Origin of the sequence: Pseudomonas xantholysinigenes (assembly GCF_014268885.2) — a bacterium.
Lineage (GTDB): Bacteria > Pseudomonadota > Gammaproteobacteria > Pseudomonadales > Pseudomonadaceae > Aquipseudomonas > Aquipseudomonas xantholysinigenes.
In genome coordinates, this window is sequence record NZ_CP077095.1 from 3,736,762 (window position 1) to 3,852,104 (window position 115,343).

Genomic DNA, 115,343 nt, shown 5'->3' on the forward strand with positions numbered 1-115,343 from the left:
CATTAACTTTCGTATTTGACAATCATTATCATTACGCATAGCTTGTCGCACGTCGTAGGAAGCATCCCCTTGAGGTGTGCTCCCTTTCCCCTCTGAGACAAGGTGATTTCCATGGCGGAACAACTATCCACAAGTAAGTGCGATTCACCATTACTCCAGGCGTTCGTCGACAACCGCAACATCCTGGTCAAGATCGCGGCGCGCATCACCGGCTGCCGTTCGCGCGCCGAGGATGTGGTGCAGGACGCCTTCTTCCGGCTCAGCGCCGCCCCGCAGATCACTTCATCGTTCAAGGCCCAGCTCAGCTACCTGCTCCAGATCGTGCGCAACCTGGCCATCGATCACTACCGCAAGCAGGCCATGGAGCTGAAGTACTCCGGCAGTGAAGAGGAGGGCCTGAACGTGGTCATCCAGAACGCCTCGCCCGAAGCCACCCACATCAACCTCGCCACCCTCGAGCACATCGCCGCCTCGCTCAACGAGCTGCCCGCGCGCACCCGCTATGCCTTCGAGATGTACCGGCTGCATGGCGTGCCGCAAAAGGACATCGCCAAGGAGCTCGGGGTCTCGCCGACGCTGGTCAACTTCATGATCCGCGATGCGCTGATCCACTGCCGCAAGAGCAGCCGCCAGGGCTGACAGCACGGTTCACCGGCAAGCCGACTCCTACACAGCGCCCAACCTCAGCCCGTAGGAGCCAGCCTTGCTGGCGAAGCAGACAACGCCGGCACCTACAAGACAACGCACCTCACACCAAGGTGCAGCGCTCGAAGAACCGCTCACGCCCCAGGATCATCAGCGCCGCACGCTTGTGCGGGAAATCGAATTCTTTTTCGCAATGGAAGCACTGGTCGTGCATGTAGCCGATCATCTTGCCGTTGTCGGCGCGCGGCTCGGCCACCACCCGCTGGGTACGCGGGTCATCGAGGAACAGGTAGTGGACCAGCGCCGACAGCCAGCTGGCGACCTTGTGCGGCCCGCGGTGCGCTTCCTCGCCGACCAGCATGTGAATACCACGATCGTAGTCGTCGGCTGGGTAGAACGGCGCGATACGATCTTCCTTGGCCCAATAGGCTTCGAAATAAGCGAAGGGCTCATCGTCAAAACAGCCGATCAAGGTCAGGGTGTGCGGATCCTGTTCGAGCTTGTCCAGGTATTCGCGATGCTGCGCCAGCGTGCCGCCCTCCTGCCAGAAATGCGCCACGCGCGGGTTGTTCTGCCAACGGTTGAAGCGCTCCAGGTCCTGCTCGATCTCCAGGGTACGCAGCGACACCCATGCCCCCAGGCGCGCATCGAAACGTCGATACACCTCGCCACGCGGCTTGGGCGTGCGGCGTGGATGACGCTTGCCCTGGCTGATCTGCATCTGCTGCGGGTAAACGCCGGCCAAGGTCTCGCCCAGCCAGGGCTGGGGCAACTGCCAGAACAACGTGCGCTCGCACAGGTACTGCCCCGGCGCCTCGCCCGGCACCAGCAAGCCACTGGCCACCGCCTGCGGTTGGGCCTGCGGCAAGTGCCAGACCAGGCGCTGGCAGGCCGGATCACGCGACAGCAGCCAATAGCAGGCGGCCCACAGCGCTTGCTCCGGGCGCTCGGGGCAGACCTGCTCGAGGTGCACATGCACCCCATCCGCCGCCACCAGGCGCACCCCGATCAAGGGGCGTCCTTCCAGGGTGAGGCTCAGGTGGCAATCGCCTTCGTCGGCGTGCAAGGTGCGCCACCGGGGCGCGCAAAGGGGGGGCGAAGCGGCATCGAACGGCATGGTCATGACTCACGGCAAGTGAAAGAAGGCTCACTCCAGTGAACGTGACCGGCCCTGGGCAATTTAGTCGTGCGGGGCTTGGACGGTGATCTGGTAAGGCTGGAAGATTCGCAACAGCTCACCGTTTTCGCGCAGGCCGCGCAGCAGGCCGGCAAATGCCTCGGGGCTGATCGGCGCGTCGGGACGCAACAACGCGTAGTGATGGTAGACCTGGTCGACCCGCGTCGAAGCCATGAGCACACTTTCGGGATTGCGTTTGAGAAAATCGATCAGGTAGGAGCGAGTCACCAGGGCAATATCGGCACGCCCACGCTCGACCATGTTCAGGTTGCTGTCATGGGAGTAGGTCAGGGTCGCGCGAAAGCGCTTCTTCAGGTAAGCCGGATCCGGATTGAAATCGGCGAAGGCGTAGTGATAGCCGTTGAACAGCGCCAGGCGCTTGCCGTCAAGCTCGTCGAAATAGCGCTGGTCACGCTCGGCCTGTCGCCGGGTGACGAAGATCTCGGCATCCTCAAGGCCCATGTCCACGGCCTTGTGCGCGATGCCCTGCCAGCCCCATTGCGGGTTCTCGAAGATCGCCATGTCGGTGCGGCCCTGCTGAAAATCACCGAAGCGCCTGGGGATTGAGGTCGGTACCAGGACGAAACGGTACTGCCCCTGCATCCGATTGAGGGCCTCCACCAACTGCGGCAGCAGGCCAGTATCGGCGCCCTGCTCCGGGCGCACCGTGTAGGGTGGGAAATGCGCCGCCCCCACTTTCACCTCACGGGCCTCGTCGGCCCGCGCCGCGGCTGTCAGCAACAAGGTAGCGAACAACAGCAGGGAAGACGACAGCTTGAGGCTGGGCAGAGGGATCAAGTCGGGACACTCATCACAGGTTGGGGCCTTAATGCGCTAAAGCTAGGCGTTTTCCCTGACCGGCACAACCGCCGGATATGCCAAAGTGCCAGGGGATGCCGTGCGCGCCGACTTTGGCTACGCTCTACTGGCCCGCGCGCTGGCGCCTCTTCGAGGCCTTACCGGCGGGCCTTCGCGCATTGATAGGGAGCCTGGCATGGGCCATTGGTTGGTGATCGACCTGGAAGCCACCACCGACGAGGGTGGCTGGCCGGTCACGGATATGGAAGTCATCGAGATCGGCGCGAGCCTGGTCACCCGCGACGGCCGCGAGGTCGAGCATTTTCAGCGTTTCGTGCGGCCTCGGCGGCGGCCGCAACTGACCCCGTTCTGCCGCGAGCTGACTCACATCCGCCAGGCCGACGTCGATGGCGCCGCGCCTTTCGCCGAGGTCTGGGGGCAGTTCGAGCGCTGGCTGACGCATCACCAGGGACACTTGCAGGCCTGGGTCAGCTGGGGCGACTACGACCGCAAGCAGTTGCTGCAGGAATGGCAGTCGCACCAGGTGCACAGCCTGCTGGCGCAACTGCCGCACATCAACCTCAAGCAGCGCTTCGCCAAGGCCCGCCACCTGCAGCGCCCGACCGGGCTGAACGGTGCCCTGCAACTGGCCGGGCTGCAGTTTGCCGGGCGCCAGCACCGGGCCCTGGAAGATGCGCGCAACACCGCCCGCCTGCTGCCCTTGAGCCTGCCGGCGGGAGACGCCTGAAACAGATGACGTCGCGGCGGGCCTTGGGCATACTGGCCAGCCCATTTTTCAGCCCTTTTCCAGGAGCCGCTCCATGTTCAAGGTCAATGAGTACTTCGATGGCACCGTCAAGTCGATCGCCTTCGAAGGCCAGGAAGGTCCGGCCACCGTCGGCGTCATGGCCCCGGGCGAATACGAGTTCGGCACCGCCAAGCGCGAGATCATGCACGTGGTCTGCGGCGCCCTGACCGTCAAGTTGCCGGGCAGCGACAACTGGGAAAAGTTCGGCGCGGGCAGCCAGTTCAACGTGCCGGCCGACAGCAAGTTCCAGCTCAAGGTCGCCGTCGATACCGCCTACCTGTGCGAGTACCGCGACTAAGCTGTCGCCTGCACCGGCCTCTTCGCGGGTAAACCCGCTCCCACAGGTTCAGCACTGCCCTTGACCTGTGGCAGCGGGCTTGCCCGCGAAGAAGGCAGCATCAACTCTTCAGGAAACCTGCCACCTTTTCCGCAGCCGCCTGCAGATGCTGCTCATGGCTGAACCCCGAAGCCTTCAACGGCTTCAAGTCATGATCCGCCGCCGCCAGCCAGTTCACCTCGATCGCCGGCGATAACTCATACCCCGCCACCGCCTCGCGATTGCCCAGGGCATCCCGCTCGCCCTGCACGATCAGCGTCGGCGTGCGCAGCCCCGCCAGATGCTCGACCCGGGGCTTCTCTGGCTTGCCCACCGCATAGAACGGATAGCCCAGGCACACCAGCGCGTGCGCGCCGAGTTCGTCGGCGAGCAAACTGGCCATGCGCCCGCCCATGGACTTGCCGCCCACGGCCAACTTGCCCGCGACCAAAGGTCGCACCTGTTCGTATACAGTCCGCCAGGCTTCGAGCAACAGCTTCTGCGGATTGGGCGGCCGCTTGCCGCCGCCGACACGCCGCTCGGCCATGTACGGAAACTCGAAGCGCACCACCCCTACCCCTTGCCCTGCCAGCCTTTGCGCCATGTCCTCCATGAACCCGCTGTCCATCGGCGCACCGGCGCCATGGGCCAGGATCAGGCAGGCGCAAACGCTGCGATCCCCCGTAGTTTTCGGAGGATCGCAGCGCAAGCCTGGGACATTTCCGATCTTCGCCCATTGATCCCCGTCAATACCGGCACTTAGCCCATTAATCATGCTTGCCTCGCTGTTTAGCCTGCCTATAACCGTGGATGGGAACCCATACATGAACACAACCAGCAGTACCGCCTACAACTATCAGGTGGTCCGCCAATTCGCCATCATGACGGTGGTGTGGGGCATCGTCGGGATGGGGCTCGGCGTCTTCATTGCCGCCCAGCTCGCCTGGCCCGCCTTCAACTTCGACCTGCCGTGGACCAGCTTCGGCCGCCTGCGACCCTTGCACACCAACGCGGTGATCTTCGCCTTCGGCGGTTGTGCCCTGTTCGCCACCTCCTATTATTCGGTGCAACGCACCTGCCAGACCACCCTGTTCGCGCCACGCCTGGCCGCGTTCACCTTCTGGGGCTGGCAACTGGTGATCCTGCTGGCGGCGATCAGCCTGCCGCTGGGCTACACCAGCACCAAGGAATACGCCGAACTGGAATGGCCGATCGACATCCTGATCACCATCGTCTGGGTCGCCTATGCCGTGGTGTTCTTCGGTACGCTGATGAAGCGCAACACCAAGCACATCTACGTGGGCAACTGGTTCTTCGGCGCCTTCATCCTCACCGTGGCGATCCTGCACATCGTCAACAACCTGGAAGTCCCGGTCAGCCTGACCAAGTCCTACTCGCTGTACGCCGGCGCCACCGATGCCATGGTGCAGTGGTGGTACGGGCATAACGCCGTGGGCTTCTTCCTCACCGCCGGTTTCCTGGGGATGATGTACTACTACGTGCCCAAGCAGGCCGAGCGCCCGGTGTATTCGTATCGCCTGTCGATCGTCCACTTCTGGGCGCTGATCACCCTGTACATCTGGGCCGGCCCGCACCACCTGCACTACACCGCGCTGCCGGACTGGGCGCAGTCGCTGGGCATGATCATGTCGCTGATCCTGCTGGCCCCGAGCTGGGGCGGCATGATCAACGGCATGATGACCCTCTCGGGCGCCTGGCATAAGCTGCGCAGCGACCCGATCCTGCGCTTCCTGGTGGTATCGCTGGCGTTCTACGGCATGTCCACCTTCGAAGGCCCGATGATGGCCATCAAGACGGTCAACGCCCTGTCCCACTACACCGACTGGACCATCGGCCACGTCCACGCCGGCGCCCTCGGCTGGGTGGCGATGATCTCGATCGGCGCGCTGTACCACACCATCCCGAAAGTGTTCGGCAAAGAGCGCATGTACAGCCTCGGGCTGATCAACGCGCACTTCTGGCTGGCGACCATCGGCACCGTGCTCTACATCGCCTCGATGTGGGTCAACGGCATCGCCCAGGGCCTGATGTGGCGCGCGGTCAACAGCGACGGCACGCTGACCTACTCGTTCGTCGAAACCCTGGTGGCCAGCCACCCAGGCTTCGTCGTGCGCTTCGTCGGCGGCGTGATCTTCCTCAGCGGCATGTTCCTGATGGCCTGGAACACCTGGCGCACCGTGCGTGCCCCGGCTGCCGAGCAAGCCACCGCCAACGCCCAGCTGGCTTGAGGAGTAGAGCCTGATGAACCATGAAGTCGTTGAAAAAAACATAGGCCTGATGGCCCTGCTGATGGTGTTCGCCGTCAGCATCGGTGGCCTGACCCAGATCGTCCCGCTGTTCTTCCAGGACGTCACCAACAAGCCGGTCGAAGGCATGAAGCCCTACACCGCCCTGCAGCTCGAAGGCCGCGACATCTACATCCGCGAAGGCTGCGTCGGCTGCCACTCGCAGATGGTCCGGCCGTTCCGCGCCGAGACCGAGCGCTACGGCCACTACTCGGTGGCCGGCGAGAGCGTGTGGGACCACCCGTTCCTGTGGGGCTCCAAGCGCACCGGGCCGGACCTGGCCCGCGTCGGCGGCCGCTACTCGGACGACTGGCACCGCGCGCACCTGTACAACCCGCGCAACGTGGTACCGGAGTCGAAGATGCCGTCCTATCCGTGGCTGGTGGCCGCGCAGGTCGACAACAGCCACACCGACGTCAAGATGCGCGTCCTGCGCAGCCTCGGCGTGCCCTACAGCGACGACGACATCGCCGGCGCCAAGGACGAGGTCAAGGGCAAGACCGAGATGGACGCGCTGGTCGCCTACCTGCAGGTGCTCGGCACCGCGATCAAGAACAAGAGGTGAGTGCGATGGAAATGGACATCGGCATGATCCGCGGCCTCGGCACCCTGGTAGTGATGATTGCCTTCATCGGCCTGTCACTGTGGGTGTTCAACCGCCGCCGCGACCGAGATTTCGCCGAAGCGCGCCTGCTGCCCTTCGTCGACGACCGCCTGCCCCCCGCCGGGCAGGAACCTGCCATGAGGAGTAACGGGCAATGACCACCTTCTGGAGTACGTACATCAGCGTACTGACCATCGGCAGCCTGATCGGCCTGACCTGGCTGCTGCTCGGCACCCGCAAGGGCCAGAGCAGCGACACCACCGACCAGACCATGGGCCACAGCTTCGATGGCATCGAGGAGTACGACAACCCGCTGCCGAAGTGGTGGTTCTGGCTGTTCGTCGGCACCCTGGTGTTCTCGGTCGGCTACCTGATCCTCTACCCGGGCCTGGGCAACTGGAAAGGCATCCTGCCCGGCTACGAGAACGGCTGGACCCAGGTGGACGAGTGGCAGAAAGAGATGGACAAGGCCGACGCCAAGTTCGGCCCGATCTTCGCCAAGTACGCCGCCATGCCGGTGGAGGAAGTGGCCAAGGACCCGCAGGCGCTGAAGATGGGCAGCCGACTGTTCGCCTCCAACTGCTCGGTGTGCCACGGCTCCGACGCCAAGGGCTCCTATGGCTTTCCCAACCTGACCGACAACGACTGGCGCTGGGGCGGCGAGCCGGAGACCATCAAGGCCTCGATCATGAACGGCCGCCACGGCATCATGCCGGGCTGGGCCACGGTGATCGGCGAGCAAGGCGTGGCGGATGTGGCCGCGTTCGTGCTGACCAACCTCGATGGCCGCCAGCTGCCGGCGGACGCCAAGGCCGACCCGGTCAAGGGCAAGGAGATCTTCGCCAGCAACTGCGTGGCCTGCCACGGGCCTGAAGGCAAGGGCACCCCCGCCATGGGCGCGCCCAACCTGACCCACCCGCAGGCGTTCATCTACGGCTCGAGCTTCGCCCAGTTGCAGCAGACCATCCGTTATGGCCGTCAGGGCCAGATGCCTGCGCAGCATGACATCCAGGGCAACGACAAGGTCCACCTGCTAGCGGCCTATGTGTATAGCCTGTCGCAGGACCAAGTACCGGAAACCGTAACCGCCAAGTAAAACCCGAGGGCCGCTTCGCGGCTCTTTTCGCGGGCAAGCCCGCTCCCACAGGTCCAGTGCTGTACCTGTGGGAGCGGGCTTGCCCGCGAAGGCCTGCACAGTAAGCCCCTTCTCCAGCATCTCCCCCGCCTTGCACCCCCTCCGAACACTACTAAGCTTGTTGCCACAGTGGCTCCGCTCGCAGCGACCGGAACAGACGTGGTGCACAGCCTGACACCACGCCTGCGATCCAGTCACACGAGCCTGCGGCTTTGGGATGACGCCTTGCCTGCCCGTCCCGGATTTAAAAGCTTGACCGATCGATCAGAAAAACATGAAAAATGGTACACATTACAAATATTTGTTTGTGTACAATCGTTCAACCCCAACGCCACGGGACGGTGGCGAAAAGGGTCTGGACACGGGTCGGTGCCCGATCGCCTGCGTTGCCATAACCCTGGTGGTTATCGATACTGGCGCCGATTTACCAACCAACAAGAACACCCAAACCGTGGAACCTTAGAATGAGCACTGCAATCAGTCCGACTGCTTATAACTATAAGGTCGTCCGCCAGTTCGCCATCATGACGGTGGTCTGGGGGATCCTTGGCATGGGGCTCGGCGTCTTCATCGCCTCGCAACTGGTATGGCCCCAGCTCAACCTGGACCTGCCATGGACGAGCTTCGGCCGCCTGCGCCCGCTGCACACCAACCTGGTGATCTTCGCCTTCGGCGGCTGTGCCCTGTTCGGCACCAGCTACTACGTGGTGCAGCGCACCTGCCAGACCCGGCTGATCTCCGACAGCATGGCCGCCTTCACCTTCTGGGGTTGGCAGGCGGTGATCGTCGGCGCGCTGATCACCCTGCCGATGGGCTTCACCACCACCAAGGAATACGCCGAGCTCGAGTGGCCGCTGGCGATCCTCCTGGCCATCGTCTGGATCACCTACGCCCTGGTGTTCTTCGGCACCATCGTCAAGCGCAAGACCAAGCACATCTACGTCGGCAACTGGTTCTACGGCGCCTTCATCGTGGTCACCGCGATGCTGCACATCGTCAACCACATCTCGCTGCCGGTGAGCCTGTTCAAGTCGTACTCGGCCTACGCCGGCGCCACCGACGCGATGATCCAGTGGTGGTACGGGCACAACGCCGTGGGCTTCTTCCTTACCACTGGCTTCCTGGGGATGATGTACTACTTCGTGCCCAAGCAGGCCGAGCGGCCGATCTACTCCTATCGCCTGTCGATCGTGCACTTCTGGGCGCTGATCACCCTGTACATCTGGGCAGGCCCCCACCACCTGCACTACACCGCCCTGCCCGACTGGGCGCAGTCGCTGGGCATGGTGATGTCGATCATCCTCCTGGCGCCGAGCTGGGGCGGCATGATCAACGGCATGATGACCCTGTCGGGGGCCTGGCATAAGCTGCGCACCGACCCGATCCTGCGCTTTTTGGTGGTCTCGCTGGCGTTCTATGGCATGTCTACCTTCGAAGGCCCGATGATGGCCATCAAGACAGTCAACTCGCTGTCGCACTACACCGATTGGACCATCGGCCACGTCCACGCCGGCGCTCTTGGCTGGGTGGCGATGATCTCGATCGGCGCGGTCTACCACATGATCCCGAAACTCTACGGCCGCGAGCAGATGCACAGCATCGGCCTGATCAACGCGCACTTCTGGCTGGCGACCATCGGCACCGTGCTGTACATCGCCTCGATGTGGGTCAACGGCATCACCCAGGGCCTGATGTGGCGCGCCATCAACGACGATGGCACCCTCACCTACTCCTTCGTCGAAGCGCTGCAGGCCAGCCACCCGGGCTTCATCGTCCGCGCCCTGGGCGGTGCGTTCTTCGCCTCCGGCATGCTGCTGATGGCCTACAACGTGCTGCGCACCGTGCGCGCCGCCAACCCGGCACAGGCTGAGGAAGCCGCCAAGATCGTCGTCGCGGGAGCCCACTGATGAAGCATGAAGCAGTCGAGAAGAACATTGGCCTGATGGCCTTCTTCATGGTCATCGCCGTCAGCGTCGGTGGCCTCACGCAGATCGTCCCGCTGTTCTTCCAGGACGTCACCAACAAGCCGGTCGAGGGCATGAAGCCACGCACCGCGCTGGAGCTCGAAGGGCGCGACATCTACATCCGCGAAGGCTGCGTCGGCTGCCACTCGCAGATGATCCGCCCGTTCCGCGCCGAGACCGAGCGCTACGGCCACTACTCGGTGGCCGGCGAGAGCGTGTGGGACCACCCGTTCCTCTGGGGCTCCAAGCGCACCGGGCCGGACCTGGCCCGCGTCGGCGGCCGCTACTCCGACGACTGGCACCGCGCGCACCTGTACAACCCGCGCAACGTGGTGCCGGAGTCGAAGATGCCGTCCTACCCGTGGCTGGTCGAGAACAAGCTCGATGGCAAGGACACCGCCAAGAAGATGGAAGTCCTGCGCACCCTGGGCACGCCGTACACCGACGAAGACATCGCCGGCGCCAAGGACGCAGTCAAGGGCAAGACCGAGATGGACGCCATCGTCGCGTACCTGCAAGGCCTTGGCACCCTCATCAAGAGCAAACGGTGACCGTGATGGATATCGGGATGATTCGCGGCCTCGGCACCGTGGTGGTGCTGGTGGCCTTCGTGGGCCTGGCGCTGTGGGTGTTTAGCCCGCGGCGCAAGCAGGACTTCGATGAAGCGACGCAACTGCCGTTCGCGGACGACCCCGAGGCCACCCGGCACCTCGAGCAAGCACGAGCTTCTAGGAGCAAACAACAATGACAACCTTCTGGAGTCTGTACGTCAGCGTCCTGACCCTGGGCACCATCTTCGCCTTGACCTGGCTGCTGCTGTCGACCCGCAAGGGCCAGCGCGAGGAGATCACCGACGAAACCGTCGGCCACGCCTTCGACGGCATCGAGGAGTACGACAACCCGCTGCCCAAATGGTGGTTCTGGCTGTTCGTCGGCACCGTCGTCTTCGCCCTCGGCTACCTGGTGCTCTACCCCGGCCTGGGCAACTGGAAAGGCATCCTGCCCGGCTATGCCTACCTGGATAACGACAAGCAGACCGAGTTCAGCAACGGCCAGGCCGGCTGGACCGGGGTGCACGAGTGGGAAAAGGAGATGGCCAAGGCCGACGCCCGCTTCGGGCCGATCTTCGCCAAATTCGCCGCCATGCCGCTGGAAGACGTGGCCAAGGATCCGCAGGCACTGAAGATGGGCGCCCGGCTGTTCGCCTCCAACTGCTCGGTGTGCCACGGCTCCGATGCCCGCGGCGCCTATGGTTTCCCCAACCTGACCGACAATGACTGGCGCTGGGGCGGTGAGCCGGAGACCATCAAGACCACCATCATGAACGGCCGCCACGGCGTGATGCCAGGCTGGGCCACGGTGATTGGCGAGCAAGGCGTGGCGGATGTGGCCGCGTTCGTGCTGACCAACCTCGACGGGCGCCAGCTGCCGGCGGACGCCAAGGCCGATCCGGCCAAGGGCCAGCAAATCTTTGCCACCAACTGCGTGGCCTGCCACGGTCCCGAAGGCAAGGGCACCCCAGCCATGGGCGCGCCCAACCTGACCCACCCGCAGGCGTTCATCTACGGTTCGAGCTTCGCCCAGTTGCAACAGACCATCCGCTATGGCCGCCAAGGGCAGATGCCAGCCCAGGCGCAGATGCAGGGCAACGACAAGGTCCACCTGCTGGCCGCTTATGTCTACAGCCTGTCGCATCAAGCCGAGCCGCCGACCCAGCCTGAGTAAGGCAGGCCTGGCCTGTTCGCGGGTAAACCCGCTCCCACAGGTACTTCACTGATCCTTGTGGGAGCGGGTTTACCCGCGAAGAGGCCGGCACTGACAGCACGATTCCTGCAGGCTTCATGACCTGGATCAATTGACAGCCGCCATATCACGATTCCTATCAAAAACCCAACGCGACTAAAGGTCGCAGCGCGCCCCGCACGCGCCATCACAGGCGTATCATGGGCCGCAGAGCGCTAGCAGAACGCGCGAGACTGCGGCCGGCAAGCACTGGCCGCGGCATTTCTCCACTGCCGTGGGACTTGATGATGAGCAAGCAAATTCCGGTACATGATGTCACCCCGCCTGCCAGCAAAGGGAAGGATTCCGTCGATCTCTACGCCTCGCGCGAAAAAATCTACACCCGTGCCTTCACTGGCCTGTTCCGCAGGTTGCGGATGGTCGGCGGCGCGGTGCTGTTCCTGCTGTACTTCGGCACCGTCTGGCTGAGCTGGGGGGGCCGCCAGGCCGTGTGGTGGGACCTGCCCGAACGCAAGTTCTACATCTTCGGCGCCACCATCTGGCCGCAGGACTTCATCCTGCTCTCGGGCATCCTGATCGTCGCCGCCTTCGGCCTGTTCTTCATCACTGTCTACGCCGGCCGGGTCTGGTGCGGCTACACCTGCCCACAGAGCGTGTGGACCTGGGTGTTCATGTGGTGCGAGAAGGTCACCGAAGGCGACCGCAACCAGCGCATGAAGCTGGACAAGCAACCGATGAGCGCCAACAAGTTCCTGCGCAAGTTCACCAAGCACAGCCTGTGGCTGCTGATCGGCTTCGTCACCGGCATGACCTTCGTCGGCTACTTCACCCCGGTCCGCGAACTGGTCTTCGAATTCTTCACCGGGCAGGCCGACGGCTGGGCTTACTTCTGGGTCGGCTTCTTCACCCTGGCCACCTATGGCAACGCCGGCTGGTTGCGCGAGCAAGTGTGCGTGTACATGTGTCCCTATGCGCGCTTCCAGAGCGTGATGTTCGACAAGGACACCCTGATCGTCTCCTACGACCCGCGCCGTGGCGAAACCCGCGGTCCGCGCAAGAAGGACATGGACTACAAGGCCAAGGGCCTGGGCGACTGCATCGACTGCACCATGTGCGTGCAGGTCTGCCCGACCGGCATCGACATCCGCGACGGCCTGCAGATCGAGTGCATCGGCTGCGCCGCCTGCATCGACGCCTGCGACGCGATCATGGACAAGATGAACTACCCCAAGGGCCTCATCAGCTACACCACCGAACACAACCTGTCAGGCCAGAAAACCCATATGCTGCGCCCACGCCTGATCGGCTACGCGCTGGTGCTGCTGGTGATGATCGGCGCCCTGGCCACCGCCTTCGCCACCCGTTCGCTGGTCGGCTTCGATGTCGCCAAGGACCGCGTGCTGTACCGCGAGAACGCCCAGGGCCGGATCGAGAACGTCTACAGCCTCAAGGTGATGAACAAGGACCAACGCGACCACGTCTATGTGCTCGACGCCGCCGGCCTGCCGGACCTCAAGCTCGAAGGTCGGCGCGAAATCCGCGTCAGCGCTGGCGACATCGTCACCTTGCCGGTGCAGTTGTCGGTCGCCCCCGAGCAACTGCCTTCGACCACCAACGAAATCACCTTCATCCTCAAGGACGCCGACGACAGCGCCAGCCAGGTTGAAGCCAAGAGCCGCTTCATCGGCCCACAGATCCGCTGAGAGAGAATTTCGACAATGCCTGCCACCGCCGCCAGCCCCTGGTACAAGCACCTCTGGCCCTGGATCATCATTGGCATCCTGGCCACTTCGGTGTGCCTGAGCCTGACCATGGTCAGCATCGCCGTGCGCAACCCGGACAACCTGGTCAACGACAACTACTACGAAGCCGGCAAGGGCATCAACCGCTCGCTGGACCGCGAGCTACTGGCCCAGGCCCTCAACCTCAAGGCCAGCGTGCACCTGGACGACCTCACCGGCGAGGTCGAGGTACGCCTGACCGGCAATAGCGCCCCACAGGCGCTGGAGCTCAACCTCATCTCGCCGACCCAGCCGGACAAAGACCGCAAGGTCCAGTTGGCGCGCAGCGAGCCGGGGCGTTATGTCGGCCAGCTGGTCGACAAGGTCGAAGGGCGGCGCTTCGTCGAGTTGCTCGGCAGCCAGGACGACCATGTGTGGCGATTGTTCGAGGAAGAGAAGGTCGAGCACGGGGTGACCTTGCAGCTGGGGGATGAAGCGTTGCAAGGTGCCGAGCACCAGCAATGAATCGCCGCACCGCTGTTCGCGGCACAAGGCGGCCCCCCTGTAGGAGCGGCCTTGTGCCGCGAAAGGGCCGCAAAGCGACCCCGGCAATCCCAAGCCAAAAGATAGACGCAAAATGACCCACCCCACCCCCTGCTACCACTGCGCCCTGCCCGTCCCCGCCGGCAGTCGCTTCACCGCCGTGGTGCTTGGCGCGCCACGGCAGTTCTGCTGCCCCGGCTGCCAGGCGGTGGCCGAGTCCATCGTCGCCGGGGGCCTGGAGCACTACTACCAGCACCGCAGCGACAGCAACGCCAACCCCGAGGCCCTGCCCCGCCAGTTGCAGGACGAGCTGGCGCTGTACGACCGCAATGACGTGCAACGCCACTTCGTCCGCCACGAAGGCGAACAGGCCGAGGCCACCTTGCTGGTCGAAGGCATCAGCTGCGCCGCCTGTGGCTGGTTGATCGAGAAGCACCTGCGCAACCTACCCGGGGTCGCCGAGGCGCGCCTGAACCTGTCCAACCACCGCCTGCTGGTTACCTGGGCCGACAGCCAGTTGCCGCTGTCCAGGCTGCTCGCCGAGCTGCGCCAGATCGGCTACGCCGCCCACCCCTACCAACCCGACCAGGCTGCCGAACAACTGGCCCGGGAAAACCGCAGCGCCTTGCGTCGCCTCGGCGTGGCCGGCCTGCTGTGGTTCCAGGCGATGATGGCGACCATGGCCACCTGGCCGGAATTCAACATCGACCTGTCGCCAGAGATGCACACCATCCTGCGCTGGGTCGCGCTGTTCCTGACCACACCCATCGTGTTCTACAGCTGCGCGCCGTTCTTCAAGGGCGCCGCCCGCGACCTGCGCACCCGCCACCTGACCATGGACGTCTCGGTATCGCTGGCCATCGCCCTGGCCTATTGCGCCGGAATCTGGACTGCGATCACCGGTCACGGCGAACTGTACTTCGACACCGTGGGCATGTTCGCCCTGTTCCTGCTCACCGGGCGCTACCTTGAACGCCGCGCCCGCGAACGCACCGCTACCGCCACCGCGCAACTGGTCAATCTGCTGCCGGCCTCGTGCCTGCGCCTGGATGCCAACGGCCAGGCCGAGCGCATCCTGTTGGGCGAGCTGCAACGCGGCGACCGCGTGCAGGTGCTGCCCGGCGCGGTGGTCCCCGCCGACGGACGCATCGTCGAAGGCCGCTCCAGCGTCGACGAATCGCTGCTGACCGGCGAGTACCTGCCCCTGCCACGAGGCGCTGGCGACCGGGTCACCGGCGGCACCCTCAACATCGAGAGCACGCTCACGGTCGAGGTGCAAGCCCTGGGCCAGGAGTCGCGCCTGTCGGCGATCGTCCGCCTGCTCGAACGCGCCCAGTCGGAGAAACCACGCCTGGCCGAAATCGCCGACCGCGCCTCGCAGTGGTTCCTGCTGTTCACCCTGGTGGCGGCGCTGGTCATTGGCCTGGTCTGGTGGCAACTCGATGCGCCCCGGGCGTTCTGGATCGTCCTCGCCATGCTGGTCGCCACCTGCCCCTGCGCCCTGTCGCTGGCGACCCCGACCGCCCTCACCGCTGCCACCGGCACGCTGCACAAACTCGGCCTGTTGGTAACCCGCGGTCATGTACTGGAGGGCCTGAACCAGATCGACACGGTAATCTTCGACAAGACCGGTACCCTCACCGAAGGCCGCCTGACACTGCGCAGCATCCGCCCGCTGGGGCGCCTGGACAGCGACAGCTGCCTGGCCCTGGCCGCCGCCCTCGAGAACCGCTCCGAACACCCCATCGCCCGCGCCTTTGGCCGCGCCGCCCAGCCGGCCGACGCGGTCAGCAGCGTGCCCGGGCTGGGTCTTGAAGGCGAACTGCAGGGCCAGCGCCTGCGCATAGGCCAAGCCTCCTTCGTCTGCGCCCTGAGCGGCAGCGAAGTGCCTGCCGTGCCTGCACCGCGCGGCCAATGGCTGCTGCTGGGTGATCGCCAGGGGCCGCTGGCCTGGTTCGGCCTCGACGACCGCCTGCGCGAGGACGCCCCCGGCCTGGTGGCAGCCTGCAAGGCGCGCGGCTGGCAGCCCCTGCTGCTGTCCGGCGACAGCTCGCCGATGGTCGCCGAGGTGGCCGCGCAGCTGGGCATCGACCAGGCTGTCGGCGGCCTGCGCCCGGACGACAAGCTCGAACGCCTGAAAGCCCTGCAGGCCAAGGGGCATCGAGTATTGATGGTCGGCGACGGGGTCAACGACGTGCCGGTACTGGCCGCCGCCGACATCAGCATCGCCATGGGCGGCGCCACCGACCTGGCCAAGACCAGCGCCGACGCCGTGCTGCTGTCCAACCGCCTGCAGGCGCTGGGGCAGGCCTTCGACCTGGCCCGCCGCACCCGGCGCAACATTGTCGAGAACCTGCTCTGGGCGACCTTGTACAATGGCCTCATGTTGCCGTTCGCCGCGCTTGGCTGGATAACCCCGGTGTGGGCGGCGATCGGCATGTCGGTCAGCTCGCTGATCGTGGTGCTCAACGCCCTGCGCCTGACCCGCCTGCCCCGCGCCAGCGCCGAGGCAACGCCGGCACATGAAAGGAAAGCGCTATGCCCGCCCTCTACGTGATGATCCCCGCCGCCCTGCTGTTGGTTGGCGTTGCCGTGTACATCTTCTTCTGGGCGGTGGACAGCGGCCAGTACGACGACCTCGAAGGCCCGGCCCACAGCATCCTGTTCGACGATCAGGACCCTCGCCACCAGGCTGCGGTGAAGCACGACGAAACCAAGCCCGACGACCAGGACCCGACCCCGCGTGCCTGAACTGATCCCCCTGCTCGGCTCGGCCCTGGTCCTTGGCCTGCTCGGCGGCGGTCACTGCCTGGGCATGTGCGGCGGCCTGATGGGCGCGCTCACCCTGGCCATTCCTCCCGAGCAACGCGGCAGGCGGCTACGCCTGCTGCTGACCTACAACCTGGGACGCATCCTCAGCTATGCCGCCGCCGGATTGCTGCTGGGCCTGGCCGGCGTGGCCGTGGCCAGCAGCCCGCTGGCCACCGGGCTGCGGGTACTGGCGGCGCTGCTGTTGATCGCCATGGGCCTGTACCTGGCTGGCTGGTGGAGCGGCCTGACTCGTATCGAAGCGCTCGGGCGCGGGCTCTGGCGCCATGTGCAGCCGCTGGCCACGCGCCTGCTGCCGGTCTCCAGCCTGCCCCGCGCCCTGCTGCTTGGCGCGCTGTGGGGCTGGCTGCCCTGCGGGCTGGTGTACAGCACCTTGCTGTGGTCGGCCAGCCAGGGCGATGCGCTGCACAGCGCCGCGCTGATGCTGGCGTTTGGCCTGGGCACCTGGCCGGTACTGCTGGCCACCGGGCTGGCCGCCGAGCGCGTCGGCGGCCTGTTGCGCAATCGCGGGGTACGCATGGCCGGGGGCGTACTGGTGATCCTGTTCGGCCTGTGGACCTTGCCCGGGCCACACCAGCACTGGCTCATGGGGCACTGAGGGGTCGCTGTGCGGTCCTTTTGCGGGTAAACCCGCTCCCACAGGGACCACGCGGCAGTGGCCCTGCTCGGCGAGCGCCGGATTCCTGACACAAATCAACATAGATTCCTACAGACGCCCCTAGACTCCGGACACTGCAGCTCTATCCGGGGACTACCCACATGCTCGACGACCTACGCTGGGACGCCGACCTGATCCGTCGCTACGATCTGGCCGGGCCACGCTACACCTCCTATCCGACCGCCGTGCAACTGCATGGCGAAGTGGGCTCGTTCGACCTGCTCCACGCCCTGCGCGAGAGCCGCCGCGCCACACGCCCGCTGTCGCTGTACGTGCACGTGCCGTTCTGCGCCAACATCTGCTACTACTGCGCCTGCAACAAGGTCATCACCAAGGACCGCGGCCGCGCCGCGCCCTACCTGCAGCGCCTGGAACAGGAAATCCAGCTGATCGCCTGCCACCTCGACCCTAAACAAGTTGTTGAACAGCTGCATTTCGGCGGCGGCACACCGACCTTCCTCAGCCATGTGGAATTGCGCCAGCTGATGGCCACCCTGCGCCAGCACTTCAACCTGCTGGATGACGACTCCGGCGACTATGGCATCGAGATCGACCCGCGCGAAGCCGACTGGTCGACCATGGGCCTGCTCCGCGAACTGGGCTTCAACCGTGTCAGCCTCGGCGTGCAGGACCTTGACCCGGCCGTGCAGCGCGCAGTCAATCGCCTGCAAAGCCTGGAGCAGACCCGCACCCTGATCGAGGCCGCGCGCACCCTGCAGTTCCGCTCGATCAACCTCGACCTGATCTACGGCCTGCCCAAGCAGACCCCGGAAGGTTTCGCCCGCACCGTCGAGGAGGTCATCCGCCTGCAGCCCGACCGCCTGTCGGTGTTCAACTATGCCCACCTGCCCGAGCGCTTCATGCCGCAACGGCGCATCGACAGCAACGACCTGCCGGCCCCCGCCGCCAAGCTGGAAATGCTGCACGCCACCATCGACCAACTGACCGCCGCCGGCTATCGCTATATCGGCATGGACCATTTCGCCCTGCCCGACGACGAACTGGCCATCGCCCAGGAAGAAGGCACCCTGCAACGCAATTTCCAGGGCTACACCACCCATGGTCATTGCGACCTGATCGGCCTGGGCGTGTCGGCGATCAGCCAGATCGGCGATCTCTACTGCCAGAACAGCAGCGACCTCAACACCTACCAGGACACCCTCTCCACTGCCCAGCTAGCGACCCAGCGTGGCCTGCTGTGCAACCAGGATGATCGCCTGCGCCGGGCAGTCATCCAGCAACTGATCTGCCACTTCGAACTGGACTTCGAAGCCATCGAACAGGCTTTCACCATTGATTTTCGCGGTTACTTCAACGATCTCTGGCCGCAGCTGCAGGCCATGCAGCGTGACGGCCTGATCACCCTGGATACCCAGGGTATCCGTATCCTGCCGGCCGGGCGGTTGCTGGCGCGCTCGGTGTGCATGGTCTTCGATGCCTACCTGGCGCAGCAGAATCGCCAGCGTTTCTCCAGGGTGATCTGAATGTATTGAGGCGTTTCACCGCATGGACAGCGGGCCTTTCGAGGCACACTATGGACAGTTGTACGGTACCGGAACCCCTTGCCGGACCGTTGCCGGCACGCACCAAAAATGCGCACGCTGGCCTACAGCCCATGCCGCGGGTTATCCTTACGGCTTATGTGTGCTTTCCCACAAGGATCGAAAGAAATGTCCGAGCCAGTAAAACTGCGCCCACACAACCAGGCCCACTGCAAGGATTGCAGCCTGGCCCCCCTGTGCCTGCCCCTGTCCCTCAACCTCGAGGACATGGACGCACTGGATGAAATCGTCAAACGCGGCCGCCCGCTGAAGAAAGGCGAGTTCCTGTTCCGCCAGGGTGACAATTTCGGCTCGGTCTACGCGGTTCGCTCCGGCGCCCTGAAAACCTTCAGCCTGAGCGACAGCGGCGAAGAGCAGATCACCGGTTTCCACCTGCCCAGCGAACTGGTCGGCCTGTCCGGCATGGACACCGAGGCCTACCCGGTCTCGGCCCAGGCCCAGGAAACCACCTCGGTGTGCGAGATCCCGTTCGAACGCCTCGACGAGCTGTCGGTGCAACTGCCACAACTGCGTCGCCAACTGATGCGGGTGATGAGCCGTGAAATCCGCGATGACCAGCAAATGATGCTGCTGCTGTCGAAGAAAACCGCCGACGAGCGCATCGCCACCTTCCTGGTCAACCTGTCCGCGCGCTTCCGCGCCCGCGGTTACTCGGCCAACCAGTTCCGCCTGAGCATGTCGCGCAACGAAATCGGCAACTACCTGGGCCTGGCCGTGGAAACCGTGTCCCGCGTGTTCACCCGCTTCCAGCAGAACGGCCTGCTCAAGGCTGAGGGCAAGGAAGTGCATATCCTCGACCCGATCCAGCTGTGCGCGCTGGCCGGTGGTGCGCTCGAGGCCTGATCGTGGCGTGAACAGGGTATACTGGCGCCTTGGTTTTTCCAGGATACCCGCCCCATGCACAGCGACACCTTCGACCTCAAAGCCCTGATCCGCCCGGTAGTGGACTTCCCCAAGCCGGGCGTGATCTTTCGCGATATCACCCCGCTGTTCCAGTCGCCGCGCGGGCTGCGCTATGTCGCCGACCAGTTCATCGAGCGCTATGTCGAGGCCGAGTTCAGCCACATCGGCGCCATGGATGCACGGGGCTTCCTGATCGGCTCGATCATCGCCCACCAGTTGAACAAGCCACTGATCCTGTTCCGCAAGCAAGGCAAACTGCCGGCCGACGTCCTGAGCGAGGGTTACCAGACCGAATATGGCGAAGCCTTCCTGGAAGTGCACGCCGACAGCCTTTGCGAGGGGGATTCGGTGCTGATCTTCGATGACCTGATCGCCACCGGCGGCACCCTGCTGGCCGCGGCCAACCTGGTACGCCGCACCGGCGCCCAGGTGTTCGAGGCGGCGGCGATCATCGACCTGCCAGAGCTGGAAGGTTCGCGTCGCCTGCAAGCGGCCGGGGTACCGACCTTCTGCCTGACCGAGTTTTCCCTCAGCGAATATTAAAAGCAGCGGCAAGCTGCAAGCCTCAAGCTGCAAGTAAAAGCAGATCAGCGCATAACCGCTTTTACTTGTCGCTTGCAGCTTGCAACTCGAAGCTTCAAAGCGAAATCGGCCTGCGCCCCGCGAAAGCATGGGCCAGCGTGCCGCCATCCACCAGCTCCAACTCCCCGCCCAGGGGCACGCCATGGGCAATACGCGTAGCGGCCAGCCCCTTCTCGGCCAGCAGCTGGGCGATGTAGTGGGCAGTTGCCTCCCCTTCCACCGTCGGGTTGGTCGCCAGAATCACCTCACTGAAGCTGCCCTGCTCCTCGATCCGCGCCATCAACTGCGGAATACCAATGGCCTCCGGCCCCAGGCCATCGAGCGGCGACAAGTGCCCCTTGAGCACGAAATAGCGCCCGCGGTAACCCGTCTGCTCCACCGCATAGACATCCATCGGCCCTTCGACCACGCACAACTGCGTGTCGTCACGGCGCGGATCGGCGCACTGCGGGCACAGTTCCTGCTCGGTCAGGGTACGGCATTGGCGGCAGTGGCCGACGCCTTCCATGGCCTGGCTCAGGGCCTGGGCCAGGCGCGTGCCGCCGCTGCGGTCGCGCTCGAGCAACTGCAGGGCCATGCGCTGGGCGGTTTTCTGGCCGACACCGGGCAGGATGCGCAGGGCGTCGATCAGTTGGCGGATCAGGGGGCTGAAGCTCATGTGTGCGGGCCTGCCAATTCAGGAATCAGAATGAACAAGGGAGCAACGACCGCTGGGCCGTTGCTCCCCCTGTAACGCCAATGGCCGATCAGAACGGCATCTTGAAACCAGGTGGCAGCTGCATGCCGGCGGTCATGCTGCCCATCTTGTCTTGGCTGTTTTGCTCGATCTTGCGCACGGCATCGTTCAGCGCGGCGGCGATCAGGTCTTCGAGCACTTCCTTGTCGTCTTCTTCGGTCGACATCAGGCTCTGGTCGATGCTGACGCGCTTGACGTCGTGGCGACCGGTCATCACCACGCTGACCAGGCCGCCGCCGGACTGGCCGGTGACTTCCGCATTGGCCAGTTCTTCCTGCATCTTCTGCATTTTTTCCTGCATCTGCTGGGCCTGCTTCATCAGGCCGGCCATGCCACCTTTCATCATGGGGTGTACCTCGATTGGGTCATGTGATGCGGCCCGCCCGTGGCCGGCCGCATGGTTATTCGTCATTGCCCCTGGCTGACCAGGGCGTCCACCGGCTCAATAGTATCCTGTCGCACCGTAGCACCGAACTGCCGGATCATCTGCTGGATGAGCGGATCCTGCTCGATCGACACTTCCGCGTCGCGCTGGCGGTCGGCACGCTTGCGCGCGGCGGCCTGGGCCGGGGTTTCCTGCTCGGGGCGGATCAACTCGATGTTCAGGTTGATGCTACGCCCCAGCAGTTGGTTGAGTGCGTCGTTCAGGCGCCGTTGCTGGGTGGCGTTGAACAGCGCGCCCTGCCCCGGGTCCAGATGCAGCAGCCAGGCGTCGCCCTCGGCGGCGATCAGGGTGCAGTTGGCGGCGATGTTGCCTGTCATACCCGAGACAGGCAACTGTGGGAATAATTCCAGCCATTGCAAGGCCAAGCCGGTCGCCGGTTGGGCGGCGGGCAAGGGCTCGGGAACCTTGGCGGGCACTTCTTCCTGAACGTGCTCGGCGAGTTCATCCAGGTAGCTGAAACCGGCCGGATCGCTGTCCGGGGAGTAATAGTCCTCGTCACTCGGCGGCTCATCGTCACGCTCCATGCCTGCCGGGCTATAGGCGGACGGGTCGAACGGCGGCACCTCATCATCCGGCTGGAAGCTGGACGGCTCGGCGACTGGTGGCGGCGCTGGCGGATTAGGCTCGGGCTGCGGCTCAACGGCAACGGGCGCAGGCGCGGCGACAGGCTCTTCCCACGGCAAGTCGACGACTTCCTCGACCGCCACTGGCTCAGGCGGCTCAGGCGCCGTTGGCTCAGCCGGCACGGGTGCCTGCACCACTGGCGCGGGAGCCGGTTCGGCAAGCTGGGGCGGCGCGGGCGCGACAATGGGCTCCACAGGCGGCGCAACGACAGCGGCTGTCGCGACCACCGGTGTGGCTGGATCAGCTGTGGCCTGGCTGATCCCCACTGGCTTTAGTATCGGCTTCGGCGCATCGTCGGCATCGGCCGGGCGGAACGCCAGCATCCGCAGCAGGACCATTTCGAAGCCACCACGCGGGTCCGGCGCCAGCGGCAAGTCGCGCCGACCAATCAGGCCCATCTGGTAGTAGAACTGCACATCCTCGGCCGGCAAGGCCTGGGCCAGCGCCAGCACTCGGTCGCGGTCGCCCTGGCCATTGTCGACCGCCTCCGGCAGCGCCTGGGCGATCGCCACCCGGTGCAGCACATTGAGCATTTCCGAAAGCACGCCACTCCAGTCCGGACCTTGCTCGGCCAAGTCACGCACCGCCTCCAGCAACGCCCGGGCATCACCCTCGAGCAGTGCCTGGAGCACGCCATACACCTGGCCGTGGTCGAGGGTGCCGAGCATTGCCCGCACATCGGCCGCCAGCACCCGGCCCTCGCCAAAGGCAATGGCCTGGTCGGTCAGGCTCATGGCGTCGCGCATCGAGCCATCGGCGGCACGGCCCAGCAGCCACAGGGCGTCCTCCTCGAACGGCACGTTCTCGGCGCCCAGTACATGGGTCAGGTGCTCGACCACACGCTCCGGGCTCATGTTCTTCAGCGAGAACTGCAGGCAGCGCGACAGAATGGTCGCCGGCAGTTTCTGCGGGTCGGTGGTGGCGAGGATGAACTTGACGTAGGGCGGCGGCTCTTCCAGCGTCTTCAACAGGGCGTTGAACGAGTGGGTGGACAGCATGTGCACTTCGTCGATCAGGTAGACCTTGAAGCGCCCGCGGCTTGGGGCGTACTGCACGTTGTCGAGCAGTTCGCGGGTGTCCTCGACCTTGGTGCGACTGGCGGCGTCGATCTCGATCAGGTCGACGAAACGCCCCTCGTCGATCTCCCGGCACACCGAGCAGGTGCCGCACGGCGTCGAAGTGATGCCGGTCTCGCAGTTCAGGCACTTGGCAATGATCCGCGCGATGGTGGTCTTGCCCACGCCGCGGGTACCGGTGAACAGGTAGGCGTGGTGCAGGCGCTGGTTGTCCAGGGCGTTGATCAAAGCCTTGAGCACATGGGTCTGGCCGACCATTTCGCGGAACGAGCGCGGACGCCATTTACGTGCAAGAACCTGATAACTCATCAAAAAACCATCGTGACCGGAGCGGGCGGAAAGAGCGCTAATGCTAGCGGAGCGGGGCCGAAATTGCACCCTGCGGTTCTCGTCTAAGCTCAAGCAAGGGCACACGGCCAGACAAGTCAGGGAGGATCATACGTGCGCCGAGTCCTGGCCATCCTGCTGTTATGGACGACCCACAGCCTGGCCGAGCAGCCTGTGCTGCGTTTTTCCATCGCTGAAAGCTGGAGCATGCCGTTGATGCGCACCGAGCAGGACCAGCCGGTGGAAGGCATTCTTTTTGAGCTGATGCACGCCATCGCCCGGGAAACCAACACCCGCCCGCAGTACCACCTGATGGCTCGCCTGCGCCTGCAACAGGCCATGCGCGACGGCGAAATCGACGTGCGCTGTTATGTGTCCACGCATTGGCTCACCGAGCCGTCCGGGAATTATCGCTGGAGCATCCCGCTCATCGAGCAGCGCGACCTGCTGATCGGTCGCAGCGGCGAATACGGCACTGCCAGCGCCGACCAACTGCCTGCACAGGCCATCGGCACCGTACTAGGCTACACCTACCCCACGCTCGAAGCTCTGTTCGCCCAGGGCCGCTTGCTGCGCGAGGACAGCCGCAACCAATCTCTGGTGCTGCACAAGCTACAGGCCGGGCGCTACCAATATGCCGTCAGCAACCAGCTATCGCTGCAATGGTTCAATCGCAGCCTGCCTCCCGAACAGCACCTGCATGTCCTGGCGGTGCTCGAGGAACAAGCGCTGGGCTGCATGGTACGCGATGCCCCCGAACTTCCCACCCAGGCAGTGCTAGAAGCCATTGCGCGGATCAAGCAGTCCGGCGAGATGCAACGGATCATCGAGCACTACGGCGACATACGACAACAGGCGGCTCCGCCCTCGGTGGCGGAGCGTCCCGCGCACATCACTCCTGGCCAGAAGTCTCACTGAGCCCTTTGGGCTTGGCTCCGTAGTAGACGAAGTTATCGAAATCCTCATGCCGATAGGTATCGTGCCGCTCGTAGTAGTTGTAAACGACAGATAACTTCTGCTCACGCACCGTCGGTTCACTGTCATGCAGAACCTTGCGCCCCTGCATGACCAGGAGCGCGCCTTTACGCGCATGTATTTTCCTGTGCTCGATCCATGGCTTGCACTGGCTGGGGTGGCTGCGCTCTATCTGCATGCGTAATGCCGCCTCCCGATTGGTGGTCAGAAAGAGCAGGACGGTAATGCCATTGGTGTCGTAGTGCAGGCCCAAGGTCCCGCCGCCAGGTGGATAGGCCTTGATGTTCACATCAGAAAGCGGATAGGGCGAGACTATCGCGTCGGTGTGGGTGACAAGACTGATGAGTGGAGTCAATGCGTGATAGACCGCATAGAGTTCCGGCAGGCAGCGCCTGACATCGTCCCCTTTGAAAATATGATGGTGATAGTCGCCACCCAGATCCGACACAGCATCCGTGCCAAGGCCCGAATGCTGTACCAGATCCACGCCCTGTTCATCGATGACAATTTGAGCTCTATTGGCCAATTCATCACAGAGTGCTTCGGGAAGCACGCCCTCGATCATCGTGGCCATGTCATAGAAGTACTCGTGCCTATGCCTGTTCATGTCAAACATCGCAAACTCCCTTGCGTGGCACATGTCACCTCAATGACCTTGCGACGCCCCAGTAGACGAAATCCGCCTGGAGGCCACGATTGTCGACAACACCGTAGCATTCAGGAAGATCGCGATACCGACCAGGACAAGGCCAATGGCAACGCACTGGGCAACGCTCAGTACCTCTTCATGGAGCAGGTATGACGCCAGCAAGCCAGAAACGGGAACCAGTAGTGAAAGTGGCGCGACATGGGTTGCCGGGTACTTTTTCATAAGGTTGTTCCAGACCAGATACCCCAACAACGTGGTGACATAGCTTTGGAAGGCGATCGAGAACAGCGCCTCCCAGGCCAAACCTCGCCCCAGGCTGGCGAAGGGCGCCACTCCTTGAGTCACCAGGGTCAGCAACAGAATCACCGGCACCGAGAACAGGCTCGACCAGATGATGAATGCCATCATCTGCGCCGGTCGCTTGACCTTGACCAGCAGGTTGCATAACGACCAGGCAAGCGCCGCAAGCAGTACGAGGAGGATGCCGTACGAGGTAGAGGGCTCACTGCCAAGCAGCATCAGCAACAAACCTGCAACGGCGAACACCATGCCCCCGAGGTGCACGACATTGATTCGCTCACCCAGGAACAGCGCGCTGCAGCCAATGGTGAAAAAGGCGCTGAACTGCAGGAATACCGAAGACATGCCCGGTGACAGGCCGTTGTACATGGCGAAATTGACCGTCCACCACAGGCCTGCTCCGAACATCGCGCCATACCCTGCCAGCACGACAAGGGAAACGCCGACCGGACGCTTGATGAAGAACACCAGCGGCACGGCGCAGAAGGTGAAGCGCAGCAATGTCAAAAGATAAGGGTCAAGCGTCTTGAGCCCCAGTTCGATCACGGAAAAGTTGCAACCCCAAAGCACGGTCACCAGTACACCGGCAAACAGGTCTCGCCGACTCATGCTCATCTGCGCCTCTCCAAGCCGATTGCGAGACGACACTGTAATCGCGCGACCAGCCAAGAGATGCCAGACAGCTCCGAGCAAAGCGTGAGACAGGTCCGCAATTGGCACGCAGATCCAAACATGGTTGTTTATCCTGTCAGGCAAACCCACGCACTTCGGCCAACGCAAGCGCGCTGAGGAACAGGCCGAAGCCGAACACCCCATGCGTGGCAAGGCTACGCAGGCAGGCCCTGAGCGGCGCCGGAGTACGGCTGGCAAAATAGCCTGCGCCAAACGCCGGCTGCACCACGCACAATGGAACCAGCACCGAAACCACTCCAAACAGCAAGGCAGGCCACAGGGTCGGCGCGCGCAACCAGCCTTCCCCGGCAAAGATCACCAGCACCATCGCGAACATCAAACCCGTGCCGTAATGAATCGCCCAGCCCCAGTACAGCTCGCCGCCTACTGGCGCTGCCTGGCCAATCGCCGCGTGACGCCAGCGCCCCTTGAACAGGTGCCCAGCCCAGCGGCCGACCATGGCGTAGCTCAGGGTGGCGACGCCCAACCGCTTGAGCAGGTAAGTCCACAAGTCCATGACCAGGGTCGCGCCGATGGCGACCAGCACGATAGAAAAGACCAGCACGAGCGCATTCATGTTGAAACCCCTTGGAACGTTGACGAAAAGCTACTTGCCGAGCAGCATGCAAGTTGAAGTCAACTTCAAGTCAAGAGAGAACGAACATGGATATCGCCGACGTCGCCCGGCGCACGGGCGTACCCGCCTCGACACTGCGTTACTACGCGAACAAGGGCCTGCTCACCTCGCTCGCAGGCCCCGGCCAGCGCCGACAGTTCCCCGCCGACACACCGGAGCGCCTGGCGCTGATCGCCCTCGGCCAGGCCGCCGGCTTTTCCCTGGACGAAGTGGCGGCAATGCTGGTGGAGCACCGGGTCGACCGACAGATGCTGCTGGCCAAGGCCGATGAGATCGAGCGCCGGATCAAACGCTTGCAGGCCATGAGCAAAGGCCTGCGCCATGCGGCGGTGTGCCCCCAGGAGAACCATTTGCACTGCCCCAACTTCCAGCGCTTGCTGCAGGTGTCGTCCAGGCAGAGCAAGCGCGGCAAAGCGCCAGACAAGGCCTGATCGCAGCACCTCCCGGCGATATCAACGAACCTCAGTAACCATGCAGCTCGCGGAATGGCTGCCCTTTGTGATAGTCGATCCACTCCTGTACGTCATAGGGCAAGTACAACTGCTGGCGCGCCCGCGACAAGGCGATATACACCGCGCAGACCCGCGCATCGAAGGCATAGGCATCCTTGAAGCGCTGGGTGGTCATCAGCTCCGGCGTCAGCAGCACCTGGTCGAACTCCAGCCCCCCGGCATCCTCGGCCTGCATCAGGGTCAGGCTGCCCCGGCGATCCGCGACCCGCGCATCGAGCAAGGTCAGGTCAGACAGCTTGAAGCCAGCCCCAAGGCGCGCCTCGACCCATAGGAACGATGCATCGAAACACTCCGACTCGCGCACCTGTTGCCAATCGAGCAGGTGAGCAAAATAGCCATGCAAGCCTTCGGCATCCGGCCCCGAGGCGTAGAACGCCGAGCGGAACAAGCCGATCGCCGTGGCCATGAAACGCCGCGTATCGGGCCAATCGGGGAAGCTCAGCAGGCAGTTGCACGCGAGCATCTCCATGGCCCAGCGCATCGTGTCCCAACGCGAGGCGGTGAGCACCACGCAACCCTCAGGCGGCACGAAGCCCTCGGGAAAATGCTCGATGCCCACATCGACCGTGCTCGCGGCCTCGAAAGCGACCTTGGATTTCTGCGAATGCACGCCGATCAACGGGTTGATCAGACGCTCGACCTTTGGCCCCGAACGCACCGCGAAGGCCATGTCCTTCTGGCGCACCTGGCGCTCGCGCCGGACCACCTCGCCACTGGCCTTCTGGTACTCGTCACCCAGGGTGATCAGCACCTGGCGGCCACGCTCGATGACCTGCAACAGCGATGCCGGCACGTCCTGGCTCTCGTCGATGATCACATGGCTGAAGCGCCCGGGCACGCTACAGCCGGCCAGGCTCGCGCGCTTGATCAGCAGCAATGCCTCGAAGCCGGTGTGCACACCCCAGGCGGGGTTGGCCTCCAGGTAACGCCAGAGCCGGCTGGCGTACTCCAGCAGCACCTGCGCATCAACGCCGGATAGCGCCTGGCGGAAGAACGGCAGATGGCGGCTCGAAAGGCTGTAGTCCCGCGACGCACAGTAGCCATGCAGCACCTCCAGGCAGATATCCAAAGCATGCTCGGCGTCGTACTGGCGCAGCCCGACGATGCCCAGCTCTTCGGCCAGGCGGCGCTTGCCTGGGCCCCGTGGCGATGCCTTGGCCACCGGCGGCCGGGCGTCCTTGAGCAACGCGCGGGCGAATTGGCCGAACGTCATGCCGACCTTGGCCTGGGCATCCAGGCCCATGCGCTGTCGCAAGGCGCCGAGCTTGGCTGGCGTGCGCGCCAGGGCCAGCACCCTGCCCCGCGGCAGGCAGTCCATCAGTGCTCCCAGCAGGTAGCTCTTGCCGATCCCGGCATAACCTTGCACATGCAGGTCTTCATCGAGGTTGGCGCGCACGACCTTGAGCAGCTTGTCCTGCTCGACCGTCAACCAGCGCTCCTTGTCGAAGCCGGTGGTCACCTGCTGGCTGAATGGGTCGCCATCCTGCTGCAGGCGGATGCGGAAATCGAAATCCCATTTGCCATCGGCCAGCAGGTATTCCCGCGCCTGGACCTGCTCGGCATCGAGCAGGCGCAGCCTGGAGCCCTTGATCACTTCGAGGCCGAAGTACAGCTTGCGTGCATCGAACAGACGACGCGCCTCCGACAGCAGGCCCACATTGGCCGAGTGCGGCCCATCGACCGCCCAGGCCAGCAGCCGGCCCAGCACTTTCTCCGCCGCCGAGGCGTCGACCCTGGCGCTTCCCTGGGCCAGGTTCTGGATCACCAGCAGCGCGGCCAGTTCAGGGTCGCTCAAGGCATCGAGCGCAGGCGCGCCCTCGGCCTGCAACAACCCCTGGCAGACCTCGGCGGTTACCGGCAAGTAGACCGGGCGGGAAAAGTCGAAGTGTTCAGGCTGCATGGGGGCGCGGGTTCCGGGCAATCATTCAGGATTCGCCGGGTGTGGCGAGCAGGTCGAACCGGTAGGCGCCGAGCGTGCCCGACATGTCGGCGCTCTGGTTGCCCGTCGCTGGCTCGGCAAGGGCATCATCCAACTCGTGCAAGGCCAGCTCGAGCAGCTTGCGCAGGTCGCGGGCATTCTTCGCCGAAACCTGCAGCTGCAACTCCAATGCTGCCGTACTGGTGTTCATGCTGGGAGTCGCGGTTGCCTGCTCGAGGATTCGCTCATGCTCCTCCTCCATCTGGTCGAGCACCTGCGACAGCTCCAGCACCCGGTCTGGATGGGAGGCCATCTGGTCCTTGATTTCCAGGCGGCGCAGTTGCCACTCACGGATTTTCTGGCGGGTGAGGTCGTCGACATGTTCCACGGTCGCTATCTCCTGGCCGAACGGACTGACACGATGGGATGCATGATAAAACGTCGCGCGCGATTGTGCAGGCGCAAACGGTGCGAGGAAAGGCGTCGAGCGGGGTAGGAAAAGATGGCGTACCGGAAAAGCCTACGCCCAAAATGGAGGCGGCCCCACCAGCCACACCCCGGCACTCGATGTTCCCGCTATGGCTGCTCCCTTCCGGGCCTGACCAGGTTAACGGGTAATCAATGCGGGGGGACCGATGGGGCCACCACGACGGCTCGCCAAGTGACGAGCCGCGCCATTGTACAGCGCCGGGGCGAAGTTACAACCTTTGATCGTGAAAAAACCATCACTTCTCAATGACTTGTGGCAAATCTATCGCGGGACAAGCCCGCTCCCACGCACCACCGGCCGTGGGAGCGGGCTTGCCCCGCGACAAGGCCTGCGGGTTCAGACGCTGATACCACGCTCCGCCAGGAAGCCTACGAACGCCTCCTCGTCCATCACCGCAACGCCCAGCTCAGCGGCCTTGGCCAGCTTGGAGCCTGCACCGGGGCCGGCGACCACGCAGTGAGTCTTGCCGGATACCGAGCCCGCCACCTTCGCCCCCAAGCTTTCCAGCTTGTCCTTGGCGACGTCGCGGCTCATGCGCTCCAGGGTACCGGTCAACACCCAGGTCTGGCCGGCCAGGGGCAGGCCCTCGGCAGTTTTCTTCTCGCACGACCAGTGCATGCCGAAGTCCAGCAACTGGGCTTCGATAGCACGGGCCAGCTGCTGGTTGGCCTCGACCTTGAAGAACTCGCGCACGCCCTCGGCCGCCTTGGTATTCAACGCCTGACGCAGGTCGATGCCGTCAGCGGCGATGATCTTGTCCAGGGTGCCCAGCTTGTCCACCAGCTTCTCGGCCCCGGTCGGCCCCACCGACGGAATGTCGAGTTTGGCAAGCATGCCGGCGAGCGTGGTGCTGGCAGCGAACTCAGCAGCCAGCTCGCCCTCTTCCTGCAACTGCATGCCGCTGTCGAGCAATTGCCCGATCACCGCACGGTTGTGCTCGTCCTCGAAGAAGTTGTGGATCTCGTAGGCAACTTCAAGGCCGATGTCCGGCAGGTAGGTCAAAACCTGGGGCAAGGCCACCTGAACCCGTGCCAGACTGCCCAGCGAACGCGCCAGCACCTTGGCGGTCTCCTCTCCCACATCGGGAATGCCCAAGGCGTAGATGAAGCGCGCCAGGCTTGGGCGCTTACTGGCCTCGATGGCCTCCAGCAGCTTGCGACTGGACACCTCGGCAAAGCCTTCGAGGGCGACCACCTGCTCGAACTTGAGCTGATACAGGTCGGCCGGTGAACGAATCAGGTTTTCATCGACCAACTGCTCGACGCTCTTCTCGCCCAGGCCGTCGATATCCATGGCCCGGCGCGACACGTAGTGGATGATCGCCTGCTTGAGCTGGGCGGCGCAGCTCAGACGACCAACGCAGCGGTACACCGCGCCTTCGCTGGTGGTTTCCTTGCCCTTGCTGCGCTTGACCAGTTGGGTGCGCTCGACCTGCGAGCCACACACCGGACAGGCGCTGGGCACTTCGACCGCGCGCGCGCCCTCGGGGCGGCGCTCGAGCACCACCTGCATCACCTGCGGGATTACGTCGCCGGCCCGGCGAATGATCACCGTGTCGCCGATGCGCAGGCCCAGGCGGGCGATTTCGTCCATGTTGTGCAAGGTGGCGTTGGACACGGTGACACCGGCAACCTTGACCGGCTTCAAGCGCGCCACCGGGGTCACCGCGCCGGTACGACCAACCTGGAACTCGACATCGAGCACCTCGGTGAGCTCTTCCATGGCCGGGAACTTGTGGGCGATGGCCCAGCGCGGCTCACGGGCGCGGAAGCCCAGCTCACGCTGGGAGGCCAGGGCATTGACCTTGAACACCACGCCATCGATCTCGTAGGGCAGCTCGTTGCGCCGGGCGCCGATGTCGCGGTAATAGGCCAGGCACTCTTCGATGCCGGCGGCGTGGCGCAGCTCGCGACTGATCGGCAAGCCCCAGGTCTTGAGCTTCTCGAGAATACCGATATGGCTGTCGCCGAATGGCTCCGACACCTGGCCGACACCGTAGCAACAGAACTCCAGCGGGCGGCTGGCAGTGATTTTCGAATCCAGCTGGCGCAGGCTGCCGGCGGCAGCGTTGCGTGGGTTGGCGAAGGTCTTGCCGCCGGCTTCGGCCTGGGCGGCGTTGAGCCGGTCGAAACCGGCCTTGCTCATGTACACCTCGCCACGCACTTCCAGCACCGCCGGCCAACCTTCGCCTTGCAGTTTCAGCGGGATGTTGCGCACGGTGCGGACGTTGGCGCTGATGTCCTCGCCGGTAGTGCCATCACCGCGGGTGGCGCCCTGCACCAACTGCCCATCGCGGTACAGCAGGCTCACCGCCAAGCCGTCGAGCTTGGGCTCGCAGCTGTAGTCGACGACGGCGCGCGCGGCGAACAAGTCGCCGCCCTGCAGGTCGAGGCCCTCGACCACGCGGCGATCGAAGTCGCGCAGGTCATCTTCCTCGAAAGCGTTGCCCAGGCTGAGCATGGGGATTTCATGACGAACCTGGCTGAATGCCGCAAGCGCCGCGCCACCGACGCGCTGGGTCGGTGAATCGGGCGTCACCAGATGCGGATGCTCGGCCTCCAGCGCCTTGAGCTCGTTGAACAGGCGGTCGTATTCGGCGTCCGGGACACTGGGTTCGTCGAGTACGTAGTAGCGGTAGTTGTGCTGGTCGAGCTCGGCACGCAGCTCATGGATTCGGGGTTCGGCGTTCATTTTCGTCTTCTCTTGCAAAGCAAAAGAGCAGCCCCAGGCTGCTCTTTTGCTTGAATCATCGCGAAGTGGACCGAGGCAGGGCCCACCCGCTCGGGTACATCAGCGTTTCTGGGTCAGCGCGCGACGCTCGAACTCGACGATGCGCTGGCGGTAGTGCTCGATGGTCTGGGCAGTCAGCACGCTGCGCTGGTCGTCCTTGAGCTCGCCATCGAGCTCGTGGGCCAGCTTGCGGGCGGCGGCGACCATCACATCGAACGCCTGCTTGGGGTGACGCGGGCCAGGCAGGCCGAGGAAGAAGCTCACCGCGCGGGTGCTGAAGTGGTCGATGTCGTCCAGGTCGAACACACCAGGCTTGACCGCGTTGGCCATGGAGAACAGCACTTCGCCGTGACCGGCCATGCTCTCATGACGGTGGAAGATGTCCATGTCACCGAAGCGCAGGCCGCTTTCCAGGATGTTCTGCAGCAAGGCCGGGCCCTTGAAGCCGCCTTCGTCGCGAGAAATCACGCTGATCACCAGCACCTCTTCGGCCGGTGGCAGCTCTTTGGCCGGGGTACTGGCAGCCGCCGCGAAGCCACCGTCACGCTTGTTGTCGGCTGCGAAGTCATTGCTGTCTTCGGCGAACAGGTCGGGCTCGCGCGGCTCGGCCGCCAGGTTCAGGTCGCCCTGCTGCGGCTCGCTGTTGTTGCGTTTGCCGCGCTTGGACGCCTTGGCCGGCTTGGGCTCACGCTCACGTTCGCGCTCACGCACGGGCGCGCTCACCGACGGCAGGTCGCTTTCATCCAGCTCAGGCTCTTTGTGGGTTTCCAGCACGCGTGCAGGGCCGAGCACCTCGGCACCGCCCTCGTCGTCCGGAACGTTGGCGTAGCTACGGTCCAGACGGAACTTCAACTTGCCCTTGCCGCCGCGCATGCGGCGCCAGCCGTCGAAAAGAATACCGGCGATGACAATGATGCCGATGACGATCAGCCACTCGCGCAGACCGATTTCCATGTAATCCCGTGCCTCTATAAAAAATATGCTTGAAAACAAAGGCTTCAAAGGCCTTTAACACGTGGCGCCAACTCTATGTTCTGACAGGCGTTTTACCCACGCAAAAAACAAGTGACATAAAGCTAGCACGACCAAAGGCAACTTTACACCGTCTGTCGCATCTGCCGAGGAATTTGCCTACATGATCGAACCCTTTCTGACACCTCATGTGTCAACCATGGCCATGGCCTCTTCCACATCAACTGCAACAAGACGTGAACAGCCCGGCTCGTGCATGGTCACCCCCATCAATTGATCGGCCATTTCCATGGCAATCTTGTTGTGGGTGATGTAGATGAACTGCACGGTTTCGCTCATTTCCTTCACCAGCCGCGCATAGCGGCCGACGTTGGCGTCGTCCAGCGGTGCATCGACCTCGTCGAGCATGCAGAACGGCGCCGGGTTCAGCTTGAAGATGGCAAACACCAGTGCCAGTGCCGTCAGTGCCTTCTCGCCGCCGGACAGCAAATGAATGGTGCTGTTCTTCTTGCCCGGCGGGCGCGCCATGATCGTCACCCCTGTATCGAGTAAATCTTCGCCCGTCAGTTCCAGATAAGCGCTGCCACCACCGAAAACTTTTGGGAAAAGTGCCTGTAATCCGGCATTTATCTGATCAAAGGTATCCTTGAAGCGGTTGCGGGTTTCCTTGTCGATCTTGCGAATGACGTTTTCCAGGGTCTCCAGCGCCTCGACCAGATCGGCGTCCTGGGCATCCAGGTAACGCTTGCGTTCAGACTGCTGTTCGTACTCCTCGATGGCCGCGAGGTTGATCGCGCCCAAGCGCTGGATGCGCGCCTCGAGCTGCTCCAGTTCCTGCTCGGTGCCCTGCTCGCTGGCATCAGCCTCCAGCGTGGCCAGCACGCCCTGAAGATCGTAGCCGTCGGCGAGCAATTGTTCCTGCAGGGTTTTGCGCCGCACGTCCAGGCCCTGGGACTCCAGGCGCTGCTGCTCCAGCTGGCCACGCAGCAACTGCGACTGCTGCTCGGCCTGGGTGCGGCGCCGCTCGGCATCGCGCAGCTCGCGGTCGGCCTCGTCCATATGCAGGCGGGCTTGGCGCATCTCTTCGTCGACGCTCATGCGCCGCTCGAGCAGTTCTTCGAGCTTCAGGCGCAACTCCTCCAGCGGCGCCTCGCCCTCTTCCAGGTTCAGGTTCAGTTGTTCCTGGCGTTCGCTCAGGCGCGCAGCCTGCTGCTCCAGGCGCTCGAGCGCCTGACGGGTGGAGTCGTGCTGGGCGCGCAGCGAGCCCAGGCGCACGGCCAACTGATGGGCGTGATCCTTGTGCTGGCGGGCTTCCTGGCGAACACGGTCGAGGCCTTCACGCAACGTATCGCGGCGCGCCATCAAGGTTTCACGCTGCTCGGTATCCTGGGCCATCAGGTCAAGGGCGTCCTGCAGCATCAGGCGCGCCTCGCCGAGTTGCTCGTGCTCGATGGCACGCTGTTCCTGCAGCTCGGCCTGCTCTTCGTGCAAACGTCGCCGGCGCAGCTCGACCTGCTCGGCCCGGGCCTTGCCGGCAGACAGGCGCGCCTTGAGCTCGCCGTGCCGACGACTTTCTTCCTGGCTGCGCCGGCGCAGTTGTTCGCGCTGCTCTTCCTGGTCGAGTTGTTGCTCGCGCAGGCGCTGGAGCTGTTCTTCAAGCTGCTCCAGCAAGGCCTCCTGCTCCAGTTGCTCCTGGCCCAGCCGCTCGATTTCCTGACCACGGGCCAATACGCCGCCCTGGGCCTCGCCGCCGCGGCTGACCCGCAGGAAATGCCGCCCGACCCAGTAACCGTCGCGGCTGACCAGGCTTTGCTCGCCCTCCAGCGTCGCACGCAAGGCCAACGCCTGCTCCAAGGTGTCCACCGGCTTGACCCGGCCCAGCCAGGGCGACAGATCGGTACGCCCCTCGACCTTGTCGAGCAGGCTGCCAGCCATGCGCGGGCCCTCCCCGCCGGCCAGCAGCAGGCGCAGCTCACCCTGTTCCAGCGCGGCGAAGTCGAGGCTGTCGAAGCCCTCGAGCAATACCGCTTGCAGGTCGGCGCCGAGCACCGTCTCCACCGCCAGCTCCCAGCCCGGCTCGACCCGCAGGCCCTCCGCCAGGCGCGGGCGCTGCTCCAGCCCCTGCTCGCGCAACCACTCGGCGGCACCCACGCCCGGCTCAAGCGCTGCCTGCTGCAAGGCCTCCAGCGAGGCCAGCCGGCCACCGAGGCGCTGCAATTCGCCCTGTTGCTGCTGTTGCGCCTGGGTCGCCTGCTGCAACTGCTCGCGCAGCGCCTCAAGGCGCTCGACCACCTGCTGCTCCTGCACCTGCAGGTCTTCGAGCGACAACTCGCTGCTGTCCACCTGCTCAGCCACATCGAGCAGCTCGGTATCCTGCGGGTCAGCGCCCAGTTGCTCACCTTCCTCGCCCAGTTTGCGCTGGCGCTCGGCCAGGCGCTCCAGACTGGATTCGAGCTGCGCCAGGCGCGCCTGCTGCACTTCGGCCTGACGGCGCGGTTCGGCGGAACGGGTGTTGAAACTGTCCCACTGCTCCTGCCAGCCGTGCATGCCGAGCTCGGCTTCTTCCAGTGTCGCGGCGGCCTCCTCGGCGGCGGCCAGGGTAAGCTCCTGCTCCGGCTCGAGCATCGCCAACTCTTCGCCCAGGGTGGCCAGCAAAGTACGGTCGTGCCCCAGGTGCGATTCGGTCTCCAGGCGGGTGCGCTCGGCCTCCTTCAGGTCGTCCTGCAACTGGCGCAGGCGCTGCTGGCCGTGCTGGATGCTCTGCTCGACCCGGGCGATATCGCCGGCCACGGAATAGAAACGCCCCTGTACCTGGTTGAAGCGCTCGGACAGCTCGTGGTGGCCATCACGCAGGCGCTCGATGCTGGCGTCGGCGTTACGCTGCTCGGCCACCAGCGCCTCGAAGGCGATCTCCTGGTCGCCGATGACCGTCTCGCGCTGGCGCACGCGCGCATCCAGCTCGCGCCAGCGCAGGGCCGACAGGCGTGCCTTGAGCTGGCGCTCCTGGGCCTTGAACTCACGGTACTTCTCGGCGGCCTGGGCCTGGCGGTGCAGGCGTTCGAGCTGGCGCTCCAGCTCTTCGCGCAGGTCGGTCAGCCGGGCCAGGTTCTCCTGGGTACGGCGTATACGATTCTCGGTTTCGCGGCGGCGCTCCTTGTACTTGGAGATGCCCGCCGCTTCCTCGATGAAGTTGCGCAGCTCCTCGGGCTTGGCCTCGATCAGCTTGCTGATCATGCCTTGCTCGATGATCGAGTAGCTGCGCGGCCCCAGGCCGGTGCCGAGGAAGATATCGGTGATATCACGGCGCCGGCACTTGGTGCCGTTCAGGTAATAGGTGTTCTGGCCGTCGCGGGTGACCTTGCGCCGGATCGAGATCTCGGCGTAGGCGGCGTATTCGCCCACCAGGCTGTTGTCACTGTTGTCGAATACCAGTTCGATGCTCGCCTGGCTGACCGGCTTACGACTGGTGGAGCCGTTGAAGATGACATCGGTCATCGACTCGCCACGCAGGTTCTTCGCCGAACTCTCGCCCATCACCCAGCGCACCGCGTCGATGATGTTGGACTTGCCGCAGCCATTGGGGCCGACCACCGCCGCCATGTTGCTGGGGAAGTTGACAGTGGTCGGATCGACGAACGACTTGAACCCGGCCAGGCGAATGCACTTCAGACGCATGGGTCAGGCTCGCGCCAGTGCCGCCAGCACCAGCTCGCAGCTGCGCTGGCAATAGGCGGTGAGCACCTCGCGAATACGCGCCAGGTCGCGGGCGACCACGGCATCGAGCAGGCTGGCGAACAGGGTGAGGTAGTCGACCATGCTGGCCTGGCGCTGGTCGAGGGCCAGGTAGTAGGCGCGGCTCATGGCCGGTTGCAGGTTCTCGACGGTTTCCTGCAGGTATGGGTTGTTGGCAAACGGATAGGCCGCGCGCATCACCGCGAAGCTGTCGGCGACGAAGGCCTTGATGTCCTTGCCGGCATAGGCCTGCTGCAAGCGCTGCTGGATTTCCAGGAACGGGCGCAGGTCGCTGTCGCTGCGCCAATGTTGGGCGACCGCGTTGCCCAACAGGATGTAGAACTCGCCCATCAACGTGCACAGGCTACGCACGCTGTTTTCGTCAAGTTCGGTCACATGGGCGCCACGTCGCGGCAAGATCGCCACCAGGTGGCGACGTTCGAGGATCAGCAGCGCCTCGCGCACCGAGCCGCGGCTGACGTTGAGGGCCTGGGTGACCTTCTGCTCCTGGATACGCTCGCCAGGTGCGAGCTCGCCGCGGATGATCCGTTCGGCCAGATAGTGGGCAATTTGCTCGGAGAGGCTGTCCGGCGCCTTGAACGTCATGGTTTTCCTTCGCGATCTGAATAGCTGTGCACAAGGGCGCGATTGTAGCGCACTTGCCCTGCGCTCGCGCAGCGTGAGGAGGTGGTTTGTGCGACTGGCGGGTCAATGTTTCTGCGTGGCGCGAACTATGCTTTGGAAAAGGCTCGATGAGGCGGTTCGGCTGGGCTCGGATAAAATCTTGACCTTTGAGTCAGAAAATTATTGACCATCAGGTCAAGCGTTGCTTAGAGTCCGCCGGAACAACAATAAAACCATTGCGAGGCCCTCCCCCGTGATCCAGTTTCTCGTCAACCAGGAGCTGCGCAGCGAGCACGCCCTGGACCCGAACATGACGGTGCTGCAGTACCTGCGTGAGCACCTGGGCAAACCCGGCACCAAGGAAGGCTGCGCCAGCGGCGACTGTGGCGCCTGCACCGTGGTGGTCGGCGAACTCGTCGCGGACAACCAAGGCAACGACAGCATTCGCTACCGCAGCCTCAATTCGTGCCTGACGTTCGTTTCTTCGCTGCACGGTAAGCAACTGATCAGCGTCGAGGGCCTCAAGCACCAGGGTGAGCTGCACAGCGTGCAGAAAGCCATGGCCGACTGCCATGGCTCGCAATGCGGTTTCTGCACGCCGGGCTTCGTCATGTCGCTGTTCGCCCTGCAAAAGAACAGCAGCGGCCACGACCTGCACCAGGCCCAGGAAGCCCTGGCCGGCAACCTGTGCCGTTGCACCGGCTACCGGCCGATTCTCGATGCCGCCCAACAGAGCTGCGCCCGCCCCTGCAGCGACCAGTTCGACGTGCAGCAGGCGCAGACCATCGCTCGCCTCAAGGCCATCGCGCCGCAGCAGACCGGCGAGCTCAACAGCGGCGACAAGCGCTGCCTGGTACCGCTGACCGTGGCCGACCTGGCCGACCTCTACAGCTCGCACCCCGAGGCGCGCCTGCTGGCCGGCGGTACCGACCTGGCGCTGGAAGTCACCCAGTTCCACCGCACCCTGCCGGTGATGATCTACGTCGGCCATGTCGCCGAGCTCAAGCGCATCGACAAGACCTCCACCCACCTGGAGATCGGCGCCGCGACGCCACTGACCGACTGCTACACCGCCCTCAACGAGGAATACCCCGATTTCGGCGACCTGCTGCACCGCTTCGCCTCGCTGCAGATTCGCAACCAGGGCACCCTGGGTGGCAACATCGGCAATGCCTCGCCGATCGGCGACTCGCCACCCCTGCTGATCGCCCTGGATGCGCAGATCGTCCTGCGCCAGGGCGAGCGCCAGCGCACCTTGGCGCTGGAAGACTACTTCATCGACTACCGCATCACCGCGCGCCAGGACAGCGAGTTCATCGAGAAGATCATCGTGCCGCGCGCCAGCCACGACTGGACATTCCGCGCGTACAAGGTGTCCAAGCGCCTGGACGACGATATTTCCGCGGTATGCGCAGCGTTCAACCTGAGCATCGACAACGGTGTGGTCAGCGGCGTGCGCATCGCCTTCGGCGGCATGGCTGCCATCCCCAAGCGCGCCCGAGCCTGCGAAGCGGCCCTGCGCGGCAAGCCGTGGAACCAGGCCAGTGTCGAGCGCGCCTGCCAGGCCCTGGCCGAAGACTTCACCCCGCTCAGCGATTTCCGCGCCAGCCGCGAGTACCGCCTGCTGACCGCGCAGAACCTGCTGCGCAAGTACTTCATCGAACTGCAAACACCGCACATCGAAACCCGGGTGACCGCCTATGTCTAACCATCACGCCGTCAAGAGCCAGGCCGAGATGGCCGCATTGTTCAGCCAGGACCTGACCACCGGGGTCGGCCGCAGCCTCAAGCACGACAGCGCCGACAAGCACGTGGCGGGCGAGGCGGTGTACATCGACGACCGCCTGGAATTCCCCAACCAGCTGCACGTCTATGCGCGCACCGCGGACCGCGCCCACGCGCGCATCCTGCGCATCGACACCACGCCGTGCTACCAGTTCGAAGGGGTGCGCATCGCCATCACCCACGAAGACATCCCGGGGCTCAAGGACATCGGCCCGGTGGTCGCTGGCGACCCGCTGCTGGCCATCGACAAGGTCGAGTTCTTCGGCCAGCCGGTGCTCGCCGTGGCGGCCCGCGACCTTGATACCGCGCGCCGTGCGGCCATGGCCGCGATCGTCGAGTACGAAGACCTGGAGCCGGTGCTGGACGTGGTCGAAGCCCTGCGCAAGAAACACTTCGTACTCGACAGCCACACCCACCAGCGCGGTGACTCGGCTGCCGCCCTGGCCAGTGCGCCACACCGCATCCAGGGCAACCTGCACATCGGCGGCCAGGAGCACTTCTACCTGGAAACCCAGATCAGCTCGGTGATGCCCAGCGAAGACGGCGGCATGATCGTCTACTGCTCGACGCAGAACCCCACCGAGGTGCAGAAACTGGTCGCCGAGGTGCTCGATGTGCCGATGCACAAGATCGTCGTCGACATGCGCCGCATGGGCGGCGGCTTCGGTGGCAAGGAAACCCAGGCCGCCAGCCCCGCCTGCCTGTGCGCGGTGGTCGCGCGCCTGACCGGCCAGCCGACCAAGATGCGCCTGCCCCGTGTCGAAGACATGATGATGACCGGCAAGCGCCACCCGTTCTACGTCGAGTACGACGTCGGCTTCGACGACAGCGGCCGCCTGCACGGGATCAACTTCGACCTGGCCGGCAACTGCGGCTACTCGCCCGACTTGTCCGGCTCGATCGTCGACCGCGCCATGTTCCACTCCGACAACGCCTACTACCTGGGCGATGCCACCGTGCACGGCCACCGCTGCAAGACCAACACTGCCTCCAACACCGCCTACCGCGGTTTCGGCGGGCCGCAGGGCATGGTTGCCATCGAACAGGTGATGGACCATATCGCCCGCCACCTGGCCCTCGACCCGCTGGCGGTGCGCAAGGCCAACTACTACGGCAAGACCGAGCGCAACGTCACCCACTACTACCAGACCGTCGAGCACAACATGCTCGAGGAGATGACCGCCGAGCTCGAGGCCAGCAGCGACTACCACGAGCGCCGCGAGTCGATCCGTCGCTTCAACGCCAACAGCCCGGTGCTGAAGAAAGGCCTGGCACTGACCCCGGTGAAGTTCGGTATCTCGTTCACCGCCACCTTCCTCAACCAGGCAGGTGCATTGATCCACATTTATACCGACGGCAGCATCCACCTCAACCACGGCGGCACCGAGATGGGCCAGGGCCTGAACACCAAGGTCGCGCAGGTCGTGGCACAGGTGTTCCAGGTGGATTTCAACCGTATCCAGATCACCGCCACAAACACCGACAAGGTGCCCAACACCTCGCCGACCGCCGCCTCCAGCGGTGCCGACCTGAACGGCAAGGCCGCGCAGAATGCCGCCGAGATCCTCAAGAAGCGTCTGACCGAATTCGCCGCGCGGCACTACAACGTCACCGAGGAAGACGTCGAGTTCCGCAACGGCCATGTGCGCGTGCGCGACCAGATCGTCAGCTTCGAGCAACTGGTGCAGCAGGCCTACTTCGCCCAGGTGTCGCTGTCGACCACCGGTTTCTACCGCACGCCGAAGATCTTCTACGACCGCTCCCAGGCCCGTGGCCGGCCGTTCTACTACTTTGCCTTCGGCGCGGCGTGCGTGGAGGTGATCGTCGACACCCTGACCGGCGAGTACAAGATGCTGCGCGCCGACATCCTGCACGACGTCGGCGACTCGCTGAACCCGGCCATCGATATCGGCCAGGTCGAGGGCGGCTTCGTCCAGGGCATGGGCTGGCTGACCACCGAGGAACTGGTGTGGAACGCCAAGGGCAAGCTGATGACCAACGGCCCGGCCAGCTACAAGATCCCGGCGGTGGCCGACATGCCCATCGACATGCGGGTGAAACTGGTGGAGAACCGCAAGAACCCCGAAGACACGGTGTTCCACTCCAAGGCCGTGGGCGAGCCGCCGTTCATGCTCGGCATCGCCGCCTGGTGCGCGATCAAGGACGCGGTGGCGAGCATCGCCGACTACCGGGTGCAACCGAACATCGACGCGCCGTCGACGCCGGAGCGGGTGTTGTGGGGGTGCGAGCAGATGCGCAAGGCCGTGGCTGCGGCACAGCCCGCCGAACAGGAACTGGAACCCGTCACCCACTGACGCCGCCGCCCCCTGTAGGAGCGGCCTTGTGTCGCGAAAGGGCTGCGTAGCAGCCCCAGAAATCTTCATCGCTGCACAGATGTTGGGGCCGCTTCGCGCCCCTTTCGCGACACAAGGCCGCTCCTACAAGGGCACGAGGAGGATTCGGAACATGCACCAATGGATCAACGCCCTCGCCGACCACCAGTCCCGCGGCGAACCCTGCGTACTGGTGACCATCATCGAGGAGCGCGGCTCCACGCCGCGCAACGCCGGCTCGAAGATGGTGGTCAGCGCCAGCGCGCTGTACGACACCATCGGCGGCGGCCACCTGGAATTCAAGGCCCTGCACATCGCCCGGCAGATGCTCGAGGAGCAGCGCAGCACCCCACATCTGGAGCGCTTCAGCCTCGGTGCCAGCCTTGGCCAGTGCTGCGGCGGCGCGACCGTGCTGCTGTTCGAGCCGATGACCGGCGTACAGGCCGAGATCGCCGTGTTCGGCGCGGGCCATGTCGGCCGCGCTCTGGTACCCTTGCTCGCCGCGCTGCCCTGCCGGGTGCGCTGGATCGATTCGCGCGAACAGGAATTCCCCGAGGTCATCCCCAACGGGGTGAGCAAAGTCGTCAGCGAAGAGCCGGTGGACGAAGTCGCCGACCTGCCCGCCGGCAGCTACTGCATCGTCATGACCCACAACCACCAGCTGGACCTGGAACTGACCGCCGCCATCCTCAAGCGCAATGATTTCACCTGGTTCGGCCTGATCGGCTCGAAAACCAAGCGGGTCAAGTTCGAGCACCGCCTGCGCGAGCGTGGCTTCGACGACAACCTGCTGGCGCGCATGCGTTGCCCGATGGGCCTGGCCGAGGTCAAGGGCAAGCTGCCGATCGAGATCGCCGTGTCCATCGCCGCCGAGATCATTGCCACCTACAACGCCTGCTTTGGCCAGCATGACGCTGCCGTCAATGCAGGCCCCATCGCCCAATTGCTGCCGTCTTCGCGACGCAGCCAGACCCTTTGACGAGAGCCCCATGAGCGCAACCCGCAAAGCCTACCGAGCCGCCATCCTGCACAGCATCGCCGACCCTGCCGAGGTCGGCCTGGAGGCGTCCTGCGAATACTATGAAGACGGCCTGCTGGTGGTCGACGACGGCCGCATCAGCGCCCTCGGCCATGCCAGCGAGCTGCTGCCGACCCTGGACGCCGACATCCCGGTCGAACACCACCAGGATGCCCTGATCACTCCGGGCTTCATCGACACCCACATCCACTTCCCGCAGACCGGCATGATCGGCTCCTACGGCGAGCAGTTGCTGGACTGGCTGAACACCTACACCTTCCCCTGCGAGAAGCAATTCGCCGACAAGGCCCACGCCGACCAGGTGGCGAAGATCTTCCTCAAGGAGCTGCTGCGCAACGGCACCACCACCGCCCTGGTGTTCGGCAGCGTGCATCCGGAGTCGGTCAACGCCCTGTTCGAGGAAGCCGAGCGCCTGGACCTGCGCCTGATCGCCGGCAAGGTGATGATGGACCGCAACGCTCCCGACTACCTGACCGACACCGCCGAGTCGAGCTACCGCGACAGCAAGGCGCTGATCGAACGCTGGCACGGCAAGGGCCGCCTGCACTACGCGGTGACCCCGCGCTTCGCCCCGACCAGCACCCCGGAGCAGTTGGCGGCCGCCGGGCAGTTGCTCAAGGAGCACCCGGGGGTGTACATGCACACCCACCTGTCGGAGAACCTCAAGGAGATCGACTGGGTCAAGTCGCTGTTCCCCGAGCAAAAAGGCTACCTGGACGTCTACGACCACTTCGAGCTGCTGGGTGAGCGTTCGGTGTTCGCCCATGGCGTGCACCTGTGCGACGACGAGTGCCAGCGCCTGGCCGAGACCGGCTCGGCCATCGCCTTCTGCCCCACCTCCAACCTGTTCCTCGGCAGCGGCCTGTTCAACCTGCCGCAGGCCGAGCGTTTCAAGGTCAACGTGGGCCTGGGCACCGATGTCGGCGCCGGCACCAGCTTCTCGCTGCTCAACACCCTGAACGAGGCGTACAAGGTGATGCAGCTGCAAGGCGCGCGCCTGCACCCGTACAAGTCACTGTACCTGGCCACCCTCGGCGGCGCTCGCGCGCTGCGCCTGGACGATCGCATCGGCAGCCTGCGCCCAGGCAACGACGCCGACTTCGTGGTGCTCGACTACAAGGCCACCCCGCTCCTGGACTACCGCCTGCAGCAGTCCAAGAGCATCGAGGAGACCCTGTTCGTCCTCACCACCCTGGGCGATGATCGCACCGTGCGCGAGACCTACGCCGCCGGGCGCCGTGTGCACCAGCGCTAAGGTTGTTTCGCCAGCCCCCGGTACAAGGCGCCGCCGATCGCCGCCCCAATCAGCGGCGCCAGCCAGAACAGCCACAGCTGCTGCAAGGCCCAGCCACCGACGAACAATGCCGGCCCGGTGCTACGCGCCGGGTTCACCGAGGTATTGGTGACCGGGATCGAGATCAGGTGGATCAAGGTCAGCGCCAGGCCAATGGCGATCGGCGCGAACCCTGCCGGCGCCCGGGCATCGGTGGCGCCCATGATGATCACCAGGAACATCGCGGTCATCACCACTTCGCTGACAAAGCCCGCCGCCAGGCTGTAGCCGCCCGGCGAGTGCTCGGCATAACCGTTGGACGCCAGCCCGTTCGACAGCTCGAACCCCGCCTTGCCACTGGCGATGAAGTAGATCACCGCCGCGGCGAGGATGGCGCCGATCACCTGGGCAATCACGTAGGGCAACAGTTCTTTGGCCGGAAACCGCCCACCCACCACCAGGCCGAACGACACGGCGGGGTTGAGGTGACAACCGGAGATATGACCAATGGCGAAGGCCATGGTCAGGACGGTCAGGCCGAAGGCAAAGGCGACACCGAGGACACCGATGCCAACCGGTGAGCTGGCAGCCAGCACCGCGCTGCCGCAACCACCCAGGACCAACCAGAAAGTGCCGACCAGCTCGGCACCCATGCGCACACCCAGGGACGAACTCATGGAGCATTCCTCAAGTAATTGGACGCAACGGCTGCGCAAGCCCAACTACATTGAACAGGGGTTTGCAATTAGTAAATCTATCAGGGTCCCGGCAAATGGCCAGTAATGACAAGGGGCCGCAAAGCGGCCCCTGGGTCATGCAGGCAAACGTTCAACCCTTGGCGGTGGCCTTGGGCTTCTTCAGCAGGTGGGAGAACACCGCGTGCAGGTCGTCCGAGGCGCTTTCCTCGTCGAGGTTGAGCTTGCTGTCGATATGGTCCATGTGATGCATCATCAGGCTCACCGCCTGCTCGGCATCGCGCGCCTCGATGGCGTCGATCAGCTGCATGTGCTCGTCGTACGAGCAATGCGAGCGGTTGCCGCTCTCGTACTGGGCGATGATCAGCGAAGTCTGCGACACCAGGCTGCGCTGGAAGCTCACCAGCGGCGCATTGCCAGCGGCTTCGGCCAGCTTGAGGTGGAATTCGCCGGACAGGCGGATACCGGCGCCCCGGTCGCCACGGGAGAAGCTGTCGCGCTCCTCGCGGACCATGTGGCGCAGTTCGTTGAGCTGTTCGACGGTGGCGTGCTGCACCGCCAGCTCGGTGATGGCGCGCTCGACCATGCGCCGGGAGAAGAACACCTGGCGCGCCTCCTCGACCGTCGGGCTGGCCACCACCGCGCCGCGGTTGGGCCGCAGCAGCACCACGCTTTCATGGGCCAGGCGCGACAAGGCACGGCGGATGATGGTGCGGCTGACGCCGAAGATCTCGCCCAGCGCTTCCTCGCTCAACTTGGTGCCCGGTGCCAGGCGCTGCTCGAGGATCGCCTCGAAGATATGCGCGTAGACGATGTCGTCCTGGGTACCGCTGCGCCCGGCCTTGCCAGTGCGCGCAGGTTTTTTCAGAGGTTGCAGCTGTTCGTTCATGGGCTCTCGAGCACGAAGGATCTGCCAGTCGGACCGTGACTGTAATACCTGTCAGCGGGGGGATGGCAAGTCCGGGAAGAAAAATAGTGGGCCAAGGTATGGCGCCATTGTACACAGGCTGACCCGTTTCTGCAGGTGGCCTTTTACCTATATAGCCGTTGTACGGCAGTTTGTGCGCACAAAAGATAAAACATTATTTGCTTTCTTTGTACACAAAAGCATAATCCTGCGAGCAACTTCCTGACCCAAAAGTCAACAAAATGGTCGGATGTCTGCCACACCCCCTCGCGAAGCCCCCCAGTGCATGGCTCAGGACCCGGCTTCGAACAACAAGAAAGACTTGAGGAGTACTCGCTGTGGAAAGCCGCAAATCCGAAGCACCTACGCTGGATCTCGCTCCACCGCTCGAAACGGGCTGGCTGGAGCGGATTTTCAAACTCAAGCGACATGGCACTACCGTCAGGACCGAACTGATTGCCGGGGTGACCACCTTCATCACCATGGCCTACATCATCTTCGTCAACCCCAACATCATGGCCGACGCCGGCATCGACCACGGCGCGGCGTTCGTCGCCACCTGCATCGCCGCCGCCCTCGGCTGCCTGCTGATGGGCCTGTACGCCAACTGGCCGGTGGGCCTGGCGCCGGGCATGGGCCTCAACGCCTTCTTCACCTACACCGTGGTCGGCACCATGGGCTACAACTGGGAAACGGCGCTGGGGGCGGTGTTCGTCTCGGGCGTGCTGTTCATGTTCCTGACCGTTTCGCGGGTGCGCGAGTGGCTGCTCAACAGCATCCCGGTGAGCCTGCGCCATGCCATGGGGGCCGGCGTCGGATTGTTCCTCGGGCTGATCGGCCTGAAGACCGCCGGCATCATCGTCGACAGCCCGGCGACCCTGGTCAAGCTGGGCTCGTTGCATGAGCCTGGGCCACTGCTGGCGGCGGTGTGCTTCCTGTCGATCGCCATTCTCAGCTACAAGCGGGTGTTCGGCGCGATCCTGATCAGCATCATCGGCGTCACCCTGGCCGGCTGGGGCCTGGGCCTGGTCAAGTTCGGCGGGGTGATGTCGATGCCGCCGAGCCTGGCGCCGACCTGGATGGCCATGGACGTGGCCGGGGTGTTCAACGTCAGTATGATCAGCGTGGTGCTGGCGTTCCTGTTCGTGCACATGTTCGACACCGCCGGCACCTTGATGGGCGTAGCCCAGCGCGCCAACCTGGTGGCGCCGGACGGGCGCATCGAAAACCTGTCGCGGGCGCTGAAGGCCGACAGTACCTCCAGCGTGTTCGGCGCGGTGGTCGGGGTACCACCGGTGACCAGCTACGTGGAAAGTGCCGCGGGCGTGGCGGCGGGTGGGCGTACCGGCCTGACGGCCGTGGTGGTCGGCGTGCTGTTCGTCGCGGCGATGTTCTTTGCCCCGCTGGCCGGGATGATTCCGGCCTATGCCACCGCCGGCGCGCTGATCTATGTGGCGATGCTGATGATGGGCAGCATGGCGCATATCGAGTGGGACGAAGCCACCGACAGCATTCCGGCGATCGTCACGGTGATCATGATGCCGCTGACCTTCTCGGTGGCCGATGGCATTGCCCTGGGTTTCATCAGCTACGTGGCGCTGAAGGCCGGGACCGGCAAGTTCAAGGAGATCTCGGCGAGCTTGTGGGTACTGTGCCTGATCTTCATTGCCAAGTTCGTGTTCCTCTGAACTCACTGCAACAACCAAGGGCGCCTCGGCGCCCTTTCTTTTTTTGCCTGCTCGGCATGCCTGCTTCCACACATCCCCTGTAGGAGCGGCCTTGTGTCGCGAAAGGGCTGCGCAGCGGCCCCAGGGTCTCGCCCTCATGCAACATTACCGGGGCTGCTGCGCAGCCCTTTCGCGACACAAGGCCGCTCCTACACAAACCGTGCAAACCAACGCTCAGGGAAAACAACAGACGAAAAAAAGCCCGCCAGTGTGAGAGCGGGCCAAGGACCTACGAAGATTCTTCTAGCGACCAACTAGCTTCCACGATAGGTCGAATAGCTGTACGGCGAGATCAGCAGCGGCACGTGGTAATGCTCCTGCTGCTCGTCGATGCCGAAGCGCAGCACTACCACGTCGAGGAACGCGGCATCCGGCAGCTTCACGCCCTTGGCGCGGTAGTAGTCACCGGCGCTGAACTGCAATTGATAGACGCCAGTGCGGTAATCGTCACCTTGCAGCAGCGGCGCGTCGACGCGGCCATCGCTGTTGGTCAGGGCGGTGTTCACCAGCTCCAGCTGCTGGCCTTCGACGCGGTACAGCTCGACCTTGATCGAGCTGCCCGGGCAGCCATGCGCGGCGTCCAGTACGTGTGTGGTCAAACGTCCCATTTGCTTGTCGCCTCTTGTCGTATGCGTGGGCAAAAAATACACGGCAATCACCGGGCCCAGGGCCTGCGGCGTGCGGGAATGGAGTCATTAAGACAGTTTACGGATAAATTGTACACAATTTTTTCACCCCTTCCGACGCAACGCTCCAGAACACCCCGCCAGTCGCAAAGACGCGGCCTGTATCGACACCTAAGTTATTTGCTGACCAACCGGGCAGGTTTCTTGCAAGTGATTTCGCGCCGACAAAAGGGCAGAAATGCGGAAAAACAGGCTTACAAAAGATTTCAGAAGTTGTATACAATCAGCCCATCCGGTGGTGCGACATCCCGACGCGGCCCGCCCACCACCCGCACTAACGTACAAGAAGGAAGACTGCAGTGAGCGCTGACTACCCACGCGACCTGATCGGTTACGGCAACAACCCACCTCATCCGCAATGGCCGGGGAATGCCCGCATTGCGCTGTCCTTCGTGCTCAACTACGAAGAAGGTGGCGAGCGCAACATCCTGCACGGCGACAAAGAATCCGAAGCGTTCCTCTCCGAAATGGTCGCCGCCCAGCCACTGCAGGGCGCGCGCAACATGAGCATGGAGTCGCTCTACGAATACGGCAGCCGCGCCGGCGTCTGGCGCCTGCTCAAGCTGTTCAAGGACAGCGGCGTGCCGTTGACCATCTTCGCCGTGGCCATGGCCGCCCAACGCCACCCCGATGTGATCCGCGCCATGGTCGCCGCCGGCCACGAGATCTGCAGCCACGGCTACCGCTGGATCGACTACCAGTACATGGATGAAGCGCAAGAGCGCGAGCACATGCTCGAAGCCATCCGCATCCTCACCGAGATCACCGGCGAGCGCCCGCAAGGCTGGTACACCGGCCGCACCGGCCCTAACACCCGGCGCCTGGTGATGGAGGAAGGCGGCTTCCTCTATGACAGCGACACCTACGACGACGACCTGCCCTACTGGGAGCCGAACAATCCCACCGGCAAGCCGCACCTGGTGATCCCCTACACCCTGGACACCAACGACATGCGCTTTACCCAGGTACAGGGCTTCAACTGTGGCGAGCAGTTCTTCCAGTACCTCAAGGACGCCTTCGACGTGCTCTACGCCGAAGGCGCCGAGGCGCCGAAGATGCTCTCGATCGGCCTGCACTGCCGCCTGGTCGGGCGCCCGGCGCGCCTGGCCGCGCTCAAGCGCTTCATCGACTATGCCAAGAGCCACGACCAGGTCTGGTTCGCCCGTCGCGTGGACATCGCCCAGCACTGGCACGCCACCCACCCGTACAAGAAAGAGAACGCCTGATGACCGCCTTCAACACCCTCAAGCCCTCCACCCTGGACCGTGCCGCGTTCGTCGCCGCCTTCGCCGACATCTACGAGCACTCGCCATGGGTCGCCGAGAAGGCCTACGACCTCGGCCAGCTGGGTGAACTGGACGAAATCGAGGCACTGCACCAGCGCATGAGCGACATCCTGCTCAGCGCCAACCACGCCGACCAACTGGCCCTGATCAACGCTCACCCGGACCTCGCCGGCAAGGCAGCGATCCAGGGCGAGCTGACCGAATCGAGCACCAACGAACAGGCCGGTGCCGGTATCCACCAGTGCACCGCCGAAGAGTTCGCCCGCTTCACCGAACTCAACGACGCCTACAAGGCCAAGTTCCAGTTCCCGTTCATCATGGCGGTCAAGGGCAGCAACCGGCACCAGATCCTCGCCGCGTTCGAAAAACGCATCCACAACGATGCCGATGCCGAGTTCAAGGAAGCCCTGGCGCAGATCAACCTGATCGCCCTGTTCCGCCTGCTGCAGCTGTAAGGGCCTGGCCAGCCAGTCCCCCGAATCCAGAACAACGACATAGAAGAGATAACCGCATGCGCACCCTGATGATCGAACCCCTGAGCAAAGAAGCCTTCGCCCCCTTCGGTGACGTGATCGAAACCGACGGCAGCGACCACTTCATGATCAACAACGGTTCGACCATGCGCTTCCACAAGCTCGCCACGGTCGAGACCGCCGAGCCTGAAGATAAGGCGATCATCAGCATCTTCCGCGCCGACGCGCTGGACATGCCGCTGACCGTACGCATGCTGGAACGCCATCCGCTGGGCAGCCAGGCTTTCATCCCGCTGCTCGGCAACCCCTTTCTGATCGTGGTCGCGCCCGTTGGCGATGCACCTGTATCAGGCTTGGTCCGAGCCTTCCGCAGTAATGGCAGGCAGGGCGTTAATTACCATCGCGGCGTCTGGCACCACCCGGTGCTGACGATCGAAAAGCGGGATGACTTCCTGGTGGTTGATCGCAGTGGTTCCGGCAACAACTGCGATGAGCATTACTTCCCCGAGGAACAGATGTTGATCCTCAATCCCCACCAATAAGAAAAGGTCGGTCATCCAAGGTCCGCCCTGAGGGTGGCCGGCGAGAGGTACATACTGTGGAAGCACACCTTCACGAATGGCTGAACCTGAGCATTCGCTGGGTTCACATGATCACCGGCGTGGCCTGGATCGGTGCATCGTTCTACTTTGTCTGGCTGGAGAACCACCTGAACCGTAGCAACCCGCGCGATGGGTTGTCGGGTGACCTTTGGGCCATCCACGGTGGTGGCATCTACCACCTGGAAAAATACAAGCTGGCACCGCCGAAAATGCCCGAGAACCTGCACTGGTTCAAATGGGAAGCCTACTTCACCTGGATGTCCGGGATCGCCCTGCTGTGCGTGGTGTTCTACTGGAACCCAAGCCTTTACCTGCTGGCGCCCGGCAGCACCCTGAGTGGCGCCGAAGGCGTGGCCATCGGCATCGGCTCGCTGATCGCCGGCTGGTTCATCTACGACTTCCTCTGCGACTCGCCCCTGGGCAAGAAGCCGGCCCTGCTCGGCGCCGTGCTGTTCGTGCTGATCATTGCCGCCTGCTGGGGCTTCAGCCTGGTGTTCAGCGGCCGTGGCGCCTACCTGCACACTGGCGCGATCATCGGCACCATCATGGTCGGCAACGTGTTCCGCATCATCATGCCGGCCCAGCGCCAGCTGGTGGCGGCCATCGAGAACAACCAGACCCCGGACCCGGTATTGCCGGCCAAGGGCCTGCTGCGTTCGCGCCACAACAACTACTTCACCCTGCCAGTGCTGTTCATCATGATCAGCAACCACTTCCCGAGCACCTATGGCAGCCAGTACAACTGGCTGATCCTGGCCGGGATCGCGGTGGCCGCAGTCTTGATCCGTCACTACTTCAACACCCGCCACGACAGCAACAAGTACGCCTGGACCCTGCCCGTGGGCGCCCTGGCGATGATCTGCCTGGCCTACGTGACCGGCCCCAAGCCACTGCCGACTGCTCCTGAGCAGGCCGCGGCCAAGGTCGAGTACCAGCCGTTGCCGGCCACTGCCGTAGGTGGCAAGACTGCCGCCGAGCTGCGCGCCGAGGAAGCCGCCAAGCCAGCCCAGGCCGCTGCCGAGCAACCGGCCCAGGTCAACGCGCAAGCCGCCACCGGCAGTTTCGGCAAGATCCACGACGTCATCCAGGAACGCTGCACCGTGTGCCACTCGGCCAAGCCGACCAGCCCGCTGTTCAGCGCCGCCCCGGCCGGCGTGATGTTCGACACCCCGCAGCAGATCCAGGCCCAGGCCGCGCGCATCCAGGCGCAAGCCGTCGCCAGTCAGATCATGCCGCTGGGCAACATCACCCAGATGACCGTTGAAGAACGCAAGCTGGTCGGCGACTGGATCGCCAACGGCGCACGGGTCAACTAAAAAGCAGCTGCAAGCTGCAAGCCTCAAGCTGTAAGTCGTCAGGCAACAAGCAAGCATCGAGCCTCAGGCTTCGAGCGGAAACCACAAGCTTCTACCTTGAAGCTTGCCGCTTGAAGCTTGTGGCTTGGATCCGAGAATAAAAACAAAACTCGAGGTGCTGCATGTCCGAGTCACCCAAGGCGTACATCCCTGTTGCGCCGCCACGACAGCCCCTGCCCTTGTTCCAGCTGATCCTGGTGGGTCTGCAACACGTGCTGCTGATGTACGGAGGCGCCATCGCCGTGCCGCTGATCATCGGCCAGGCGGCGGGCCTGTCCCGCGAAGAAGTCGCCTTCCTGATCAACGCCGACCTGCTGGTCGCCGGCGTTGCCACCATCATCCAATCCTTCGGTATCGGCCCGGTCGGCATACGCATGCCGGTCATGATGGGCGCCAGCTTCGCCGCGGTCGGCAGCATGGTGGCCATGGCCGGCATGCCCGGCGTCGGCCTGCAGGGGATCTTCGGCGCGACCATCGCCGCCGGTTTCTTCGGCATGCTGATCGCGCCGTTCATGTCCAAGGTCGTGCGCTTCTTCCCTCCGCTGGTGACCGGCACGGTCATCACCTCCATTGGCCTGTCGCTGTTCCCGGTGGCGGTCAACTGGGCCGGCGGTGGGCAAGAGGCCACGGCCTTCGGCGCGCCGATCTACCTGATGGTCGCCGGCTTGGTGCTGGCGGTGATCCTGCTGATCAACCGCTTCATGCGCGGCTTCTGGGTCAACGTTTCGGTACTGGTGGGCATGGGCCTGGGCTACATCCTCGCCGGCTCCATCGGCATGGTCGACCTGTCGGGCCTGGACCAGGCACCCTGGCTGCAGGTGGTCACTCCGCTGCACTTCGGCATGCCGACCTTCAGCCTGGCGCCGATCCTGTCGATGTGCCTGGTGGTGGTGATCATTTTCGTCGAGTCCACCGGCATGTTCCTCGCCCTGGGCAAGGTCACCGACCGTGAAGTGACCCCGGGAATGCTGCGTCGCGGCTTGCTGTGCGATGCCGGCGCGTCGTTCGTCGCCGGGTTCTTCAACACCTTCACCCACTCCTCGTTCGCCCAGAACATCGGCCTGGTGCAGATGACCGGGGTACGTTGCCGCTACGTCACGGTGATGGCCGGCGCGCTGCTGATCCTGCTCAGCCTGCTGCCCAAGGCGGCGTTCCTGATCGCCTCGATCCCGCCTGCGGTACTGGGTGGCGCGTCCATCGCCATGTTCGGCATGGTCACCGCCACCGGCATCAAGATCCTCCAGGAGGCGGACATCGCTGACCGGCGCAACCAGTTGTTGGTGGCGGTCAGTGTCGGTTTCGGCCTGATCCCGGTGGTGCGCCCGGAGTTCTTCGCGCAGATGCCACAGTGGATGGAACCGATCACCCACAGCGGTATCGCCATGGCGACCGTCAGCGCCCTGGTGTTGAACCTGCTGTTCAACATCCTCGGTGGCGCCGATCGCGCCGCGCACAACGATGCCTGTCATCAGCATTGAGTGACAAGGGGCGGCGCCTGTCCGGCCGCCCCGCTCCACCCCTGTGGTAACGCGATGCCGTCGGCCCGCCGGAATGGGCCGCCCGGGGCGCCTGCGCGCCGAAAAAGCCCAAACAAAAACAATAAGTCCGGGAATCACAACATGAAGCGCATCACCTCGTCCGTTTTGCTGGGCAGCACCCTGCTGGCCACCCTTCCCGCCCACGCCGGCGAATGGCTGCAGTGGCATGGCGAAAGCCTGACCTACCTGTATGGCAAGGACTTCAAGATCAACCCCGACATCCAGCAGACGATCACCTTCGAACACGCCAACAAGTGGAAGTACGGCGACACCTTCCTGTTCATCGACAAGATCTTCTACAACGGCAAGGCCGATCCCGGCAAAGGCGTGACCACCTACTACGGTGAATTCAGCCCGCGCCTGTCGTTCGGCAAGATCCTCGACCGCAAACTGGCCTTCGGCCCGGTCAAGGACGTGCTGCTGGCCATGACCTACGAACGCGGCGAAGGCGACAACGAGGCCTACCTGATCGGCCCGGGCTTCGACCTCGACATTCCCGGCTTCAACTATTTCACCCTCAACTTCTACGTGCGCAACACCGAAGGCAGCCGCCCCGGCGACAACGTCTGGCAGATCACCCCGGCCTGGTCGTACACCATCCCCGTGGGCAAGTCCGACATCCTGATCGACGGTTACATGGATTGGGTGGTGGACAACGACCAGACCCGCCGCGGCACCTACCATGCCAACCTGCACTTCAACCCACAGGTCAAATACGACCTGGGCAAGGCCCTGAACCTGGGCGCCAAGCAGCTCTACGTAGGCTTTGAATACAGCTACTGGAAAGACAAGTACGGCATCGACAGCCGCGGCAACCTGGACAGCAACCAGAGCGTCGCCAGCGCCTTGGTGAAGGTGCATTTCTAAGCCAACGGGCCCACGCCCACCGATGTGACACCGTGCTCCAGGACGGAGCACTTGAGGCCAGGCGCGCAAGTGAGTAATCTGCGCGCCCCCTCGATCGGGGCAGGATGGATCCTGCCCGCGTTTGCTGACCACCGAGTCAATGATTCCGGGCGGTTGGCCGACGTGTTGCCAGCGTGAAATACCCATTTCATCCGTTCAGAAAGACGTCGAGCAGGATGGTTGTGCCCAACGTGGAAAAGTTGGCGCAGCTCTTGCCAAACAGCTGTGGCCAATCGAAAAAAGCTGACCCAAAAGACAAGAACAGCGCCCGAGCGCTGACAACAGATACAAATCAAGGGAGCGACACTCGCAATGCGTACCATCAATAGCCTGATCCTCGCCGGTGGCCTGCTGGCCTGCGGCGCCAGCCAAGCCGGCGACCTGCTGCAATGGCAGAACAACAGCCTGACCTACCTGTGGGGCAAGAACTTCAAGGTCAACCCTGAGACCCAGCAGACCTTCACCTTCGAGCACGCCGATGCGTGGAAGTACGGTGACAACTTCATCTTCTTCGACAAGATTTTCTACCAGGGCAAGAAAGACGCCGGCAATGGCCCGAACACCTATTACGGCGAGATCAGCCCGCGCCTGTCGTTCGGCAAGATCTTCGACCAGAAGCTCGAGTTCGGCCCAGTGAAGGACGTGCTGCTGGCGATGACCTACGAGTTCGGCGAGGGTGACACCGAGTCGTACCTGATCGGCCCCGGCTTCGACCTGGCCATCCCCGGCTTCGACTACTTCCAGCTGAACTTCTACCAGCGCACCACCGACGGCAGCCGCCCGGGTGACAATGTCTGGCAGATCACCCCGGTATGGTCGTACACCATCCCTGTCGGCTCCTCCGACATCCTGATCGATGGCTACATGGACTGGGTCGTGGACAACGACGAGAACCGTCGTGGCACCTACCAGGCGAACCTGCACTTCAACCCGCAGGTCAAGTACGACCTGGGCAAGGCCTTGCACTTCGGCGAGAAGCAGCTGTACGTGGGTATCGAGTACGACTACTGGAAGAACAAGTACGGCATCAAGGACAGCGATGCCTTCACCACCGACCAGAACACCATGAGCTTCTTGGTGAAAGTTCACTTCTGATCGAAAAAGAAACAGCGCCTTTCGAAAGGCGCTGTTTCTTTATAAATTTTAAGAGCCTCCTTACAACTAAATAGGAAATTTCCTACCCGACAAGCAGCTCACTTTCCAGATCAGCATAAGCCCACCTGGTAAAAGTCCCCCCAACATCATCAACAGAAACTCAACCTGGTAGTGTTCAAGCACCCGCCAGATATCGAGCATCAGCATCACCAAATTGATCACCATGGCCACTCCAAGCATCGCAAAGCACTTGATCAAACCCTTGGCAGTCGTGTCATGCAGCAAAAACCGCACACCCAACACCCCCCAAGCCAGCGCCGCCAAAAGATACAGCGCCAGATGATATACGTCGTAGTTCAGTACCTGGCCAAACATGATCACCTCCGAGACAAACTTCATATTAAGAACCCGAACGATTAAAGTCGACCCACACTAATTGCCTGCATTTTTTTTACATTTTTTTTGCAAACCGCTCGATAGCCTACTGACCATTCTGCACCGCTAATGGACATAGGAAAACTTCATGCGCACCTCACTTGCCGCGCCCTGGCGCTTCCTGCTGTTACTCTGCACAACCTGGCTCGGCATTTTTATATTGACCCGCGTGGTTTTGCTGACCGCCCACGCCGACACGTTTAGCGGCAACTCACTGTCAGTGTTTCTCGGTGGTGCGTTGTATGACCTGAGCTTCCTAAGCTACGCCGCGCTGCCGCTGGGCCTGTACCTGGCGTTGTGCCCAGGATTCTTGTGGCGCACCCGCCTCCACCGCTGGCTGCTGCAAGGCGTGCTGTCGGCAAGCCTGTTCCTGATGCTGTTCATCGCGGTGGCCGAGTGGCTGTTCTGGGACGAGTTCGGCGTGCGCTTCAACTTTATCGCCGTGGACTACCTGGTGTACTCCAAGGAAGTGATGGACAACATCCGCGAGTCCTATCCGTTGCCCGCACTGCTGGGCAGCCTGGCGTTGGTGACACTGCTGCTCACCTTGCTGCTGCGCAGACCGCTGCTGCGCGCCCTTGCGGGTGCGCCGATCACCAGTCGTCAGCGCCTGATGGGCCTTGGCTTGCTGACCGGACTGGGAGTGGTGTCTGTGCTGGTGGTCGACCAGCAGTTCCCTCGTGGCCAGGGCGGCAACGCTTACCAGCGCGAGCTGGCCAGCAACGGTCCGTACCAGTTCTTTGCCGCCTTCCGCAACAACGAGCTCGACTACAACCAGTTCTACACCAGCCTTGGCGCCGACATGGTAGGCGCGCAAATGCATCAGGAGCTGGCCACCGCCAACGCTCGCCTGGAGGCCCGTGAGCCCCAGGACATCCGCCGTCACATCAGCGCCAGGGGAGCATTGCGCAAGCCCAACATCATCCTGGTGACCCTCGAGAGCTTCAGCGCCAAGTACATGGGCAGCAACGGCCACCCAGAAAACCTCACACCCAATCTCGATGCGCTGCGAAGCCAGAGCCTGTACTTCAATAACTTCTACGCCACCGGCACCCGCACCGACCGTGGCCTGGAAGCCATCACCCTGTCGATCCCTCCCACTCCGGGCCGTTCGATCGTCAAGCGCATCGGCCGGGAAGGCGGCTATGCCAGCCTGGGCCAACAGTTGACGGCGATCGGCTATGACGCCGTGTACGTCTATGGCGGGCGCGGCTACTTTGACAACATGAACGCCTTTTTCAGTGGCAATGGTTACCGCATCGTCGACCAGAGCAGCGTCGACGAGAACGAGATCAGCTTCAAGAACGCCTGGGGCATGGCCGACGAGGATCTGTATCGCCAGGCGATCAAGCTGGCGGATACCGACCACGCCGCGCAAAAGCCATTCTTCCTGCAGTTGATGACCACTTCCAACCATCGCCCGTACACCTATCCCGACGGCCGAATCGACCTCCCATCGGGCGACGGGCGCGAGGGCGCAGTGAAATACACCGACTACGCCATCGCCCAATTCCTGCGCCAGGCCAAAGAAAAACCCTGGTTCGACAATACCCTGTTCGTGATTGTCGCCGACCACACCGCGGGCAGCGCCGGCAAGGAGGACCTGCCGGTCAACAACTACCAGATCCCGCTGTGGATCTATGCGCCGAAAATGATCGAGCCGCAGGAGAACCCGCAACTGGCGAGCCAGATCGATCTGGCACCCACCCTGCTCGGCCTGCTCAACCTGAGCTACACCTCGACCTTCTTCGGCCGTGACCTGCTACAAGACGACGACCTTCCACCACGGGTGCTGATCGGCAACTACCAGCACCTGGGGCTTTTCGACGGCAAGGACCTGGCGATCCTCAGCCCTCGCGGCGGCCTGCGCGTACATGAAGATGCGCTGGGCAACAGCCGCGAGACTAGCGTGACTGAGGACAACCCGTTGATTCGCCGAGCGATCGCCTATTACCAGAGCGCCGCCTACGGCTTCAGCCAAGGATTGCTGGCGTGGGAGCCAGAAGAGAAAGGTGTCGCTGTCAGCCCTTGAGCCCTTGCTTCAATGGCGGTTCGCCGGCTTGCCGGCGAACCGCTGCACCCGCCTCAGCGAGCAGGCCGCACACGCCGCCATAGTTTGCCCAGCACGCTCACCAGCGCCAGCACCACGGCCCCGGCCACTACACCGGCCACGCCGTTGAGCAGCGCCCCGGTCAACGCCCCGCCCCGCCCTTCGCTGAACGCCTCGATGGCGTGATGCAGCGGCGCGATGCCGTGCACCAGGATGCCGCCGCCGACCAGGAACATGGCAGCGGTACCGATCACCGACAAGCCTTTCATCATGTACGGCGCCGCGCGCAGGATGCCGTTGCCGACCGCGCGGGACAGGCTCGATGCCCGTTGCGTCATCCACAGCCCCAGGTCATCGAGCTTGACGATACCGCCCACCAGGCCATAGACACCGATGGTCATGACCACCGCGATGCCCGACAGCACGACGATCTGCTGGCTCAACGGCGCGTCGGCGACGATGCCCAGGGTAATCGCGATGATCTCGGCGGAGAGGATGAAGTCGGTGCGCACCGCGCCCTTGATCTTGCTCTTCTCATAGGCCACCAGGTCGACATTGGCGTCGGCCAGGGCTTCCTTGCGCGCCTCGTGCTGCGCCTCGTCGTCGTCCTTGCTGTGCAGGAACTTGTGCGCCAGCTTCTCGAAACCCTCGAAGCACAGGTAGGCGCCGCCGACCATCAACAGCGGCGTCACCGCCCAGGGGATGAAGGCGCTGATCAACAGCGCCGCCGGCACCAGGATCGCCTTGTTCACCAGCGAGCCCTTGGCCACCGCCCAGACCACCGGAAGCTCCCGATCGGCGCGCACACCGGTGACCTGCTGGGCGTTGAGCGCCAGGTCGTCGCCCAGCACCCCGGCGGTCTTCTTCGCCGCGACCTTGGTCATCAGCGAGACATCGTCGAGCACCGTGGCGATGTCGTCGATCAATACCAGTAGACTGCTTCCTGCCATGTTTGCCTGTTTCCAATGGGTTGAATGCAGCCGATTCTAGCCGAAAGTCGCTGCCTTGAGCGTCCGTCGGGGCGGGTGCTACCATGCCGGACCCTTCTTGCAAGGGGCCAGACACGAGGAAGATCCCCGACAATGAGCACCATTCGCGAGCGCAACAAGGAACTGATCCTGCGCGCGGCCAGTGAAGAATTCGCCGACAAGGGCTTCGCCGCCACCAAGACCAGCGACATCGCGGCCAAGGCTGGCCTGCCCAAGCCGAACGTCTACTACTACTTCAAGTCGAAGGAAAACCTCTACCGCGAAGTGCTGGAGAGCATCATCGCGCCGATCATGCAGGCTTCGACGCCGTTCAACGCCGACGGTGATCCCAAAGAAGTGCTGAGCGCCTACATCCGCTCGAAGATCCGCATCTCCCGCGACCTGCCGCACGCCTCCAAGGTGTTCGCCAGCGAGATCATGCATGGCGCGCCGCACCTGTCGCCGCGCCAGGTCGAGCAGCTCAACGAGCAGGCCCGGCACAACATCGAATGCATCCAGCGCTGGCTCGAGCGTGGACAGATCGCCAACGTCGACCCGCACCACCTGATGTTCAGCATCTGGGCGGCGACCCAGACCTACGCGGATTTCGACTGGCAGATCGCCGTGGTGACCGGCAAGGCCAAGCTGGCCGACGACGATTACGATGCGGCGGCCGAGACCATCATTCGCCTGGTGCTCAAGGGCTGTGAGCCCGAGGCGGCCTGATAGGACCAATGGGGCTGCCGTGCAGCCCGTTCGCGGCACAAGGCCGCTCCTACAGAGGTTATGCATTTCCCTGTAGGAGCGGCCTTGTGTCGCGATGGGCTGCGGAGCGGCCCCAAAAAATGACGAGCCTTACGCAGCAACCCCCGCATCCGCCGTCAGCCCCACCTCTTCGATCGCACTGATCGCGCACTGCTCGTCGATATCCGACGTATCCCCGCTGATCCCCACCGCGCCCAGCACCTTGCCCTCCTGGTCACGTACCAGCACGCCACCCGGCACCGGCACCACCGGCCGCTCGCCCAGCCCGTTCAGCGCGGCATAGAACGCCGGGCGCTGCTGCGAATCCAGCGCCAGCAGGCGCGAACCCTTGCCCAAGGCCACCGCGCCCCAGGCCTTGCCGATGGCCACCTCCGGGCGCAGCAGGCTGGCGCCGTCCTCGCGCTGCAGGGCCAGCAGGTGCCCGCCGGCGTCGAGCACCGCCACGGTCAGCGGTGCGGCGTTGATCTTGCGGCCCGCGGCAAGGGCGGCGTTGACCACGCCAACCGCGACTTTCAGGGTCAATGCGTTCATGAAAAGGTCCTCTTCTTGTTGTGAGAAGCCCTGAGGGCAGTTGAAAACCAATAGACAAGATAGAACACAACAAAGACACCATTTGTATACAATTTTTTAGATCAATCGCCAAAGGTGCGACGAAATGCCGCCATGACGGGGCATGACCGCCTGGTCAGACCTGCCGACGAAAATGGATTGACCTTTTGCGTCGACCATGAATACACTCTACCGCAACGTAAGTTGTATACAATTACAAAATCGATGAGGCACAAACCATGAGCAAAATGAGAGCAATCGATGCAGCCGTTCTGGTCATGCGCCGTGAAGGTGTAGATACCGCGTTCGGCATTCCAGGCGCCGCCATCAACCCGCTGTACTCGGCCCTGAAAAAAGTCGGTGGCATCGATCACGTCCTCGCTCGCCACGTCGAAGGTGCCTCGCACATGGCCGAGGGCTACACCCGCGCCAACCCGGGCAACATCGGCGTGTGCATCGGTACCTCCGGCCCTGCCGGCACCGACATGGTCACCGGCCTGTACAGTGCCTCGGCCGACTCTATCCCGATCCTCTGCATCACCGGCCAGGCCCCGCGCGCGCGCCTGCACAAGGAAGACTTCCAGGCTGTCGACATCACCAGCATCGTCAAGCCAGTCACCAAGTGGGCGACCACCGTCCTGGAGCCAGGCCAGGTGCCCTACGCCTTCCAGAAGGCCTTCTATGAAATGCGCACCGGCCGCCCAGGCCCGGTGCTGATCGACCTGCCGTTCGACGTGCAGATGGCCGAAATCGAATTCGACATCGACGCCTACGAGCCGCTGCCGGTGCACAAGCCGTCCGCCACCCGGGTACAGGCCGAAAAAGCCCTGGCTCTGCTCAATGACGCCGAGCGCCCGCTGCTGGTGGCCGGTGGTGGCATCATCAACGCCGACGCCAGCGACAAGCTGGTCGAGTTCGCCGAACTGACCGGCGTGCCAGTGATCCCGACCCTGATGGGCTGGGGCACCATCCCGGACGATCACCAACTGATGGTCGGCATGGTCGGCCTGCAGACCTCGCACCGTTACGGCAACGCCACCCTGCTCAAGTCCGACCTGGTGTTCGGCATCGGCAACCGCTGGGCCAACCGCCACACCGGCTCCGTCGACGTTTACACCGAAGGTCGCAAGTTCGTTCACGTCGACATCGAACCGACCCAGATCGGTCGCGTGTTCACCCCTGACCTGGGTATCGTTTCCGATGCCGGCAAGGCACTGGATGCGTTCCTCGAAGTGGCCCGCGAGTGGAAAGCCGCAGGCAAGCTGAAGTGCCGCAAGGCCTGGCTGGCAGACTGCCAGGAGCGCAAGGCGACCCTGCAGCGCAAGACCCACTTCGACAACGTGCCGGTCAAGCCGCAGCGCGTGTACGAAGAGATGAACCAGGTGTTCGGCAAGGACACCACCTACGTCAGCACCATCGGCCTGTCGCAGATCGCCGGCGCGCAGTTCCTGCACGTGTACAAGCCACGCCACTGGATCAACTGCGGCCAGGCCGGCCCGCTGGGCTGGACCATCCCTGCCGCCCTGGGCGTCGTAAAAGCCGATCCGCAACGCAAGGTGGTCGCGCTGTCCGGTGACTACGACTTCCAGTTCATGATCGAAGAGCTGGCGGTGGGCGCGCAGTTCAACCTGCCGTACGTCCACGTGCTGGTGAACAACGCCTACCTCGGCCTGATCCGCCAGGCCCAGCGTGGCTTCGACATGGATTACTGTGTACAACTGGCGTTCGAGAACATCAACTCCACCGACGCCGCCACCTACGGTGTCGACCACGTCGCCGTGGTCGAAGGCCTGGGCTGCAAGGCCATCCGCGTGTTCGAACCGGCCGAGATCGCCCCTGCCCTGCTCAAGGCGCAGAAGATGGCCGAAGAGTTCCGCGTGCCGGTGGTGGTCGAGGTGATCCTCGAGCGCGTCACCAACATTTCCATGGGCACCGAGATCAACGCGGTCAACGAGTTCGAAGACCTCGCCCTGGTCGGCAACGACGCGCCAACCGCCATCTCGCTGCTGGACTGATCGCCTGACGCCCCCGGGAGCGCCCGGGGGCCTTCAACGCAAGGAGACAACCCATGCCTCGCTTCGCTGCCAACCTGTCCATGCTGTTCACCGAACAGGACTTCCTGGCCCGCTTCAAGGCTGCCGCCGATGCCGGTTTCAGCGGTGTCGAATACCTCTTCCCGTACGATTTCAGCGCAGCCGAAATCAAGCAGCAACTTGACGCCCACGGCCTGACCCAGGTGCTGTTCAACCTGCCGGCCGGCGATTGGGCCAAAGGTGAGCGCGGTATCACCTGCCACCCAGACCGCGTCGAAGAATTCCGCGCCGGCGTCGACAAGGCCATCGAATACGCCAAGGTGCTGGGCAACACCCAGGTCAACGCCCTGGCCGGCATTCGCCCGCAAGGCCCGGACTGCGCCACCTTACGCAAGACCTTCGTGGAAAACCTGCGCTACGCCGCCGACAAGCTCAAGGCCGCCGGTATCCGCCTGGTCATGGAAATGATCAACACCCGCGACATCCCAGGCTTCTACCTGAACACCACCCAGCAGGCCCTGGAAATCCAGGCCGAAGTGGGCAGCGACAACCTGTTCCTGCAGTACGACATCTACCACATGCAGATCATGGAAGGTGACCTGGCCCGCACCCTGGAAACCAACCTCAAGCTGATCAACCACGTGCAGCTGGCCGACAACCCTGGCCGCCACGAACCGGGCACTGGCGAGATCAACTACCGCTTCCTGTTCGAGCACCTGGACCGCATCGGCTACCAGGGCTGGGTGGGCGCGGAATACAAGCCCAAGACCACCACCGAAGCGGGCCTGGGCTGGCTCAAGACCCATAACGCGATCTGACGGGCAATCCGGAACCCTGTGGGAGCGGGCTTGCCCGCGAACACCGGCAAAGCCGGTGCCATCCACCGAGTTGTCTGCTTCGCGGGCAAGCCCGCTCCCACAGGGGGCCAAAGCTTGCTTGAGATATCACAAATACAAAGAGGTAATTTCTCATGGCTAAAATCGGTTTCCTCGGCACCGGCATCATGGGCAAGCCCATGGCCCAGAACCTGCAAAAGGCAGGTCACAGCATCTTCGTTTCCACCCACCACGACGCCGCCCCGGCCGACCTGATCGCCGCCGGCGCCGTGGCCCTGGCCAACCCGAAAGAGGTTGCCCAGGAAGCCGAATTCATCATCGTCATGGTGCCCGACACCCCGCAGGTCGAGAGCGTGCTGTTCGGTGAGAACGGCGTTGCCGAAGGCGTCGGCCCGAGCAAGGTGGTGATCGACATGAGCTCGATCTCGCCCACCGCCACCAAGGCCTTCGCCGAGAAGATCAAGGCCACCGGCGCCGCCTACCTGGACGCCCCGGTGTCCGGCGGCGAAGTCGGTGCCAAGGCCGCCACCCTGAGCATCATGGTCGGCGGCTGCCCGAAAGCCTTCGAGCGCGCCCTGCCGCTGTTCGAAGCCATGGGCAAGAACATCACCCGCGTCGGTGGCAATGGCGACGGCCAGACCGCCAAGGTCGCCAACCAGATCATCGTCGCCCTGAACATCCAGGCCGTCGGCGAAGCCCTGCTGTTCGCCGCCAAGAACGGCGCGGACCCAGCCAAGGTGCGCGAAGCGCTGATGGGCGGCTTCGCCTCGTCGAAGATCCTCGAAGTGCACGCCGAGCGCATGATCAAGGGCACCTTCGACCCAGGCTTCCGCATCAACCTGCACCAGAAGGACCTGAACCTGGCCCTGCAGGGCGCCAAGGAGCTGGGCATCAACCTGCCCAACACCTCCAACGCCCAGCAAGTGTTCAGCACTTGCGTGGCGCTGGGCGGCGGCAACTGGGACCACTCGGCGCTGATCAAGGGCCTGGAGCACATGGCCAACTTCTCGATCCGCGACGAATAAACCAGCTTCAAGCGGCAAGCTTCAAGCGGCAAGCAACATCAAGAGCAGATCTGCTTTTACTTGTAGCTTGTCGCTTGAAGCTTGCAGCTCCGAAGGGGCGCCCCTGGTTCGGCCTGCACGGAGGCAGTTCCAGGGGCGTTTTCGATTCTGCAGAACAACAAGAATTTTGGGAGCCTGCCATGTCGGTCGATCCACAAGAACTCCTGCGCGAGCTGTTCGACACAGCCATCGCCGCCGCCCACCCCCGTCAGGTCCTCGAACCCTACCTGCCCGCCGACCGCAGCGGCCGGGTCATCGTCATCGGTGCCGGCAAGGCCGCCGCGGCCATGGCCGAAGTGGTCGAGAAAAGCTGGCAGGGCGAAGTCTCCGGCCTGGTGGTCACCCGCTACGGCCATGGCGCCAGCTGCCAGAAAATCGAGGTGGTCGAAGCCGCCCACCCGGTCCCCGATGCCGCCGGCCTGGCCGTGGCCAAGCGCGTGCTCGAGCTGGTCAGCAACCTGAGCGAAGCCGACCGCGTCATCTTCCTGCTGTCCGGTGGCGGTTCGGCCCTGCTGGCGCTGCCCGCCGAAGGCCTGACCCTGGCCGACAAGCAGCAGATCAACAAGGCCCTGCTGAAATCCGGCGCCACCATCGGCGAGATGAACTGCGTGCGCAAGCACCTCTCGGCGATCAAGGGTGGCCGCCTGGCCAAGGCCTGCTGGCCGGCCACGGTCTACACCTATGCCATCTCCGACGTGCCCGGCGACCTCGCCACGGTCATCGCCTCCGGCCCCACCGTGGCCGACCCGAGCACCTCGGCCGAGGCCCTGGCGATCATCAAGCGCTACAACATCGACGCGCCCAAGGCCGTTATCGACTGGCTCAACAACCCCGCCTCCGAGACCGTCAAGGCCGATGACCCGGCGCTGGCGCGCAGCCACTTCCAGCTGATCGCCAAACCCCAGCAGTCGCTGGAGGCCGCCGCGGTGAAAGCCCGCCAGGCCGGCTTCAGCCCGCTGATCCTCGGCGACCTGGAAGGCGAGTCGCGCGAAGTAGCCAAGGTGCATGCCGGTATCGCCCGGCAGATCGTCCTGCACGGCCAGCCGCTGAAGGCGCCCTGCGTGATCCTCTCCGGTGGCGAGACCACCGTCACCGTGCGCGGCAACGGGCGCGGCGGGCGCAACGCCGAGTTCCTGCTCAGCCTCACCGAAAGCCTCAAGGGCCTGCCGGGCGTGTATGCCCTGGCCGGCGACACCGATGGCATCGATGGCTCGGAAGACAACGCCGGCGCCTTCATGACCCCGGATAGCTACGCCCGCGCCGCAGCCCTGGGCCTGTCGGCCAGCGACGAACTGGACAACAACAACGGCTACGGCTATTTCGCCGCGCTTGATGCGCTGATCGTCACCGAGCCGACCCGCACCAACGTCAACGACTTCCGCGCCATCCTGATCCTCGAGACCCCGCAATCATGACGCCTGATAAAAAAGTCAAAATCCTCGCCACCCTCGGGCCTGCGATCAATGGCATCGATGACATTCGCCAGCTGGTCGAGGCCGGAGTGAACATCTTCCGCCTCAACTTCAGCCACGGCGAACATGCCGACCACGCCCTGCGCTACCAGTGGATCCGCGAAGTCGAGCAGCAGCTCAACTACCCACTGGGCATCCTCATGGACCTGCAAGGGCCGAAGCTGCGCGTGGGCCGTTTCGCCGACGGCAAGGTCCAGTTGCAACGCGGCCAGGCCCTGCGCCTGGACCTGGACAAGACCCCGGGCGACAGCCGCCGGGTCAACCTGCCGCACCCGGAGATCATCGCCGCGCTGGAGCCGGGCATGGACCTGCTGCTCGATGACGGCAAGCTGCGCCTGCGGGTCACCGCCAAGCACAGCGACGCCATCGACACCGAAGTGCTCAACGGTGGCGAGCTGTCCGACCGCAAGGGCGTCAACGTACCGCAAGCGGTGCTGGACCTCTCCCCGCTTACCGAGAAGGACCGCCGCGACCTGGCCTTCGGCCTGGAACTGGGGGTCGACTGGGTGGCGCTGTCGTTCGTGCAGCGCCCCGAAGACATCACCGAGGCGCGCCAGTTGATCGGTGAACGCGCCTACCTGATGGCCAAGATCGAGAAGCCTTCGGCGGTCGAGCAGCTGCAGGCCATCGCCGAGCTGTCCGACGCGATCATGGTCGCCCGTGGCGACCTGGGCGTGGAAGTGCCGGCCGAAAGCGTGCCGCAGATCCAGAAACGCATCATCGGCACCTGCCGTCAGCTGGGCAAGCCGGTGGTGGTGGCCACCCAGATGCTCGAGTCGATGCGCTTCTCCCCGGCGCCGACCCGCGCCGAGGTCACCGACGTGGCCAACGCCGTGGCCGAAGGCGCCGATGCGGTGATGCTGTCGGCCGAGACCGCCTCGGGCGACTACCCGCTGGAAGCGGTGCAGATGATGAGCAAGATCATCCGCCAGGTGGAGAACGGCCCGGACTACCAGGCCCAGCTCGACGTCGGCCGGCCCAAGGCCGAGGCCACCGTGTCCGACGCCATCAGCTGCGCGATCCGTCGCATCAGCGGCATCCTGCCGGTAGCGGTGCTGGTCAACTACAGCGAGTCGGGGGCCTCGACCCTGCGCGCCGCCCGCGAGCGGCCACGGGCGCCGATCCTCAACCTGACGCCGAACCTCAACACCGCGCGGCGGCTGAGCGTGACCTGGGGCGTGCACTCGGTGGTCAACGATCGCCTGCGCCAGGTCGACGAGGTGGTCTCCACCGCACTGGAGATCGCCCAGGCGCAAGGCATGGCCAGCCGAGGCGACACGCTGCTGATCACCGCCGGTGTGCCTTTCGGCAAGCCGGGTTCGACTAACACCTTGCGGATCGAGACCTTGGTTTGAGATCGCCGGGGGCGCTCTGCGCCCCTTTCGCGGCACAAGGCCGCTCCTACAGAGATCGCACCCAGGCATGAATACACGATCCCTGTAGGAGCGGCCTTGTGTCGCGATTGGAGGGCGCAGCCCTCCCCGTACACCGATGTGACAGAACTGCGGAAAACCAAAGCCCAAAGAGGCCCACCGCTCCCCCACCCACCTCACCGACTGCCCATGTACACCAAGAACTTCATCAACCCGTGCCCCGACTGGGCCACGGCCTTGCTCAACGGCTTCAGCCAGGTGCTGCTGCTGCGCAACCCGCTGTGCGGCCTGTGCTGCCTGCTGGCCATCCTGCTGACCGCGCCGAACCTGGTCGGCGGCGCCCTGCTCGGCGCCCTGGCCGGCCTGCTCACCGCCCAGCGCCGCGGTTATGAGCGCGCCGACCGCCAGGCCGGGCTGTACTGCTACAACGGCGTGCTGATCGGCATCCTGATCAGCGCCGTGCTGCCCTGGTCAGCGATCCTGCCGCCGCTGATCATCGCCGCCGGCGGCCTGTCGAGCATGCTCACCCACCAGTGGCGCAAGCGCGGCGGCAAGCTGTTGATCGCCTACACCGCCCCCTTCGTACTACTGGGCTGGGCCACCCTGCTGCTGGTCGAGCCCTCGGCCAACGGCCTCGTCGACGCAGACCCGGTATACGCCCTGCTGCGTGGCGTCGGGCAGGTCTTCCTGCTCGACAAACCCATGGCCGGCCTGCTGATCGTCATCGGCATGTACTTCGCCAACCCCTATGCCGCCACCTGGGCGGTGATCGGCTCGGCCATCGGCGGTGGCGTCGCCCTGCTCGCCGGGGACGCCCAAGGGGCCTGGCTGGGGCTCTATGGTTTCAATGCGGCACTGGCCGCGCTGGCCTTCAGCCGCCAGGGCGAAAAACCCTGGGTGAGCTTGCTCGCCATCGCCTGCGCGCTGATGCTGACGCCGCTGTTCAACCTGCTGCCGATCGCCGGGCTGACCGCGCCGTTCGTGGTCGCCTGCTGGCTGATGCACCTGGGCGGCCACCTGGCCCAGTTCAACCAGCGCCGCAACGCACCTCGCTTGCACAGCTGAAACCCAACCCCTAGGCTCTGCCCATTCGCACAATGGAACGAGCCCATGGACAACCCTGCGAGCCTGCGCGAGCGGCTCTATGTCATCGTCTTCCAGACCGACACCACGGCCGGAAGACGCTTCGACAAGATTCTCCTGCTGATCATCCTGGCCAGCCTGGTCACGGTGATCCTCGACAGCATCGATGATGTCCACCAGAACTACGCCGGGCTGCTGGCCGGCATCGAGTGGGGCTTCACCGCGATCTTCCTCGCCGAGTACCTCACCCGCCTGTACTGCTCGCCCAAGCCGTTGCGCTACGCCTTCAGTTTCTACGGGCTGGTCGACCTGCTGGCGATCGTGCCGGGGATCATCGCCCTGTACTACAGCGACGCCCAGTACCTGCTGATCATCCGCGTGGTGCGCATGCTGCGGATCTTCCGCGTGCTCAAGCTCAGCCCCTACCTCAAGCAGGCCCACTACCTGCTGGCGGCGCTGCAGGGCAGCAAGCAGAAGATCATCGTGTTCCTGGTCAGCGTGTCGACCCTGGTCACCGTGTTCGGCACCCTGATGTATGTGATCGAAGGCCCCGAGCATGGCTTTACCAGCATCCCCAAGGGCATCTACTGGGCCATCGTCACCCTCACCACCGTGGGCTTCGGCGACATCGTGCCGAAGACGCCGCTGGGGCAGGTGCTGTCGTCGCTGGTGATGATCACCGGTTACTCGATCATCGCCGTGCCCACCGGCATCTTCACCGCCGAACTGGCCAATGCCCTGCGCGGCGAGCAGTTGCAGCACGATTGCCCGACCTGCGCCAAGAAGCACCACGAGCATGGCGCGGCGTTCTGTTCGCGCTGTGGCAATGCGTTGTTTCCCAAGCAATGAGGTTACCTGTGCCGGCCTCTTCGCGGGTAAACCCGCTCCCACAGGTACGGCGCTGCCATTGAGACCTGTGGGAGCGGGTTTACCCGCGAACAGGCCGGCACTGACAACGACATAACCAAAGTCCTTTTTGTTCTTTAACCCACGCAAAGCCACCCGCTATAGTCGCTGGCATATCGCCAACCCTTTGAACCAGAACAAGGAATGCCCCCAGTGAAAAAACTCTTCAGCGCCTCGCTGCTGGCCGCGGGCCTGGCCCTGGGCAACCTCGCCCAGGCTGCCCCGACCCTGCTCAACGTCTCCTATGACGTGATGCGCGACTTCTACAAGGACTACAACCCGGCGTTCCAGAAGCACTGGGAGAAAGAACACAACGAGAAGGTCAACCTGCAGATGTCCTTCGGCGGCTCGAGCAAGCAAGCCCGCGCGGTAATCGATGGCCTGCCGGCCGACGTCATCACCATGAACATGGCCACCGACATCAATGCCCTGGTCGACAACGGCAAGCTGGTGCCGGACAACTGGGTCACGCGCCTGCCAAACAACAGCGCGCCGTTCACCTCGGCCACCGTGTTCATCGTGCGCAAGGGCAACCCCAAGGCGCTGAAAGACTGGCCGGATCTGCTCAAGGATGGCGTGCAGGTGATCGTGCCCAACCCCAAGACCTCGGGCAACGGCCGCTACACCTACCTCTCGGCCTGGGGCTACGTGCTCAAGCAGGGCGGTGACGAAAGCAAGGCCCGCGACTTCGTCGGCAAGCTGTTCAAGCAGGCGCCGGTGCTCGATACCGGCGGCCGCGCCGCCACCACCACCTTCATGACCAACCAGATCGGCGACGTGCTGGTGACCTTCGAGAACGAAGCCGAGATGATCGCCCGCGAGTTCGGCCGCGACCAGTTCGAGGTGGTCTATCCGAGCGTGTCGGCCGAGGCCGAGCCGCCGGTGAGCGTGGTCGACAAGGTGGTGGCCAAGAAAGGCACCCAAGCCGTGGCCGAGGAATACCTGAAGTACCTGTGGTCGCCGGAAGCCCAGGAGATCGCCGCCAACAACTACCTGCGCCCGCGTGACCCCAAGGTGCTGGCCAAGTACACCGACCGCTTCCCGAAAGTCGACTTCCTGTCGGTGGAGAGGACCTTCGGTGACTGGCGCACCGTGCAGAAGACCCACTTCAACGACGGCGGCGTGTTCGACCAGATCTACACCAACCAGTAATCAGTTGCTGGTTCCGGCCTCTTCGCGGGTAAACCCGCTCCCACAAGTCTCAATGGCAGCGCCGTACCTGTGGGAGCGGGCTTGCCCGCGAAGAGGCCGGTAAGATCAACCTCAGCCCTGGCGGAAAACCAGGGCTTTGAGCCCCCCCTCCGGATCCGCATCCGGAAACTCCGGCGGATTCTCCAGCCGCTCGACGAACACCAGCCCCGGCGCCTGCTCGGCCATGCCATCGATCAGGAACTGCGGCCCGATCCCCGGATCGTTGACGCAGGCCAGCACCGTGCCACCTTCACTCAATAGCTCCGGCAACCGTCGCAGGATCTTGCCGTAGTCCTGGGTCAGCACGAAGCTGCCACGCTGAAAGGTCGGCGGGTCGATGATGATCAGGTCGTACGGCCCGTACTTGCGCACCTTGCCCCACGACTTGAACAACTCATGCCCCAGGTACGCCACGCGTGAGGCGTCATGGCCATTGAGCCGATGATTGTCGCGCCCGCGCGACAGCGCCGACTTGGCCATGTCCAGGTTGACCACCTGCTCGGCGCCACCGGCAATCGCCGCCACCGAGAACCCGCAGGTGTAGGCGAACAGGTTGAGCACCCGCTTGCCCGCCGCCTGCTCGCGCACCCAACGGCGACCGTAGCGCATGTCAAGGAACAGGCCGTTGTTCTGGCGCACGCCAAGGTCGAGCAGGTACTTCAGGCCATCCTCGATCACCTCACGTTGCAGGCAAGGTTCACCGAGTAGCCATTGTCCCGGGCTGTCGGGCAGGTAGCGGTGTTGCAGCAACACGGCCTGGCCGGTCCATTGCGGGCGTTCGGCCAGGGCGCGCAGCATCGCCTTGAGCTCGGCCAACTGGCCCTCGGGCGGCTCGCGAAACAGCGCCACCAGCAGCACGCCGTCGAGCCAGTCGACGGTGATCTGCTCCAGGCCCGGCCAGCAGCGGCCACGGCCATGGAACAGGCGGCGGGTTTCGGTCGGGGCGGGTTCGAGGGCGGCGAGCAGGTGCTGCTCGAGGGTGGCGATGGCTGGGCTCATGGCGGTCTTGGATCAGGCAAAAACGCCATTCTACCTGCTCGATGCCAACGCTGGCCGCCATTGATGAACAGGATGAATGGGTTGGCGCGATTTTTGTCGCTTTTTCCCCGGGCCACTACTGGGGATAGTGCCGCCCTCCCCTTTGCAAACGGAATTGCCCATGCGCCCGCTCAAGGTCGAATTTTTCCACGATGCCGTCTGCGCCTGGTGTTTCGTGCTGGCGCCACGCCTGCAACAGCTGCAGGCCGAACTGAACCTGGACATCCAGCACCGCACCTTCATTCTGCAAACCAGCCGCGAGGCGATGATCGAGCGCTTCGGCTCGATGTCGCAGGCCAAGCAGACCATCCTCGAGCACTGGCGCGCCTGCGCCGAGGCCGAAGACACCCCGCGCATCAACATCGAGGGCATGCGCCAACAGGCCTTCGACTACCCCAGCGGCCTGCTCGCCGGCCTGGCCTGCCAGGCCGCCACGCTGCTGGCCGGCAACAGTGGCCACGGGCGGATGTTCGAGCGCCTGCAGGAGGCGCACCTGATGGAGAACCGCAACATCGGCGACCACGCCACGGTGCTGACCCTCGCCGAGGAAGCCGGCCTGGACACCGCGGCCTTTGCCTTGGCCTTCTACGAACAGGCGCCACAATTGCTGCACGACGAACTGGCGATGGGGCAGCGCCTGGGCATCCGCTCGGTGCCCAGCCTGGTGATCGACGGACGTTTCCTGGTTTCAGGCGCCCTGGGCCTGGATGAACTGCGTCAGGCCATCGTCCGGGTGCGCGAAGCGCAATAGAGCGGCGATATCAGCGCTCGACGGGGCGCTATGGCGAGCAACGCTGGCGCAGGGCCTGTGCCAGTCGCCTGACCTCGGGACAGTGCCGCAATGCCTCTGGATAGCCCATGAACATCGGCACCTCGCGGGTCTGCTGGTGTTGCAGATTGACCCGCCGCAAACGTCCTTGCCGCAACCCGCGGCCCACACTGTGTTCCGGCAGCCAGGCAAAGCCCAGCCCACGCTCGACGAAGCTGATGGCGGTTGCCAGGCTGCTCACCGTCCAGCGCTGGGACGTGCCCAGCCAACCGCTGTTCTGCGCGTGACGAATGCCTGAATCACGAATCACCACCTGGCGATGCTGCTTCATGTCATCCAGGCTCAGTTCGCCCTGCGCCAGGCCCACAGGATGCTCGGCGCCCGCCACACAGACCAGGGTGATATTCAGCAGCAGTTCCTGCACGTAGCCGGCCGGCAGACGGCTGGCGATGGCCAGCTCGACCTTGCCGTCCTCGAGCAGCTCGCGCGCCCCGGACAGCGCAGGCTCGTACAGACGGATGCGGTGATCCGGGTAGTCCTCGGCGAAATCCACCAGCGCCTGCTGCAGCAGCTCGAGGGGGAACAATACATCCACTGCCAGCGCCTGTTCGCTGAACAACCCCGGTTGGTACTGGTTGGCCAGATGCTCGAGCTTCTGCGCCGCGCCGAGCAGGTGCTTGGCCTGGGGCAGCAGGGCTTGGCCGAGAGGGGTGAGCACGGCCTTGCGCCCCTCGATGACGAACAGTGCCTGGCCCAGCAACTGCTCCATGCGGTTGACCGCATGGCTGACGGCCGACTGCGACTTGAACAGGCGCTCGCCGGCCTGCTGAAAACCGCCGCATTCGACGGTGCAGACGAACGCCCGCCATTGTTCGAGACTGATTTTGGAGAACATGACGACTTCCTTGTTCTGGGCAGCGGCGGGTAATTGGCTGGGTAAGTTATTTTCCACTTCCGGGAAAATAGATCCACCTTTTTCCTCTTATTCAGCCAACAGAGAATGATGAAAGATTCGCCCCCTTTTTGGTCACTTTCTTCACCGCCAGGAACCGAAATCAGAGTAGCAAAAATATATCTACCCCCTTTCCTGGCACCTTTCTTGGCAAAACGGATAGATCAAAGGATCTGATGGCCAAGTAAGCTCCGCTCCCTTTTTCTGCTGCTTTTCTGCTTTCGCCTTTGAGCCCATCAACCAGCCTAGCCCCCTTCGCTGCCAGGAGCCGGAATTAGAGTAGGAAAAATAAATCCGTCCCCTTTCCCACTGCCTTTTCCACTTTTCCGCTTTTCCGCTTTTCCGCTTTTCCGCTTTTCCGCTTTTCCGCTTTTCATATCATGAATCTTTTAGCTGCTTAGCTAACTTTCTTGCTGAGTGACGAATTTGTTGAGTCTCTCCGATTTTACTCAACGCATATATTTCCTCTTTCAAAATATCAGACCTCGGAACGAACAATGCCCACTTCAGCGCCAGACCAGACCAGACCAGACCAGACCAGACCAGTATTCACTCTGACCTCTAAGACCTTCTATAACAACCTTCTCAAATGGAAGAAAATCCAAAACCCACTCTGAAAGACCATATACTTTAAGCCCATCGATCATCTTGCAGCGCACTACTCCTGGAGAACCCTCTAGTATAGGCAAAAAAAAACACACACTCAGCTTCATCCCCAAACGTATACACAAACGACTCTGTTGATCTAGCCCAAATACCTCCAGAAGTAAGCCCCAATAAAAAACGTCCGCCACACAACTTCGCCACAGGAAGCCAACTCAAGACAGCCCCTTCAGAGCCATACTCTTTTTTGCTCTCCCATGGCCTTTCAAGTCTAGCAAGCTCCATTAATAATTTTTCTTTCAGCTCATCTATCATCTAGATATTCCTGGAGCATGTGTAACATCCACACCATGACTAGTCATAAAGGACTTGAACTGTTCACGAAGCTTTGGAGTCCAGTTCATTCCGTAATGCCCGCTCCATTCATAGGTTCGAATAACTCCATTGCGCTATCGACCAAGCCCTACGCGCACGCGCGCGTCTTGCAGAAAAAAGGGGACAGATTTATTTTCCCCACTCTAATCTCGGCCTACCTACATGACAGCTAGATCCCTTCGCTGCCAGGAGCTGGAATTAGAGTAGGAAAAATAAATCTGTCCCCTTTTCCGCCCTTCGCTATTGAGCCCATCACCCAGCGTCACCAGACCTTAACTTACAAATAATAGATTTTTGATCCGCACTTCTAAACACCAACTTGCCGGAAAAATAATACGCCATCAAACTAACTGCATCAGGATTATTCGCCCTCGCCCTCATTAGCTCTTTCAAAACCAATGAAGCACTTAGTCGGTGCGAAAACAAACGATCTACAAACTGCCTTATAGTATTGCTCCCCCCACTTTCCAAAAGCTCCCTCATCAACTGCACCTGCTGCCGCTCTGCCAAATGCACTCGTGCGGCGACAGCAGCAGCGAGGCGAACATTAAAAACTATCAGATCACGAATAACTTGTAACTTTTCATTCTCTGAAATCAATCTAACTTCGCAACACAGCTCATTTTCGTCGCACGCATTTCTATTGATCGACAACCTGGCGATCAGCTCTTCAACTTGCTTACCCTTCGACTGTCCATTCATATCCCGCTCACTCATACATTTTAAAAATATCTTGCATAAAAAAGGGGACAGATTTATTTTCCCCACTCTAATTTCGGCCTACCTACATGACAGCTAGATCCCTTCGCTGCCAGGAGCTGGAATTAGAGTAAGAAAAATAAATCTGTCCCCTTTTTGCTTTTTTGCTCCCTTTCTGCTCGTTTTACTCTAATCTCGCCCTCCCCACATGATGTCTAGATCCGTTCGCCGCCAGAAACCGAAACTAGAGCAACAAGAATAAATCCGTCCCCTTTTCCTAGCCTTCTTTTTCTTTCCTTAACTACTTAAATCCCTAAACGGATCAAATAATACACTTTCTCCAAGCACCCTTGCCTCTAAAGCAAGATCGTCCAGAGAACAAAAAAATCTATCCATTCCATTCGTTGCTCTTGACATATTTTTCAACTCAAGCCGCAACCGATCCAACTGCTCTCCAGAGTACAACCCATAATCATCAAGACACAGTTTCGAGAGCAATGGATAATTTTTAGAATCCGCATTTATGAGCATTGGAATGGCATCTTTAGTAATTTCAATTACCTTCAGTACTCCATCCAACCCCGCAGCGGCCCTTTCCTTACTCCACAAAATGGCACAGTACATTCAGAATGTTCTCCCTGGAAAAGCGCTCACAAGATTACCTTTATGACCAGTAATCACTGCCACAGTACTCGCCGGAAGAAAAGGGGACGGATTTATTTTCTCCAAGAGCAGTAAAAATATATCTACCCCGTTCCCCGTCCTTTTCCCGCCCGCCCCTTTTTCTTTGCCCCCTTTCCCTATTTTAGTCGACAGAAAATGATGAGAAATAAAATGAAAATAACTCACCCTCAAGATCGCTAAACTTATAGCGCATCCTATCAAGACCAGAGTCCAATTTTTCTACATTCATATGCATAAGCTGAGTCAACCCTCCACCAAAATCGCGAATCGCAAACTGACTGACATCGAAGAACCTCACACGAACAGCAGCACCCCATACATCTTCAGATTCCGAAATTGATAGAAACAGATCATAGGCCACCCCCTCATCATTCAACTGAACATTAATAGAATGCAAGCAATTATTAGCAATCAGCATCTCATTCAACTCAGCAACACTAATCATTGTTTACCCTCGTCTCTTTCCCTTTAGGGCTATATCCAGGACCATATTCATAGATATGCACGTGCGGATCTGAATGATACTCATCCGGCTTTTCTTTATTCCCATATCCGTGATTCGTGTAATCCGTCCGCCTAACTTGCCGACCATACTGATCATACTCAATCACAGATTTTTCTAACTTCCCAGTCTTAGGATTATACCTCTCTTGGGTAGTAGTCTTTGTACCTGGCGTCGTCTGATGCGGCTTCTTCCCGGAAAACACCTCATCAGGGAATGTTCCGTCCTTTACACCAACAGGATTATCACAAGGCCCCCCAGTATTGTGCACCCACGTCCTCAAATCACCCACATAGAACGTATGCCCCACATCCACCGTCAGGTTAAACGTCTTCCCAACCGGCTTGTACAACCGCGCCGAGACCACCCGAGTCGATGTCCCTTCACCCTCTCCATCTGCCAGCGATTGCAGCAGATCCCCCTGCCGTAGCTCGCCCATCTGCACAAAGTTACGCTTGGCGGGTACATAGAACGGGTGACTCGGTGTCACCAACAATGTTTCCGATCTTGCCGCGCCATCGGTACGGGTGCTCTCCAGGGCCAGGCGATAAATTGGCTGGTCATCCCGCTCATGGGTCGCGGTGATCGCCGCGGCAAACGGCTTGCCGCCGTGCTCTGGCTTGGTCCAAACCAAATCGCCGACCTTGAGCGTTTCAATCGCCCGGTCGCCATCCGGCGTTGCCACCAGGGTGCCAGCTGCGAAGCAACGCGGGCATGGCGGGACCTTCGCGCCCTCGCCCGGGCTGACCTTGCCCTCTCCGGATTTGCCCTTACCGCCCCCCGTCGCAGCGACTACGCCTCGACCACCGGCCATGATGGCCAGCGCCCCGGTCGTACCCAGTTCGGTGATCAGCGTAGCCTTTTCTTTGATCGTCAACTTACGACCAGCGGCATTGTCCAGCCATGATGTTTCCGTATCCCATCGCTGAAGCCCGGCTTGCTCCGCAGGCGTCAACCAGCCTTCCTTGATGAGTTTTGCGGTGAACAGGTCCTTATCGGGCACAAACAAGCCGCCGGTACCGGCAGGGTTCATCGACGGCATCAGGTGTTGCCCTGGGTTGCCATTGAGCAAACCGACGGTGTCGTATCCCTGGTTCTTAAAGAACGCAATCAGTTCTTTGGCAACCGGGCTGTCGATGACAACCGCGCTGTCGACCAGCCCCTGCGCACACGCACGCGTCTTGCAGTCGTCCATCGCCTTCGAGCGGGCGATGGAGATGCTTTCGTATCGATCGAGGATGTCCTGGATCCGGCCCGCCGTGCACTGTTTGGTTGCCCGACATGCCTTCAACTCACCCAGCATGCGCTCCGCAGTCGGGTGATCGAGGTTGTTATATTGGGTCGCGTTCTGCGCCACCCAGCCTGCCACCTGCTGCCCTTTCTCATCGGCCCCCAAACCTGCGGCCACGGTCAGCCCCAACAACTGCGAGGTCATGGTCAGCAGTTGCTCATGCGACTCCCCGGGGAAAATGTGCTCACCAACGGTGGCGACGAAGGCTTCGTTCGCACCTGCCGCAATCGCCCCCGTACGGAAATCACCACCCGCGGCCTCGGCGATCAGGCCACCGACCAAGGCGTGCGCCACGGTCTTGGTCGGCAGCCCTTCGAAGTACAGCTTGTCACCTAGTCGCTTGTAGATGGCCGCCGACAACGCATTGCCCACGAAGGTCTTGCCTGCATCGGTCAGGTTGCTACCCAGGTCGCTCCCTTCCAGCGCGGACTTGGCCACAGCACCAATCGCTGCCTGCGAGCCGGTGTAACCGGCAAACTTGCCGAAGCCGGAAAGCTTGCTCAGGTCAAAGCCAAAGGTAGGCTTGTTCAGGTCCTCGGCGGATATGCCGAAGGCATCGTTGAGATAGGCAGCAGTAACCCCGGCGGTAATTGCGCCTGTGGCATACCCCTTCAGGCTGCTCGACGAAGTGACATCCTTGAACACTGCCCCAAGGTTGCCGCGGTTGTTGATGCCGCTGATGACGGCGTTGTTGGTGGCGGCAGTGGCAATGCTACTCAACGCCACGTTGGCCCAACCGGCAGCGACCGTGGATCCTGCCGCGGCACCGCTGGCCACGGCACTGGCGGTCGCGGTTCCGCTTGCAGCCAAGGCCGAGCCGGAACCTGCCACGGCACCTGTGGCATTGCCAATCATTGCGCCGGCCGCCCCTGCCGTCAGGTAGGTGACGATGATGGCAATGACGATCTGCGCCCCAGCCCCAAGCCCGGAATGGCTGTACTTGAAGGAGTCATGCACTTCCTTCACCTGCCGCCAGTCCACATCCCCGCGCTTCTCGACTTCCTTCAGCCAAGCCAGCTGTGGATCGGCCGCGACCATGGCGTCGATGCTCTGGCTGATGGTCGCCTGGTCGACATGTTTCACATCGACCTTCAAGCCATCCACCGCCTTGATCACCAGATCACCATTAGCGGTCAGCTGGCTCTGGCGCAGGGTTTCGTCGGTGCTGCCCTTGCCCTTCATGCTGTTCCAGGCAAGGTCACCCTTGGACTTCTCGTGACTCTCCTGATGCATGTCCTTGACCGCTTCGAAGGTCACCGCACCGCCACTGTCAATGGTCAGGTCCGCACCGGAGGCGAGTTTCGCGCCCTGGTACAGCTGGTCACCGCCGCTCTCGAGGGTCAGGTCGCCACCACTGGTGATCTCACTGCCCACCGCCTTGACGTCGGTCACTTCGTCGCGCTGGGTCTTCTTGCTACCCCAACCACCCTTCTTGTTCATGTCATACAGCGAGTACTGGCTGTCGTTGGCAGCCAGCAGCTCGAGCTTGTCACCGGCCACCAGGTAGGCTTCGTCACCGGCGCTGGCCTTGCTCGCCACCAGGCGCAGGTCGCGCCCGGCGTCGATGGTCAGGTCGCCGCCGGCCTTCACTTCGGCTGGCTGCTGCTCGACGTCGTCCTCCTGACGCTCGTACTTGGTCTGGCCTTTCTTGCCCTTGGCGTAGCTGTGCTCCTCGTTCGCCGCAGCGGCCAGGGTCACGTCGCGCCCCGCCTGCAGGGCCAGGTCGCGGCGGGCCTCGATCTCGCTGGCGACGATGCTCAGGTCCTGGCCGGCCGTGGCGGTGAGGTTGCCGCCGGCCTTCACCTCGCTGCCGTACTGGGTGATGCTGGTGTCGTGGCCACTGACCCGGCGGCGCTGGTACTCGTGGCTGTCGACGCCTTCCTGGCTGGCGATGATCAGGTCACGCCCAGCGTCGAGGTCGATGTTGCCGCCGGCCTGCACGGCGCCGCCGACAATGCCAATATCCTGCCCCGCCGTGATCGTCAGGTTGTTCGCCGCCTCGATGCGCGCGGCGGTGTCGACCAGGTCCTTGGTCACGTGCTCACCGCCCGCGTGGCCTTCCAGGCGGGTGACGCTGCGCTCGTTGATCACGTCGCCGGTCAGCGCGGTGAGGCTCACTTCGCGCCCGGCGATGATCCCGCCCTGGGCGTTGCGGATCGAGTCGGTGGCCAGCATGTCCAGGCGCCCGCCTGCCTCCATCAACCCGGCGTTGCCGATGTTGCTGGCGCTGACGGCGAGGTTGTTGGTGGCGCGCAAGGTGCCGACGTTGACCAGGTCGCCGCCGCTGATCAGGTTGACATCGCGACCCTGGATCAACGCGCCGTTGGGGGCCACGCGGCCGTTGGCGTGGGCCAGGTACAGCACCGGGGCGAGTACCTTCTCGCCGTTGACCTCGACCTGCTCCATCCAGACGATGTCGTGGGTCAGCGCCGCCACCTGCTCGGCGCTGAGCGACACGCCCACGCTCAGCGCCAGCTTGTCCTTGCTGGCGATGGCGTTGTCCATCAGGTAGCGGAACAGCGTCTCGTCGCTGGTCGTGCCATCGATGTAGCGCTGGCCGGTACGGGCCACCACTGCCTCGCGGATCAGACGCTGTTCGTAGAGGCCATCGCCCAGGCGCTTGATGGCCTGGTCCGGCTTGACGTCGAGCTGGCCAAGCAGGTAGTCGGAGCTGAGGAACTGCTTGAGGTCGGTGAGGACCGGGTTGGTCTCTACCAGGTACTTGTGCGCGACATTCGGCACACTGCGCTCGGGCACGCCCTGGACCAGTTTGACGCCGGCGGCCAGGCTGCCCAGGTCCACGCCGGAACCGGCCACGGCGCCCTGCGCTGCGGCCGAGCCGTTGGCGCCCAGGGGCTGCGCGGCACGGCTGTCGGCACCGGCGGTACTGGCCAGCGGTGCGATGAAGGTGCCGCTGCCGGCCTGGGTACGATCGCCGGTCGCGCCCAGGGCGTCGCCGCTGATCGCGGCCTGGCCGGCCTGGCTGCTGATGCGGAACAGGCCGTTGCCGCCCTGGGGCAGGCTGAAGCTGGGCAGGGTGACCGGGTTGACCTGGCGCTGGGCCAAGTCCGGCGGCAACTGCGGGTTGAGCGCGCGCACCTGGGTCTGGGCCTGGCGCGCATCGGCCGTGGCATCGCCACGGGCATTGAGGGTGCCGGCACCGGCCTGGTTGACGCGTACCACGCTGTTGTCGATACGCTGGGTGGCATTGATGGTCACCGCGCCAGCCGACTGCACCACCGCCGGGGCGACCACGGCGCCGGCGATCGGCGTCTTGTTGTCGATGACGTTGTAGATGCTGGCATGCGGATAGCCAGACGCCGCCATGACCTGATCGAGCGTCAGCGAACCCGGGTTCTGGTTGAACTGGTTCTTGGCATTGATGAACGCGTTGTACTGCCCGCGATCACGGGTGTACATGCTGGCGGTGAGGTTGCGTTGCTCGCCGCCACCGGCACCCTTGTTCTCGAACACGGCCGTGTTGATGGCGATATCGCCGCCCGCCGAGACACTGCTGTAGTGGTTGCGGAACGCGTCACCGGCAAAGGTCAGCTTGCCGCCGCTCGTCATGAAGGCCGTGGGGCTGTCCTGGTCGATGACATCCTGCCAGCTTTCCGTGGCCGAGAAGTACAGCTCGCAACCCTTGCCCTTGCAGCGGTCGTCGGAATACACGTTGACGTAGCCAGCGACCAGCTTCTGCTTCGAGCTCAGGTGTTCCTTGCGGTTGAGCAAGGTGTCCACCGCCAGGGTCATGCTGCCGGCGCTTTCCATGCTGGCGGAGATATTGTCCAGCAACGCGGCGCGGGCGCTGCCGTTGCCGGCCAGGTCCAGGCCGCCGAGGCTGTAGATATCGCCGTAGTAGTTGCTCAGGCTGCCCACGCGCAGGGTCATGTCGTTGCCGCTGAACACCAGGCCGCGCTGGTTGCTCAGGGTGTTGGCGGTCAGCGTCAGCGCCGCGGCGCCGCCGAGGGTGCCGCGGTTTTCCAGGCTGGCGGCGTTGACCGTAAGGCCACCAAGGGCGGTCAGGCGGCCGTCGTTGCTCAGCAGGTTGCGGGCCGTCACCACGCCGCCCGCGCCGGCGGCCAGGCTGGCGGCACTGGACAGGCGGATGTCGGTGGCGCTCAGCCCCAGGCCGCCGAGACTGCTCAGGCGACCATTGCCATCGTATTGGCCGGTGAGGTCGAGTTGCAGGCTGCCATCGCTGGCCAGCAGGCCATGGTTGCTCCAGTCGCCACCGCGGCCCTTGAAGCTCTCGACCGCCAGCAGCTTGCCGCTGGCCGTCTGCACGAAATGCCCGATGTCCAGTTCCAGGCGCCGGGCCTGCAGCACGCTGCTGTTGGTCCAGTTGGCGGCAGCGATGCTCAGCAGGCCATCGGTATGCAGTACGCCACCGGCCTGGGTGACTTTGTCCGAGGCCAGGCCGAAGGTACCAAGGCCGGTGTGCAGCAGTTGCCCGCCGCTGTTGCTCAGGCCGCCGATCTGTAGGTCGAGGTCGTGGTTGGCGGTGGCCAGCACGCCGTTGTCGTTGAGCAGGTTGCCCGCGACGATAAAGCGGCTGGTGCCGGTCTTGCCGAGCGCGCGCAGGCTGCCCGTGCGGTTGTCGAGTTCGCTGGCGCGCAGCAGCAGGTCACTTTCGCTTTCCAGCTGGCCGAGGCCGTTGTACAGCGCGCCGTCCAGGCCGAAGTCGATGCGCCCGGCGCCGATCTTGCCGCTCTGGTTGAACAGTTGCTGGCCCTGAAGGTGTAACAGCCCCTCGGCGTACAGGCCGCCACCGCGGTTGTCGAACTCGGCGGTGACGAGCTGATTGTCGCCACCCAGGGCCGAGAGGTAGCCGCCCTGGTTGTTCACCCGGGTGTCGGCCTTGATGTCCACCGACTGCGCCTGGGTGGTGCCGCCGCCGTTGTCGAACAGGCCGCCGAAGACGCCCTTGAACAGCCCCTTGGCAGCGCTGAGCATGCCACTGCCGGTGTTGTCGAGGCTCGCAGCGTGCAGTTCGACGCCACCGGCCAGGCTTTCCAGGCGCCCGCCGTGGTTGTTCAAGGCCTGGTCCAGGTGCGCTTCGATGTCGCCCTGGCTCTTCAACGTACCGCCCTGGTTGTCCAGGGCATTGGCATGGATATCGAGCTTGCCGTGTTCGCTGAACAGCAGGCCGTCCTGGCCGTTGAGCAGGTCGCCGTCCAGGCGCAGCACCAAGTTCTGCTGGCTGGCCAGGTTACCGCCGCGGCTGTTGTCCAGGGTCGTCGCGTCGACGCGCAGCAGGCCGTGGCTGACCAGCTTGCCGCCGTTGTTGGCGACACTGCCGGCCTTGAGCAACAGGTCGGCGCCGCTGACCAGGCGTGCGCCATCGGTATTGATCAGTGCTTCGCTCAAGGTCAGGTCGAGCAGCGCGCGGCTGGTCAGCTGGCCCTTGGTGTTTTCCAGGCGCTTGCCGGCGACGCTGATCGCCTGGCCGTTGATCTGCCCGCCCTGGTTGTCGATAACGGTGCCGGCCTGGTCGAACGCCAGGTCGCCGGTGGCGGAAATAAGGCCGCCGCCGCTGTTGTCGAGCCGCTCGGTGACACTGAGGGTAACGGCCTGTTCTGAAGAGACGATGCCTTTGCTGTTGCGCAGGTTGGCTGCAGTGATCTGCTGGCCAGCCTTGCTGACCAGGGCGCCCTGGTCGCGGTTGTCGAGGGTACCGTCCAGGGTCACGGTGAGGTCGCCGTCCTTGCTGGACAGGGTGCCCTCGCCACTGTTGTTCAGGTCGGTGCCCTTGGCCAGCAGACCTTGCGCTCCGGAAATCAGGCCCTTGTTGCTGTTGTCCAGCCGTGGCGCCTCTACGGTCAGCCGGCCATCGCTGAGGATGCGGCCCTGCTGGTTGTCGATGCGCTGGGCGAGCAGCTTGTAGGATTGCTGGCTGGTGACTTCGCCGGCGCTGTTGTCGAGCTTGCGCAGGTTGTGGATTTTCAGCGGGCCGTTGGCGCTGATCAGGCCGCCCTGGTTCAGCAGGTCACCGCCGTTCAGGTCGAGGTCGAGCTGCTGTTCGCCGATCAGCCGCCCCTGGCGCTGGATCAGCGTGCTCACCCGCAGCAGCAGGTCGCCCTTGGCGGATATTTCACCGCCCTGGCTGGAATCGACCTGCCCCGCCACCAGCGTCAACGCGCCATCGCTGTGGATCCGCCCTGCGTGCTCAAGGGCATCGGCGCCGTTGCGCAGATCACCCGTGGTCAGCTTCATGGCCTGCTTGCTGCTCAAGGCACCGCCACGGTTGTCGAGCTCACGACTGTCGACGGTCATTGCCGCCTGGCTGATGAGCTGGCCGCCCTGGTGGTTGTCCAACTGGCCGGTGCTGACATTGACACCGGTATTGCCCGACAACAGGCCGCGCTCGCCGTTGAGCAACCCGGCGCTGGTCACGGTCAGCGCGCCGACGGCGGACAGGGTGCCTTGGTCGTGGTTGTCCAGCTGGCCGTCGATAGTTGCCTTGAGCGCCCGGCCGCTGGCCAGGCTGCCGCCGCTGTAGTTGTCAAGGCTGGCGGCCTCGACCCTGAGGTCGTGGCTGGCCGACAACACGCCTGCAAGGCTGTTATCGAGAACGCCGGCAATGCGCAGGGTCAGGTCCTGGGCACTGATCACCCGCCCGCCACGGTTGTCGAGCCTGTTGGCGGCCAGGCTGAAACCGTGATTGCTGGAGATCTCGCCCGCCTCGCGGTTGTCCACCACACCGACCTGACGCAACAACAGGCTGCCCGGCGAACGCAGCAGGCCGCCGTTGCGGTTCACCAGTTGGCCGTGCCGCAGGTCGAGGTCGATGCCGGTTTCACTGACCAGTTGCCCGTGATCGTTCTGGTCAAGGCCGGTCAGCGTGGCATCGATCTGGCCGGCGGCGCTGATGCGGCCGTAGGCGTTGTTGTCCAGCTGGGTAGCGACCAGCAGCAGGCTGCCGGCACCGATATTGCCCTTGGCGCTGTTGTCGATGGCGCCGCTGCGCAGCTCGGCGTGGTCCTGGGCGCTGACGACACCGAGATGGCTGTTGTCCAGGCGACCGGCCTTGAGCAGCAGCCCGGTGTTGGTCACCAGGGTGCCGCCCTGGTTGTCCAGCAGCCCTTGGCTAGTCAGGTCCAGGGCCGCCTTGGCCGAGACCTTGCCGCCCGCGCGGTTATGCAGCGTGCCGGCATTCAGGGTGACAGTGGCGTCACTGACGATCAGGCCGGCGTCGCTGTTGTCCAGCTTGCCATCTAGGGCCACGTCGATGTGCTGGTGGCTGCTCAGCTTGCCGCCGTTGTTGAGCAGCTCGGTGCCGTGCAGGCTCAAGCGGTCATAGCCACTGAGCAGGCCCTTGTTCTGGTTGAGCAGGCGCTGCACGGTGAGGGTCAGGCCACGATCGCCGATGACCTTGCCGCCTTGGTTGTCCAACAGTTCGCTGGCATTGAGGACGACCTTGCCGGCGCTGGAGATCTCACCCTGCTGGTTGAGGATGCGCGCCGCGCTGATGTCGGCCACGCTGGTCGCGCCAATCTTGCCGCCCTGCTGGTTGTCGAGGGTGTCGGCGGTGAGCAGCAGGCTGCCCAGGCTGGTCAGCCTGCCGCCTTGCTGGTTCAAGGCGCCCAGGTGGGCTTCAAGGTCACCCTTGGCGATGATGTTGCCCAGCCGCTCGTTGTCGACCTTGCCGGCCATCAAGTCGAGGCGACCATCGCTCTGCAGGTGGCCGGCATCGCTGTTGGCCAGGCTGGCGACGTCGATGTAGGCCTTGCCCTTGGTGGTAGCCGCGCCCTTGTCGCGGTTGTCGAAATGCCCGCCGGTGACGGTCAGCGAGCGGTCGGCGAGGACCAGGCCGCCACGGTTGTCGAGACGTTCGCCATGCAGGGTCAGGTCGCCAAGGCTCGACAGCATGCCGTTGTCACGGTTGTCCAGGGTCGCCACCTTGACGCCCAAGGTGCCATCGCTGCGCAGGTTGCCCTTGCCGCTGTTGTTAAGGCCCACGGCCTTGAGGTCGAGCAGGCGCTTGGCCGAAACCAGGCCGAGACGGTTGTCGATGTCGGCGCTGGCGTTTATCAGCACATCGCCGCCGAGCAATTGGCCGCCACCGTTGAGCAGGCCGGCGGTGGTGATGTCCAGGCGGTCGGCACTGAGCTTGCCGCCAGCCTGGTTGTCCAGCAGCGCATGGGTGTTCAGCTTGGCCTGCCGGTCACTGCCGACCAGGCCTTTGTCGCGGTTGTCCAACCGGGTGGCGGTGATCTGCAGGCCGCCCTGGCCAACCAGGCGACCGCCCCGGTTGTCGAGGGTGGTACTGACGTCTACCACAGCCTTGCCCTTGCCCTGCAGCAGGCCTTGGTCACGGTTGTCGATCGCCTGGGCGTTGACCGTCAGGGTGCCGTCGGCCAGTGCCTGGCCTTTGCGGTTGTCCAGCTGGCCAGCCGTCAGGGTGGTAACTCGGCCTTTGAGGGTGCCGCCCTGGTTGTCGAGGGTGGTGCTGCCGGTGGCATCCAGGGTGCGGTTGGCCACCACGCTGCCGCGGTTGCGCAGGGTCTGGCCGGCGAGGGTCACATCGCCGTGGGCATTGCGGGTGTTGTCTGGCTCCACGCCGGCTTCGATGACGCCCTGGTTGTCGACTCGCGCGCCGGTCACGGTGATGCTGTCCTTGGCGGCAAGGCTCTGGCCGACCGTCACTGCGTCGCGCACGCGCACGCTGGCACTGCCGGCGGCGTAGGTCTTGCCGGTCAGCTCGGCGCTTTGCGCGGCGATCGTCAGGTTGCCGGCACTGGACGTCTGCGCCAGGGTCACCTTGCCGTTGGTGTCCACCTGGATGTCACCGGTGGTGGCGGCCATGTTGCCGGCCAGCTTGACGCCCACGCCCTGCTCGGTGCCGACCAGGCGAATGGTGTTGGCATACATGCCACCCAGCGCCGCGCTGTCGATGGCCAGCAGCGGTTTGTCGCTGCCGTCCTCGGCCCGTGGCGTGGCCTGCAAGGTATCGGCCTTGACGTCGTTGCGCCCGGTGACGATGTTCAACTGCCTGGCGTGCAGTTCGGTGTTGAGCTTGGCGCTGCGGGTGATCAGGTCGAACTGGTCGAGGTTGGTGGCATTGAGCGCATCGCCTTCGATGGCGATGTCGCCGCCGTCCACCTGGAAGCGGTCGAGGCGTTCGCCGTCCATGATCGGCTTGCCGGTGGTGAGGGTGGCCCGCGGCGTGTTGATGAAGCCGCAGCCCTTGCAGGTGATGCCGTGGGGGTTGGCGACGATGACCCGGGCCGCCTGCCCCGCCACCTCGGTATAGCCTTGCAGGGTACTGCGGTTGCCACCGGTGACCTGGTTGAGGATCACCTGGGCGGCCTGGCCGCGCAGGTTGGGGTTGCCGACGATGATGCCGCCCAGCTGGGTCGACTGGGTCTTGCTGGTGGCGTTGTTGAGGATCAACCCATTGCTGCCGACGTTGTAGTCGCGGAAGGTGTTGGTCGACAGGCCGCTGCCATTGGGTGTGGCGATGTTGACGATCGGCACCCCGTTGCCGGCCCGGTTGACGCTGGTATTGGCATTGGCCGCCGCATCGACGGTCAGTTGCGCGGCCGTGGCGACGATGGGGTTGAGAAACAGCACACCCGCGACGATCAGGGCGATGCATTGGTTCAGTGGGGTGCGGATATCCATGTCGAACGAACTCCAGGCGCTGCTCGGGCCAGTTGCAGGCGCGCCCCTGTCGGGGCGGCGGTGTCACGAGTAATGGGTGGGTCGGGGCTCAGAAGAACGCGTCGACGCGGAAATAGATCGGATGCTCACGGCGGGTGATGACGTCGGGGCGTTCCAGCGAGCGGGCGAAGGTGGCGCTGGCGGCGAAGTACTGGCCACGCACATTGAACTCGAAGGCGTTGCCACTCAGGCGGCCATGGTCCTGGCCATTGCCGTGCTGGCCCTTGATCACCCCGGCGTCATAGGCGAAGGCCATGCCGTACTCACGCAACCAGGGCTGTAGTGGTGCCCAGGTAACCGGGCGGCGCCAGCGCAACTGGTTGCGCCAGTAGCCGCCGCTGTCGCCGGTGAGGGTCTGTTCCTTGAAGCCGCGCACCGAGGTCAGCCCGCCGACGCTGATGCGCTGGCCGCTGTAGAGGGCGTCCTCGCTGCGCTGGCCGGTGGCCAGGCTGTCGAAGCTGAACTGCTCGCCCCACAACTGGAATGGCTGCAGGTAGCTCAGGGTCAGGGTGTACTTGTTGTAGCGCGCCACCGGCTCGTTGCCGCGCGGATCGCCCGCGCCCTGGGCGTCGAGCGCACCAATGCCCTGCTGCCAGCCGGCGTCAAGGTTGACGAAGGCGTTGCCGATGCGCCGGCCATGGTTGAAGCCCAACTGGCGCTCGGTGATACGGGTGCTGGAGACATCGATCAGGGTGTCGTCCAGGTAGTTGCGTGCACGCAGGTGGCTGATGCCCAGGTTCACCGCGGTCTTGCTCAGGCTGTCACGGTGGATCACCCGTTCGGCCTGGAACTGATGCACGGCGTTGTCGCCGTCGAGCTTGAAGGGGAAGCCACTGGAAGTGTCGCGGGTGCGGTAGTAGTTGCGGTTGTAGCTGTAGTTGAAGGTCCACCAGCCCCACGGCAGGTTGTAGTTCAGGCCCTGGCTGTCGCTATGACGCCACTGGTCGCTGACCACGTCGCGGCCGGCGCGCAGGCTGAGCTGGTCGGCCAGGCCCAGCGGGCTGTCCCACTCGAAGCCCAGGTTCATCTGCTGTTCGCCACTGCTGGCATCGCCGTTGTTGTGCCGGCTGGCCGAAACCCGCCAGGGCTTGTCACGCTCGCCCTTGAGCTGCACCCGACTACCGCCGACGGCCTGGCCCGGCACCAGTTCCACCTCGGCCCGGCGCGAGGGCAAGCGACCCAGCTGGTCGACCATCTGCTCCATCTGGCGCAGGTCGAGCACCTCGCCCACCGCGCCGGGGAAGGTCATGGCCAGCTCCCACGGGCTGGCCAGGTTCGAGCTGTCCAGGCCCTCGAGACGCCCTTCGACGACGATGATCTGCAGCACACCGCTGCCCAAGTCCTGCTGCGGCAGGTAGGCGCGGGTGGTCAGGTAGCCACGGTCGAGGTAGTGGTCGGTAATCCGCTTGAGCAACCCATTGAACCGGGCAATCGGCAGGCACTGGCCTTCATGATCCGCCAGCAGGGCATGACGTTGCCCCTCGCTGAGCAGCGTCGCACCCTGCAGGTCGATGCGCTCGATCTGGAAGCAGCGGCTGTCTTCACTGGGCTGCGTCGGCGCCTGCGGGGCCTGTTTGCCAGGCAACTGTTGCAGCTCCTCGAGGCGCCTGCGCTGCTCCTGCAGCAAGTTTTCCTGGCGGTCACGAATCAAATCCCGATCACCGGGGGACTGGAATGGCGCGGCGCTGGCAAACAACGGCAACAGCGCCAGGCCTGTGGCCATGGCGCGAAAAGAACGGGACATGCGGGGATGATCCATCACTTGAGAACGGGTCGCATCACTGCGAAAAAGCGCGCAGGGTACTAGAGGGTCAGCGCGCCATCAACTGGCCATCTCCTACAAAAGTTGTCGGACGGTTCGCCAGCCCAGAGCTCAAGCCTGCTGCGCGCTCCGTGCCCTACGGAACCACCACCCCTGCTGCATCCCCGCCGCCGCCAGCAGGATCAACCCCACCCCCAGCCATTGCAACGGCGCCAGACGGTGGCCGAAGGCGAACCAGTCGACCAGGATCGCCGCGATCGGGTAGATGAACGACAAAGCCCCGGTCAACGCGGTGGGCAGGCGCTGGATGGCGCTGTACAACAGCACATACATCACGCCGGTATGAACCATGCCCAGGGTCAGCAGGCTACCCAGCGCCGGCCACTCGCCCGGCAGGCCGCCCAGTTTGACCCAGGGCGCCAGCAGCAGCACACCGGTGCCGACCTGCACCAGCGCGATCAGGTGCGGCGGGGTGCCGGTGAGGCGCTTGATGATCAACGCCGCCAGCGCATACAGAAACGCCGCGCCCAACGCCAGGGCGATCCCCAGCAGGTAGTCGTCGCCGCTGGCCTGGCCGTTGCCATGGGCGCCGACGATGGCCAGCATGCCGATGAAGGCCAGGCCCAACCAAGTGAGCTTGGCCAGGGTGAGCTTTTCGCCGAGGAACAACGCCGCCAGCCCCACCAGCATGAATGGCTGGACGTTGTACACCGCCGTGCCGATGGCGATCGACGCCCGCGAATAGGAAGCGAACAGCAACACCCAGTTACCGACGATGGCCACGCCGCTGGCCACGGCCAGCAGGAAGGTGCCACGGGTCAGCACGCCAGGTTTGAGAAAGCCCATGGCCGCGCAGATCACCAGCAAGGTCGCGGCGCCGAACACACAGCGCCAGAACACTACGTCCAGCACTGGCTGCCCGGAGACCAGCACGAACCAGCCGATGGTGCCGGAGATCAGCATGGCGGCAATCATTTCCAGCGACCCGCGACGCAACCCATTGTCCATCTCACACCTCCTTTCGACGATGGCCACAGTATGCGCAGGCAGGCCTACGACCTTCCAGCGGATTACCAAGGCAAAACGGGATCATGGCCTTTACTATCAAGGCAAATCCCGTCAATTGCCTAACGAGGTAGCCATGACCGACGCCATCGACCAGTTGCTGATCAACGCCCTGATGGAGGATTCGCGCCGCTCGCTCAAGGCCCTGGCCCAAATCAGTGGCCTGTCCGCGCCGAGTGTCAGTGAACGCCTGCGGCGCCTGGAGGAGCGCGGTGTGCTGCGTGGCTATACGGTCGATGTCGACCCGCGCTGCTTTGGCTACCAGTTGCAGGCCATCGTGCGCATCCGCCCATTGCCTGGGCAGTTGCAGGAGGTGGAACGGCAGATCGTCGCCATTCCCGAGTTCACCGAATGCGACAAGGTCACTGGCGAGGACTGTTTCATCGCGCGCTTGCATGTGCGCTCGATGGAGCAGCTCGATACCTTGCTCGACCGGCTCAATGTGCTGGCCGAAACCAACACCGCGATCGTCAAGAAGACCCCGGTGCAGCGGCGCTTGCCGCCGATGGCCTGAGCCCGAGCGAGCCCGCTCCCACAGGAGTCGCGTCAACGCGAGAAGGCTCAGCAAGGCAGTTGCGCTCACAACCATGCATTGCCCAAAAATCTGTATACATAAATGTCACTTTAAGTGCCATTTTTGTGTGCATTTTTTAGCAGTAACGCCCCATTTGGTTACACACTACCTGCAACTAAATCTGACCAAACGATCAACTAAAATCATCAGAACAAAATATAACCTGTTCATTTGGTCAACTTATAGTTAATTGATTTCATCCACTTAGCTTTCAACAAGATAGATTCAAAATAATGGCGCCGTGAAAGTTGGTTTCAGCCTGGCACGGAACTGGCTTTTGTGTGTTGGTGTTTTGTATACAACTCAGTCAAAACATAAATACACAAGAACCCGCAGCGTCGCCCTCAGCGTCGACCGTTGCGCCCAGAACCCAGTGATGCCAACGCCTGCACCGACGAGATGGCGAGCCCGTGCGCCAGCGCCCGCTCATCGCAGTCACGCGCATCAGGAGCCGCCGGAATGAGTAGCAGCCTCCCCCTTGCCCCTGAACTTTCCGTTGCCAGCACCCACCCCACCAGCACCACCCTCGAAGGCCTCCCGGCAGGTCTCGAGTTGAGCCCGCGCCTGCACAACCGCGACCTGGCGCCAACCAAGCTCGCCGGACGGCGCTGGGGCGGCTACAGCATCTTCGCGTTGTGGACCAACGATGTGCACAACATCGCCAACTACTCCTTTGCCATGGGTTTGTTCGCCCTCGGCCTGGGCGGTTGGCAGATCCTGCTGTCGCTGGCGATCGGCGCGGCACTGGTGTATTTCTTCATGAACCTGTCCGGCTACATGGGGCAGAAGACCGGGGTGCCCTTCCCGGTCATCAGCCGCATCGCCTTCGGCATCCATGGCGCGCAGATCCCAGCGCTGATCCGCGCGGTGATCGCCATTGCCTGGTTCGGCATCCAGACCTACCTGGCCTCGGTGGTGCTGCGGGTGCTGTTGACCGCCGTATGGCCGCAGGTGGCCAGCTATGACCACGACAGCATCCTCGGCCTGTCGAGCCTGGGCTGGGTCTGCTTCGTGGCGATCTGGCTGGTGCAACTGGTGATCCTCGCCTATGGCATGGAGATGGTGCGCCGCTACGAGGCCTTCGCCGGCCCCGTCATCCTGCTCACCGTGGCGAGCCTGGCGGTGTTCATGTACTTCAAGGCCGATGCGCGCATCGCCTGGTCGGTGGCCGAGCCCCTGAGCGGCTACGAGATGTGGCGCAACATCTTCGCCGGCGGCGCCCTGTGGCTGGCGATCTACGGCACCCTGGTATTGAACTTCTGCGACTTCGCCCGCAGCGCGCCTTGCCGCAAGACCATCCGCATCGGCAACTTCTGGGGCCTGCCAGTGAACATCCTGGTGTTCGCCGCCATCACCGTGGTGCTGTGCGGCGCGCAGTTCCAGATCAACGGCCAGATCATCGACAGCCCGACCCAGATCGTCGCCAGCATCCCCAATACGGCCTTCCTGGTGCTTGGCTGCCTGGCCTTCCTGATCGTCACCGTGGCGGTGAACATCATGGCCAACTTCGTCGCCCCGGCCTTCGTCCTCAGCAACCTGGCGCCACGCCACCTGAACTTCCGCCGCGCCGGGCTGATCAGCGCCACCCTGGCGGTGGTGATCTTGCCGTGGAACCTCTACAACAGCCCCTTGGTGATCGTGTACTTCCTCTCCGGCCTGGGCGCCCTGCTCGGCCCCCTGTACGGCGTGATCATGGCCGACTACTGGCTGCTGCGTAAGGGCCGCATCAACGTCCCTGAGTTGTACAGCGAGCACCCCGCCGGCGCCTACCACTACAGCCGCGGCATCAACCTGCGTGCGGTGGCGGCCTTCATCCCCGCCGCGCTGCTGGCCATCGTCCTGGCCCTGGTGCCCAACTTCCACAGCGTCGCGCCGTTCTCCTGGCTGATCGGTGCCGGCATCGCCGCCACCGTGTACCTGCTGGTCGCGCCGCGCCACCGCCACTACCACGACGTCAGCGGCGAATGCATCGCCGTCGACCACAGCAGCCATTGATTGCAGGGAGATCCGCCATGCGTATCCTGATCGCCAACGTCAATACCACCACCGCCATCACCGAGGCCATCGCCGAGCAAGCCCGCAGCGTGGCCGCCCCAGGCACCGAGATCGTCGGCCTGACGCCCTGGTTCGGTGCCGAATCGGTGGAAGGCAATTTCGAGAGCTACCTGGCCGCCATTGCCGTGATGGACCGGGTGCTGGCCTACGACCAACCCTATGACGCAGTCATCCAGGCCGGCTATGGCGAGCATGGCCGGGAAGGTCTGCAGGAACTGCTGGACGTGCCGGTGGTGGACATCACTGACGCCGCCGCCAGCACCGCGATGTACCTGGGCCACGCCTATTCGGTGGTGACCACCCTGGACCGCACGGTGCCGCTGATCGAGGACCGCCTGAAACTCTCCGGCCTGTACGACCGCTGCGCTTCGGTACGCGCCAGCGGCCTGGCGGTGCTGGAGCTCGAAGCAGACCCGCAGCGTGCGGTGCAGGCCATCGTCGAGCAGGCCGAGCGCGCCGTGCGCGAAGACAAGGCCGAGGTGATCTGCCTGGGCTGCGGCGGCATGGCCGGGCTCGACGAGCAGATCCGCCGCCGTACCGGGGTGCCGGTGGTGGATGGGGTCAGCGCGGCGGTCACCATCGCCGAGTCTCTGGTACGCCTGGGCCTGAGCACCTCCAAGGTGCGCACCTATGCCACGCCACGGACCAAGCAGGTGCTGGGCTGGCCGATGCGTTTCGGCCGCTGAGCCTTTTGCCGTGGTTCCTGTGGGAGCATCTGTCTTGCTCAACTGCTAAAGCTAGCGCAGCCCCTGTGGGAGCGGCTTCAGCCGCGACCACCGGCGCAGCCGGTGCCAGGCACCGCGCCGCTTGCTTCGCGGCGGTGCGGCGGTCCGACAAGCCCGCTCCCACAGGTATGGTGCATGCCCTGAGGTCAGCGCGGTCCCTGTGGGAGCGGCTTTAGCCGCGAACACCGGCGCAGCCGGTGCCAAACACCGCGTCGCCTGCTTCGCGGGTAAACCCGCTCCCACAGGCGTAGCGCATGGCTTGAGGTCAGCGCGGTCGCTGTGGGAGCGGCTTCAGCCGCGAACACCGGCGCAGCCGGTGCCAAACACCGCGTCGCCTGCTTCGCGGGTAAACCCGCTCCCACAGGCGTAGCGCATGGCTTGAGGTCAGAGCGGCCCCTGTGGGAGCGGCTTCAGCCGCGAACACCGGCACAGCCGGTGCCAGGCACTGCGCCGCCTGGCTCACCAGCAAGGCTGGCGTCTACAGGAGCAACGCGTGGCTTGAAGTCTGTGAGGCTGGCCGCAACATCTTCGCCAACCGCTCACCGCTGCCGCACGCCAGGGTGAATCCCAGCGCGCCATGCCCGAGGTTCAGCCACAGGTTGCGGTAGTGGGTGGCCCCGATGATCGGCACACCGCTCGGCGTCGCCGGGCGCATTCCCGCCCATTCCACCGCCTGTTGGTAGTCGGCAGCCTGGGGCAGCGTTTCCCAGGCCAGCCGGCGCATGCTCCTGAGCCTGCCGACATCGACCGACTCGTCATAGCCGACGATGTCGACCATCGCCGCCACCCGCAGTTGGTCATCCAGCCTGGCGTAGACGATCTTGCGCTCGTAATCGGTGAGGCTTACCTCCGGTGCTTCGTGGGTGGCGCCAATTGGCGCGGTGAGGCTATAGCCCTTGAGCGGATAGACGGGCAGCTTGAGCCCCGGCAAGGCCAGGGCGGCACTGCGGTGCCCGGCACACAGCACCAAGCGTTGCACCGCTACGTGCTGCTGCCCGAGTTGCAGCTCGACCACGCGTTGACCCTGCGCGACCAGCCGCGTCACGGGCTGGCCCAACAGCATCCGGCAACGCCCCGAGGCCTGCAGGCGCTCGGCCAGGCGCAGGCAGAAACGGTGGCAGTCAGCGACCTCCTCGGCGGCGGTGAACACCCCGCCGACAAAGGGCGTCTCAGCCAGCGCCGGGTCAAGCCCGCGCAACGCCATGGCATCCAGTATTTGTTGTGTATCGGGGTCGAGCAGCTGTGCGCGAGCCTGAGCAAAGGCGCGCTGGGTGCGAAAGGCCACAAGCTTGCCATTGCGCCGCCAGGCGAACCCGTCGAGGCCATCTTCCTCGCGCCAGCGCTGCAACGCCGTTTGGCTGTGCAGGGCAAGGTTCAGCAGTTGCGCGGCGTTACGCCGATTGACCGAGCGCCGACAAGCCAACAGGAAGGCTGCCAGCCAGCGCCACTGCACCGGGTCCAGGCGCAGGCGCAAGCGCAGTGGCGAATCGCCCCGCAGCAGCCAGCCAAGCGCCTGCCAGGGCACCCCGGCATCGGCCAGCGGCGCGACATAGCGATAGGACAGCTGCCCGCCATTGGCGAAGCTGGTGGCACTGGCCAGGCGGTCGCGGGCCTCGACCAGCTCGACCTGCCAACCGTCGCGCACCAGTGCGTAGGCGGTGGCCAGGCCAACCACGCCGCCACCGATTACCGTCACCTGCTGGTTCATTCATGCCTTCCTGTGCAGTGCCTCAGCAGCGACAGTACCAGCAACCGGTGGAACACGACATTGCCCTGCGGCCGAAGCCGCAGGGCATCCCTGTCGTGGTCGCCATCCGTGGCGGAGTCTTCCGTGACCATGCGTGCCGTTCCATGGACGAGTTCCACCTTAGCGCGCTTGTATTGCCGAATTGTTGCGCGGCAGGTCAGTCGTCGCGGGTCAGCACTTCCAGCAGTTCGATCTCGAAGGTCAGGTCGGAGTTCGGCGGGATCGCGCCCACGCTGCGCTCGCCATAGCCCAGGTGCGCCGGTACCTGCAGCTGGCGCTTGCCGCCGACGCGCATGCCCATCAGCCCCTGGTCCCAGCCCTTGATCACCCGGCCGGTGCCGATCACGCACTGGAACGGCTTGCCGCGTGCCCAGGACGAGTCGAACTCGCTGCCGTCGGCGAGGGTACCGCGGTACTGGGTGGTGATCAGCGCGCCCTTGACCACGGCCTTGCCGTCGCCTTCCTGGAGATCGATGACTTGCAGTTCGCTGCTCATGGCAGGTTCCTCGAAGCGGTTTTTCAAAGGCCGCCGTTTTCTCAGGATTGTTGCGTTTTGGCAAGGCGCGGAGGATCAGGACGGGGCGAATTGATCGAACACTTGCTGGCCGGTGAGGTTCTTGGTTTCGTTGCTGAAGCAGTACCAGGTGGGTTTTTCGTCGATGAAGATCTGTTCGGTGAAGGTCCAGGTTTGCTCACTGTCGATTACGCCGACCGGCACGACGTAAAGGCCGCTCTCTTTCAGGCGGTAGAACAGGTGCGTGCCGCACTGGCCGCAGAAGCCGCGCTCGGCCCAGGGGGATGAGTCGTAGATGCTGGGCGCGGGGCCTTTGATCACTGGGGGTTGGCTGCATTGCACCGCCAATAGCGGGCCGCCGGTCCATTTGCGGCACATGCTGCAGTGGCAAGCGCTGACGTGGGTGTTTTCCAGGGTGAGGTTCAAGTGGGTGGCCTTGCACAGGCAGGTGCCTTGTTTTTCCAGGGGCATTGGGGGGGCTCCTTGCTGTTGTTTTTGCGGGTGTTGGAGTATAGATCGCGGATTATGCAAGAACTCCACTTGGCCTCCTAAAGTCACAATTGGCCGCGCCTGCGTCTGATTAACGAGTCGCTTTTCCAGGCCGTGAGCGACGATCAAATGAGGGCCTTTGGTTGTGGTGGAGGAACCACTCACTGTAGTAGGCAGGTGCGCGGAGGCTTCTAGGGGAGTCCGCAGAATTCGGAAAAAATCGTACGCCAAGCCACAGGCGGGGTTGAGTCATTGACTCCATGTACTGTGTTTTTATACAGCACTTGCCAGCGATCTCCCTTCCGGAAATCGCTCTTTCAAGGAATGAATTTATGGCCATAGAGCTACCGGAAACGACTGTTCACCCGTGGCCCGACCCTTTGCCTATTGACGCGGGATCATTCGCGTACCTCTACAACGAGCGGGACCGACAGGGCCGGGAACAATTAGCAACATTTAACAGAATGATGACCGACCTTGCAGCAGAACTCCTGCGGGTCAAGACGTATTTGGATACGTCTTATGCGCCCTTGATCACGGGAGCAGCCCAAACCACTTTGGAGACCTTGGGGCTGCTCGGTGTCCCATTGGATACCTCCTCAAGCAGTGCAGCTGATATTGCGGGATACATCAGTACCGTCAACCAGGCACTTGTCGAGGCTAATGATCAGCTCGCCTCGCTGTCCACAGAGGCCTTGGCATTTTCGGGTGGCAATGTGCTTGAACTCAATGCCTCTCAGATCAAGGCTGCGAACATGTCACGAATCCCCAAGCACTGGCGTGCATGGGGACCATTCCCGGCGTCGGAACAAGGTATTTATCAGAAAGCCTATGAGGCAGCCCTGCAATCCCGAGTGGTAGGTCAAACCATAAAGACATTGCAGGAACGCCAAGCGAACTTGAACACCAGCCTAGAACAGGCCAAAGTTCGTGAAGTACAATCCGTTCGTCAGTCAATCAGCAGTGATTTATCAGCCATCACAGCACCTGCGCAACAGCAACTGGCTGCGCATAGACAAGCTCTGGAAAATCAGTTTTCCGACTCTGCAACTAGGACCAATGCTGAACGAGAAGCCGCTAATCAGGCTGTGCGGCAAGCGGTTGAGCAAGCGTATCAGCAGATTGATGCCCTCATCACCTCGGCTGGCAGCAGGGTCAATGCGGGGAACTCGCTCAGATCAACCAATCGGTAAGGGCAATGGCCGGCACCGTTGCTGCTACGTTCACCCGCGCGGCGAATCAGCTGGTGGCCAATGCCAATGCATTCATCGAGTCTCAGCGCCAAACGGTCAATCAGGCCAGCACTGGTGCCGCCATCCAGGTCAGCGCCCGCGTGGCCGAACTCATTGCACAGGTTCAAGCTACGCCGACCCGCGACATCGCCGCATCGGCCCAACAGTCTCTTAAGCAAGTCACAGACACCGCTTATGTTGCTGCGAGTAACCAGATCCATATTGCATCCCTCGCAGACACCGTCAAAAGGCAGGAGGTAAGTACAGGCATCCAGTCTGCCCGAAACAGCGCCCAAGCCCAGCTTCAAGCCCTGCCCGGCACCACTCAAACCGCCATTACCCAAGCGGCCAACAGCTACCGCTTCGCAGCCAGCGCTGCGGCGGCACTCACCGTGCCAGGACAAGGCACCGTCCCTTTGGCCGAAACCGCGCTGGCGACACTGCGCCAAGGCATTGCAAACGCCATTGCCGCATTAGGCCGCATTGCCACGGCTGGGCCGGGTGCCCCAATCGCCGCCGCCCTGACCGCCGTGTTTTATGCCCGTTCAACAGCCAGTGAAGAGCAGGACCAAACACCGGCGCGATTTCGCTACGGCTTGGGTGTCAATGCTCATGAGCTTGGCTTTTCGGCGAACGCCGATCTCAATGCCATTGCCGCCGCTCAAGGCACTGTCGAGCTGCCGTATAGGCTCACCAACGAAACCCGAGGTGATGGGCGCTCCTACGTTTCGGTGGTCACAGCTGATGGCGTGAACATCTCCAAGAGCGTACCCGTACGGGCTGCCACGTTTGATCCGCAAACTGGACGCTACACTGTGACGGTGCCAAGCTTGGTACCAGACCAGCCTCCCATTACCCTGACCTGGACGCCTGCGGCGCCTCCAGGGGATCAGTCCTCAAGTACGACGACACCGGTCGTTCCACCGCCTGTGCCGACCTACACAGGCGTGGAACTGCAACCGCTGAACATTGAGGCCGAGACCTACCCCGGTGTGTTGCCGGATGCTAATGACTTTATCATCACGTTCCCTGCAGACTCTGGCTTGAAACCAGTCTATGTGATGTTCAGCGAACCGCTAGACTCAGGGATTTTCACGCGAAAACAGCTTGATAAAAAATATAAGCATGCTAAAAGCTTCGGAGTCACCGATACAAAAAAGAACAGCGAAACCTTAGCAGAATTCCGCAATGCAATTGAGGCTCACCTGAAGCACAGTGGAACCATCGAGAAAGGAACCTATCTCTACGCTGAAAACTCAAAAGTGCACTTTAACTCTACGACAAATAATGTTGTCGTCTTAGATACCACTGGAAAATTCCTTTCAGGGTGGAAGCTAGTGCCAGGAACACCGCAGTATGAAAACTACATCAGCACAGGGAAGCTGAAATGAGCATAGATCTAATAAACTTGGCGAAGTCGGCAGCCAAGAAAGAAATCACTGCCGATGATTTTGAAACTAAGTTTTTCGAAGGCTGGCGACTTGAGGGAGAATCCGGCGTCCTGGCAAAAGATAGCAAGAATATTGCAGACTGCTTGTATGTGATTTTTGATTTAGCAGAGCGCTACACCTCTCATCCTGACAGAGAAAGCTATGAGCTAGACGAACGGGCTTTGAGGGCAGAGCTTGAGAAAGCGCTGAAAAACCACGGTTTCCTATAATTCCTTGCCGTAATTTTATCTACGTCCTGTGATGTAAATAGAAGATCTGGTCGGGTGCCATCATCCCTCGTAGGTTGGCACCCGAATCGATCGAAAGTCATACGTTTAGAAAAAGGAAGCGCAACGGTGTCCCGTTGGCGTCGCAGAGCATGTGGATTTTGGTTGTCAGGCCACCGCGACTGCGGCCTAGAGCGTGATCGGCAGGCTCGTCAGCCCCCCTTTTTTCCCGGCGCCAGAAGAGGCTCGGCGACCACTGTCCAGGCCTCATCCGAGAGTTCGTAACGCTTTGCCATCACAGAATTCCTTTCCGTAGATGGCCGGGAGCCCTACAGAGTTTCAGCTTCCGAAGGGTGCCGATTGGGTTTCTCGGGATTTCGTACAGAGCCAGTAATCGCAAAAACCGCATCCGGTCGGTAGTCCGCAAGGCAAACTGGGGGACGGCTGTTGCCAAAACATGTCGGTTGATACAAAACCTTGGCTTCAAGAGAAAACTCAACACCTCTTGGCTGGAATATCTCAGGGTCGGAAATTCCAGCCCTTCCATTTATTCATTTTCTAATGCATCTCAGTAGGCCGATCCGTTTTGCTGTACCGGGGGAGCTCGCAGAACTCAGAAAAAATCGTACGCCAAGCCACAGGCGGGGTTGAGCCATTGATTCCATATACTGTTTTTTATACAGCATTAGCCGCCGATCTCCCTTCCGGAAATCGCTCTTTCAAGGAATGAATTTATGGCCATAGAGCTACCGGCGACGATTGCTCGCCCGGGGCCCGACCCTTTGCCTATTGACGCTGGATAGGACCAAACACCGGCGCGATTTCGCTACGGTTTGGGTGTCAATGCTCATGACCTTGGCTTTTCGGCGAACGTCGATCTCAATGCCATTGCCGCCGCTCAAGGCACTGTCGAGCTGCCGTATAGGCTCACCAACGAAACCCGAGGTGATGGGCGCTCCTACGTTTCGGTGGTCACAGCTGATGGCGTGAACATCTCCAAGAGCGTACCCGTACGGGCTGCCACGTTTGATCCGCAAACTGGACGCTACACTGTGACGGTGCCAAGCTTGGTACCAGACCAGCCTCCCATCACCCTGACCTGGACGCCTGCAGCGCCTCCAGGGGACCAGTCCTCAAGTACGACGACACCGGTCGTTCCACCGCCCTACACGGGCGTGGAACTGCAACCGCTGAACATTGAGGCCGAGACCTACCCCGGTGTGTTGCCGGATGCTCGCGATCTGATCATTACCTTCCCGGTAGACTCCGGGATGAAACTGATCTATTTGATGTTCAGCGAGCCTTTAGACTCGGGGATATTCACCCGGAGGCAGTTGGATAAAAAGTATAAGCACGCTATAGACTTTGGAGTTTTGGCCACAAATAAAAACACAGAGACCTTGACTGCATTCAGGGACGCTATCGAGCAGCATTTAAATAGCTCGAGTACAATCGAAAAAGGAACATATCGACGAGAGCCAGGGTCGAAGGTGTATTTTAACCCCACTACAAATTTGGTGGTCATAGTAGCGGCGAATGGTAAATTTCTTTCTGGCTGGCACCTTAGCCCTGGCTCCGACCAACACAGAAACTATATCGAAACGGAGGTACTGTAATGAGTCTCGCTCTGATTGACCTAGCAAAAAAATTCCTCTCATCATCCATTAGCAGCGAAGAGTTCTCCAAGACTTTTTTCGAAACCTGGAGATCTGAGGGGGAATCTGGACTTTTGGCTCAGGACGAGCCAAAACTAGGCAGCTGCCTGACTTTAATGTTTGGGCTGGTCGACAGTTTAGTCGAGGACACCAAAGACTTCTCCTCTGAGCTTACGGAACCTGAATTAAGGATCGAACTTACCAGGCTCCTTAGAACATACGAATATCTATAGTTTTAGATTAAACTCCATCTTAGGCACCCAAGGTTCTGTCGATCTAAACCATCGATTGAGCAACGGAGCACGGGGTGATGGGCGGTCGTACATCTCGGTCATCACCACCGATGGAATCAATGTCTCCGAGAGTCTTTCCCTACGAGTGGTAACACTGAATACGCAGGCATGCCAGTTTAGCTCCGACTGAAAACCTACCCTAAACACCCTCGCTTAAATATACAAAAAAAAACCACAACGAGCCTAGAATTCATTGAATTAGCAAAGCAGCAGACGCCTTGCTTTCCCAAGGTCATTGGGGGGCTCTTTGCTGTTGTTTTTGGAGGTATTGGAATATAGGTCGCGGATTGGACCTGGATCTGGATCTGGATCTGGATCTGGATCTGGATCTGGATCTGGATCTGGATCTGCAGTGATTGTTTTGATTTTTGTATGCGCATTCATTGGCGATGTTGACGCATAGTCACCTTTCCGCCCTTACGGCGGGTAACTTTTTGAAGGATCAAAAAGTCACCAAAAAATCCTCGCTCCATTCATCCGGCCCCTACGCTTCGCTCCGGGGTTCCCTCGCTCCGTTCTTGCTCCCGGGAGGACCGCGCTGAACGCCCCATCCTGGGGCGCAGCGCTTGACGGGCATCCATGCCCGTCACCTCCCTTCGCAAGAACTCCACTCGGCCTCCTGAAGTCGCAATTGGCGGCGCCTGAACTATCGCGCGCTTAGAAGCAAGAGCAAGAGCAAGAGCAAGAGCAAGAGCAAGAGCAAGAGCAAGAGCAAGAGCAGAAGTTTTAAATAGATTCCTGGCAGTTATTTAAATATTGACTGCTCTGGCCCTTTCGCGGGCAAGCCCGCTCCCACAGGAGAGTGGTGGAAGTTGAAAATATACATAACCCTGTGGGAGCGGGCTTGCCCGCGAAAGGGCCCTGGAGATCACAGAATTGCAACTAGCGACAGCTACGCCAGTGCAGGCGCCGCCCCTAACTTCGCGACTTCAGGAGGCCGAACGTAGGCCTTGCGGAGGGAGGTGACGGGCATGGATGCCCGTCAAGCGCTGGGGCCCAGGATGGGCCCTACAGCGCGGTCCTCCCGGGAGCAAGGCCGGAGTGAGGGAATCCCGCCACGAGCGGGACGGATGAATGGAGCGCAACGGCTTTGGTTACTTTGGCCGCGGACGGCGAGTTACGACCAAAGTAACCCGCCGTAAGGGCGGAAAGGTGAATAAGCGTCGACATCGCAAATGAATGCGCATACAACTTTCAAAACCACCAAAGACCAAAACCAGCAACTAGTAACTAGCAACTCAAAGAAACACCACCCCACGCATATAAAGCGCCCCCGCCCCACGAATAATCACCCGCCCATTCCCCGGCAACTCACAATGCAACTGCCCCTTGCGCCCGCCCCCCTGCTCACAGCGCAAGCTGTCCTTGCCCAACCGCTCAGCCCAGTAGGGCACCAATGACGTATGCGCCGACCCCGTCACCGGATCCTCATTGACCCCCACCCGCGGCCCAAACCACCGCGTGACGAAATCAAACCCCCGCCCCGGCGCCGTCACCGCAATCCCCCTCACATCGAACGCCGACAACGCCACGAAGTCCGGCTTGAGCCCCTCGATCAAGTCAACATCATCGATCACCACGATAAAGTCATCCGTCCGATACAACGCCCGCGCCTCAGCCAGCCCAAGGGCCTCCAGCAACCCGGCCGGCAAGTCCTGCGCAACCGGCTGCTTGGCCGGAAAATCCATCGCCAGCAACCCATTGGCATCACGACTGACCCGCAACTCACCGCTACGGGTATTGAACCGCAACACCTCTGCCCCCTCGCCCAGTTGCTCGAACAACACCCAGGCCGCCGCCAAGGTGGCATGCCCACACAGGTCGACCTCCACCGACGGGGTGAACCAGCGCAGGTCGAACACCTCACCGTTGCGTACGAAGTATGCAGTCTCGGACAGGTTGTTCTCTTCGGCGATGCGCTGCAGCACCTCGTCTGGCAACCACTGCTCCAACGGGATGACCGCCGCCGGATTACCGCCAAACGGCACGGCAGAAAAGGCATCGACCTGGAAAATTTCGAGTTGCATGCAAAAGCTCCTCAAGCCCGACACACCGCCAGGCAGGCATTGATAAAGGGATCAGGCACGAACCGGGGTCAACACCGGCTCGCCGGCGAAGAACGCCTGCAGGTTGCGCAGCACCAGGGCCACCGTGTCACGCGCCGCCTCCGGCGACTGCCCCGCCACGTGCGGCGTGAGCACCGTGTTGCCCTGTGCCTTGAGGGCATCCGGCACTGCTGGCTCGTCATCGAATACATCCAGCGCCGCCCCAGCGATCACGCCGCCGCGCAAGGCGCCGACCAACGCATCGGTATCGACCACGCTGGCCCGGGCGATGTTGACCAGGTAACCCTCGGCACCCAGCGCCTCGAGCACTGCGGCATCGACCAGGTGGCGGGTGCCGTTGCCGCCGGGCGTGGCCACCACCAGGATGTCCACCGCGTCGGCCAGGTGCAGAGGGCTGTCGTACCAGGTGTAAGGCACCTCGGCACGGGGCGTGCGGCTGTGGTAGCTGACATTCATGTCGAAGCCCTGGCTGGCACGGCGGGCAATGGCCTGGCCAACCGCGCCCAGGCCGATGATGCCCAGGCGTTTGCCACTCACCGACGGGCTGATCACCCGGTTCCACTCGCCACGCCGGGTGCTGGCGTCGGCCCGGGGAATATCACGCAACAGCGCCAGCAACAAGGCCATGGCATGGTCTGCGACCGGTCCGGCGTTGGCCCCGGCGCCGTTGGTGACGATGATGCCTCGCGCCGCGGCGGCGACCAGGTCGACCTGCTCGTAGCCAGCGCCGATCACGCAAATGATCCGCAGCTTGGTCAAGGTCGCGATCTCAGCGGCGCTCAGCCCCAACGGGCCCCGGGTCAACACGGCATCGATCTCGTCGCCATGCCGGGCAATGGCGTCGGCACGCATCTGTGGCGACGGTGCGCGAATCAAGCGATAGCCGGCCCGTTCCAATAGCGGCAGGTAGTCATCGACGGTTTCCACCAGCACCAGGACTGTCTTGCTCATGCCACCCTCCGGTTGAATGCGAAGAGGGAGTATGCCAGCTGCCAGCCCTATTGCGAGCCCAAGGCAGCTATTGCCCGAACGCGCGCCCCAAACCACCCGGCACACCGCTGCTGTCGGTGTCCTGCCACGGCCCGTTGGGGCTCAACGACCAGCTCCAGCCGTTGTTCCAGCGGTAATAGGTGCGCTGGCGATAGAAGGTGTTAGGCTGTTTCTCCAGCACGTAGACGCCCAATTTAGGGTCCCAGTGGCTGGCACCGCCGGGCGGCGGCGCGAAGCTCGCAGAAGTACGCGGCATAGGTTTGGGAATCGCCGCTGGCTTGCTCGGCTGGCTGCCGGGCTGGCCGCCCGGCAACGGCTTGACCACCGGCCCCTGGTGTGGCGGCGGCGTGGTCTCGATGGGCGGCAGCGGCTCGCGCTCACCCGGCTGCTGCACCGTACACGCGCAAAGACCCAGGGCCAGGGAAATCAGGGTCAGGCGGACGGTGCTGTTCATGGGGGTGCTCTCTTATGAGTCGGGGCTGTCGATGGTCACATGCTGGGTGCCCTGGGTACCGGTGGCCAACGGCGCGCTCTGGCCCTTCCACTCACCCTGGGTTGGCTGCCCGGCGCGGGAGACACGGGCAACCAGTTGGACTTCAGCGAAGTCCGACAGTTTCATCTGCGGCATCATCGCATCGGCATCCGACAGCTCCACCTCGATCGGCAATTGCGCCACCGTCACCCGCTTGGCCGCCAGGGGCATCGGCGGGCCCTTGAGCGCGCGGGCGAAGATGAACACGGTGTCGTCCGCACGCACCTTGTCCTTGAGCGCGGCGGCCAACTCGACCCGCACTTTCAGCCGCGCGGCCTGGACGACCTTGCCGCCCCCGGCCTTGAGCTTGTCGGCGGCTCGGTCGATACCACCCTGCAACGCGGCGCGCGAGGCGTCGCCTTCCGGCAGCAAGGCCAGCAGACGGTTCCAGAAGTCGATGGCTTCCTGGTAGCGCTCACCCTCGAACGCGGCAATGCCGCGCAGGCCCAGGCTGGTGACTTCCCGCGGGTCGGCCTTGAGCGCCTCGTCGGTGAGCCCCTGCAGTTGGCTGTTCCATTGCTTGTCGCTGGCGAAATACAACGCCTGGGCCCATTGCCCGAGCAGCTCGGGCTGACGCCCGGCCAGGGCCACCGCACGCTCGAATGCCTTGGCGGCATCCGCCGGGCGTTGCTCGGCCATGTAGGCGCGCCCAAGGAAATACAAGCCTTCGGCCGAATCAGGCTGTGCCTGCACGGCCCGCTCCAGACGGGTCGTCATCTCTTGCATCGACTGCGGCGCCTGGGCGAACTCCTGGGTCAGCTCGACCTTGTCCGCCGCGCCGAAGTGCAGGTACAACCCCAGTGCCATGGCCGGCACCAGGAGCGCCGCCAGCAGCGGGATGACCTTGCCCAGGTGGCCCTGGCGGGCTACCTCGTCGCGTTCGGTATCGGCCAGCAGCTCGCGGGCAGCTTCGTCGCGGCCCTTTTCCAGCTGCTGCGCATCGAGCACACCGGCGGCCTGCTGGGCGGCCAGTTCGGCGACACGCTCCTGGTAGAGCGCCACGTTGAGGCCGGTACGGTCCTGTTCGGCCTGCTGACGGCGCTGACCGCGCAGGATCGGCAACAACAGAAATGCCAGGGCGGCGAGCAGCAGCAGGCCCGCGCTAAGCCAGAATTCAGTCATGGGTACGTTCTTTTTCCAGCAGTTTGGCGAGACGCTCGCGTTCGTCGGCGGACAGTTCGGTGGTGCCGGCCACGGCTTGGCCACGGCGCCGGCGGACGATCACCGCCAGCACCACGAAGCCCCCGGCCAGGAGGATCCCCGGGCCGAACCAGAGCAGCCAGGTGCGCCCGCTGAGCGCCGGCTTGTAGCGCACGAAATCGCCGTAGCGGTCGACCATGAAGTCGACGATCTGCTGGTTGCTCTGGCCTTCGCCGAGCATGCGGAAGATTTCGCGGCGCAGGTCGGCGGCGATCGGCGCGTTGGAGTCGGCGATGTCCTGGTTCTGGCACTTCGGGCAGCGCAGTTCCTTGGTCAGTTGCTGATAGCGCGCGCGCTCGGCCTCGTCGCGGAACTGGTAGGTGTCGATGGCGGCCTTGGCCACCCCGGCCAGGCTCAAGCCCAGGACTACGGCTGCAAGCCAGCGTTTCATGGTCGGGCCTCGTCGACCAGCCCCTGGTACAGCGGCGCCAGCTGCTCGCGCCACACCGTGGCATCGACCACGCCGACATGCTTGTAGCGGATGATGCCCTTGGCGTCGATCAGGAAGGTTTCCGGCGCGCCGTACACGCCCAGGTCCAGGCCCAGCGAGCCCTGTGGATCGGCGATATTCAGCTGGTAGGGGTTGTGGAACTCGGCCAGCCATTTCAGCGCGGCGGCGTTGTCGTCCTTGTAGTTGACCCCATGGATCACCACGCCCTGCCCGGCCAGCTGGTTCAGGTACGGATGCTCGACCTTGCACGAGGGGCACCAGGTGCCCCATACATTGACCAGCGCCGGGCGACCCAGCAGGTCGGCCTGGGTCAGGGTGTGCTCACCCTGTACCGTCGCCAGCGAGAACGTCGGGAACGGCTTGCCGATCATCGCCGAAGGCAACTCGTCGGGCTTGAGGAACAGCCCCTTGTAGAGAAAGACCGCCACCAGCAGGAACACCGCCAGTGGCACTACCATGATCCAACGCTTCATGCAGTTGCTCCAGACACGCCCAGCACCTCACGCACCCGGGCTTTGACCTTGACGCGGTAGCGCCGGTCGAGGGCCGCCAGGAAGCCGCCCAGCGCGGTCAGCAGACCGCCCAGCCAGATCCAGCGGACATAGGGTTTGATATGCACCCGCACCGCCCAGGCGCCGTTTTCCAGCGGCTCGCCCAGGGCAACGTACAGGTCGCGGGTGAAGCCGGCATCGATGCCGGCCTCGGTCATCATCGACTGCTGCACGGTGTACAGGCGTTTTTCCGGGTGCAGCACGCTCACTTCGCGGCCTTCGCGGGACACCCGCACGGTGCCCTTGTCGGAGATGAAGTTCGGCCCCTCGAAGTGCTTGGCGCCTTCGAACAGGAAGTGATAACCGCCCAGTTCGACGGTTTCGCCAGGCGCCATGCGCAGGTCGCGCTCGGCGCTGTTGTTGCTCGACAGCACCACGCCCAGGGCGCACACCGCCAGGCCCAGGTGCGCCAGCTGCATGCCCCAGTAGCTGCGGTTGAGGCCTGCCAGGCCTTTGACCAGGCCCTTGTGCCGGGTCTTGTCGAGTATGTCGCGCACACCGCTGAGCACCACCCATGCAGCCAAAGCGAACACGCTCAGGGCCGGCCAGTCGAAGTCATCGACCAGCAACCCGGCCAGCGGCGCCAACACCGCGCTGCCGATCAGCACCGGAGTCAGCATGCCGGCCAGCCATTTGCCGGGGGTGTCCTTCCAGCGCACCACCACGCCAATGCCGAGCACCAGCATCAGCAGTGCCATCAGCGGCAGGAACAAGGCGTCGAAATACGGCGGTCCGACCGACAGCTTGGCGCCGGTCAGGGCGTCGAGCACCAAGGGGTAGAGGGTACCCAGCAGGATCATCGAGGCCGCCACCACCAGCACCAGGTTGTTGGCCAGCAGCAGGGTTTCCCGCGACCACAAGGCAAAGCCCACCTGGCTCTTGACCACCGGCGCGCGCAGGGCGAACAGGGTCAGCGAACCACCGACCACGAACAGCAGGAAGATCAGGATGAAGATGCCGCGCGACGGGTCTGCGGCAAAGGCATGCACCGAGGTCAGCACGCCAGAGCGCACCAGGAAGGTGCCCAGCAGGCTCAGCGAGAACGCGGCGATGGCCAGCAGCACGGTCCAGCTCTTGAACACGCCACGCTTCTCGGTGACCGCCAGCGAGTGAATCAGGGCCGTACCCACCAGCCAGGGCATGAACGAGGCGTTTTCCACCGGGTCCCAGAACCACCAGCCGCCCCAGCCCAGCTCGTAATAGGCCCACCACGAGCCCAGGGTGATGCCCACGCCGAGGAAGGCCCAGGCAACGATGGTCCAGGGCCGCGACCAACGCGCCCAGGCAGCGTCCAGGCGCCCACCGAGCAGCGCGGCGATGGCGAAGGCGAAAGCCACCGAGAAGCCGACATAGCCCATGTACAGCATCGGCGGGTGGACGATCAGGCCGAAGTCCTGCAGCAGCGGATTGAGGTCGCGACCATCACCCGGCACCTGTGGCAACAGGCGCGAGAACGGGTTGGAGGTGATGATCAGGAAGCTCAGGAAGCCCACGCTGATCATGCCCATCACCGCCAGCACCCGGGCCAGCATCACCTGCGGCAACTGGCGCGAGAAGATCGACACGGCGAAGGTCCAGCCACCGAGGATCAGCGCCCACAACAGCAGCGAGCCCTCGTGGGCGCCCCACACGGCGCTGAACTTGTAGTACCAGGGCAAGGCACTGTTGGAGTTGCTGGCCACATAGGCAACCGAGAAGTTGTCGGTCATGAAGGCGTGGGTCAGGCAGGCAAAAGCGAACGCCAGGAAGGCGAACTGGCCCCACGCCGCAGGGCGCGCCAGGCTCATCCACAGGCGGTCGCCACGCCAGGCGCCGAGCAGCGGCACGCTGGCCTGCACGGCGGCGAAGCAGATCGCCAGGATCATCGCCAGCTGGCCCAGTTCAGGAATCACCAGGGCTGCGTTCATGGCTTGGTCTCCCCACCAGTGGCGGCCTGGCCGCTTTCCTTGAGGGCCTTGGTGACCTCGGGCGGCATGTACTTCTCGTCGTGCTTGGCCAGCACCTCGTCGGCCACCACCACGCCGTCGGCGTTCAGCTTGCCGAGGGCGACGATGCCCTGCCCTTCGCGGAACAGGTCAGGGAGGATGCCGCGGTAGGTGATCGGCACCGACTTGCTGTAGTCAGTGACCACGAAGCGCACGTCCAGCGAGTCGGCCGAGCGCTGCACCGAGCCTTTTTCGACCATGCCGCCGGCGCGAATGCGGGTGTCCAGCGGCGCCTCGCCGTTGGCAATCTGGGTCGGGGTGTAGAACAGGTTGATGTTCTGTTGCAGGGCGCTGAGGGCGAAGCCCACCGCCACGCCGACACCGGCCAGCAGGCCGAGGATGATGAACAGGCGTTTCTTGCGCTGCGGATTCACGGTTTGTTCTCCCGGCGCAGACGACGCGCCTCTTCTTGCAGGTAGCGACGGCGGGCCAGCAGGGGCGCTGCGACATTGAGCGCCAGCACCGCCAGGCAGATGCCGTAGGCCGACCAGACGTACAGGCCATGGTGCCCCATGGCCAGGAAATCACTGAAGGACGCGAAGCTCATCGTGCCGCCTCCCGGCCCAGGCTGTTCAACACCTCATCGCGCACCCAGCTGGCGCGGGCCTCGCGCTTGAGCACCTCGAGGCGCATGCGCAGCAACAGTACCGCGCCGAAGAAGCAATAGAAGCCCAGCGCGGTGATCAGCAGCGGCGCCCACATCTCCACCGGCATCGCCGGCTTTTCGGTGAGGGTGAAGGTGGCGCCCTGGTGCAGGGTGTTCCACCACTCCACCGAGTACTTGATGATCGGGATGTTGATCACACCGACGATCGCCAGTACCGCGCAGGCCTTAGCGGCGCTATCGCGGTTGCTGATGGCCTGGCCCAGGGCGATGATGCCGAAATACAGGAACAGCAGGATCAGCATGGAGGTCAGACGCGCGTCCCACACCCACCAGCTACCCCAGGTCGGCTTGCCCCATATCGCCCCGGTCACCAGTGCCACCGCGGTCATCCAGGCGCCAATGGGGGCCGCGCACTGCAGCGCGACATCGGCCAGTTTCATCTTCCACACCAGCCCCACCACCCCGGCCACCGCCAGCAGCACATAGCACGACTGCGCCAGCATCGCCGCGGGCACGTGGATATAGATGATGCGGAAACTGTTGCCCTGCTGGTAGTCCTGGGGGGCGAAGGCCAGGCCCCAGGTGATGCCAACCAACAGCAGCACGATGGCGGAGACGGCCAGCCACGGCAGCATGCGGCCGCTGATGGCATAGAACCATTTGGGGGAGCCCAGCTTGTGGAACCACGTCCAGCTAATTTTCATCAGGGTACATCCAGGGTATTGGCCGGGCTGCGGTGCCCGGGACTCGTTATTCGCCGACGCTGATCTTCAGCCCGGCCGCTATCGCAAAGGGTGCCAGTGTCACGGCCAGGGCAGTCAGGCTGGCGAGCCAGAGCAGATGACCGGTGGCCGGCATATTCTGCAATGCCGCTTGCAACGCGCCACTGCCCAGGATCAATACAGGGATATACAACGGCAGAATCAGCAACGCCAGCAGCAGGCCGCCACGCTTGAGACCGACCGTCAGCGCCGCGCCCACCGCGCCCAGCAAACTCAGCACCGGGGTGCCCAGCAGCAGCGAGGCCAGCAGCACCGGCAGGCAGGCGGCAGGCAGGCCAAGCATCAGCGCCAGCAGTGGCGCCAACAATACCAGCGCCAGCCCGGAAAAGATCCAGTGCGCAAGCACCTTGGCCAACACCAGCAGCGCCAGCGGGTGGGGCGACAGCACCCATTGCTCCAGCGAGCCGTCCTCGAAATCGCTGCGGAACAACCCGTCCAGCGACAGCAACACGGCCAGCAGGGCCGCGACCCAGATCAGGCCCGGCGACAAGGTTTGCAACAATTGCGTCTCGGGGCCGACCGCCAATGGGAACAGCGCCACCACGATGGCAAAGAACACCAGCGGGTTGGCCAGCTCCGCCGGGCGACGGAACAACAGGCGCGCCTCGCGGCGCAACAGAAGAACAAATACGCTCATGCCGCCCATTGCCCCAGGTTCAGCTCGCGATAGCCGTCAGGCTTGCGCGCGAGCGTGTGATGGGTGGTCAGCACCACGGTGCCGCCCTGTTCGCAGTGGGCCGCCAGGTGCGCTTCCAACTGGGCCACGCCCTGTTTGTCGAGGGCGGTGAAGGGTTCATCGAGGATCCACAGCGGCGGGCTGTCCAGGTACAACCGAGCCAGGGCCACGCGACGTTGCTGGCCGGCCGACAGGGTATGGCTGGGGACATCCTCGAAGCCGCGCAGGCCGACGGCCTCCAGGGCCTGCCAGATCGCGTCGCGGCCGGCCGGCCGGTGCAAGGCGCACAGCCAGGCGAGATTTTCCTCCGGGGTGAGCAAGTCCTTGATCCCGGCGGCGTGGCCAATCCACAGCAACATGCTGGCGAGGGCGTGGCGCTGCTCGGCCAAAGGCTGGCCATTGAACAGGATCTGCCCGGCGGTGGGTTGCATCAGCCCGGCCAGCAGGCGCAGCAGGCTGGTCTTGCCGCTGCCGTTGGGGCCGGCGATCTGCAGCATGTCGCCGGGGCGCAGCTCGAAGTCCAGGTGCTCGAAGAGCAGTCGCCAGTCGCGCTCGCAGGCCAGGCCGGCGGCTTGGAGGTGAAGGGTCACGGTATCGCCTTATGCAGTATGGGGCCTGATCGCACCCCCTTGTCTCAAGTCGCCTCAAGCCCTGCCGTTATACTGGCAGTGGCGGGCAGGCGGCATTATTACACGCGGTGCCGCCCTGCCAAGAGGGCGGGTTCAACAGGTTGTATACAATCATGACTGAAATCAATAGTCTCGGCGCACAAACCACGGTGAGCCCACAGGTGGCCAAGGCCGCCATGACCGGTGAACTGCTGCGCCTGCTGCAGGCCCAGCCCGGCATGCTGCCGCCCGGCGAAAACGCCGAGGCCGAGGTGGTCAGCCTGCGCCAGGTCGGCCCGGACTTCCAACTGCTGCTACGCCTCACCCAGGCCAATGGCAACCAGACACAAGTGCTGGCCAATGCCAGCCAGCCCCTGGCCCCTGGTAGCCAGATCATCGTCAGCCAGCCCGACAGCAACCGCCTGGCGGTCATGGTGCAACTGGGCAACGCCGGCAACATCGCTACCCTGACCCAGGTCGATACTCGCCAGGTACCGGTCGGCACCCTGTTGCAGGGCAAGGTCCTGACCAGCCAGGCGCTGCCAGCGACAGTTGGCGAGCCCGTCAGTTTCCGCTCGCTGGTAAGCCTGCTCAACAGCCCCCAGGCCGGCGCCACCCTGGTCATCGACAGCCCGCGCCGACTGCCGCTGGGCAGCCTGCTCAGCGCCATGGTGCAAGGCGACCAGTCGTTGCGCTTCGTGCCCCTGAGCGGTCGCCAGGACCAGCTGGCCGTCACCCAGCACCTCTCGACCCAGCAGGCCCAGCAGGCCTCGCTGACGGGTGTGCTCAGCACCCTGCAACGCATCGCCAGCGCCCCCGATGCGGGTCTTGAACTACGCGCCAGTGCCGAACGCCTGCTCGCCAGCCTGCCCGAGGCGCGACAACTGGGGGATGCGAAGAACCTCGCCCAGGCACTGAACGACAGTGGCACTTTCCTGGAGGCCAAGCTGTTCGGTGGCCAGGCCAGCGGCATCGCTGCGGACCTCAAGGCACAATTGATCCGCCTGGTGGCCCAGGCCCTGCCCAATCCATCGGGGCAGGCCGCCCTCGCCGCGCATCCGGCGCTGGCCAGCGCGCCCCAGGTCCTGGCCCATGCACTGCCGGGCCTCGCCCGCAGCGCGCTGGGCATGCTCGGCCAGGTCAGCCCACGCCCGCAGCCAAGCGCCTTCCCCCTACCCTCGCGCCTGCTGCAAAAGCTGGAAAGCGAGGGCGACCTGCAACAACTGCTGCGCCTGGCGGCTGCAGCGATATCGCGGCTGCAGAGCCATTCGCTGTCGAGCCTGCAGCAAAGCGGCACCCTCGACAACGGCAACCAGCAGACCACCTGGCAGACCGAGATCCCGGTGCGCCACGGCCAGGAGTTCATCCCTCTGCAGGTCAAGCTGCAACGCGAAGAAACTCCGGAGCAACAGGCCGAGCGCGAACGCGAGCAGCACGATCCGCTGGAAGCGCTATGGCGTATCGAACTGGCTTTCGACCTGTCGCCGCTTGGCCCGCTGCAGGTCCAGGCGCAACTGGCCAAGGGCCGTTTGTCGGGGCAACTGTGGGCGCAGCACGAGCAGACCGCACGCCTGATCGACAGCCAACTGGGAGCCCTGCGCGAGCGCCTGCTGGCCCGCGGGCTGGATGTGGGCGACCTGGAATGCCATCCCGGCACTCCACCGCAAGGCCCGCGCACACGCCTGGAACAACGTTGGGTGGACGAGAACGCATGAGCAGCAAGCAACCCCGCCAGGCCATCGCCCTGAGCTATGACGGCCAGCAGGCGCCTACCCTGACCGCCAAAGGCGACGACGAACTGGCCGAGGCCATCCTCGCCCTGGCTCGTGAGCATGAGGTGCCGATCTACGAGAATGCCGAGCTGGTGCGCTTGCTGGCGCGCCTGGAACTGGGCGAGCAAATCCCCGAGGCCCTGTACCTGACCATCGCCGAGATCATCGCCTTCGCCTGGCAGTTGCGTGGCAAGGTACCGCCGGGATTCAACGACCAACAAGCCTCGACCCGGGACATCTCGCCTGCGTCTCGCTTGCTGCCATCGCCCGAAAGCCGGTAGAGACGGTTGCAGCGACCTGTGGCCCCCAACAGCAATACATACCACTTGTGACTTGCGTACCGGGTTGATCATGGCCTCTCCCTTGCCCGGATCGCCCGCTGATGAACATTCGACACGACAAGACCAACCACCTCGGAAAAGCCCCCCAAGCCATTGTCGGTAGCGCCGGCAAGCAGCATGTGAAACACATCCTCGCCAATGTGCCCCGCCCAGACCTCAGTGCTATCCAGGCGATACGTGAGTGGGCGAGCGCCGACCATCCCGGACTAGAGCCCAAAGACATCCTCGCTGTGACGTTGCACTACAAGTTCGACAAAGCGCGTGGCTGGCTGGTGCGCATAGCCGAGCAAATGACCATGACCGAGGCGTTGCTGACCAATTGGCAGGACCAGTCCACAGCACTCACGGTGCAGAATGCAATAGCGCAAGGCATGCGACCGCTGAGTGCCATCAGCCTGCTCGGCATGCTGCCCGACCTGCTCTGGCCCCATGGCCATGTTTCCTGGGCCAGTGCATTCAGCGACGCTCAGATCACCATAGTCGAACAGTTGCCCAAGGGCGGCTTGCTCGAAGATATCGATGACCACAGTGTTTTCCACGGTCTGTTTCACCAGCAAACGCCCATGCGCTATGACGCCAGCACTTTCGTCGACCTCGATGCCAAAGCGTTCCAGGCCTTCATCTGGAAGCTGGAGTTCCAGGACGTATTCAAGGATCAGCTCGCCACGTTCTGGCGGCAATCTGAAGACAGCTATGCCCTCGCGGCCCGCATCGCCTTCCTCGCGGCGTGCAACAAGCAAACCTTGCAGGGCACGCTCAGCGAATCGGCGCGCCAACTGGCATGGCGGGCAGCAGGTGTCGAGCGTTCAGGCGTGGACTCTAAACAGGGTGACCGCACGTTCGAAGCCAGAATGCTCAATATCCATGGATATCGTTCAAGCAACATCCTCTGCCTGACAGATATCGCTAGTCAGCGGATCGTGCTGTATATCCCGGGTAACGCCTCCCCTCTTCATGAGTTCGCTAGCACCAGACAGCTACGCGTGTGGCTGGCGCTCGCTTGTCGTATGGCCGACAGGAGAACGGCATTGCTTACACACTTCTGTGCCCAGGACATCCCAGACCGTCTTGCGCGCCCCGGGCTAGCCACTGTCCTTCAGGGGCTCGGCCAGTTTCCGCTCCAACGCAGAATCGCCCCTGCCACTTCGGTATATCGGCTGGTGAGGTACTGGAACCCCAACACCGTCATCAACTATCAAGCCGACACCTATAGCCCGTTGATCAAAGGTGATGTGTTCTCGGCGTTGGCTCAGGAACAACGTCGGCGCAGCGAGCACGATGCCAGCTTCCTGATCACCCGGGACAGCGAGGTCAGCAAGGCGACCTGGCGCGGCTACTTCTACTTGACCATGAACTTGCTCACGCCATTCATGCTAGTGGTGCCCGAACTGATCCCTCTGCTCACCGTCGCCGGTGCGGCACAGTTTGGCGTAGGACTGGACCAGGCCATCAACGACAAACACCTCGAACAGCAGGAAGACGGTGCCTGGCAGGCTGCGTTCGGCCTGCTCAACGCCGCACCGGGTATCACCAAGGGGATCAGGGCCAGCAGGACGTTATTTGGCAATCATTCGCTTGGATTCATAAAACCTGTCAGGGTGAACGGTCGTGTCGGCTATCTCCTGAGTCCTGTCGGACCTCCCCACCTGCCTGAGCAGACGACGCTGCCTTATTTTCAGGACCTGGCGACAGTCAGCGAGCACACCAGCGATATGGGCAGCGAAGCCGACCCACATGTCGCCGCTGCCGTCATACGGGGCCGCGCGTTTGGCACCGGCGATCGGTTGTACGGTGACCTGGGCAGGGGCATGGAAATGCTCGTGTACGACGCACAGCGTGACAGTTTCGTCCTCTATTACCCCGACCAGGCGCGAGCCGGGCAGGACTTCATTGCTCAGCCAGATGCTGACAATCCCCAGGCCAGCACGCTAGTGCGCAACACCGAGCCATCACGCCAGGCCACCCCCGCATCGCGCTCCCGCACGCTGCGTGCGCTCGGGGTGGAGATTACCTTACCCGTAGACTTTGAGGCATTGGGCGTCACGCCTGGTGAAGCCATACCCAAGCGGCTGTTCAGTATCTGGGTTGGCGACAAAGTCATCGCTGGCGACTATTTGACCGCGCTGGACCATAACATCCAGGTGCTTCGCAATAGCGACTACGTGCTGACGCTTTACCTCTCCACCACTAACAAGGTCGCGTATCAACAGAACATGGCGCTGCTGCAAAGCCGAATAGCGGGCGGCCTGAAAGTGAAACAGCTGGAGAGCCAGGGCTTTTACGACTTGTTCAAGAAC

Annotated in this window: 100 protein-coding genes, 1 other RNA gene and 1 pseudogene (1 of these 102 running past the window's edge); 55 read left to right on the forward strand and 47 right to left on the reverse strand. The window is 63.3% G+C overall.

Annotated elements, in window-relative coordinates; genetic code table 11:
• Nucleotides 1-111: 111 nt before the first annotated feature.
• Nucleotides 112-639: an RNA polymerase factor sigma-70 gene (locus HU772_RS16550; protein WP_186661975.1), complete on the forward strand. Its 528-nt coding sequence runs from the start codon at nt 112-114 to the stop codon at nt 637-639.
• A 109-nt stretch (nt 640-748) separates the two neighbouring features.
• Here the strand turns inward: HU772_RS16550 and HU772_RS16555 are convergent, their stop codons facing one another.
• Together HU772_RS16555 and HU772_RS16560 are read right to left on the reverse strand one after the other, a co-directional pair.
• Complete coding sequence (locus HU772_RS16555) at nt 749-1,762, reverse strand: GNAT family N-acetyltransferase (protein ID WP_186661974.1); 1,014 nt, start codon at nt 1,760-1,762, stop codon at nt 749-751.
• Nucleotides 1,763-1,825: 63 nt separating this feature from the next.
• A complete protein-coding gene (locus tag HU772_RS16560; RefSeq protein ID WP_186661973.1) occupies nt 1,826-2,620 on the reverse strand; it encodes a substrate-binding periplasmic protein in 795 nt (264 codons plus the stop codon).
• Between the two features lie 196 nt (nt 2,621-2,816).
• Here HU772_RS16560 and HU772_RS16565 point away from each other — a divergent pair, with 196 nt between their 5' ends.
• On the forward strand, nt 2,817-3,368 hold the full coding sequence (locus HU772_RS16565; RefSeq protein ID WP_186661972.1) for a 3'-5' exonuclease: 552 nt from the start codon (nt 2,817-2,819) through the stop codon (nt 3,366-3,368).
• 73 nt (nt 3,369-3,441) lie between these two features.
• On the forward strand, nt 3,442-3,726 hold the full coding sequence (gene ppnP / locus HU772_RS16570) for a pyrimidine/purine nucleoside phosphorylase (RefSeq protein WP_186661971.1): 285 nt from the start codon (nt 3,442-3,444) through the stop codon (nt 3,724-3,726).
• A gap of 100 nt (nt 3,727-3,826) precedes the next feature.
• Here ppnP and HU772_RS16575 read toward each other — a convergent pair whose 3' ends face one another.
• Nucleotides 3,827-4,519, reverse strand: a complete 693-nt coding sequence (locus HU772_RS16575) for an alpha/beta family hydrolase (RefSeq protein WP_225923163.1) — start codon at nt 4,517-4,519, stop codon at nt 3,827-3,829.
• 49 nt (nt 4,520-4,568) lie between these two features.
• Here HU772_RS16575 and ccoN (HU772_RS16580) point away from each other — a divergent pair, with 49 nt between their 5' ends.
• From ccoN (HU772_RS16580) to HU772_RS16655, 16 genes are all read left to right on the forward strand, one after another.
• Nucleotides 4,569-5,993, forward strand: a complete 1,425-nt coding sequence (ccoN, locus tag HU772_RS16580; RefSeq protein ID WP_186661970.1) for a cytochrome-c oxidase, cbb3-type subunit I — start codon at nt 4,569-4,571, stop codon at nt 5,991-5,993.
• A 13-nt stretch (nt 5,994-6,006) separates the two neighbouring features.
• Nucleotides 6,007-6,615: a cytochrome-c oxidase, cbb3-type subunit II gene (gene ccoO / locus HU772_RS16585; protein ID WP_186661969.1), complete on the forward strand. Its 609-nt coding sequence runs from the start codon at nt 6,007-6,009 to the stop codon at nt 6,613-6,615.
• A 5-nt stretch (nt 6,616-6,620) separates the two neighbouring features.
• Nucleotides 6,621-6,812 carry a cbb3-type cytochrome oxidase subunit 3 gene (locus HU772_RS16590; RefSeq protein WP_110994031.1) on the forward strand — a complete coding sequence of 64 codons (192 nt, stop codon included), beginning with the start codon at nt 6,621-6,623 and terminating at the stop codon, nt 6,810-6,812.
• The gene (gene ccoP, locus HU772_RS16595) at nt 6,809-7,750 is read left to right on the forward strand and encodes a cytochrome-c oxidase, cbb3-type subunit III (RefSeq protein ID WP_186661968.1); all 942 of its coding nucleotides are present in this window, start codon (nt 6,809-6,811) and stop codon (nt 7,748-7,750) included. The genes HU772_RS16590 and ccoP (HU772_RS16595) overlap by 4 nt, the downstream gene beginning before the upstream one ends.
• Nucleotides 7,751-8,253: 503 nt before the next feature.
• Nucleotides 8,254-9,696, forward strand: coding sequence for a cytochrome-c oxidase, cbb3-type subunit I (ccoN, locus tag HU772_RS16600; RefSeq protein WP_186661967.1), 1,443 nt, complete (start codon nt 8,254-8,256; stop codon nt 9,694-9,696).
• Nucleotides 9,696-10,304, forward strand: a complete 609-nt coding sequence (gene ccoO / locus HU772_RS16605; RefSeq protein WP_110739936.1) for a cytochrome-c oxidase, cbb3-type subunit II — start codon at nt 9,696-9,698, stop codon at nt 10,302-10,304. The genes ccoN (HU772_RS16600) and ccoO (HU772_RS16605) overlap by 1 nt, the downstream gene beginning before the upstream one ends.
• A gap of 5 nt (nt 10,305-10,309) precedes the next feature.
• The gene (locus tag HU772_RS16610; RefSeq protein ID WP_186661999.1) at nt 10,310-10,501 is read left to right on the forward strand and encodes a cbb3-type cytochrome oxidase subunit 3; all 192 of its coding nucleotides are present in this window, start codon (nt 10,310-10,312) and stop codon (nt 10,499-10,501) included.
• Nucleotides 10,498-11,478: a cytochrome-c oxidase, cbb3-type subunit III gene (gene ccoP / locus HU772_RS16615; protein WP_186661966.1), complete on the forward strand. Its 981-nt coding sequence runs from the start codon at nt 10,498-10,500 to the stop codon at nt 11,476-11,478. The genes HU772_RS16610 and ccoP (HU772_RS16615) overlap by 4 nt, the downstream gene beginning before the upstream one ends.
• Nucleotides 11,479-11,783: 305 nt before the next feature.
• On the forward strand, nt 11,784-13,199 hold the full coding sequence (gene ccoG / locus HU772_RS16620) for a cytochrome c oxidase accessory protein CcoG (protein WP_186661965.1): 1,416 nt from the start codon (nt 11,784-11,786) through the stop codon (nt 13,197-13,199).
• Between the two features lie 15 nt (nt 13,200-13,214).
• Nucleotides 13,215-13,742 carry a FixH family protein gene (locus HU772_RS16625; protein ID WP_186661964.1) on the forward strand — a complete coding sequence of 176 codons (528 nt, stop codon included), beginning with the start codon at nt 13,215-13,217 and terminating at the stop codon, nt 13,740-13,742.
• 112 nt (nt 13,743-13,854) lie between these two features.
• Nucleotides 13,855-16,317, forward strand: coding sequence for a heavy metal translocating P-type ATPase (locus HU772_RS16630; protein WP_217858724.1), 2,463 nt, complete (start codon nt 13,855-13,857; stop codon nt 16,315-16,317).
• Entirely contained in the window at nt 16,299-16,511 is a 213-nt protein-coding gene (gene ccoS / locus HU772_RS16635; protein ID WP_186661118.1) for a cbb3-type cytochrome oxidase assembly protein CcoS, read from the forward strand. The genes HU772_RS16630 and ccoS overlap by 19 nt, the downstream gene beginning before the upstream one ends.
• Complete coding sequence (locus tag HU772_RS16640) at nt 16,504-17,187, forward strand: sulfite exporter TauE/SafE family protein (RefSeq protein ID WP_186661116.1); 684 nt, start codon at nt 16,504-16,506, stop codon at nt 17,185-17,187. Before ccoS ends, HU772_RS16640 begins: the two co-directional genes overlap by 8 nt.
• Nucleotides 17,188-17,348: 161 nt before the next feature.
• Nucleotides 17,349-18,731, forward strand: a complete 1,383-nt coding sequence (gene hemN / locus HU772_RS16645; RefSeq protein WP_186661114.1) for an oxygen-independent coproporphyrinogen III oxidase — start codon at nt 17,349-17,351, stop codon at nt 18,729-18,731.
• 186 nt (nt 18,732-18,917) lie between these two features.
• Nucleotides 18,918-19,652, forward strand: coding sequence for a Crp/Fnr family transcriptional regulator FnrA (gene fnrA / locus HU772_RS16650; protein WP_186661113.1), 735 nt, complete (start codon nt 18,918-18,920; stop codon nt 19,650-19,652).
• 54 nt (nt 19,653-19,706) lie between these two features.
• A complete protein-coding gene (locus HU772_RS16655; RefSeq protein ID WP_028692867.1) occupies nt 19,707-20,255 on the forward strand; it encodes an adenine phosphoribosyltransferase in 549 nt (182 codons plus the stop codon).
• A gap of 94 nt (nt 20,256-20,349) precedes the next feature.
• Here the strand turns inward: HU772_RS16655 and recR are convergent, their stop codons facing one another.
• From recR to dnaX, 3 genes are all read right to left on the reverse strand, one after another.
• A complete protein-coding gene (gene recR, locus HU772_RS16660) occupies nt 20,350-20,952 on the reverse strand; it encodes a recombination mediator RecR (protein WP_186661112.1) in 603 nt (200 codons plus the stop codon).
• A gap of 88 nt (nt 20,953-21,040) precedes the next feature.
• Nucleotides 21,041-21,376 (reverse strand): YbaB/EbfC family nucleoid-associated protein, encoded by a 336-nt coding sequence (locus tag HU772_RS16665; RefSeq protein ID WP_167065527.1) that lies wholly within the window; start codon nt 21,374-21,376, stop codon nt 21,041-21,043.
• Nucleotides 21,377-21,438: 62 nt separating this feature from the next.
• Complete coding sequence (gene dnaX / locus HU772_RS16670; RefSeq protein WP_186661111.1) at nt 21,439-23,484, reverse strand: DNA polymerase III subunit gamma/tau; 2,046 nt, start codon at nt 23,482-23,484, stop codon at nt 21,439-21,441.
• Between the two features lie 132 nt (nt 23,485-23,616).
• Between dnaX and HU772_RS16675 the strand changes: the two genes are divergently transcribed.
• Entirely contained in the window at nt 23,617-24,420 is an 804-nt protein-coding gene (locus HU772_RS16675) for a substrate-binding periplasmic protein (protein WP_186661110.1), read from the forward strand.
• Here the strand turns inward: HU772_RS16675 and HU772_RS16680 are convergent.
• The 3 genes from HU772_RS16680 to HU772_RS16690 all read right to left on the reverse strand — a co-directional run bounded on the left by HU772_RS16680 (nt 24,395) and on the right by HU772_RS16690 (nt 26,675).
• Nucleotides 24,395-25,051, reverse strand: coding sequence for a hypothetical protein (locus HU772_RS16680; protein WP_186661109.1), 657 nt, complete (start codon nt 25,049-25,051; stop codon nt 24,395-24,397). The genes HU772_RS16675 and HU772_RS16680 overlap by 26 nt on opposite strands.
• 72 nt (nt 25,052-25,123) lie before the next feature.
• Nucleotides 25,124-26,041 (reverse strand): EamA family transporter, encoded by a 918-nt coding sequence (locus HU772_RS16685; protein ID WP_186661108.1) that lies wholly within the window; start codon nt 26,039-26,041, stop codon nt 25,124-25,126.
• A gap of 133 nt (nt 26,042-26,174) precedes the next feature.
• Nucleotides 26,175-26,675: a DUF2938 domain-containing protein gene (locus HU772_RS16690; protein WP_186661106.1), complete on the reverse strand. Its 501-nt coding sequence runs from the start codon at nt 26,673-26,675 to the stop codon at nt 26,175-26,177.
• An 86-nt stretch (nt 26,676-26,761) separates the two neighbouring features.
• On the opposite strand from HU772_RS16690, the gene HU772_RS16695 reads away from it, so the two are divergent.
• The gene (locus HU772_RS16695) at nt 26,762-27,166 is read left to right on the forward strand and encodes a helix-turn-helix domain-containing protein (protein ID WP_186661105.1); all 405 of its coding nucleotides are present in this window, start codon (nt 26,762-26,764) and stop codon (nt 27,164-27,166) included.
• 31 nt (nt 27,167-27,197) lie between these two features.
• Here HU772_RS16695 and HU772_RS16700 read toward each other — a convergent pair whose 3' ends face one another.
• From HU772_RS16700 to HU772_RS16730, 7 genes are all read right to left on the reverse strand, one after another.
• The gene (locus HU772_RS16700) at nt 27,198-29,147 is read right to left on the reverse strand and encodes a hypothetical protein (protein ID WP_186661104.1); all 1,950 of its coding nucleotides are present in this window, start codon (nt 29,145-29,147) and stop codon (nt 27,198-27,200) included.
• Between the two features lie 25 nt (nt 29,148-29,172).
• Nucleotides 29,173-29,553 (reverse strand): hypothetical protein, encoded by a 381-nt coding sequence (locus HU772_RS16705; protein WP_186661103.1) that lies wholly within the window; start codon nt 29,551-29,553, stop codon nt 29,173-29,175.
• A 153-nt stretch (nt 29,554-29,706) separates the two neighbouring features.
• Nucleotides 29,707-29,803: signal recognition particle sRNA small type (gene ffs / locus HU772_RS16710), an RNA gene on the reverse strand.
• A 188-nt stretch (nt 29,804-29,991) separates the two neighbouring features.
• Nucleotides 29,992-32,346: an NAD-dependent DNA ligase LigA gene (gene ligA, locus HU772_RS16715; RefSeq protein WP_186661102.1), complete on the reverse strand. Its 2,355-nt coding sequence runs from the start codon at nt 32,344-32,346 to the stop codon at nt 29,992-29,994.
• Nucleotides 32,347-32,445: 99 nt separating this feature from the next.
• Nucleotides 32,446-33,339, reverse strand: coding sequence for a cell division protein ZipA (gene zipA, locus HU772_RS16720; RefSeq protein WP_186661101.1), 894 nt, complete (start codon nt 33,337-33,339; stop codon nt 32,446-32,448).
• A gap of 204 nt (nt 33,340-33,543) precedes the next feature.
• Nucleotides 33,544-37,032, reverse strand: coding sequence for a chromosome segregation protein SMC (gene smc / locus HU772_RS16725; protein ID WP_186661100.1), 3,489 nt, complete (start codon nt 37,030-37,032; stop codon nt 33,544-33,546).
• A gap of 3 nt (nt 37,033-37,035) precedes the next feature.
• Nucleotides 37,036-37,695, reverse strand: a complete 660-nt coding sequence (locus HU772_RS16730) for a GntR family transcriptional regulator (RefSeq protein ID WP_186661099.1) — start codon at nt 37,693-37,695, stop codon at nt 37,036-37,038.
• A 271-nt stretch (nt 37,696-37,966) separates the two neighbouring features.
• On the opposite strand from HU772_RS16730, the gene xdhA reads away from it, so the two are divergent.
• From xdhA to guaD, 4 genes are all read left to right on the forward strand, one after another.
• The gene (gene xdhA, locus HU772_RS16735; RefSeq protein ID WP_186661098.1) at nt 37,967-39,421 is read left to right on the forward strand and encodes a xanthine dehydrogenase small subunit; all 1,455 of its coding nucleotides are present in this window, start codon (nt 37,967-37,969) and stop codon (nt 39,419-39,421) included.
• Nucleotides 39,414-41,813 carry a xanthine dehydrogenase molybdopterin binding subunit gene (gene xdhB / locus HU772_RS16740; RefSeq protein WP_186661097.1) on the forward strand — a complete coding sequence of 800 codons (2,400 nt, stop codon included), beginning with the start codon at nt 39,414-39,416 and terminating at the stop codon, nt 41,811-41,813. Before xdhA ends, xdhB begins: the two co-directional genes overlap by 8 nt.
• A 151-nt stretch (nt 41,814-41,964) precedes the next feature.
• Nucleotides 41,965-42,810 carry a xanthine dehydrogenase accessory protein XdhC gene (xdhC, locus tag HU772_RS16745; protein WP_186661095.1) on the forward strand — a complete coding sequence of 282 codons (846 nt, stop codon included), beginning with the start codon at nt 41,965-41,967 and terminating at the stop codon, nt 42,808-42,810.
• A gap of 10 nt (nt 42,811-42,820) precedes the next feature.
• A complete protein-coding gene (gene guaD / locus HU772_RS16750; protein ID WP_186661094.1) occupies nt 42,821-44,125 on the forward strand; it encodes a guanine deaminase in 1,305 nt (434 codons plus the stop codon).
• On the opposite strand, the gene aqpZ is transcribed toward guaD, so the two are convergent.
• Nucleotides 44,122-44,820, reverse strand: a complete 699-nt coding sequence (gene aqpZ / locus HU772_RS16755) for an aquaporin Z (protein WP_186661092.1) — start codon at nt 44,818-44,820, stop codon at nt 44,122-44,124. The two genes, guaD and aqpZ, sit on opposite strands and share 4 nt — an antisense overlap.
• A 151-nt stretch (nt 44,821-44,971) precedes the next feature.
• Nucleotides 44,972-45,727: a GntR family transcriptional regulator gene (locus HU772_RS16760; RefSeq protein ID WP_186661091.1), complete on the reverse strand. Its 756-nt coding sequence runs from the start codon at nt 45,725-45,727 to the stop codon at nt 44,972-44,974.
• Nucleotides 45,728-46,083: 356 nt separating this feature from the next.
• On the opposite strand from HU772_RS16760, the gene HU772_RS16765 reads away from it, so the two are divergent.
• Nucleotides 46,084-47,433, forward strand: a complete 1,350-nt coding sequence (locus HU772_RS16765) for an NCS2 family permease (RefSeq protein WP_186661090.1) — start codon at nt 46,084-46,086, stop codon at nt 47,431-47,433.
• Nucleotides 47,434-47,726: 293 nt separating this feature from the next.
• Here the strand turns inward: HU772_RS16765 and uraH are convergent, their stop codons facing one another.
• Nucleotides 47,727-48,080 carry a hydroxyisourate hydrolase gene (gene uraH / locus HU772_RS16770; protein WP_186661089.1) on the reverse strand — a complete coding sequence of 118 codons (354 nt, stop codon included), beginning with the start codon at nt 48,078-48,080 and terminating at the stop codon, nt 47,727-47,729.
• Nucleotides 48,081-48,457: 377 nt separating this feature from the next.
• On the opposite strand from uraH, the gene puuE reads away from it, so the two are divergent.
• From puuE to HU772_RS16805, 7 genes are all read left to right on the forward strand, one after another.
• The gene (gene puuE / locus HU772_RS16775) at nt 48,458-49,384 is read left to right on the forward strand and encodes an allantoinase PuuE (protein ID WP_186661087.1); all 927 of its coding nucleotides are present in this window, start codon (nt 48,458-48,460) and stop codon (nt 49,382-49,384) included.
• Entirely contained in the window at nt 49,384-49,899 is a 516-nt protein-coding gene (gene uraD, locus HU772_RS16780) for a 2-oxo-4-hydroxy-4-carboxy-5-ureidoimidazoline decarboxylase (RefSeq protein WP_186661086.1), read from the forward strand. The genes puuE and uraD overlap by 1 nt, the downstream gene beginning before the upstream one ends.
• Before the next feature lie 56 nt (nt 49,900-49,955).
• On the forward strand, nt 49,956-50,459 hold the full coding sequence (locus HU772_RS16785; protein ID WP_050706598.1) for an ureidoglycolate lyase: 504 nt from the start codon (nt 49,956-49,958) through the stop codon (nt 50,457-50,459).
• Nucleotides 50,460-50,515: 56 nt separating this feature from the next.
• The gene (locus HU772_RS16790) at nt 50,516-51,835 is read left to right on the forward strand and encodes a urate hydroxylase PuuD (protein ID WP_186661085.1); all 1,320 of its coding nucleotides are present in this window, start codon (nt 50,516-50,518) and stop codon (nt 51,833-51,835) included.
• A 161-nt stretch (nt 51,836-51,996) separates the two neighbouring features.
• Nucleotides 51,997-53,352: a nucleobase:cation symporter-2 family protein gene (locus tag HU772_RS16795; protein ID WP_186661083.1), complete on the forward strand. Its 1,356-nt coding sequence runs from the start codon at nt 51,997-51,999 to the stop codon at nt 53,350-53,352.
• 141 nt (nt 53,353-53,493) lie between these two features.
• On the forward strand, nt 53,494-54,279 hold the full coding sequence (locus HU772_RS16800; RefSeq protein ID WP_186661081.1) for an outer membrane protein OmpK: 786 nt from the start codon (nt 53,494-53,496) through the stop codon (nt 54,277-54,279).
• Between the two features lie 351 nt (nt 54,280-54,630).
• Complete coding sequence (locus HU772_RS16805) at nt 54,631-55,413, forward strand: outer membrane protein OmpK (protein ID WP_186661079.1); 783 nt, start codon at nt 54,631-54,633, stop codon at nt 55,411-55,413.
• Nucleotides 55,414-55,479: 66 nt separating this feature from the next.
• On the opposite strand, the gene HU772_RS16810 is transcribed toward HU772_RS16805, so the two are convergent.
• A complete protein-coding gene (locus HU772_RS16810) occupies nt 55,480-55,812 on the reverse strand; it encodes a hypothetical protein (RefSeq protein ID WP_225923036.1) in 333 nt (110 codons plus the stop codon).
• A 124-nt stretch (nt 55,813-55,936) separates the two neighbouring features.
• Between HU772_RS16810 and HU772_RS16815 the strand changes: the two genes are divergently transcribed.
• Nucleotides 55,937-57,880 carry an LTA synthase family protein gene (locus tag HU772_RS16815; protein ID WP_186661078.1) on the forward strand — a complete coding sequence of 648 codons (1,944 nt, stop codon included), beginning with the start codon at nt 55,937-55,939 and terminating at the stop codon, nt 57,878-57,880.
• A 53-nt stretch (nt 57,881-57,933) separates the two neighbouring features.
• Here the strand turns inward: HU772_RS16815 and HU772_RS16820 are convergent, their stop codons facing one another.
• The gene (locus HU772_RS16820) at nt 57,934-58,848 is read right to left on the reverse strand and encodes a DUF808 domain-containing protein (protein ID WP_186661076.1); all 915 of its coding nucleotides are present in this window, start codon (nt 58,846-58,848) and stop codon (nt 57,934-57,936) included.
• A gap of 132 nt (nt 58,849-58,980) precedes the next feature.
• Between HU772_RS16820 and HU772_RS16825 the strand changes: the two genes are divergently transcribed.
• Complete coding sequence (locus tag HU772_RS16825) at nt 58,981-59,592, forward strand: TetR/AcrR family transcriptional regulator (protein WP_186661074.1); 612 nt, start codon at nt 58,981-58,983, stop codon at nt 59,590-59,592.
• Between the two features lie 129 nt (nt 59,593-59,721).
• Here the strand turns inward: HU772_RS16825 and HU772_RS16830 are convergent, their stop codons facing one another.
• Nucleotides 59,722-60,162, reverse strand: coding sequence for a GlcG/HbpS family heme-binding protein (locus tag HU772_RS16830; protein ID WP_186661072.1), 441 nt, complete (start codon nt 60,160-60,162; stop codon nt 59,722-59,724).
• Between the two features lie 257 nt (nt 60,163-60,419).
• On the opposite strand from HU772_RS16830, the gene gcl reads away from it, so the two are divergent.
• The 8 genes from gcl (at nt 60,420) to HU772_RS16870 (ending at nt 70,099) form a co-directional block, all read left to right on the forward strand.
• The gene (gene gcl, locus HU772_RS16835) at nt 60,420-62,195 is read left to right on the forward strand and encodes a glyoxylate carboligase (protein ID WP_186661070.1); all 1,776 of its coding nucleotides are present in this window, start codon (nt 60,420-60,422) and stop codon (nt 62,193-62,195) included.
• Between the two features lie 53 nt (nt 62,196-62,248).
• Nucleotides 62,249-63,031, forward strand: a complete 783-nt coding sequence (hyi, locus tag HU772_RS16840; protein WP_186661068.1) for a hydroxypyruvate isomerase — start codon at nt 62,249-62,251, stop codon at nt 63,029-63,031.
• A 152-nt stretch (nt 63,032-63,183) separates the two neighbouring features.
• Nucleotides 63,184-64,074 carry a 2-hydroxy-3-oxopropionate reductase gene (locus HU772_RS16845; protein WP_186661066.1) on the forward strand — a complete coding sequence of 297 codons (891 nt, stop codon included), beginning with the start codon at nt 63,184-63,186 and terminating at the stop codon, nt 64,072-64,074.
• 179 nt (nt 64,075-64,253) lie between these two features.
• On the forward strand, nt 64,254-65,528 hold the full coding sequence (locus HU772_RS16850; RefSeq protein WP_186661064.1) for a glycerate kinase type-2 family protein: 1,275 nt from the start codon (nt 64,254-64,256) through the stop codon (nt 65,526-65,528).
• A complete protein-coding gene (gene pyk, locus HU772_RS16855; protein WP_186661062.1) occupies nt 65,525-66,940 on the forward strand; it encodes a pyruvate kinase in 1,416 nt (471 codons plus the stop codon). The genes HU772_RS16850 and pyk overlap by 4 nt, the downstream gene beginning before the upstream one ends.
• 207 nt (nt 66,941-67,147) lie before the next feature.
• Nucleotides 67,148-68,023: an urea transporter gene (locus tag HU772_RS16860; protein ID WP_186661060.1), complete on the forward strand. Its 876-nt coding sequence runs from the start codon at nt 67,148-67,150 to the stop codon at nt 68,021-68,023.
• 45 nt (nt 68,024-68,068) lie between these two features.
• Nucleotides 68,069-68,890, forward strand: a complete 822-nt coding sequence (locus HU772_RS16865) for an ion transporter (protein ID WP_186661058.1) — start codon at nt 68,069-68,071, stop codon at nt 68,888-68,890.
• Between the two features lie 210 nt (nt 68,891-69,100).
• Entirely contained in the window at nt 69,101-70,099 is a 999-nt protein-coding gene (locus HU772_RS16870; RefSeq protein ID WP_186661057.1) for a sulfate ABC transporter substrate-binding protein, read from the forward strand.
• Between the two features lie 111 nt (nt 70,100-70,210).
• Here the strand turns inward: HU772_RS16870 and HU772_RS16875 are convergent, their stop codons facing one another.
• Nucleotides 70,211-71,137 (reverse strand): class I SAM-dependent methyltransferase, encoded by a 927-nt coding sequence (locus HU772_RS16875; protein WP_186661055.1) that lies wholly within the window; start codon nt 71,135-71,137, stop codon nt 70,211-70,213.
• Between the two features lie 160 nt (nt 71,138-71,297).
• Between HU772_RS16875 and HU772_RS16880 the strand changes: the two genes are divergently transcribed.
• Nucleotides 71,298-71,927, forward strand: a complete 630-nt coding sequence (locus HU772_RS16880) for a DsbA family oxidoreductase (protein WP_186661054.1) — start codon at nt 71,298-71,300, stop codon at nt 71,925-71,927.
• Between the two features lie 28 nt (nt 71,928-71,955).
• On the opposite strand, the gene HU772_RS16885 is transcribed toward HU772_RS16880, so the two are convergent.
• The 8 genes from HU772_RS16885 to HU772_RS16920 form a co-directional block, all read right to left on the reverse strand.
• Nucleotides 71,956-72,840 carry a LysR family transcriptional regulator gene (locus HU772_RS16885; protein ID WP_186661053.1) on the reverse strand — a complete coding sequence of 295 codons (885 nt, stop codon included), beginning with the start codon at nt 72,838-72,840 and terminating at the stop codon, nt 71,956-71,958.
• Nucleotides 72,841-73,527: 687 nt separating this feature from the next.
• Nucleotides 73,528-73,815, reverse strand: coding sequence for a hypothetical protein (locus HU772_RS16890; protein WP_186661052.1), 288 nt, complete (start codon nt 73,813-73,815; stop codon nt 73,528-73,530).
• A 312-nt stretch (nt 73,816-74,127) separates the two neighbouring features.
• Nucleotides 74,128-74,577, reverse strand: a complete 450-nt coding sequence (locus HU772_RS16895; protein WP_186661051.1) for a hypothetical protein — start codon at nt 74,575-74,577, stop codon at nt 74,128-74,130.
• A 294-nt stretch (nt 74,578-74,871) separates the two neighbouring features.
• Entirely contained in the window at nt 74,872-75,198 is a 327-nt protein-coding gene (locus tag HU772_RS16900) for a hypothetical protein (RefSeq protein WP_186661050.1), read from the reverse strand.
• Nucleotides 75,199-75,379: 181 nt separating this feature from the next.
• Entirely contained in the window at nt 75,380-75,703 is a 324-nt protein-coding gene (locus HU772_RS16905; protein ID WP_225923038.1) for a hypothetical protein, read from the reverse strand.
• Nucleotides 75,696-86,678 (reverse strand): two-partner secretion domain-containing protein, encoded by a 10,983-nt coding sequence (locus HU772_RS16910; RefSeq protein ID WP_225923040.1) that lies wholly within the window; start codon nt 86,676-86,678, stop codon nt 75,696-75,698. Before HU772_RS16910 ends, HU772_RS16905 begins: the two co-directional genes overlap by 8 nt.
• A gap of 88 nt (nt 86,679-86,766) precedes the next feature.
• On the reverse strand, nt 86,767-88,461 hold the full coding sequence (locus HU772_RS16915; protein ID WP_186661049.1) for a ShlB/FhaC/HecB family hemolysin secretion/activation protein: 1,695 nt from the start codon (nt 88,459-88,461) through the stop codon (nt 86,767-86,769).
• 129 nt (nt 88,462-88,590) lie between these two features.
• Entirely contained in the window at nt 88,591-89,487 is an 897-nt protein-coding gene (locus tag HU772_RS16920; RefSeq protein ID WP_186661048.1) for a DMT family transporter, read from the reverse strand.
• A gap of 133 nt (nt 89,488-89,620) precedes the next feature.
• On the opposite strand from HU772_RS16920, the gene HU772_RS16925 reads away from it, so the two are divergent.
• The 3 genes from HU772_RS16925 (at nt 89,621) to HU772_RS16935 (ending at nt 92,859) form a co-directional block, all read left to right on the forward strand.
• Nucleotides 89,621-90,058: an Lrp/AsnC family transcriptional regulator gene (locus HU772_RS16925; RefSeq protein WP_186661047.1), complete on the forward strand. Its 438-nt coding sequence runs from the start codon at nt 89,621-89,623 to the stop codon at nt 90,056-90,058.
• A gap of 519 nt (nt 90,059-90,577) precedes the next feature.
• Nucleotides 90,578-92,113 carry an NCS1 family nucleobase:cation symporter-1 gene (locus HU772_RS16930; protein WP_186661045.1) on the forward strand — a complete coding sequence of 512 codons (1,536 nt, stop codon included), beginning with the start codon at nt 90,578-90,580 and terminating at the stop codon, nt 92,111-92,113.
• A gap of 17 nt (nt 92,114-92,130) precedes the next feature.
• Entirely contained in the window at nt 92,131-92,859 is a 729-nt protein-coding gene (locus tag HU772_RS16935; protein ID WP_186661043.1) for an aspartate/glutamate racemase family protein, read from the forward strand.
• A gap of 517 nt (nt 92,860-93,376) precedes the next feature.
• On the opposite strand, the gene HU772_RS16940 is transcribed toward HU772_RS16935, so the two are convergent.
• The 3 genes from HU772_RS16940 to HU772_RS16950 all read right to left on the reverse strand — a co-directional run bounded on the left by HU772_RS16940 (nt 93,377) and on the right by HU772_RS16950 (nt 95,630).
• On the reverse strand, nt 93,377-94,606 hold the full coding sequence (locus tag HU772_RS16940; protein WP_186661041.1) for a D-amino acid dehydrogenase: 1,230 nt from the start codon (nt 94,604-94,606) through the stop codon (nt 93,377-93,379).
• Between the two features lie 196 nt (nt 94,607-94,802).
• The gene (locus HU772_RS16945) at nt 94,803-95,141 is read right to left on the reverse strand and encodes an FKBP-type peptidyl-prolyl cis-trans isomerase (protein ID WP_186661039.1); all 339 of its coding nucleotides are present in this window, start codon (nt 95,139-95,141) and stop codon (nt 94,803-94,805) included.
• 75 nt (nt 95,142-95,216) lie between these two features.
• Nucleotides 95,217-95,630, reverse strand: a complete 414-nt coding sequence (locus HU772_RS16950) for a GFA family protein (RefSeq protein ID WP_186661037.1) — start codon at nt 95,628-95,630, stop codon at nt 95,217-95,219.
• Nucleotides 95,631-95,980: 350 nt separating this feature from the next.
• Between HU772_RS16950 and HU772_RS16955 the strand changes: the two genes are divergently transcribed.
• From HU772_RS16955 to HU772_RS16965, 3 genes are read left to right on the forward strand one after another with little or no spacing between them, the layout of a single operon-like run.
• Complete coding sequence (locus HU772_RS16955) at nt 95,981-96,841, forward strand: hypothetical protein (RefSeq protein WP_217858727.1); 861 nt, start codon at nt 95,981-95,983, stop codon at nt 96,839-96,841.
• Nucleotides 96,842-96,846: 5 nt separating this feature from the next.
• Entirely contained in the window at nt 96,847-98,271 is a 1,425-nt protein-coding gene (locus tag HU772_RS16960) for an S-type pyocin domain-containing protein (RefSeq protein ID WP_217858728.1), read from the forward strand.
• Complete coding sequence (locus HU772_RS16965) at nt 98,268-98,540, forward strand: colicin immunity domain-containing protein (protein ID WP_186662821.1); 273 nt, start codon at nt 98,268-98,270, stop codon at nt 98,538-98,540. Before HU772_RS16960 ends, HU772_RS16965 begins: the two co-directional genes overlap by 4 nt.
• A gap of 112 nt (nt 98,541-98,652) precedes the next feature.
• Here the strand turns inward: HU772_RS16965 and HU772_RS16970 are convergent.
• A pseudogene (locus HU772_RS16970) lies at nt 98,653-98,786 on the reverse strand (IS5/IS1182 family transposase); the annotation flags it as partial.
• Between the two features lie 584 nt (nt 98,787-99,370).
• Here HU772_RS16970 and HU772_RS16975 point away from each other — a divergent pair.
• Both HU772_RS16975 and HU772_RS25125 read left to right on the forward strand, forming a co-directional pair.
• Entirely contained in the window at nt 99,371-100,153 is a 783-nt protein-coding gene (locus HU772_RS16975; protein WP_186662822.1) for an S-type pyocin domain-containing protein, read from the forward strand.
• Nucleotides 100,153-100,425, forward strand: coding sequence for a colicin immunity domain-containing protein (locus tag HU772_RS25125; RefSeq protein WP_186662823.1), 273 nt, complete (start codon nt 100,153-100,155; stop codon nt 100,423-100,425). The genes HU772_RS16975 and HU772_RS25125 overlap by 1 nt, the downstream gene beginning before the upstream one ends.
• A gap of 1,298 nt (nt 100,426-101,723) precedes the next feature.
• Here the strand turns inward: HU772_RS25125 and HU772_RS16985 are convergent.
• From HU772_RS16985 to ccmA, 12 genes are all read right to left on the reverse strand, one after another.
• Complete coding sequence (locus HU772_RS16985) at nt 101,724-102,512, reverse strand: PhzF family phenazine biosynthesis protein (RefSeq protein WP_186660790.1); 789 nt, start codon at nt 102,510-102,512, stop codon at nt 101,724-101,726.
• Nucleotides 102,513-102,563: 51 nt separating this feature from the next.
• The gene (locus HU772_RS16990) at nt 102,564-103,502 is read right to left on the reverse strand and encodes a 2-hydroxyacid dehydrogenase (RefSeq protein WP_186660791.1); all 939 of its coding nucleotides are present in this window, start codon (nt 103,500-103,502) and stop codon (nt 102,564-102,566) included.
• 67 nt (nt 103,503-103,569) lie between these two features.
• Nucleotides 103,570-103,995 (reverse strand): hypothetical protein, encoded by a 426-nt coding sequence (locus HU772_RS16995; RefSeq protein WP_186660792.1) that lies wholly within the window; start codon nt 103,993-103,995, stop codon nt 103,570-103,572.
• Between the two features lie 12 nt (nt 103,996-104,007).
• Complete coding sequence (gene ccmI / locus HU772_RS17000) at nt 104,008-105,195, reverse strand: c-type cytochrome biogenesis protein CcmI (RefSeq protein WP_186660794.1); 1,188 nt, start codon at nt 105,193-105,195, stop codon at nt 104,008-104,010.
• On the reverse strand, nt 105,188-105,664 hold the full coding sequence (locus HU772_RS17005; protein ID WP_186660795.1) for a cytochrome c-type biogenesis protein: 477 nt from the start codon (nt 105,662-105,664) through the stop codon (nt 105,188-105,190). The genes ccmI and HU772_RS17005 overlap by 8 nt, the downstream gene beginning before the upstream one ends.
• Nucleotides 105,661-106,197, reverse strand: a complete 537-nt coding sequence (locus HU772_RS17010; protein ID WP_186660796.1) for a DsbE family thiol:disulfide interchange protein — start codon at nt 106,195-106,197, stop codon at nt 105,661-105,663. Before HU772_RS17010 ends, HU772_RS17005 begins: the two co-directional genes overlap by 4 nt.
• Nucleotides 106,194-108,167 (reverse strand): heme lyase CcmF/NrfE family subunit, encoded by a 1,974-nt coding sequence (locus tag HU772_RS17015; protein ID WP_186660915.1) that lies wholly within the window; start codon nt 108,165-108,167, stop codon nt 106,194-106,196. The genes HU772_RS17010 and HU772_RS17015 overlap by 4 nt, the downstream gene beginning before the upstream one ends.
• An 11-nt stretch (nt 108,168-108,178) precedes the next feature.
• Complete coding sequence (gene ccmE / locus HU772_RS17020; RefSeq protein ID WP_186660798.1) at nt 108,179-108,634, reverse strand: cytochrome c maturation protein CcmE; 456 nt, start codon at nt 108,632-108,634, stop codon at nt 108,179-108,181.
• Nucleotides 108,631-108,807: a heme exporter protein CcmD gene (ccmD, locus tag HU772_RS17025; RefSeq protein WP_046854700.1), complete on the reverse strand. Its 177-nt coding sequence runs from the start codon at nt 108,805-108,807 to the stop codon at nt 108,631-108,633. Before ccmD ends, ccmE begins: the two co-directional genes overlap by 4 nt.
• Nucleotides 108,804-109,571, reverse strand: coding sequence for a heme ABC transporter permease (locus tag HU772_RS17030; protein WP_186660800.1), 768 nt, complete (start codon nt 109,569-109,571; stop codon nt 108,804-108,806). The genes ccmD and HU772_RS17030 overlap by 4 nt, the downstream gene beginning before the upstream one ends.
• Before the next feature lie 46 nt (nt 109,572-109,617).
• On the reverse strand, nt 109,618-110,286 hold the full coding sequence (gene ccmB / locus HU772_RS17035; RefSeq protein ID WP_186660802.1) for a heme exporter protein CcmB: 669 nt from the start codon (nt 110,284-110,286) through the stop codon (nt 109,618-109,620).
• The gene (gene ccmA / locus HU772_RS17040) at nt 110,283-110,915 is read right to left on the reverse strand and encodes a cytochrome c biogenesis heme-transporting ATPase CcmA (protein ID WP_186660804.1); all 633 of its coding nucleotides are present in this window, start codon (nt 110,913-110,915) and stop codon (nt 110,283-110,285) included. The genes ccmB and ccmA overlap by 4 nt, the downstream gene beginning before the upstream one ends.
• Nucleotides 110,916-111,067: 152 nt before the next feature.
• Here ccmA and fliK point away from each other — a divergent pair, with 152 nt between their 5' ends.
• The 3 genes from fliK to HU772_RS17055 all read left to right on the forward strand — a co-directional run.
• Entirely contained in the window at nt 111,068-112,648 is a 1,581-nt protein-coding gene (fliK, locus tag HU772_RS17045) for a flagellar hook-length control protein FliK (protein ID WP_186660806.1), read from the forward strand.
• Entirely contained in the window at nt 112,645-112,986 is a 342-nt protein-coding gene (locus HU772_RS17050) for an EscU/YscU/HrcU family type III secretion system export apparatus switch protein (protein ID WP_186660808.1), read from the forward strand. Before fliK ends, HU772_RS17050 begins: the two co-directional genes overlap by 4 nt.
• 101 nt (nt 112,987-113,087) lie before the next feature.
• Nucleotides 113,088-115,343 carry the 5' portion of a dermonecrotic toxin domain-containing protein gene (locus HU772_RS17055; protein WP_186660811.1) on the forward strand. It continues 630 nt past the right edge of the window, so the window shows 2,256 of its 2,886 coding nt (coding positions 1-2,256); it begins with the start codon at nt 113,088-113,090; its stop codon lies off the right edge, out of view.

What these genes read in the sequence shown, in the direction of transcription:
- guaD (WP_186661094.1), top strand. Translation starts at nt 42,821, where the DNA reads ATGAGCGCAACCCGCAAAGCCTACCGAGCCGCCATCCTGCACAGCATC.
- HU772_RS16655 (WP_028692867.1), top strand. Translation starts at nt 19,707, where the DNA reads ATGCACAGCGACACCTTCGACCTCAAAGCCCTGATCCGCCCGGTAGTG.
- ligA (WP_186661102.1), bottom strand. Translation starts at nt 32,346, where the DNA reads ATGAACGCCGAACCCCGAATCCATGAGCTGCGTGCCGAGCTCGACCAG.
- ccmD (WP_046854700.1), bottom strand. Translation starts at nt 108,807, where the DNA reads ATGAGCTTCGCGTCCTTCAGTGATTTCCTGGCCATGGGGCACCATGGC.
- HU772_RS16895 (WP_186661051.1), bottom strand. Translation starts at nt 74,577, where the DNA reads ATGAATGGACAGTCGAAGGGTAAGCAAGTTGAAGAGCTGATCGCCAGG.
- HU772_RS16810 (WP_225923036.1), bottom strand. Translation starts at nt 55,812, where the DNA reads ATGAAGTTTGTCTCGGAGGTGATCATGTTTGGCCAGGTACTGAACTAC.
- hemN (WP_186661114.1), top strand. Translation starts at nt 17,349, where the DNA reads ATGCTCGACGACCTACGCTGGGACGCCGACCTGATCCGTCGCTACGAT.
- HU772_RS16945 (WP_186661039.1), bottom strand. Translation starts at nt 95,141, where the DNA reads ATGAGCAGCGAACTGCAAGTCATCGATCTCCAGGAAGGCGACGGCAAG.
- HU772_RS16880 (WP_186661054.1), top strand. Translation starts at nt 71,298, where the DNA reads ATGCGCCCGCTCAAGGTCGAATTTTTCCACGATGCCGTCTGCGCCTGG.
- ppnP (WP_186661971.1), top strand. Translation starts at nt 3,442, where the DNA reads ATGTTCAAGGTCAATGAGTACTTCGATGGCACCGTCAAGTCGATCGCC.
- HU772_RS16665 (WP_167065527.1), bottom strand. Translation starts at nt 21,376, where the DNA reads ATGATGAAAGGTGGCATGGCCGGCCTGATGAAGCAGGCCCAGCAGATG.
- uraH (WP_186661089.1), bottom strand. Translation starts at nt 48,080, where the DNA reads ATGGGACGTTTGACCACACACGTACTGGACGCCGCGCATGGCTGCCCG.
- HU772_RS16625 (WP_186661964.1), top strand. Translation starts at nt 13,215, where the DNA reads ATGCCTGCCACCGCCGCCAGCCCCTGGTACAAGCACCTCTGGCCCTGG.
- HU772_RS16965 (WP_186662821.1), top strand. Translation starts at nt 98,268, where the DNA reads ATGAGCATAGATCTAATAAACTTGGCGAAGTCGGCAGCCAAGAAAGAA.
- HU772_RS17030 (WP_186660800.1), bottom strand. Translation starts at nt 109,571, where the DNA reads ATGAAAATTAGCTGGACGTGGTTCCACAAGCTGGGCTCCCCCAAATGG.
- smc (WP_186661100.1), bottom strand. Translation starts at nt 37,032, where the DNA reads ATGCGTCTGAAGTGCATTCGCCTGGCCGGGTTCAAGTCGTTCGTCGAT.
- HU772_RS17005 (WP_186660795.1), bottom strand. Translation starts at nt 105,664, where the DNA reads ATGAAACGCTGGCTTGCAGCCGTAGTCCTGGGCTTGAGCCTGGCCGGG.
- fnrA (WP_186661113.1), top strand. Translation starts at nt 18,918, where the DNA reads ATGTCCGAGCCAGTAAAACTGCGCCCACACAACCAGGCCCACTGCAAG.
- ccoS (WP_186661118.1), top strand. Translation starts at nt 16,299, where the DNA reads ATGCCCGCCCTCTACGTGATGATCCCCGCCGCCCTGCTGTTGGTTGGC.
- xdhC (WP_186661095.1), top strand. Translation starts at nt 41,965, where the DNA reads ATGCACCAATGGATCAACGCCCTCGCCGACCACCAGTCCCGCGGCGAA.
- HU772_RS16905 (WP_225923038.1), bottom strand. Translation starts at nt 75,703, where the DNA reads ATGATTAGTGTTGCTGAGTTGAATGAGATGCTGATTGCTAATAATTGC.
- HU772_RS16890 (WP_186661052.1), bottom strand. Translation starts at nt 73,815, where the DNA reads ATGATAGATGAGCTGAAAGAAAAATTATTAATGGAGCTTGCTAGACTT.
- HU772_RS16610 (WP_186661999.1), top strand. Translation starts at nt 10,310, where the DNA reads ATGGATATCGGGATGATTCGCGGCCTCGGCACCGTGGTGGTGCTGGTG.
- HU772_RS16730 (WP_186661099.1), bottom strand. Translation starts at nt 37,695, where the DNA reads ATGACGTTCAAGGCGCCGGACAGCCTCTCCGAGCAAATTGCCCACTAT.
- HU772_RS16865 (WP_186661058.1), top strand. Translation starts at nt 68,069, where the DNA reads ATGGACAACCCTGCGAGCCTGCGCGAGCGGCTCTATGTCATCGTCTTC.
- ccoG (WP_186661965.1), top strand. Translation starts at nt 11,784, where the DNA reads ATGAGCAAGCAAATTCCGGTACATGATGTCACCCCGCCTGCCAGCAAA.
- gcl (WP_186661070.1), top strand. Translation starts at nt 60,420, where the DNA reads ATGAGCAAAATGAGAGCAATCGATGCAGCCGTTCTGGTCATGCGCCGT.
- HU772_RS16915 (WP_186661049.1), bottom strand. Translation starts at nt 88,461, where the DNA reads ATGTCCCGTTCTTTTCGCGCCATGGCCACAGGCCTGGCGCTGTTGCCG.
- HU772_RS16955 (WP_217858727.1), top strand. Translation starts at nt 95,981, where the DNA reads ATGGCCATAGAGCTACCGGAAACGACTGTTCACCCGTGGCCCGACCCT.
- HU772_RS16680 (WP_186661109.1), bottom strand. Translation starts at nt 25,051, where the DNA reads ATGGCCACGATGATCGAGGGCGTGCTTCCCGAAGCACTCTGTGATGAA.
- HU772_RS16820 (WP_186661076.1), bottom strand. Translation starts at nt 58,848, where the DNA reads ATGGCAGGAAGCAGTCTACTGGTATTGATCGACGACATCGCCACGGTG.
- HU772_RS16590 (WP_110994031.1), top strand. Translation starts at nt 6,621, where the DNA reads ATGGAAATGGACATCGGCATGATCCGCGGCCTCGGCACCCTGGTAGTG.
- HU772_RS16795 (WP_186661083.1), top strand. Translation starts at nt 51,997, where the DNA reads ATGTCCGAGTCACCCAAGGCGTACATCCCTGTTGCGCCGCCACGACAG.
- HU772_RS16575 (WP_225923163.1), bottom strand. Translation starts at nt 4,519, where the DNA reads ATGATTAATGGGCTAAGTGCCGGTATTGACGGGGATCAATGGGCGAAG.
- HU772_RS16845 (WP_186661066.1), top strand. Translation starts at nt 63,184, where the DNA reads ATGGCTAAAATCGGTTTCCTCGGCACCGGCATCATGGGCAAGCCCATG.
- HU772_RS16695 (WP_186661105.1), top strand. Translation starts at nt 26,762, where the DNA reads ATGGATATCGCCGACGTCGCCCGGCGCACGGGCGTACCCGCCTCGACA.
- HU772_RS16860 (WP_186661060.1), top strand. Translation starts at nt 67,148, where the DNA reads ATGTACACCAAGAACTTCATCAACCCGTGCCCCGACTGGGCCACGGCC.
- zipA (WP_186661101.1), bottom strand. Translation starts at nt 33,339, where the DNA reads ATGGAAATCGGTCTGCGCGAGTGGCTGATCGTCATCGGCATCATTGTC.
- HU772_RS16630 (WP_217858724.1), top strand. Translation starts at nt 13,855, where the DNA reads ATGACCCACCCCACCCCCTGCTACCACTGCGCCCTGCCCGTCCCCGCC.
- HU772_RS16800 (WP_186661081.1), top strand. Translation starts at nt 53,494, where the DNA reads ATGAAGCGCATCACCTCGTCCGTTTTGCTGGGCAGCACCCTGCTGGCC.
- uraD (WP_186661086.1), top strand. Translation starts at nt 49,384, where the DNA reads ATGACCGCCTTCAACACCCTCAAGCCCTCCACCCTGGACCGTGCCGCG.
- ccoN (WP_186661967.1), top strand. Translation starts at nt 8,254, where the DNA reads ATGAGCACTGCAATCAGTCCGACTGCTTATAACTATAAGGTCGTCCGC.
- HU772_RS16935 (WP_186661043.1), top strand. Translation starts at nt 92,131, where the DNA reads ATGCGTATCCTGATCGCCAACGTCAATACCACCACCGCCATCACCGAG.
- hyi (WP_186661068.1), top strand. Translation starts at nt 62,249, where the DNA reads ATGCCTCGCTTCGCTGCCAACCTGTCCATGCTGTTCACCGAACAGGAC.
- HU772_RS16815 (WP_186661078.1), top strand. Translation starts at nt 55,937, where the DNA reads ATGCGCACCTCACTTGCCGCGCCCTGGCGCTTCCTGCTGTTACTCTGC.
- HU772_RS17050 (WP_186660808.1), top strand. Translation starts at nt 112,645, where the DNA reads ATGAGCAGCAAGCAACCCCGCCAGGCCATCGCCCTGAGCTATGACGGC.
- HU772_RS16690 (WP_186661106.1), bottom strand. Translation starts at nt 26,675, where the DNA reads ATGAATGCGCTCGTGCTGGTCTTTTCTATCGTGCTGGTCGCCATCGGC.
- HU772_RS16940 (WP_186661041.1), bottom strand. Translation starts at nt 94,606, where the DNA reads ATGAACCAGCAGGTGACGGTAATCGGTGGCGGCGTGGTTGGCCTGGCC.
- pyk (WP_186661062.1), top strand. Translation starts at nt 65,525, where the DNA reads ATGACGCCTGATAAAAAAGTCAAAATCCTCGCCACCCTCGGGCCTGCG.
- HU772_RS17010 (WP_186660796.1), bottom strand. Translation starts at nt 106,197, where the DNA reads ATGAAGCGTTGGATCATGGTAGTGCCACTGGCGGTGTTCCTGCTGGTG.
- HU772_RS16875 (WP_186661055.1), bottom strand. Translation starts at nt 71,137, where the DNA reads ATGAGCCCAGCCATCGCCACCCTCGAGCAGCACCTGCTCGCCGCCCTC.
- HU772_RS16920 (WP_186661048.1), bottom strand. Translation starts at nt 89,487, where the DNA reads ATGGACAATGGGTTGCGTCGCGGGTCGCTGGAAATGATTGCCGCCATG.
- ccmI (WP_186660794.1), bottom strand. Translation starts at nt 105,195, where the DNA reads ATGACTGAATTCTGGCTTAGCGCGGGCCTGCTGCTGCTCGCCGCCCTG.
- ccoP (WP_186661968.1), top strand. Translation starts at nt 6,809, where the DNA reads ATGACCACCTTCTGGAGTACGTACATCAGCGTACTGACCATCGGCAGC.
- aqpZ (WP_186661092.1), bottom strand. Translation starts at nt 44,820, where the DNA reads ATGAGTTCGTCCCTGGGTGTGCGCATGGGTGCCGAGCTGGTCGGCACT.
- HU772_RS16805 (WP_186661079.1), top strand. Translation starts at nt 54,631, where the DNA reads ATGCGTACCATCAATAGCCTGATCCTCGCCGGTGGCCTGCTGGCCTGC.
- HU772_RS16785 (WP_050706598.1), top strand. Translation starts at nt 49,956, where the DNA reads ATGCGCACCCTGATGATCGAACCCCTGAGCAAAGAAGCCTTCGCCCCC.
- HU772_RS16960 (WP_217858728.1), top strand. Translation starts at nt 96,847, where the DNA reads ATGGCCGGCACCGTTGCTGCTACGTTCACCCGCGCGGCGAATCAGCTG.
- HU772_RS16985 (WP_186660790.1), bottom strand. Translation starts at nt 102,512, where the DNA reads ATGCAACTCGAAATTTTCCAGGTCGATGCCTTTTCTGCCGTGCCGTTT.
- ccmB (WP_186660802.1), bottom strand. Translation starts at nt 110,286, where the DNA reads ATGAGCGTATTTGTTCTTCTGTTGCGCCGCGAGGCGCGCCTGTTGTTC.
- HU772_RS16885 (WP_186661053.1), bottom strand. Translation starts at nt 72,840, where the DNA reads ATGTTCTCCAAAATCAGTCTCGAACAATGGCGGGCGTTCGTCTGCACC.
- HU772_RS16850 (WP_186661064.1), top strand. Translation starts at nt 64,254, where the DNA reads ATGTCGGTCGATCCACAAGAACTCCTGCGCGAGCTGTTCGACACAGCC.
- HU772_RS16990 (WP_186660791.1), bottom strand. Translation starts at nt 103,502, where the DNA reads ATGAGCAAGACAGTCCTGGTGCTGGTGGAAACCGTCGATGACTACCTG.
- HU772_RS16910 (WP_225923040.1), bottom strand. Translation starts at nt 86,678, where the DNA reads ATGGATATCCGCACCCCACTGAACCAATGCATCGCCCTGATCGTCGCG.
- ccoO (WP_186661969.1), top strand. Translation starts at nt 6,007, where the DNA reads ATGAACCATGAAGTCGTTGAAAAAAACATAGGCCTGATGGCCCTGCTG.
- fliK (WP_186660806.1), top strand. Translation starts at nt 111,068, where the DNA reads ATGACTGAAATCAATAGTCTCGGCGCACAAACCACGGTGAGCCCACAG.
- HU772_RS16555 (WP_186661974.1), bottom strand. Translation starts at nt 1,762, where the DNA reads ATGCCGTTCGATGCCGCTTCGCCCCCCCTTTGCGCGCCCCGGTGGCGC.
- HU772_RS16950 (WP_186661037.1), bottom strand. Translation starts at nt 95,630, where the DNA reads ATGCCCCTGGAAAAACAAGGCACCTGCCTGTGCAAGGCCACCCACTTG.
- HU772_RS16930 (WP_186661045.1), top strand. Translation starts at nt 90,578, where the DNA reads ATGAGTAGCAGCCTCCCCCTTGCCCCTGAACTTTCCGTTGCCAGCACC.
- ccoO (WP_110739936.1), top strand. Translation starts at nt 9,696, where the DNA reads ATGAAGCATGAAGCAGTCGAGAAGAACATTGGCCTGATGGCCTTCTTC.
- HU772_RS16825 (WP_186661074.1), top strand. Translation starts at nt 58,981, where the DNA reads ATGAGCACCATTCGCGAGCGCAACAAGGAACTGATCCTGCGCGCGGCC.
- recR (WP_186661112.1), bottom strand. Translation starts at nt 20,952, where the DNA reads ATGAGCTTCAGCCCCCTGATCCGCCAACTGATCGACGCCCTGCGCATC.
- ccoP (WP_186661966.1), top strand. Translation starts at nt 10,498, where the DNA reads ATGACAACCTTCTGGAGTCTGTACGTCAGCGTCCTGACCCTGGGCACC.
- HU772_RS16830 (WP_186661072.1), bottom strand. Translation starts at nt 60,162, where the DNA reads ATGAACGCATTGACCCTGAAAGTCGCGGTTGGCGTGGTCAACGCCGCC.
- HU772_RS16685 (WP_186661108.1), bottom strand. Translation starts at nt 26,041, where the DNA reads ATGAGCATGAGTCGGCGAGACCTGTTTGCCGGTGTACTGGTGACCGTG.
- ccoN (WP_186661970.1), top strand. Translation starts at nt 4,569, where the DNA reads ATGAACACAACCAGCAGTACCGCCTACAACTATCAGGTGGTCCGCCAA.
- HU772_RS16995 (WP_186660792.1), bottom strand. Translation starts at nt 103,995, where the DNA reads ATGAACAGCACCGTCCGCCTGACCCTGATTTCCCTGGCCCTGGGTCTT.
- HU772_RS16550 (WP_186661975.1), top strand. Translation starts at nt 112, where the DNA reads ATGGCGGAACAACTATCCACAAGTAAGTGCGATTCACCATTACTCCAG.
- HU772_RS16700 (WP_186661104.1), bottom strand. Translation starts at nt 29,147, where the DNA reads ATGCAGCCTGAACACTTCGACTTTTCCCGCCCGGTCTACTTGCCGGTA.
- HU772_RS25125 (WP_186662823.1), top strand. Translation starts at nt 100,153, where the DNA reads ATGAGTCTCGCTCTGATTGACCTAGCAAAAAAATTCCTCTCATCATCC.
- HU772_RS16760 (WP_186661091.1), bottom strand. Translation starts at nt 45,727, where the DNA reads ATGAACGAACAGCTGCAACCTCTGAAAAAACCTGCGCGCACTGGCAAG.
- HU772_RS16925 (WP_186661047.1), top strand. Translation starts at nt 89,621, where the DNA reads ATGACCGACGCCATCGACCAGTTGCTGATCAACGCCCTGATGGAGGAT.
- HU772_RS16900 (WP_186661050.1), bottom strand. Translation starts at nt 75,198, where the DNA reads ATGTACTGTGCCATTTTGTGGAGTAAGGAAAGGGCCGCTGCGGGGTTG.
- xdhB (WP_186661097.1), top strand. Translation starts at nt 39,414, where the DNA reads ATGTCTAACCATCACGCCGTCAAGAGCCAGGCCGAGATGGCCGCATTG.
- HU772_RS16565 (WP_186661972.1), top strand. Translation starts at nt 2,817, where the DNA reads ATGGGCCATTGGTTGGTGATCGACCTGGAAGCCACCACCGACGAGGGT.
- dnaX (WP_186661111.1), bottom strand. Translation starts at nt 23,484, where the DNA reads ATGAGTTATCAGGTTCTTGCACGTAAATGGCGTCCGCGCTCGTTCCGC.